The sequence below is a fragment of the Pseudomonas sp. QTF5 genome, assembly GCF_000512695.2.
Taxonomy (GTDB): domain Bacteria; phylum Pseudomonadota; class Gammaproteobacteria; order Pseudomonadales; family Pseudomonadaceae; genus Aquipseudomonas.
Genome location: NZ_AZRW02000021.1, coordinates 1 through 90,275 on the forward strand (window position 1 = coordinate 1; position 90,275 = coordinate 90,275).

Consider the following 90,275-nt stretch of genomic DNA (forward strand, 5'->3'; position numbering starts at 1 on the left):
CAGGACGAGAAAAGAGCGGCATAGCTGGACGGTTGACGCGACAACTACCTTGAAAAACGCCGACTCACACGGAACTGGTGAGGATTCTACTGAGAGCCAGCCGTTTTGTAGGGGTAAAAACGCCTAGAAATAAAAAGGGGTCGCGAAATAAAACCTCGCAACCCCTTGAATTATATGGTCGGGACGGAGTGATTCGAACACTCGACCCCTAGCACCCCATGCTAGTGCGCTACCGGACTGCGCTACGCCCCGACTAGGCGTTAAATCTGCCCCTCATCTCGAGGAACGCTCAAGAATATATCGCAAGCTTTTGAAAACTGGAAGTATTTAAAAGCAGGAATTTATTTCTTGAGCACCACCAGAACATCTTCAAGCTCGGCAATCATCTGGCGGATCATTTGTTTGTATTGGGTGGTGTCGTCTTTGGCTTCATCGCCGGACAAACGCAAGCGTGCGCCGCCGATGGTGAACCCCTGATCGTAAAGGAGCGCGCGGATCTGCCGGATCATCAGCACGTCCTGACGCTGATAATACCGGCGGTTTCCGCGGCGTTTGACGGGGTTGAGTTGAGGAAACTCCTGCTCCCAGTAGCGCAGCACGTGCGGTTTTACCGCACATAGCTCGCTGACTTCACCAATGGTGAAGTAGCGTTTGCCCGGGATGACGGGTAGTTCGTCGTTATGACTTGGTTCCAGCATAAGCCTCAACTCGGGCCTTCAACTTCTGCCCTGGACGAAAGGTGACCACACGGCGAGCCGTGATCGGGATTTCTTCTCCCGTTTTCGGATTGCGGCCAGGCCGCTGGCGTTTGTCCCGAAGGTCGAAATTGCCGAAACCGGACAATTTGACTTGTTCGTTGTCTTCAAGAGCGTGCCTGATTTCTTCAAAAAACAGTTCGACCAATTCCTTGGCCTCCCGCTTGTTCAGGCCCAGCTCTTCATACAGACGTTCCGCCATCTCAGCTTTCGTCAAAGCCCCCATACGTCACTTCCTTAACGTGGCGTTCAACCTTTGTTCGAGCGAGGTGAGGATGTTTTGCGTCGTGGTATTCACCTCATCGTCATTAAGAGTGCGCGATGGATGCTGCCAGGTCAAGCCAACTGCAAGGCTTTTTCTATGCGGATCAATGCCTTTACCCTGATACACGTCAAATAGCCTGAGGTCTGTCAGCCATTCACCTGCATTTTCACGGATTACGTCCAGTACGGCTGTGGCCGCAACGTCTTTATCCGCCAGCAGTGCAAGGTCACGACGCACTTCAGGAAAGCGCGATAACTCCTGGAATTTAGGCATTTTGCCCGAAGCTACTTCGGCCAGAACCAGCTCGAAAACAAAGACCGGACGGTCGAGACCGAGGGTTTTCGACAACTCAGGGTGAATCGCGCCAAGGAAACCTACCAAACGGCCTTCACGCTCGATGCGCGCGGTTTGACCCGGGTGCAACGCAGGGTGTTTGCCCGGCACGAATGTGAACGAATCCAGCGCACCGGCGAAGCCCAGCACCGCTTCCACATCGGCTTTGACGTCGAAGAAATCCACGACATCGCGACCTTGGGCCCAGCCTTCCGGCAGACGGCTGCCACACACCACACCCGCCAGCATCGGCTCTTGCTTCAGGCCTTCCAGCTGACCGACGAAGCGCAGGCCGCTTTCGAACAGGCGGACGCGATCCTGCTGACGATTCAGGTTGTGCTGAAGCGCCTTGACCAGACCAGGCCACAGGGACGAACGCATGGCGGCCATGTCGTTGGAAATCGGGTTGGCCAGCAACAGCGGCTCGACACCAGGATTAAACAACTCGAATTGTTTCGGATCGATGAAGCTGTAAGTGATCGCTTCCTGATAACCACGAGCCACCAGCAGACGGCGCAGCTCAGGCAGATCGCTGCGCGCTTCAGCCTTGGCTTGCGGCGCCAGACGGGCTTGCGGGTAGCGAACCGGCAGACGGTTATAACCGTACAGACGGGCCAGCTCTTCGATCAGATCGACTTCCAGACTGATATCGAAACGGAAGCTTGGCACTTCAACGCGCCACTGCCCTGCCCCATCGGCAGAAATGGTCAGGCCCAAGGCGCTGAGCAGACGTTCGATTTCGGCCGAATCCATCTCCATGCCCAGCATCTGGGTGATGCGTTGGGCACGCAAAGTAATCGGCGCGATCGACGGCAGGTGCTGCTCGCTAACGGTTTCGATGATCGGACCCGCTTCGCCACCGGTGATTTCCAGCAGCAGGCCAGTGGCACGCTCCATGGCTTCACGGGCCAGCTGCCAATCCACGCCACGCTCGTAGCGGTGCGAGGCATCGGTGTGCAGGCCGTAGGAACGAGCCTTGCCAGCGACGGCAATCTGATCAAAGAACGCGCTTTCCAGGAATACATCGCGCGTTGTCGCGGACACACCGCTGTGCTCGCCACCCATGACGCCAGCAATGGCCAACGCACGAGCGTGGTCAGCAATCACCAGCGTATCGCTACGCAGGCTGACTTCCTGACCGTCGAGCAGCACCAGCTTCTCGCCCTCTTCGGCCATACGCACGCGGATGCCGCCATTGATTTCGGCGAGATCGAACGCGTGCAGCGGTTGACCCAGTTCCAGCATCACGTAGTTAGTGATGTCGACGGCAGCGTCGATGCTGCGCACGTCTGCACGACGCAGACGCTCGACCATCCACAGCGGCGTAGGCTTGGACAGGTCGACGTTACGGATCACACGACCCAGGTAACGCGGGCACGCGGCCGGTGCCAGCACTTCAACGGAACGCACTTCATCGTGCACGGCCGGAACGCTAGCAACATCCGGGCGAGTGACTTTGGCGGCGTACAGCGCGCCCACTTCACGAGCCAGACCGGCCAGGGACAGGCAGTCGCCGCGGTTCGGGGTCAGGTCGACCTCGATACTGGCGTCGTCCAGGCTCAAGTATTCACGAATGTCCTGACCAACCGGCGCATCGGCCGGCAACTCCATCAGGCCATCGTTGCCTTCGCCGATTTGCAGCTCGGCCTGGGAGCACAGCATGCCGTTGGATTCAACGCCACGCAGCTTGGCTTTCTTGATTTTGAAGTCGCCTGGCAGTTCGGCACCGATCATGGCGAACGGAATCTTCAGGCCCGGGCGCACGTTTGGCGCACCGCACACTACCTGGAAAGTCTCCGAGCCATTGCTGACCTGGCAAACGCGCAACTTGTCGGCGTCCGGGTGCTGCTCGGTGCTGAGCACCTCGCCCACCACCACGCCACTGAATTCACCGGCGGCCGGCGTAACGCTATCGACCTCAAGACCGGCCATCGACAGACGAGCAACCAGCTCGTCGCGATTTACCTGCGGGCTTACCCAGCCACGCAGCCATTGTTCACTGAATTTCATCCTGCTCTCCTAAGAATTCGTTACGACTAGCGAAATTGCGCGAGGAACCGCAAGTCGTTGTCGAAGAACAGACGCAAGTCGTTCACGCCGTAACGCAGCATGGCCAGACGCTCAACGCCCATGCCGAAGGCAAAGCCCGAAAACTCTTCCGGGTCGATCCCGGACATACGCAGCACGTTCGGGTGAACCATGCCGCAGCCCATGACTTCCAGCCAGCCAGTCTGCTTGCAGACACGGCAGCCTTTACCGCTGCACATCACGCATTCCATGTCGACTTCGGCGGATGGCTCGGTGAACGGGAAGTACGAAGGGCGGAAACGCACGGCCAGTTCTTTCTCGAAGAACACACGCAGGAACTCTTCGATGGTGCCTTTCAGGTCAGCGAAATTGATATCGCGATCGACCAGCAGGCCTTCGACCTGGTGAAACATCGGGGAGTGAGTGATATCGGAGTCGCTACGGTACACACGGCCTGGGCAGACGATGCGGATCGGCGGCTGTTTCGATTCCATGGTGCGGACCTGTACCGGCGAGGTATGGGTGCGCAACAACATGTTGGCATTGAAATAGAAGGTGTCATGCATCGACCGGGCCGGGTGATGGCCTGGGATGTTGAGCGCTTCGAAGTTGTGATAGTCGTCTTCGACCTCAGGGCCTTCGGCGATGCCGTAGCCGATGTGAGTGAAGAACTGTTCGATACGTTCCAGAGTGCGAGTAACCGGATGCAGACCACCGGAGGTCTGACCGCGGCCAGGCAGGGTCACGTCAATGGACTCGGCAGACAGTTTGGCGGCCAGGTCGGCCTCTTCAAACAGTGCCTTGCGAGCATTGAGAACCTCTGTGACACGCTCCTTGGCAACGTTGATCAGCGCACCGACTTGCGGACGCTCTTCTGCCGGCAAATTCCCCAGGGTCTTCATCACCTGAGTCAATTCGCCCTTTTTGCCAAGGTAGTGAACCCGGATTTGCTCCAGGGCATTGATATCTTCAGCGCTTTGCACAGCCTCTAGTGCTTGAGAGACGAGCGCATCCAGGTTTTCCATGTACAGACTCCAGATACAAAATAGGGGAAGAGCTTGAAGGCTCTTCCCCTATTTATGACGTTTAACACCTGGCCCCACAGAGGTGAGGCCGGGTGACTGTCGGGGGTACTTAAGCCAAGGTGGCTTTAGCTTTCTCGACAATCGCAGCAAACGCCGCTTTTTCGTTCACTGCCAGATCAGCCAGAACCTTACGGTCGATCTCGATGGACGCTTTTTTCAGGCCGGCGATGAAACGGCTGTAGGACAGACCGTTGATACGTGCACCAGCGTTGATACGAGCGATCCACAGAGCGCGGAACTGACGTTTTTTCTGACGACGGTCACGGTAGGCGTATTGGCCTGCCTTGATTACCGCTTGCTTGGCAACACGGAATACGCGCGAGCGAGCGCCGTAGTAGCCTTTAGCAAGTTTCAGAATTTTTTTGTGACGTTTACGGGCAATGACGCCACGCTTTACACGAGCCATGAGTTACTTCCTCTATTCTTGACTAAAATTAACGAAGGCGCAGCATGCGCTCGACTTTTGCCACGTCAGACGGATGCAGCAAGCTGCTACCGCGCAGTTGACGCTTACGCTTGGTCGACATTTTAGTCAGGATGTGGCTCTTGAAAGCGTGCTTGTGCTTGATACCGTTAGCAGTTTTCAGAAACCGCTTAGCAGCACCACTTTTAGTTTTCATCTTTGGCATGTTCGGATACTCCGCATTCAGTTGATAAACATAATCAGAAGGCCTGCCGTGCCCTATTGATTACTTCTTCTTTTTCGGGGCGATGACCATGATCAGCTGGCGTCCTTCCATCTTAGGATGCTGTTCGACCGAACCGTACTCGAGCAAGTCACCTTCAACTCGCTTGAGGAGTTCCATCCCCAGCTCCTGGTGGGCCATCTCACGGCCGCGGAATCGCAAGGATACCTTGGCCCTGTCCCCATCACTCAGGAAACGTACCAGGTTGCGCAGTTTTACCTGGTAATCCCCTTCCTCCGTCCCTGGACGAAACTTGATTTCTTTAACCTGAATCTGCTTCTGGTTTTTCTTGGCCGCGGCAACCTGCTTCTTCTTCTCGAAGATCGATTTGCCGTAGTCCATCAGCTTGCAAACAGGAGGTACTGCATCGGCGGAAATCTCCACCAAATCCAGCTTGGCCTCTTCAGCCTTAAGAAGCGCGTCTTCAATTGACACAATCCCAAGCTGCTCACCTTCAGCTCCAATTAACCGAACCTCGCGTGCCGAGATATTCTCGTTGATCGGGGCTTTCGGTGCAGCTCGTTTATCTTGTCTCATTTCACGCTTAATAATAATTACTCCGAATCTGGGCGACCACGCCGGGAAACCGCTTGCGCGAGAAACTCAGCGAACTGGGCGACGGGCATCGAGCCCAGGTCAGCACCTTCACGAGTACGCACAGCGACAGTCTGCATCTCGACTTCCCGATCTCCGATAACCAAGAGATAGGGAACCTTGAGCAAAGTATGCTCGCGGATTTTAAAGCCGATCTTTTCATTTCTCAAGTCAGACTTGGCACGAAATCCGCTTTCATTGAGGGTTTTTTCAACCTCAGCAGCAAAATCAGCCTGTTTATCAGTGATATTCATGATCACTGCCTGGGTCGGAGCCAGCCACGCGGGGAACGCACCCTCGTAGTGCTCGATCAGGATTCCGACGAAACGTTCGAAGGAGCCCAGGATCGCCCGGTGCAACATCACCGGGTGCTTGCGACTGTTATCTTCGGAGACGTATTCGGCTCCCAGACGGACAGGCAGGTTAAAATCGAGCTGAAGGGTACCACATTGCCAGACACGGCCGAGGCAATCTTTCAGTGAGAATTCGATCTTCGGACCGTAGAACGCACCCTCGCCCGGTTGCAGATCGTACGGCAAGCCAGCGCTATCAAGGGCTGCAGCCAGTGCAGCTTCGGCGCGATCCCACAGTTCGTCGGAACCGACGCGTTTTTCCGGACGAGTGGACAGCTTCATCTCGACGTCTTTGAAGCCGAAGTCGGCATAAACGTCCATGGTCAGCTTGATGAACGCAGCGGATTCGGCCTGCATCTGCTCTTCAGTACAGAAGATGTGAGCATCGTCCTGAGTGAAGGCGCGAACGCGCATGATGCCGTGCAGCGCACCCGACGGCTCGTTACGGTGGCAGGCACCGAACTCGGCCAGACGCATCGGCAGCTCGCGGTAGCTTTTCAGGCCCTGATTGAACACCTGCACGTGGCACGGGCAGTTCATCGGCTTGATGGCGTAGTCGCGGTTTTCCGACTGAGTGGTAAACATGTTGTCGGCGTAGTTGGCCCAGTGCCCGGATTTCTCCCACAGGCTGCGGTCAACGACTTGTGGAGTTTTGATCTCCAGATAGCCATTGTCGCGCTGAACCTTGCGCATGTACTGCTCAAGCACCTGGTACAAAGTCCAGCCGTTCGGGTGCCAGAACACCATGCCCGGCGACTCTTCCTGGGTGTGGAACAGGCCCAGACGCTTGCCGATCTTGCGATGATCGCGCTTCTCGGCTTCTTCGATGCGCTGGATGTAGGCCGCCAGCTGCTTCTTGTCTGCCCATGCGGTGCCGTAAACACGCTGCAATTGCTCGTTCTTGGCATCGCCACGCCAGTAGGCGCCGGACAGCTTGGTCAGCTTGAAGGATTTCAGGAAGCGCGTGTTCGGCACGTGCGGACCGCGGCACATGTCGACGTATTCTTCGTGATAGTACAGGCCCATGGCCTGCTCGTTCGGCATGTCTTCGACCAGGCGCAACTTGTAGTCTTCACCACGAGCCTTGAACACTTCGATCACTTCGGCACGCGGAGTGACTTTCTTGATCACGTCGTAATCTTTCTCGATCAGCTGCTGCATGCGCTGTTCGATGGCGGCCAGGTCGTCCGGAGTGAAAGGACGCTCGAAGGCGATGTCGTAATAGAAACCTTCATCGATGACCGGACCGATAACCATTTTGGCCGTCGGGTACAGCTGCTTGACCGCATGGCCAACCAGGTGGGCGCAAGAGTGGCGAATGATCTCCAGCCCCTCTTCATCCTTTGGCGTAATGATTTGCAGCGAGGAATCGCTGTCGATGATGTCGCTGGCGTCGACCAGCTTGCCATTGACCTTGCCGGCCACGGTGGCCTTGGCCAGACCGGCACCGATGGATGCGGCGACCTCGGCTACGGAAACCGGGTGATCGAATGAACGTTGACTGCCGTCGGGAAGAGTAATAGTTGGCATGGCGCCTCCTCTCCTAGTGGTGACCCCTACCAAAGGTCACGTGGGTTGGGATGAGCCAGTACAAGATCCGATCCAGGCCATTCAATAACGAACGCCTGCCTTACAGCGGCAGGAGCCTTGCGGCCAACCGGAAAACCGAACCAGAGTGACTGGGATTCAAATCAGGGTTATTCGAGCCGCTGCCGCTGCCGGGACTGAAGGTCATCCGGAGCCTGCAAACGCCCGAGCGAAGCATGCTAGCACAGATGAACGGTCGTCGCGGCGGCAAGGTTTTCTGCTGGGGCAAATCAGGCATTTTTATGCCAGAGTGCTGAACTTGAACCCCGCTTTACCCCTCAGATAACAAGACATCGACCCAAAAGGAGCATCTCAGCATGCGTCTGAATCGTTTATTCGCCATCGTCGCACCCGTCGCCCTGTTGCTGCCGCTGGCTGCCCATGCCGATTGGCCAAAGGGCGAGCGCGAGAAATACATGGCTCAGTGCACTCAGGCGGCCACTCCGCAGATCGGCGCTGCGGCAGCCAAGTCTCACTGCGCTTGTGGTGCCGACGCGATCAAATCGTACCCGGCCAGCGACATTCAATCCCTGATGGACAACAAGGCCAGCCCTGAACTGCAACAGAAAGCGCTGGGTCAGATAGCTAAATGCAAGGCCAATGCACCGGCGAAAAAGTGAGAACAAAGCCCTTTTAACTCGGCTCACCGCCGATAAAAAGTGATGGAATTTAGCTTTTTCGTACAAATTGTGCAGGTTTTTCAGCTTTTTTTATTGTCTTTACTTTCGGCTGAAAGCCTTTTAAACCGGGGCTTTCAGCCACACGAAGCAACAAAGCAAACGCGACTGCAGGGCAAACAGCACACCCAGGGGGCTCCCAAAGCGAACATTTCGACTATGATAGTCCGGTGTGCCCAGTTGGCCTGAGCAGCACAGTACTACTGAAAATATATGTTTCTTGGAGATACACCATGTCTAATCGCCAAACCGGCACCGTTAAATGGTTCAACGATGAAAAAGGCTTCGGCTTCATCACTCCTCAAGGTGGCGGTGACGACCTGTTCGTACACTTCAAAGCTATCGAAAGCGACGGTTTCAAAAGCCTGAAAGAAGGCCAGACCGTTTCCTTCGTGGCTGAGAAAGGCCAAAAGGGTATGCAAGCTGCACAAGTCCGCGCAGAGTAATTTTCTGCCGCACTAAAAAAACCCCGTCCATGTGACGGGGTTTTTTATGGGCGAAACAAAAGCCTGAAGCAATCAGCCGCAGTTGACGCGAGTGACCACCAGGTTGTTGTCGGTGTTCAGGTTCAGGCGATCGGAGCGGTACTCCAGGGTCACCATGTCGTTAGGCTTGAGGAACCGGGCATTCTGCGCGCCTGCGCGGGTACGTGCCTGCTCGAGCAATTCGGGCGAAGCCTTTTTGCCAATGGTGAATTCGGCAGCCTTTGCTTCACAACGGCTGTGGCCAGTGTCGGTCGCCACAGGGTCCTTCGCCGAATCGGTGGACGTGCTGCTGCAACCGGCCAGCAGAGTGGCAACCAACAAAGTACCCAATGACGCGAGCTTCCAAGGCATGAAGCCTCCTTTTTTCAATAGTTAAGCTGAGATCGTGCGACCGCCATTTTGGCGTTTGGTTTCAGGCAGGCACTGTCACCCTGCCCTAGATCCGGACCGCGACGAGTGTGCCTGAGCATCGTCATGCCGTTCATCACTCAATCGTGACTGAATATGAACTGCGCTCAATAAACGTCGATGTAGTCAAAAGACGGCTTGGGCCAGTTCTGCTTGAGCGCATTGAAAATCTGCATGACCCAGACCTCATCGCTGGCCGCGACCCGCCCGACATAACCGGAACCCTTGGCCCAGGTTTCCAGGCGGAACAGCAACCCGTCGATATCAGTGCCGCCCACAATGCCCGACGAAATGTAGGCGATGCCGCCCTTGGTGACCCGCAGCTGAGTGTGTTCATCGTCGCTGGCAGAGGCCAGCAGCTGACGCACCGCTTCGAGGGTCAAGCCGTCAGGAGTGTTCAAATCGATCTGCACAGCACGGTCCTTGAAAATTCGTCAAAGACCAAGTGTCGCATAGCCCTCCCCTCATGCCTAAGTCGGAGTGCCAAACATCCCGCAAAATGGTTAACTCGACACTCAGCCTTTTCCGACTTCACGAGCGCCATCATGACCACCGTAAGCATCGACGCCGACATCAAAGCCAAGTGGCCACAGGGCCATAGCTCTTACAGTCCGGGCAGCCCGGAAGAGTTGGCGATCATTGGTATTGATTTACTGGTCAAGGAACTGGGGACGCAAGCCGCCCAGACATTCATCACACAAGTGTTCGAGAAGTACCCCGCGAACTATATGGGCGCAACAGAGACCGAATGACGCGTAAAAACCCGCAGGCTGGCACCTGCGGGTATACAGCTTACTTCAGGCGAGCCAGACGCTGGGTCAGCAGGTCGAAGAAGCCCTGAGCGTCGCCATTTTCAACCCAGAAGGCATTTTTCGGCGCTTTCAGGCCGTCATACCAGTCGACAATGGTCTGGCCGAAGGTCGGCCCTTCGCGGCTATCAACCACAACATTGACGGAACGCCCGGTGAACAGCTCTGGCTTGAGCAAGTAAGCGATGACTGTGGCGTCATGCACCGGACCACCCGGAATGCCGTAATGCTCCATGTCGCCTTTGACGTACTCGTTGAGAATATCGCCCACCAGTTTGCTGGCATTGTTGTTCAGGGCGGCGATCTGCTTCAGGCGCGCTTCACTGGTCAGGATCTTGTGGGTCACGTCCAGCGGCAGGTAAGTCAGCTTGACGCCACTTTTCAGCACCACTTCCGCAGCCTGAGGATCGGCGAACAGGTTGAACTCGGCCACCGGGGTGATGTTGCCGCCGTTGAAGTGCGCACCGCCCATGATCACCACTTCCTTGATGCCCTGAACGATTTCAGGCTCCTGGATCAGCGCCAGGGCCAGGTTGGTTTGTGGACCGAGCATGGCGATGGTGATGCTGTGGGGTTTGGCGGCCTTCAGGGTATCGATCAGATAGTTGACCGCATTGCCTTCGGCCAGGCCTTTCTTCGGCTCGTGCACGGTGACACCCGACAGACCTTCCTTGCCGTGGATGTTCTCGGCATAGATCGGCGTGCGCATCATCGGTTTCGGTGCGCCCGCATAAACAGGCACCTCCTCGCGCCCTGCCCACTCACGGGCCAGACGGGCATTACGCGAGGTCTTGTCCAGACGCACATTGCCCGCAACGGTGGTCAGCGCACGAATATTCAGCTCTTCCGGCGATGCCAGGGCAAACAGCAAGGCGACCACGTCATCGGCACCCGGATCGGTGTCGATGATCAAGTCGATCTTTTCCGCCGCTTGGGCGCTTGTTGCGGTAATCAGGGACAAAAGCAGCAGACTCCGGAGCAGGTGGTGCAGTTTCTGAGCATAGCGGTGCATAGCGCACTCCTTGTGCGTGGGAAGAACGGAAAGTTAAAACGTTACTCCAGCCACCAGCACGATGTTGCAGTACGGCTGACATTCGCCTGTACGAATAATCGCCCGTGCTTGTCGGCTGAGTACTTTGAATTGGTCATGACTGAGCAGTTCACGCCGGCCCAGCGCACCTTCGGCATTCAGTTCATCCAGCGTGCTCAAGGCCGACGGTTTTTTGTCCAGAATCTCATGGGCCAGCACATGGCTTTCGACCTGCATTTCGCTGAGCACAACCTTCAAGGTACTGACGAAATCCGGAATCCCGTGGGTCAAGGCCAGGTCGATCAATTCGACGCCAGGCGGAACCGGCAGGCCGGCATCGCCGATCACGACCGTGTCGCCATGACCAAGAGAGGCGATCAGCCGCGACAGTGCGACGTTGAGCAAAGGAGTCTTTTTCATGGTGCTTTAAAGGCCTGTACGTCGGACAAGGTGGGAATCGAAGGTTGCGCGCCAGCCCGGGTGACCGACAGCGCTGCGGCGACCTGGCCGAAGCGGATCGCCTCGACCTCGCTTTTGCCGGCCGCCAAGGCTGCTGCGAAACCACCGACGAACGTGTCGCCGGCTGCGGTGGTGTCGACCGCCTTCACCTTCGGAGCAGGGAAATGCTCAAAGCGTTTGCCATCGGCGAACAGTGATCCTTGGGAACCCAGGGTGATGATCACTTTGCCGGCGCCCATGGCGATCAAGCGGATCGCGGCGGTTTCGGCGGTGCTCAGGGAGTCCACTGGCAAACCGCTCAAGGCCGAGGCTTCGCTTTCGTTAGGGATCAGGTAATCGATGGACGCATACCAATCCGCAGGCAGCGGGCGACTGGCCGGCGCCGGATTGAGAATCACGGTTTTACCCAGCTCACGACCGCGTTTCAGAGCATGGCCGACCGTGGCATCCGGCACTTCCAGCTGACAGATAATGACATCCGCCGCTTGTAACACCGCGTCGAAACGGTCGATCACTTCGGGCGTCAGCGCACCGTTGGCACCGGCAACAATCACGATCGCGTTCTGACTATTGTCATCGACCACGATCAACGCCACGCCACTGGAATCTTCGACCGTGCTGACCGCCTGGCAATCGATCTGCTCGGCCAACAACGCCCCCCGCAACGCTTCGCCATAGGCGTCGCTGCCGACACAACCGACCATCGACACCTGCGCCCCCAGCCGCGCCGCGGCCACGGCCTGGTTCGCGCCCTTGCCGCCGGAAACCGTGGTAAACGATTGGCCGATCAGCGTTTCACCACCACGGGGCAGCCGTGGCGCCCGGGTTACCAGGTCCATGTTCAGGCTGCCTATTACCACTACTTTTGCTGGCATACATCACTCATCAATTCGGTTTCAGCGGTGCTTTTGGTTTGACGATTGTCTGTTTTCAACGGAAGTGGGCAAACACACCAGCCAGTGGCGCAGTCGATTCGCGCAGGATAATACTGGGCGTCACGATGCGTTGATCGGTCGCCAGATCCGGTGTGGCAATCCTGCGCAGCAGCACTTCGGCCGCCATCTCGCCAAGCTGCAGGATCGACTGGCCCACGGTGGTCAGCGCCGGATAGACGTAACGGCTCATCTGAATGTCGTCGAAGCCGATCACCGACAACTCGGTGGGCACACGAATATTGCGCTCGGCAGCGGCGCGCAACACACCGATGCCAATCATGTCGTTGCCGGCGAAGATCGCGCTGGGTGGATTGTTTTCGAGCAGGATCGCAGCGGCGTTGTAACCGCCGGTGCTGGTGAAGTCGCTTTCCAGCATGCGCTCGCACGGCACTTCGATGCCCGCCTCCTTCAAGGCGCGGCAATAACCGGCCAGACGCATCTGCGCCACGCTGGTACTCGCCGGCCCACCAATCGTGGCGATGTCCCGATGCCCCAGATCCAACAGGTGTCGGGTCGCCAGATAGGCACCGTATTCGTGATCGATGCGCACCAGATCCGCATCGACGCCTTCGAGCCCTCGGTCGACGATCACCATTGGCGTACGCACACCCGCCAGACCTTCGGCCAGCCCGCTGTCACCACCAGCCGAGGCAACGATCAAGCCGTCAATGCGCTTTTCCAGCAACACGCGAAGGTAGCTGCGCTGCTTGTCCGGGTTGTCGTCGGAGTTGCAGAGGATGACGCAATAGCCGTTGCGCTCGCAGTAATCCTCGATGCCACGGGCCAACTCGGCGAAGTACGGGTTGAGGCTGTTAGGCACCAGCAGGCCGATGGTCGCGGTGGTTTTCGCTTTCAACGACCGAGCCACGGCACTGGGCACGTAGTCGAGGCTTTTGATCGCAGCCTCGACCTTGATCCGCACTTCGTCACTGACCGGCCGCGTCTTGTTCACCACGTGGGAAACCGTGGTGTAGGAAATACCCGCGAGTGCCGCTACATCCTTGATTGTTGCCATGACTCAGGTCCGCCGGCTTGCGCGCTGACTGCGATAAGTATCAAGCACCACCGCCACCACGATCACCGCACCGGTGATGATGCGTTTGGTGGGTTCGGTCGCACCGATCTGCGCCAGACCTGCCGCCAGTACCGAGATGATCAGGACGCCGAAGAACGTGCTGATGACCGAACCGCGCCCGCCCATCAGGCTGGTGCCGCCGATCACGACCGCAGCGATAACTTGCAACTCCAGACCGGAGCCCGCATTCGGGTCCGCCGCTTCCAGGCGAGAAATTTGAAACAACGCAGCGATACCGGCCAACAACCCCATCAGACTGAACACCAGAATCTTGTAGGGTTTGGGATTGATCCCCGCCAGACGCACCGCCTCTTCGTTGGTGCCGATGCCGATCAGGTAACGACCGAACACCGTACGCGTCAGCACGGCCTGGGCGATGAAGATAATCAGCAAGGCGATGATGAATGACGGCGAGATGCCGAACGCGATGGGGTTGGACAGCCAGGCGAAGGCATCACCGATGTAGGCGGTGCGCGAACCGGTCATCTGGTACGCCAGGCCCCGCGCCATTTCCAGCACGCCGAGGGACACGATGAACGACGGAATCCGCCACGCCACGGTGATCGAACCGGTGATAGTCCCGGCCAATGCCGCTACCGCCATGCCGAGCAAGGCCGCAGGCAAGACGCTCCAGCCCCAACCGAGAATCGCCACGCTGACCGCCGAGGCCGCGAGCGCCAGCACCGATCCCACCGACAAATCGATACCGCCGATGATCAATACGAAGGTCATGCCGACCGCCAGCACCATCAAATCGGGAATCTGGTTGGCCAGAGTGCTGAAGGTGTCGTAAGACAGGAAATGGCTGCTCAGCATCGAGAACAGCGCGACCATCGCCAGCAAGGCACTGGCCAGGCCCAGATAAGTGCCGAGGCCGTAAAAATTGCCACTACGTTTGCCGGCCAAAGATGCAGTATTCATGGAAGATCCCTAGGCGCTGCTTCGTTGAGCAACGCATCACGTTTTTGGTAGCCGGCGAAAGCGGCGGCAAGCAAATCATCCTGGGTCCAGCTGTCACGCTCGAAAGTGTCGATCAGACGCCCTGCCGACAGCACACCGATGCGATCGCAGATCAGCATCAGTTCGCGCAAGTCGCTGGACACCACTACCAGCGCTTTGCCCTGACGGGTCAACTCACCGAGTAATGCGTAGATATCGAACTTGGCGCCGACGTCGATGCCACGGGTCGGCTCGTCGAACAGCATCACCGAGCAGTCGCGCTCGAGCCAGCGGCCGATCACGACTTTCTGCTGATTGCCGCCGGACAGCTCCGAGACCAATTGCGCCGGGCTGGAACTGCGAATGCGCATGGCGTTGATCTGACGCTGGGCCAGAGACATCTCGTCACTGTTATTGACGAAGCCACCGCTGGAAATCACCGGCATATTGCCCAAGGCAATGTTGGCGCTGATCGATTGCGTCAGCAGCAGGCCTTCGCCCTTGCGATCTTCAGTGATCAGGGCGATGCCGTGACCGACCGCGTCGGCCGGCGAACGAATACTCACCACCTGAGCCGACTCCCCCAGCGCGACGGTGCCGCTGTCGGCTGTATCGGCGCCGAAGATCAGGCGCAGCAACTCGGTGCGCCCTGCCCCGATCAAACCGGAAATTCCGAAAATTTCACCGGCGCGCACCTGGAAGGACACATCGCGAACCTTATCGGAACGGGTCAGTCCTTTGACCGTCAAGGCCGGCGCGCCGATCTTGCGCGGCCCCATGTCGATGTGCTCGCCCAATTCACGGCCGACCATCAGGGTGACCAGTTGCTCGCTGTTGTAATTGGCCATCGGCTCGACACAGACCAGGTTGCCGTCGCGCAATACAGCAATGCGCTGGGCCACCCGCGCCAGTTCTTCGAGGCGGTGGGAAATGTAGATGATCGACACGCCGCGAGCCTGCAGGCGAGTGATCTGCTCGAACAGCATTTCGACTTCACGGGCCGTGAGCATTGCTGTCGGTTCATCGAGGATCAGCACATGGCAATCGCCGATCAGGTTGCGGGCGATCTCGACCATTTGCTGATGGCCGATACCCAATTCACCGACCAAGGTATCCGGGTCGATGGCATCGAGGCCGACCTGGGCCATAGCCTCGATCGCCGCCTTGCGCAGTTGCTTGCGGCTGATCCAGCCACCGTGGCTGGGCAGGTTGTCGAGAAACAGGTTTTCCGCCACCGACAACGTCGGCAACAGATTGAGCTCTTGCATGACCATGCGGATGCCCAGCTCTTCGGCCTGGCTCCGGCTGCCGGGACGGTAATCCTGCCCCTGGAATTGCATCTGACCGGTGGTCGGTGTGACCAGCCCACCAATGATCTTCGATAAGGTGCTTTTGCCGGCGCCATTCTCGCCGGTCAACGCCAGCACTTCGCCGCGCATCAGCGTCAGGTCGATGCCGGTGAGGACAGGTTGGGCGTAGGTCTTACCGATACCGCTGACCGAGAGGACAGCGTCCGGGGTGCAAACTGACATAAAAACTCTCCATGTGCTCGCCCCAGGAGGCGAGCACTGTTGTGTCGCCAGAAAGACTACTGGGTAACCAGCTCTACCGGAGTTTCGATGACGCCGTTGACGCCGCTATCGACTTTCTCGCCTTTGATGATGTTCAGCGCGGTCTCGATGCCGAACACCGCTTGCCGGGCAGCAAACTGGTCAGCGGTGGCCAGGACGCGGCCATCCTTGAGCATTGGCTTGATGGCGTTGATGTTGTCATATCCGACCACTTGCACCTTGCCGGCCTTGCCCGCTGCGCGCACGGCAGATACTGCGCCGACGGCCATGCTGTCGTTGCCGGCCAGCAAGGCCTTGATGTTCGGGTATTCGCTGAGCATCGACGAGGCCACCTTACCGCCCTTGTCGATTTCCCAATCGCCGGACTGCAGGGACACGACCTTGATCTGCGCCGCTTCCATCGCATCCTTGAAGCCCGCCGTGCGCTGCTGGGCATTGGTGGTGGTGGAAACGCCTTCAATGATGCCGACTTCGTCACCAGCCTTCAGCTGTTTGGCCAGGTACTCACCCACCAGACGCGCGCCTTTGCGGTTATCCGGGCCTACGAACGGAACCGTGATGTTTTTGCTTTTGACGACGGCCGGATCGAGTTGGTTGTCGATGTTAATCACGGTAATACCGGCATCGACCGCTTTCTTGATGACCGGAACCATGGCCTTGGAGTCAGCTGGCGCGATGACCAGCGCATTGACCTTGGCCAGAATCATCTGCTCGACGATACGCGTCTGGCCGGCCGTGTCCGTTTCGTCCTTGATGCCGTTGGAGATCAGCTCGAAATCGCCGGAATGGTCTTTCTGGTAGGCCTTGGCGCCATCTTCCATAGTGAGGAAGAATTCGTTGGCCAAGGATTTCATGACCAGGGCGACTTTAGGTTTTTCAGTGTCGGCGAAAGCCGAAGAGAGGGGCAAAGCGGCGGATGCGGCAGCCAGCATAGCGACAGCGAGAAGACGTCCAGCGAATGGCAGCTTCATGGATTCACTCCGATCTTATGATTATTTTGAGCAACGCTTTGCGCTGGACTCTGACCTTCACGGGATCAAGCCGTCAAGGAGGCCGCGCAAACGTTTGCGTAGACCGAACTATGCGAATCCTCCCGGAATTTGTCAACGATCTGTTCTGTGGCAAAAAAATTTCCCACCGTCCTACACCAAAAGGAAAAAACTACTGTCAGAGGATTTTCTTGAATTTTAAGCAGTTGCGAAAATGCTTACAGTTAAATACTGTATGCACGTACAGCTTAATAAGGATAATTCCGTGGCCCCTCCCTCTGTCTCTCCTGACGCCTACGAACGCCTGGGTATGCGCGTTCAGAAAATCATCAATTCCCCAACCGCACAGAAAGCCAAAGCAGCACTGATCTTCCGTCTTCAGGACGAACCCGTGGACGAGTGGGAACGCTTGCTCGAAGAAATCGACGAGAACGACAACGTCACCCTCGCCCATCGCGACGATGGCGGTGTGCAGATTTTCTGGGTTGTGCCGAAGGAAGATTGAGTCGATGAGTGTCCGCTGGTTGGCTTTACTGTTTCTGCTCATCACCCTCGGCGCCCAGGCTGGCGCCCCACGCACCTTCAACGAAGCCAAGAAAGTCGCGTGGAAGTTATACGCACCGCAATCCACCGAGTTTTATTGCGGCTGCAAATACACCGGCAACCGCGTAAACCTCGCCGCCTGCGGTTACGTGCCGCGCAAAAACGCCAAGCGCGCCTCGCGCATCGAGTGGGAGCACATTGTCCCGGCCTGGCAGATCGGCCATCAGCGCGAGTGCTGGCAACAAGGCGGTCGCAAGAACTGCACGCGGTACGACCCGACCTATCAGAAAGCCGAGGCCGATCTGCACAATCTGGTGCCAAGCATCGGCGAGGTGAATGGCGATCGCAGCAACTTCAGCTTCGGCTGGTTGCCCGTGCAATCGGGTCAATACGGCTCATGCCTGACACAGGTCGACTTCAAGGCAAAGAAGGTCATGCCCCGCCCTTCCATTCGCGGCATGATCGCCCGCACGTATTTCTACATGAGCAAGCAGTACGGTTTGCGCCTGTCAAAACAAGATCGGCAACTGTATGAAGCCTGGAACAAGACCTATCCGGTACAGGCCTGGGAACGTCAGCGCAACCAGAGCGTGGCGTGCGTGATGGGGCGCGGCAACGAGTTTGTCGGCCCGGTAGACATGAAAACCTGCGACTGACCCACCGCTGAAAAAACAAAGGCCTGGGGCAGTACACCCCAGGCCTTTGTTCGTTTCTAACCGCGGCTTTTGTTATAGCACCAGTGAGTGGCCCAGACGATTACTGAGCCGTCGGGTGTTCAACGACCAGTGACTCGATGTTCCTTTTTTTCGCCCGGGTGAGCGCTGCCGTCACCTCAGCTTGCTTGGCTTCTGCCTCGGTTTTCGAATTGAACGGTCCGACCAGAATACGAACCTTTCCATTCTCCCTGATGACGTTGGAAACGAAGCTATGCTCAATCAACCAGCCGCTCAGGTCGCTGACCGCCTGGGGGGTTTCGCCGCGCACTTCGACGTCCCATTGCGGACCGGTTGTCGCCGCGGGTGCGGAAGCGACTGCCGGTTGCGGCTTTTGAGCGTCAACCCCCCTACCCTCATCGCACCCGGCCAACGTCAATAATGCGATTACCAAGGCCATTTTGCGCACAACGCTTCCCTCTGAATGCTGAAAGCTGCGATTTTAACACTCATGGATCCGTCTCGAGCGCCGCAAATTTGGCGCAAAACAACGAGAATGATGGTTGCGGCCTCTGTATAGTTACACCTTGGGAATTAATGCAGCATCTGCGCGTCAGAAAGAGGCACCCAAACTGCGAGACTTCGCACTAATCTATACCTATACCGACCTCTGCACTGTCCGAATCAGGTGCCCTACAAAGCAATCAAGGAGAAAACCATGCTGATACTCACCCGCAAAGTCGGTGAAAGCATAAACATCGGTGACAATATTACGATCACCATTCTGGGCGTTAGCGGCCAGCAAGTCAGGATTGGCATCAACGCCCCGAAAGACGTTGCGGTGCATCGCGAAGAAATCTATCAACGCATTCAGGCTGGCCTGACCGCCCCAGACAAGCCGCAAACACCCTGAATCCTGCGGTGGTCAGTAGCCAGCCCATTCAGCCTCGAATAACGGCTGGCTAAAGATTCAAGCACCGCTTCGCTCTGCGCCCAGCCTCTCTTTGCGAAACAGTCGCAACGTGGAGCCGATACTACCGCCCCGCCCCCGTCTCATACCATGACTGTCAGACGTTTCGGTTTTGCTGCGAGAAAGAGCTTCCTCCTTCTCGGCTAACCAAACGTTACCCCACGCGCCATTCCCGTGGCGGCCACGACCATCAGCACCAACAGCAGCGCTTCGATATGACTGATACGGGCAAACAGCGTTGCGCGCCCGGTATCGATCGCCGCCCCACGCCCCAGCGCAATCCGCCATTTGATCAGCACCACCATCGGCGCAATTTCAAGCAACAGGATGAAGACGAAGAGCGTCATTTTGAGATGAAACAGCGGTTGGTGGAGATAGTAATCAGTGCCTTTTCCGTACCCGCCAAAGGCTCGCATCGCACCCGTGACCAAGAGAATGACGGCAGAGATCCCCCACAGATTATCCGCCACCAAAACGCTGCGAGCCTCCCCCAACCCGGCATTCAGACGACGAAAAGCCGTGCCGCGAGTCAGTACGGCCCAGAAGCCCAGCGCAAAGGCCAAGAGGTGAATCGCCGCCAGAAACCAGTGAGCCAGCATCGACATACTCCCATCGGGACAAAGTTGAATGCGCTTTACAGTAGTAGTCCATCGTGTGGAATTTGCTCACGCATGTGGCTGTGCTGATAGGCTGCGACTCTATTGGCAAATAGCGGGCGCAAAAAAACCGGGCTCCTGATGGATACCCGGCTTTAAGAGTACTTGGGCTTAATCGATTCGTTTTGAAATCGAAGTGCGAGCGTTGCTCAACCCTTTTGTGTTGTGAACGCCGGGCGTAGATGCCGAAATGGCAGAGGCTTTCGCCACCCCTCGCGTGTCCCTGGAATGCGCAATGCCTGAAGTGACTGAGCCATGGCCGCGGTCACTGTTACGTTCGCTACCATAGTGGTTGCCACTGACGCCATGGTCCCGGACGGCTTTGCCTGTGTGATCGCTACTCAGGCCTGCGCCACGGCCATTGCTGCTGCCGCCGCCAGAATGCCCGGAACCGCCGTGGCCGCCGCTGCCACCGTTACCGCCACCGTTACCACCACCATTGCCACCGCCGTTACCGCCACCGTTACCACCACCATTGCCACCGCCGTTACCGCCGTTACCGCCGCCATCTTTCGCATATGCAGCGCTCATGATGGACAGTTCAGCAGGCAGTAATGGGGCCGCTGCCAGCATCATTACGCACGACATGACAGCAGCGAGGCTTTTATTTTTTAATAACATGGCGAATTCCGTGAGGGTTGTTTTGTATGGAGAAACTGACAATTGCAACCTTCAACAGTTCAAAAGCCGATGACCAGCGGGCAGGCAATATGCAGTTATCGAACATGCACACCGCTACCCGTGGTTTTGCTGGTCGTCATTCTGTAAGGGGCGCCTTCATATCAATCGAACGCGCCATTGAGAACCTCATAGATGATTCCAGTAGCGATCGCTATCAATATCAGGTCTGTACCAGCCTGCCGCCACTCGTAGCCATCGTAGTGCGGAAGCCTGCCGAGCAATCGACCATCGAGTTTTTTGGCAATCCCCGGCGGCAGCGGTTTTCCGCGGGCGAGATTTTTTTGAATGCCGGGGGGCAAGGCGGGCCCGGGGCTCCAGTAGTCGCGATAACCGCCCACGATTCCAAGGACGCTACTGTGGTTGACGCTGGGGCCGTGACTCCAATCGCCATCCCCTGAACCTTTGCCTTTGTTGCCATGGCCGGAATTGCCATGGTCCTGGATGTTTTGTGGATTTCCCTTGCCGCTTCCCTGGCCCTTCCCGTTTCCCGGGTCGGCCAATGCAGTCATTGAACCGGACGCCAAAGCAAGACACGTCATAGCGGCAATCAACGAGCGAGATCTAAACATATCCGTTCTCTCAGAAAGGGGATGCCCCTTGCAATGTAGACGGTTATGGCTGTGTTAGTTCAGAAACTGTGTTCACCGGAGTTGGCCACAGGGCCAGACGCAAAAATCGAACGAACGGAGAGCAGAGCTGGCCCAGTCAGTAGATAGCTGGGCCAGGTGAAACTAACAACCTTCGTCACTTCAGCCTGGCGATAACGGCCCGATCCTCTCTGCGAGAGCGAGATCCGCGCATTGGGGACATGACTGTACGAACAGCAGGGTTTCAAGCAGGAATATATTCAGGCGCTGATGGGGCACGACGAAAAGAAAATCGAGTACTTGGAGGTGGGCGCCGAATTGGCGTTTTAAGTGGGGCCTTCACAAAAGCTTTTAAATCGCAGACAACAAAAAAGGGCCCACCTTTCGGTGAGCCCTTCTAGACCGCCCAGCAGAGCGGATTTTGTTTGGTAGGCGCGATTGGACTCGAACCAACGACCCCCACCATGTCAAGGTGGTGCTCTAACCAACTGAGCTACGTGCCTGCTGTGAGGCGGCATTCTACGGAATTCCGGAGGGGTGTCAACACCTTTTTTTCACCTAACCCTATGAATATGCAAAATATTTAATTTAACGGCCGCAAAGAAGATTTTCCGCTGGCTGGCGGTCGATTTTTAACTCGGGTAGGATCGATGCACTCGTAAAATATATTAAACAGAGGCTGCAGGATGGCGAACACTCCCTACCCAGAATCCTATTACGCCGCGTCGGCCAATGCGGCGCCGCCGCGCCCGGCCTTGCAGGATGATGTAGAGACTGATGTCTGTGTCATCGGCGCCGGTTATACCGGACTGTCCTCTGCCTTGTTTCTGCTGGAGAACGGTTTTCGGGTAACGGTCCTGGAAGCCGCCAAAGTAGGTTTTGGCGCATCGGGGCGTAACGGTGGCCAGATCGTTAACAGCTACAGCCGTGATATCGATGTGATCGAGCGCAGTGTCGGCCCCAAGCAAGCTCAACTGCTGGGGCAAATGGCGTTTGAGGGTGGACGGATCATTCGTGAGCGGGTGGCCAAATACAACATCCAGTGCGACCTGAAGGATGGCGGTGTGTTCGCCGCCATCACCGCCAAGCAGATGGGCCATCTGGAATCCCAGAAGCGCCTGTGGGAACGTTTCGGCCACACGCAACTTGAGCTATTGGATCAGCGACGCATCCGTGAAGTGGTGGCTTGCGATCAATACATCGGCGGCATGCTCGACATGAGCGGCGGGCATATTCATCCGCTCAATCTTGTCTTGGGCGAGGCAGCAGCCGTGGAGTCGCTGGGCGGCACTATTTACGAGCAGTCGCCAGCGGTGCGCATCGAGCGCGGCGCCAATCCGGTGGTGCATACGCCTCAGGGTAAGGTCAGGGCCAAATTCATTATCGTCGCCGGCAACGCTTATATCGGCAATCTGGTGCCGGAACTGGCGGCCAAGTCGATGCCCTGCGGGACTCAAGTGATCGCCACCGAACCCTTGGGCGATGAATTGGCCAAGCGCCTGCTGCCTCAGGACTACTGCGTCGAAGACTGTAACTACCTGCTCGACTACTACCGCCTGAGCGCTGACAAACGCCTGATTTTCGGTGGCGGCGTGGTCTATGGCGCGCGCGATCCGGCGAACATCGAGGCGATCATTCGACCGAAGATGCTCAAGGCCTTCCCGCAACTCAAGGACGTGAAAATCGATTACGCCTGGACCGGCAATTTCCTGCTGACGCTATCGCGCCTTCCTCAGGTCGGACGGCTGGGCGACAACATCTACTATTCGCAGGGTTGCAGTGGTCATGGCGTGACGTATACACACCTGGCGGGCAAAGTGCTGGCCGAAGCCTTGCGCGGTCAGGCCGAGCGCTTCGACGCCTTTGCCGACCTGCCCCACTACCCGTTCCCCGGCGGACAATTGCTGCGTACGCCGTTCGCGGCGTTGGGCGCCTGGTATTACGGATTGCGGGACAAGTTCGGATACTGACCGATAGAGGTGAAAAGGTGCCAGCGAAGGCGTCATCACATGCGCCTTCGCCGGCAAGCCTGGCTCCTACGTAAAGCGGTTCACTCAGAAGTCGACGGTTGCCGAAAGGAGGTAGGTGCGCGGGGTCGACAACGTCAAGCCAGGCTCGCTGTCATCCGAGGCCCCGGCCGAACTCCAGTAGCGTTTGTCCGCCACGTTCTCGACATTGGCACGTAGGGTGATGTTCTTTTCGTCGATCTTGAACGCGTAGCGTGCACCTACGTCGAAACGCTCCCAGGAGTCGATTTCCTTGTTGTTGGACTGGTCCAGATACTGCGAGCTGGAATAGAGGCCGCGACTGGTCAGGGTCAGGCCCTGCACGGTCGGTACGTCCCACTCGGCGCCCAGGTTGACGTTGTATTTCGGCGTGGCCGGTGCCCGGTTGCCGTCAAAGGTGCCATTGGTGGTGTTGTTCAATTCACTGTCGATGTACATGACGCCGCCGAGCAGGCGAAAACCCTTGAGCGGCTCACCGAACACACTCAGCTCCACGCCCGTATTCTCGCGCTTGCCGTTAGGGCCGAAAACCCGCGTCGTGGCATTGGTCTCATAGGCCGGCTGCTTGATCCGGAACACCGCAGCAGTCACGGCGAACACACCCGCGTCATACTTGGCGCCGACCTCGACCTGCCGACTGATGAACGGCGGGAAAATCTCGTCCTCGTTCACAGAGGTCGACGGCGCGATCTTGCCCTGGCTCAGGCCCTCCATGTAGTTGGCATACAGCGACAGCTTATCGGTTGCCTTAAACAGGATACCGCCCGACGGCGAAACCTTTTCCTCATCGTAGGCCGTGGCACCTTTGACATCATCCGTCCAGTCGTCGACCTTCACGCGCTGCCAGCGGGCGCCGAGGGTCAGCAGCAGCCGGTCATCGAAGAAACCCAAGGTGTCGGACAACGCCATGCCGCTAAAACGATTCTCGGTGTAGACCTTCGAATCGAGTCGAGTGGGTCTTACAGGTGTTGGTGTTTCCACGGGGTCGTAGAGGTTGCTGCGGGCCGCGGCATAACGGGCGCCGCCATTTTCGAAGTCCATGTAGAAATAGCTGGCAGCCAGATTGACCTCATGACTCACCGGACCGGTATGAAACCAGTTGCGCACCCCTGCCGTGGCCGTCCGGACATTTTCGTCACGGGTGAAGTCACGCGGCTGAACGCTGAAATCGCCGGCATCATTGGTGACCGCAACGGCATGCCGAAGGAAGTCATGATTGCTTTTACGCGCGCCCACGCCTCCGTACAGCATGACGTAATCGCTGACATCGAATTCGCCGTTCACCGTCCCAAACGTGTCATTGGTACTCGCCTTGCTCCAGGGCTGCGCATAGTTGTCGCGCACATCGTTCGCGTTCGGCACCTTGGCATTGGCGCCGACCTGCACGCGCTCCTGCGGGGCGTCGGTATCACGCTCGGTGCGCCCGATGTCCGTCGAGAGTCGCAGGCGTTCACCGCGAAAATCCAGGCCCAACACGGCCATCTCGCGGTCGACACTCTGGTGATCCCATTCAGTGTCGCCGGACTGCTTCACGCCGTTGAAGCGAATACCGAACTTGTTGTCTTCACCAAAGCGCCGGCCGACATCCACGGCACCGCCGACCTGGTTGTCGGAAGCGTAGCTACCGGTAAACGAAGTGATGGGCTTGTCGGTCGCGCGCTTGGGCACCACGTTGATCCCGCCACCCACACTGCCCCGCGGCGAGATGCCGTTGAAGAGCTGGCTCGGGCCTTTGATGATATCGACGCGGTCGGCCATCTCCATATCGATCGTGTAAGTCGGCAGGACGCCGTAGAGACCGTTGTAGGCGACATCACTGTTGAACAGGCTGAACCCGCGAATGGTGAACTGCTCATAACGCCCACCCGCCGGGTTGGTGGCGCGAACCGAGGGATCACTGGCGATCAGGTCGCCCAAGGTACGAGCCTGCAGGTTTTTGACCGCCTCGCCGGTGTAGGTGGTCATGCTGAACGGCGTTTCCATGAAGTCTTTCGAGCCTAGCAAGCCTTGCGAACCGCGGCGCGCGACCTGGCCGCCGGCATACACCTCACCGTCCGCCCCGCCTGTGGCACCGAGAATCGAGGTGGGGGCCAGTTGCAGGCTGCTGCCTTCTGGCGCCGGGGTCAGCATGTAGGCTTGTTCGCCCACCGGTTGCAGTTGCAGACCGGAGCCCTGCAACAGCCGGGCAAAGCCCTCCTCGACCGCGTATTCGCCGGAAAGACCGGGACTGGTGCGACCGCCCACCAGTGCCGGGTCGACCGAGAGATTGACCCCAGACAGACCGGCGAACCGGGTCAGCGCATCGCTCAGGCTGCCGGCAGGCACCTGATAATTGCGCCGGGCACTGTCTTCGGCCCAACTGGCAGTGATGAATAACGGACTGGCACTCAGGCCCAGCAACAGGCTCAGGTGCAACAACGGACGCAGGCGGGAAGAAGCCGGGCGCGGACAGCAAGGTGCGGGCATTGATAGAGTTCTCTTGATTCGTTCACATGCCTTGAATGACAAGCGAGTCGAAAAAAGGGGACAGGCTTCATACACTATTTTTGCGCGGCTGCAACGTCACCCAATAACGGGTACGTGAATGCACCTCCAGCGGCAGGCTGGCCGCGAGCAGCGCGAGAACGCGATCGGTATCGTCCAGGCGGAAACTGCCAGTGACACGCAACGCTTCAAGCTCCGGCTCCCAACGCAGCACACCCGGCCGATAAGTGCTGAGTTCGCGCAGGAAATCTCCCAGCGGCTGGTTTTTCGCGATCAGCACGCCCTCTCGCCAACCCGGCGAAAGCACATCGAATGGGCTGATCGGCCCGACACCGATTGCTTGGAGACTGACTTGTTGACCACCGCGCAAAGCCAACACCGGCCCCTGCACAGGCTGCAATTGCACGGCGCCGTTGTACACCGATACGCGGCAACCGCGCGCCTCCTGTCGAACACAGACTTCGCTTTGGCTGACGATGATTTGTCCAAACTTCGTTTGGATCGTCAGCGGTGACGCCCCCGGCACCTTCAGCGACAGCTCGCCCTCAATCAGCTTCAAGCGCCGGCTCTGCAAATCCACATCGACGGCACTAGCCGTGTTGAGTTGCAAGGAACCGCCATCAGCGAGCTGCACCTGTTTGCGCTCCCCGGTGGCCGTATGCAGATCGGCTCGCCAGACATCCAGAGGCAATTGTCGACTGATCAACCAAGCGGCCGGCACCAACGCCACCGCACCCAATGCACGCTTGAGCACCACACGCCGACCCGGCTCGGGGCGATCCAGACTTTTGAGCGCCAATGCTGAAGGCAGACTGGCAAACCGCTGACGCAAGGCTTGAGCCTTCTGCCAAGCCTGCTCGTGACTGAAGCAACTGTCGCGCCAACGCTGCAGATTCGCACGATCCTGCTCACTGGCACTTCCAGATTCCAGCAAGGCGAGCCACTGCGCGGCAGCTCGCACTGCCTGACGGGCATCGGGCACTGGACTGTTCACAGTTCCACCAACAGGCAATGCTCATAGGCTTGCGCCATGTAGCGTTTGATCGTGCGCTCCGATACCCGCAGGCGCTCGGCGATTTGCTGATAGTTCAAACCTTCCAGCTGACTCCAGAGAAACGCCCTGCGCACTGTTGCTGGCAATCCATCGAGCAGTTCATCCAGGGCTTGCAGGGTTTCGAGCAACAACCAGCGCTGCTCGGGCGACGGCACACAGTCTTCCGGCAGCGCCGCCAGCGCCGTCAGGTAAGCCTGCTCGAGGTTTCGACGCTTATAGAAATTGCTCAGCAGGCGTTTGCCCACGGTCAGCAGATAGGCACGGGGCTCTTGCAGATCGGCAATTCGTTGAGAACTGGCGAGTAAACGCAGGAACGTATCCTGACTGAGGTCCGCCGCATCACAGCCATTGCCCATGCGTCTTCTCAACCAGCCTTCCAGCCAGCCACGGTGATCGCGGTACAGATCGTGGAAGGTTTGCTCCTTCGGCATCGCTGCATCACTCATCTCTAGAAGCCCTGTGTGCCAAGGAGTTATCGTAAATGAGAGTGATTCTAATTAATGTCGGTACTGCGAACCAAGCCCTTTGTGCATCGAATGCGCACAAAGGTCAGACCGGGAAGACGCAAGAGGAGAAAAAGCCAAATCGCAGACACAAAAAACCCCGGTCTTTCGACCAGGGTCTTTGCTATCGACTCGAAACAGGCACTGGTTTTACCGGCGGCTTGCTTCGTAGCTCCAAGGCGTTCAGTGGGCCTTGAGGCAGATATGGCGCAGCGGACGGGACTCGAACCCGCGACCCCCGGCGTGACAGGCCGGTATTCTAACCGACTGAACTACCGCTGCGTATCGCTTTGGACTTTCGCCCAAGTAACTCGTCTGATTGAAAACTCAGAAGCTTTTCAATCTCGAACCAGATAAATCTGACTCGGAAAATATGGCGCAGCGGACGGGACTCGAACCCGCGACCCCCGGCGTGACAGGCCGGTATTCTAACCGACTGCACTACCGCTGCGTATCGCTTTGGACTTTCGCCCAAGTAACTCGTCTGATTGAAAACTCAGAAGCTTTTCAATCTCGAACCAGATAAATCTGACTCGGAAAATATGGCGCAGCGGACGGGACTCGAACCCGCGACCCCCGGCGTGACAGGCCGGTATTCTAACCGACTGAACTACCGCTGCGCGTCGGTGGAGGCTTTTAAAAGCTTCCATCTTGCTTTCGCAAGACTCCCGGAAGTGGTGGGTGATGACGGGATCGAACCGCCGACATTCTGCTTGTAAGGCAGACGCTCTCCCAGCTGAGCTAATCACCCGTTTGCATCTCCGAGGCCGCGAAATTTACGCAGGTACCGAAGCTAAGTCAATACCCCGCTTGAAGTTTTTCTGAAAAAGACAAAATTGTGTCTTACACAGTCAGACCGCTTTCGCGAGCAAGCCCGCTCCCACACTGGATCTGCGGCGGAGCACAGGTTTGTGATCGACATAAATTCAGTGTGGGAGCGGCGGTGCGGCGATCCGACTTGCTCGCGAAGACGGCGGCACATTCAACATCAATGCTGGCTACATCCATCGCAGCCACGCTTGGATTTACTCGCTGTAAATCATCTTCTTGGTCATGCCACCATCGACCACGAACTCCTGGCCCGTAACGAAACCGGCGTTCTTCGACAGCAACCACGCCACCATCGCCGCCACGTCCTCGACCGTCCCCACCCTGCCCGCCGGGTGCTGGGCATGATCGGCATCGGTCAGCGGTTCGGCACGGCGCACGGAAGGATCGCGGGCATCGATCCAGCCGGGGCTGACCGCATTGACCCGGATCTCCGGGCCAAGGCTGATAGCCAGGGCGTGAGTCAGGGCCAACAAACCGCCCTTGCTCGCGGCATACGCCTCGGTGTCGGGTTCCGACTGCCCGGCGCGGGTCGAGGCCAGATTGACGATGGCGCCGTTGTGAGCGCGCAGGTACGGCGCACAGTGCTTGGCCAACAGCATCGGCCCGCCGAGATTCACCGCCAGCACCCGGTTCCAGTAGGCCAGATCGAGACTTTCCAGGGTGATGTTATGCGGATCGGCCACTGCCGCATTGCATACCAGCGCATCCAGACGCCCAAACCGTCCCAGCACCTCGGCCACGCCCAGTGCCACTTGCGCTTCATTCGCGACGTCCATGGCGATAAACCAGGCGTTTTCACCAAGCACCTTCGCCACTTTCGAACCGCGCTCCCGATCCAGATCGGTCAGCACCACCTGCCAGCCTTCGCTGATCAGCCAGGCCGCAATTCCCAGACCGATGCCGCGCGCAGCACCGGTGACCAACGCGACGCGGCCATGGGTGCCCGTGGCCGGCGTCGACAACTCAATCACAAGGCCGCCAACCCGCGCGTCAGATCGGCCTGCAGGTCTGCCACGTCTTCCAGACCGACCGCAATGCGGATCAGGCTGTCACGAATGCCCGCCGCTTCACGCTCTTGCGGCGCCAGACGGCCGTGAGAGGTGGTGCTCGGGTGCGTGATGGTGGTTTTGCTGTCGCCCAGGTTGGCCGTGATAGAGATAAGGCGCGTCGCATCGATAAAGCGCCAGGCGCCCTCTTTGCCGCCCTTGACCTCGAAACTCACGACCGCACCGAAGCCCTTCTGCTGACGCTGGGCCAGTTCGTGCTGCGGATGGCTCTGGAGACCGGCGTAATGGACTTTCTCGATACCGTCCTGCTGCTCCAGCCATTCGGCCAGTTGCTGGGCATTGGCGCAATGCGCTTTCATGCGCAGGCTCAGCGTTTCCAGCCCCTTGAGGAAGATCCAGGCGTTGAACGGGCTCAGGGTCGGCCCGGCGGTACGCAGGAAACCGACGACTTCTTTCATCTGCTCGCTACGACCGGCCACAACACCGCCCATGCAACGACCCTGGCCGTCGATGAACTTGGTCGCCGAATGCACAACGATGTCCGCGCCCAGCTTCAGCGGCTGCTGCAACGCAGGTGTGCAGAAGCAGTTGTCGACCACCAGCATCGCGCCTTTGGCGTGAGCAATTTCCGACAGCGCTTTGATGTCTACCAGTTCGGCCAGCGGGTTGGAGGGCGACTCGACGAACAGTAACTTGGTGTTGGCCTTGATCGCCGCATCCCAGCCGGATAAGTCCGCCAGGGGCACGTAATCGACTTCGATGCCGAAGCGCTTGAAGTACTTTTCGAACAGGCTGATGGTCGAGCCGAACACGCTGCGCGAGACCAGAACATGATCGCCTGCGCTGCACAGACTCATCACCACCGCCATGATCGCGGCCATGCCGGTCGCCGTGGCCACCGCTTGCTCGGCGCTTTCCAGCGCGGCAATTCGCTCTTCGAACGCGCGCACGGTCGGATTGGTGTAGCGCGAGTAAACGTTACCCGGCACTTCGCCAGCAAAGCGCGCGGCCGCGTCGGCCGCGGTACGGAACACGTAGCTGGAAGTGAAGAACATCGGATCACCGTGTTCGCCTTCCGGCGTGCGGTGCTGACCGGCGCGTACGGCCAGGGTATCGAACGCTACGCCTTCGAGGTCGCTGTCCAGCCGACCGGCATCCCAATCCTGACTCATGCTGTCACTCCTTGCCCTGCTCTTGATTTAGAGAGTCTGTAGTAGATACAAAACCGGCCCCTCAGGGCCGGTAGTTACTCAGTTGTTGTACAGATCAATGATCGCACTGACTGCCTGGGTCTTGACCTTGGAGGCATCGTTGCGTGCCTGCTCGATCTTGTTCAGGTAAGCCTCGTCGACGTCGCCGGTGACGTACTGGCCGTCGAACACCGCGCAATCGAATTTCTCGATCTTGATCTTGCCGCCACCGACTGCTTCGATCAAGTCAGGCAGATCCTGATAGATCAACCAGTCAGCGCCGATCAGGTCGGCTACGTCCTGGGTCGAACGGTTATGAGCGATCAGCTCGTGAGCGCTTGGCATGTCGATGCCGTAGACGTTCGGGTAACGCACGGCCGGTGCCGCGGAGCAGAAATAGACGTTTTTGGCGCCGGCTTCGCGAGCCATCTGGATGATCTGCTTGCAGGTGGTGCCGCGAACGATGGAATCGTCCACCAGCATCACGTTTTTGCCGCGGAATTCCAGCTCGATGGCGTTGAGCTTCTGGCGTACGGATTTTTTCCGTGCAGCCTGACCCGGCATGATGAAGGTCCGGCCGATGTAGCGGTTCTTCACGAAGCCTTCGCGGAACTTGACGCCCAAGTGGTTCGCCAGCTCCAGGGCCGCGGTGCGGCTGGTGTCCGGAATCGGGATGACCACGTCGATGTCGTGATCCGGACGCTCGCGCAAGATCTTCTCGGCAAGCTTCTCGCCCATACGCAGGCGGGCCTTGTAGACCGAGACGCCGTCGATGATCGAGTCCGGACGCGCCAGATAGACGTGTTCGAAAATGCACGGAGTCAGCGACGGGTTGGTCGCGCACTGACGGGTGTGCAGCTTGCCGTCTTCAGTGATGTAGACCGCTTCGCCCGGTGCCAGGTCGCGAATCAGGGTGAATCCGAGTACGTCCAGCGAAACGCTTTCGGAGGCGATCATGTACTCGACGCCTTCGTCGGTGTGACGCTGACCGAAAACGATCGGACGGATGCCGTGCGGATCGCGGAAACCGACGATGCCATAACCGGTCACCATCGCCACGACCGCGTAACCACCAACGCAACGGTTATGCACGCCAGTGACGGCAGCGAACACGTCTTCTTCGGTCGGCTGCAACTTGCCGCGCTGGGCCAGCTCGTGCGCGAACACGTTGAGCAGCACTTCCGAATCGGAATTGGTGTTGACGTGGCGCAAGTCAGATTCGTAAATCTCCTTGGCCAGTTGTTCAACGTTGGTCAGGTTACCGTTGTGCGCCAAGGTGATGCCGTACGGCGAGTTGACGTAAAACGGTTGAGCTTCGGCCGAGGTCGAACTGCCCGCGGTCGGGTAACGCACATGGCCAATGCCCATGTGACCGACCAGGCGCTGCATGTGACGCTGATGGAACACGTCACGTACCAGGCCATTGTCCTTGCGCAGGAATAACCGGCCATCATGGCTGGTCACGATACCGGCAGCGTCCTGGCCGCGGTGCTGGAGGACGGTTAGCGCGTCATACAGCGCCTGATTGACGTTCGACTTACCGACGATACCGACGATGCCACACATGCGACGCAACCCCTACTTAATGGATCTGAACTGAACACAACTCACTGAGGCGTTTTGACCGTCGGCAAGAGGTGCTCCTTGAACGGTATATCAGCGGGTACGCTGATTCCGCTGGCAAGCCACTGACTACTCCAACCCAGGATCAGGTTTTTGGACCAGTCTGCAACCAATAGAAATTTTGGCACGAGCTGTGACTCTTGCCACCACCCGTCCTGCTGTACCGGCCCCAGGCTCAACAGCCCGACCGCCACAACCACCAGCAACACGCCACGCGCAGCGCCGAAGGCCATGCCGAGGAATCGATCGGTCCCGGATAGCCCGGTGACGCGAACCAACTCGCCGATAAGATAATTGATCATTGCGCCTACGATTAAAGTGGCGACAAACATGATGGCACAGCCCGCGATCACGCGAGCCGACGGCGTTTCGATGTATCCGCCGAGGTACTCGGACAATGAACCACCGAACATCCAGGCAACGCCTCCTGCGATGATCCAGGTCAGCAGCGAGAGTGCTTCTTTGACGAAGCCGCGGCTCAGACTGATCAAAGCGGAGATGGCGACGATTGCAACGATCGCCCAGTCAACCCAGGTAAATGGCACAGTGCAGCCTACAGACAGATAAGGCGGCGCATTTTAGCAGAGCCCATGGCTGTCGGTAAGCTGAGATTGTCAGTGCTTTTCAAATCAGGGCGATAGTTTTAACCGCGCTCAGGCTGAAAACGCACCACAAAACCCTTGAGATTCTGCTGGCGACTCAACAAGTCACGCAGACGATCGGCTTCCGCGCGCTCGATCAGCGGTCCGACGAACACCCGATTTTTGCCATCGGCGGAGCGGATATAAGCGTTATAGCCCTGGCTGCGCAGGTTTTTTTGCAGGCTTTCAGCGCTTTCACGGCTCGACAGGCTGGCCAGTTGCACTGACCAACTGACCGACAGGCCATTGGCATCGACGCGACTTGGGGTGGTGCTCGGCTTGGTCGGTGCAGCAGCGATTGGCTGGGCAGGTGCCGGCACAGGCTTGGCGACTGGCGCCGGAGGCGTGACCGGTTTGGCAGCCGGTGGCGCTGGTGGCGCTGGTGGCGCTGCCACAGGAGCACTTGGCGCAATCGGTGTCGACGGCGCTTGCTGCTCGGCAATTTCGTCATCGCTTGGCACAGGCTCCTGCGGTAATGCCTGCGGTTCAGGCACCACCACCGGCTCGACCTGCACGTGCGGCACAGCTGGCGCTTGCGGTGCAGCCGGCGCGTCGACTCTCACCTGGCGCTGTTCGTCCTGACGGGAAAACAGCATCGGCAGGAAAATCACCGCCAGCGCCACCAGCACCAGGGCACCGACCATGCGCTGTTTGTACGCCTTATCCAGCAAAGCCATTTGCCGCTTCCTCCGTGGAGTGCCGGGCCAGCCATTCAAGGGCCTCGGCGACACAATAAAATGATCCGAACAACAGAATTTCATCGTCGCTCGTCGCCTGCGCGCACTGCCCTTCCAGGGCGGCGGCCACGCTGCCATAAGACGTTACCGAGGCGCCAAGGTTCTGCAACGCCGCGTGCAACTGCTCAACGGGCCGCGCGCGCGGCGAATCCAGCGGGGCGACAGCCCAATGCTGGACACTAGCATTCAATTCACCGACAACACCATCCAGATCCTTGTCCGCCAACAACCCGAACACCGCCAGACGCTTGCCGGCCGGCGGTCGACTGGCCAGACGACGGGCCAGGTATTCTGCCGCATGGGGGTTGTGCCCCACGTCCAGCAACACATTCAGACGCTTGCCCTGCCAGTCGAACTGACGGCGATCGAGACGACCGACCACGCGTGTCGCTTTCAGGGCTTCAATAATCTGTGTATCTACCCAAGGCAAACCGAGCAGCAGGTAAGCCTGCAATGCCAGTGCGGCGTTTTCCATCGGCAGATCGAGCAATGGCAGATCATGCAACTCGACTACACACCCCTGATCATCAAGGCCGCGCCATTGCCAGTTGTGATCGGTGATACCCAAGTCGAAATCGCGCCCACGCAGGAAAAACGGGCAATTGAGCTCGCGCGCCTTATCCAGCAGAGGTTGAGGGGGATTCAGATCGCCACAGAGCGCAGGCGCGCCCTGGCGGAAAATACCGGCCTTTTCGAAGGCCACGGATTCGCGGGTGTCGCCCAGGTAATCCGCATGATCGACACCAATGCTGGTCACCAGCGCGATATCGGCATCGACCACGTTGACGGTATCCAGACGCCCGCCCAGCCCCACTTCCAGCACCACCGCATCAAGCCCCGCCTGCTGAAACAGCCAGAACGCCGCCAGGGTGCCCATTTCGAAGTATGTCAGGGAAGTGTCGCCACGACCGGCCTCGACCGCAGCGAAGGCTTCGCACAGCTCGGCGTCAGTGGCTTCGACGCCATTGACCTGCACCCGCTCGTTGTAACGCAGCAGATGCGGAGAATTGTAGACACCGACGTTCAGGCCCTGCGCCCGCAGCAACGAAGCCACGAACGCACAGGTAGAACCCTTGCCGTTGGTGCCGGTGACCGTGATCACCCGAGGCGCCGGCTGGCCCAGTCCCATGCGGGACGCTACCTGTTGCGAACGCTCCAGCCCCATGTCGATGGCCGAAGGATGCAACTGTTCAAGGTAGGCGAGCCACTCGCCAAGGGTGCGTTGGGTCATATGTTGGCAGGCACCGGTGGAACCACGATTGGCTCGATCGGCGCGGCGACGAATTTTGGCGTCGGCAGGCCCATCATTTGTGCCAGCAGGTTACCCAGACGCGGACGCAGTTCCTGACGGTGAATGATCATGTCGATCGCACCGTGTTCCAGCAAGAACTCGCTGCGCTGGAAGCCTTCCGGCAGTTTTTCGCGAACGGTTTGTTCGATAACGCGCGGGCCGGCGAAACCGATCAGGGCTTTCGGCTCACCGACGATCACGTCGCCGAGCATCGCCAGGCTGGCGGAAACACCGCCGTAGACCGGGTCGGTCAGTACCGAGATGAACGGAATGCCTTCTTCACGCAGACGCGCCAGCACCGCGGAGGTCTTGGCCATTTGCATCAGAGAGATCAGCGCTTCCTGCATCCGCGCACCACCGGAGGCGGCGAAGCAGATCATCGGGCAACGGTTTTCCAGGGCGTAGTTGGCGGCGCGCACGAAGCGCTCACCGACGATGGCACCCATCGAACCACCCATGAAGGAGAATTCGAAGGCTGATACCACGACTGGCATGCCCAGCAAGGTGCCACTCATGGAGATCAATGCATCTTTTTCGCCGGTCTGCTTTTGCGCAGCGGTCAGGCGATCCTTGTACTTCTTGCCGTCGCGGAATTTCAGACGGTCAACCGGCTCCAGGTCCGCGCCCAGTTCGGCACGGCCGTCAGCGTCGAGGAAGATGTCAATGCGCGCGCGCGCGCCGATACGCATGTGGTGGTTGCACTTGGGGCAAACGTCCAGGGTCTTTTCCAGCTCTGGACGATACAGCACCGCCTCGCAAGACGGGCATTTGTGCCACAGACCTTCAGGCACCGAGCTCTTCTTGACCTCGGAACGCATGATCGAAGGGATCAGTTTGTCTACTAACCAGTTGCTCATGCTTTCTTTCTCCAGTACCGGCGGCCCGAACGCTCTGGTTCGCAGCCCCGCGTATGCCCTTGAGCTAAATTCATGTGTGGCGATGATCGGCGGGTGGCCGGGTCAGCGAAACTGACCTTCGTACAACCCAAAAAATCCTCAGCCTCTTTTCTACCAAGCTGTGGACGGCGGCAGTCTGCCAGCCGTCACATCATCGTAGGCTCCCGCGTACTGCTTTGATGAATGCCTGAATCTTTGCGTGATCCTTGATGCCCTTGCTCGCCTCTACTCCGCCACTGACGTCCACTGCGTAAGGCCGAACCCGGGCAATCGCCTCGGCGACGTTTTCCGGTGTCAAGCCGCCAGCCAGGATGATCGGCTTGCTCAGGCCTTGCGGTATCAATGACCAGTCAAAGGCTTCACCGGTACCGCCGGGAATGCCCTCGACATAGGTGTCGAGCAAGATCCCGCTGGCACTGGCGTAGGCATCGCAAGCGGCTGCGATGTCATCACCGGCCTTGACCCGCAACGCCTTGATGTATGGCCGATGCCAGCCTTCGCAGTCGGCCGCGGTCTCATCCCCATGGAACTGCAACAGGTCCAGCGGCACGGCATCGAGGATTTCCCCCAACTCGCAGCGGCTGGCATTGACGAACAAACCCACGGTGGTCACGAACGGCGGCAAAGCCTTGATGATCGCCCTCGCCTGCTGGAACGTCACAGCCCGCGGGCTTTTGGCGTAGAACACAAATCCGATGGCATCGGCACCGGCCTCGACCGCCGCCAACGCATCCTCTATGCGGGTAATCCCACAAATTTTGCTGCGAACGGCTGACATGTCGATAGAACCTCAGGACAAATCCGGGAAAGTCCCGGATGGTAACAAAAGCGTTCGAGGGCGTCAGCCGTCAAGTTCCGAGAAGCCGGTGAGGAAGTGTGGGCCGATGTAACGCTCGGGCAGTTCGAACTCGTCGCGATACTCGACTTGCACCAGATACAGGCCGAATGGATGGGCCGTCACCCCGCCGGACCGACGTACACGGCTTTCCAGGACTTCCTTCATCCACTCCGCGGGACGCTCGCCAGTACCGATGGTCATCAGCACCCCGGCGATGTTGCGCACCATGTGGTGCAGGAACGCGCTGGCGCGGATATCCAGCACGATCATTTTGCCATGGCGGGTTACGCGCAGGTGATGCAGCTCCTTGATCGGCGACTTGGCCTGGCACTGGCCGGCGCGGAATGCGCTGAAGTCGTGGGTGCCGACCAGATACCGAGCGGCCTCGGACATGCGCTCGACGTCCAGTGGACGGTGGTTCCAGGTGATTTCTTCGTTCAGGTGCGCCGGGCGGATCTGATCGTTGTAGATCACGTAGCGATAGCGCCGGGCAATGGCTTTGAACCGCGCATGGAAATCCGCCGGCATGACCTTGGCCCAACTGACGCTGACGTCGTGCGGCAAGTTGATGTTGGCGCCCATGACCCAGGCCTTCATCGAACGCTCGACCTGGGTATCGAAATGCACCACCTGCCCGCAAGCATGCACACCGGCGTCGGTGCGCCCGGCGCAATGCAGCGACACGGGGGAGTCGGCGACTTTGGACAAGGCCTTTTCGAGGGTTTCCTGCACCGTGGCCACACCGGAGGCCTGACGCTGCCAGCCGCGATAGCGCGAACCTTTGTATTCAACGCCCAACGCAATCCGGAAAAAGCCGTCGGCCGCCATTTCGGCGGCCGGATTATCTATATTTGCCAAGGGGTGACAGCCTGCTGATCTACGCAAAGGCAGGCATTATAAGGCCGCCGGACCGGGATGCCAGAGCCGCGTGATCTTCGTGCTCTACCCGACCGGTGCAATGCCGGATTTGATGTTGAACGCGATGCCTTCATCGCGAGCAGGCTCGCTCCCACAGGGGATTGGCGCCCGGCGCAAATAATGCAGGCAACCCCGATCAAATGTGGGAGCGGGCTTGCTCGCGAAAGCGGAGTAACTGCCTCCATGGATGTTGAATGGGATACCCCCTTCGCGAGCAAGCCCGCTCCCACAGGTAATTGGTGTCAGCCGCAAATAATGTGGACAACCCTGACCGGGGGGGATTGGTGTCTGGCGCAAATAATGCGAACAAACCCGATCCAATGTAGGAGCGAGGCTTGCCCGCGAAGGCGATCCAACAGGCGCCATCGCATCACCGCCCAAACAAAAACGGCAGCCTCGATGGGCTGCCGTTTTGTTTATGCCTTACCGATGACTCACGCCAGACGCGAGAGCATTTCCTTGGCTTCGCTCTTCTGACCGACATCACCCTCGGTCACCACCTCATTGAGGATGTCCCTAGCGCCGTCGTTGTCGCCCATGTCGATGTAGGCCTGGGCCAGATCGAGCTTTGTGGCGACTTCGTCGGTGCCGGAGAGGAAATCGAAGTCCGGCTCATCAGCCGCGGAGGCCAAGGCGTCTTCGGCGGTGAAGCTCGGCTCGCCAAGGCTCTGGGACAGACGATCCAGCTCGGCATTGACGTCGTTGAGTTCGTTTTCGAAGGCGTCAGGCTGATCCGGGGCGGCATCCATTTCATCGGCCAGTGACAGATCGAAATCCGCAGGCAACTCCAGGTCGTCGAGCGTCGGCTCGGTCACGGGCGACGCTTCGGCGGCGGGCAAATCCTTGAGATCTTCATCCAGACTCAGCAGGAAGTCGTCTTCGGCCAGCGTTTCCGGGGAGGCATTGCCGCCCAGATCCATGTCCAGGTCGAAGTCCGACAGATCGTCGAGGTTTTCCTTGATTTCAGTCTGTTGCTGCAACACCGACTCAAAGCTCAGGTCGTCGTCCAGCGGAAACCCGTCCAGCTCAGCCACCGGTTCTGGATCTGGCGCCGGTGCTGGTGCGGGCTCTAGCTCTGGGCCCGCCGCAACAACTTGCGCGATAGGAGCAGCCACATCCAGATCGTCCAGGCTCAGATCGAAGGCGCTATCAAAGTCGGACAATGCAGGTTCCGGGGCTTGCGGTTCGTCCAGTAGCAGCTCCTTGACGTATTGCGCATCCAGCTCGGCGGCGATGGCGGCGGCAGCCAGACCGCTGGCCGCCACAACCGCCATGGCCGGGAAGCGGCTTTTCAACTCTTCGACGCGGGCGAAGTTGTCGCCGTTGGCCACCAGCTGACGCTCCTGGACGACGAACGCATCGCGGTCGCCCTGCTGACCGTAGACTTCCATCAGCTTCAAGCGCAGGTCACTGCGCTGTGGCTCTTGCTTGATCGCGTCTTCCAGCAAGGCGGCGGCCTGATTCAGACGACCGCCTGCAATGTGCGACTGCGCCTGAGCCAGTACGCTGTCAGAGCGCTCGGCGGCAGGCGATATCAGTGGCGCAGCAATCGGCGGCGTCATCACAACCGGAGCAATCACCGGGGCTGGTGCAGGGGCAGGCGTTGGCGCGGTCGCAAGTTTCACGCTCGGCGGCGGAACCTCCAAACCTTCGAAGCTGCTTTCCGGCAGGTCCTGGTCGACGGAGAACTCTTGCTCCTCCTCCAGGGCACGGGCCATGCGCAGATGCTTCTCAGCCTCTTGCTGAGCTTTGCGGCGACGGGCCAGCAACAGCAGCAAGAGCAGCAGCACCACCGCACCGCCACCCACCAGACCGAGCAGAATCGGATTGGTCAGCAGCTCGTTGAACTTCTGATCGTCGGATGCGACAGGCGTCGGCTCGACGGCTTGCGGTGCAGCAGCCTCTGGCGCAGGTGTTGCCGGAGCCGCGTCCGCTGGCGTTGCCGCAGGACTGGCCGCCAGCTCAGCCGACATCGCCGGAGCGCTCGTAGCCGGTGCCGCGCCGCCTTCGGCCTGCAGTTTGGCCAGCTGATTGTTCTTCAATTCGATCAGGCGCTGCAGCTTGTCCACCTGACTTTGCAGATCGCTCATGCGGCTTTTCAGCTCAGCATTGTCACGACGAGTGGTGTCGAGGCTTTCCTGGGTGACAGCCAGTTTGTTGCTCAACGCTTTCGCATCACCAGCGGCACCTTTGCCACCCTTGCCGGTGTCGGCAGAGACCAGGCTCAGTTTGTCGGCGGCGGCTTGCGATGAAGCACCTTCACCGCGAGTGCGCTTGGTGGCATCGAGTTGCTGCTGACCGGTTCCAGGTTTCGCCACGTAGCGACGACCCTGACGCCACGCGGTGTTCTGCGCGGCAACCTCAGCGATGGCCTTGGGTTGCGGCAGGTGGGAGCTCTGTACCTGATCAGGCAAACGCAGCACCTGACCGGTTTTCAGTCGGTTGATGTTGCCGTCGATAAAGGCATCCGGGTTCAGCGCCTGGATGGCCAGCATAGTCTGCTGGATCGAACCGCCATTACGCGCCTTCGCGGCGATTTCCCATAGGGTATCGCGCGGCGTGGTGGTGTATTGCGACGATTTGGTAGCGCCGGTGACTGGCGCGGTCACCGCTTGGGCTGGCGCCGGTTGCGTGGCGGCGTCGGCGGTCTGCGGCGAGAATTTGGACGGATCGAGCAGCACGCTGTAATCGCGCAGCAGACGACCGTTGGGCCACATCACCTGAACCAGGAACTTCACCATCGGTTCGGACAGGGGTTTGCTGGACGTGACGCGCAGGATGCTTTTGCCGCTGGCGTTAAGTACCGGGGTAAAGGTCAGGTCATTGAGAAACGCCTGGCGATCGACACCAGCCTTGGCGAAATCTTCGGGCGAGGCCAGGCTCGGCACCACTTCGGCGGCCGTGAGGTCCTTGACGTCGAGCAACTCGATTTCTGCGACCAGAGGCTGGTTCAGCGTCGATTTCAGGGTCAGTTCCCCGAGCCCGAGGGCATGCGCCATACCGGAGGACAGCGCCGAGGCGGCCGCTATTGCTAACACCAGTTTGCGAACTTGAACCATAACCTCTTCCTTTGTTTGAACATTCCTCGGCCAGCGAGAAGGTGTTGATTGCCGCTGCCGTAAGGCATTGCGCGCGGCGACGAAGGGTCGTCGCGCGCGATCATTTCATTCATGCAATGGGAAGCCCTGCGGGGTGGCTCACCTTAAGCATTCCGGCCAAGCATGACGCTCGACGGGAATCATTCAATAAATTGTTGCCAAGTATCTTTTACAGCAGGTCTTTTATCAACAATTCAGCCACCTGCACAGCATTGAGCGCGGCCCCTTTGCGTACGTTATCTGACGTCAGCCACACATTAAGTTCCGCCGGGTCGTCGATCCCGCTGCGAACCCGACCAACGTAAACCACGTCCTGCCCTACCGCATCGCCTACCGGGGTCGGGTAATCGCCCGCCTCGACCAGTTCGATACCGGGCGCCGCTTCCAGGGCTGCGTTGACTTTCGCCAGATCGACAGCGCTCGACGACTGCAAGGTCACGCTAAAGCTATCGCCGAAAAACACCGGAGCTTGAATGCAAGTGACGGAAATCTTTAATAACGGCAGCGCCATGACCTGACGCAACTCGCGCACCAGGCGTTTTTCCAGCAGCGTATGACCTTGAGTATCAGGCGTACCGACTTGCGCCAGCAGGTTGAAAGCCATCTGCCGATCAAAGAAAGCTGGCTCCAGCGGGCGCACATTGAGCAGCTCGGCGGTTTGCCGGGCCAGCTCGGTAACCGCTTCGCGACCTTGGGCAGACACCGCCAGACTGGCAGTCAGGCTGATGCGCTGCAGGTCGAGCACATCGAGTAACGGTGCCAGCACCACCGCCAGCGTCGTCGCCGAAGGGCTTGGGCTGCTGACCTGGAAGGGCTTTTTCAGACCGCTCAGGATTTCAGCATTGGCCTCGGGCACCACTTGCGGCGCTTGGTCGGCCGGCAAGGCGCCGGACAGATCGATCAGCGAGCAACCGGCGGCCGTGGCACGCGGAGCGAAACTGAGGGTCACCGCCGGGCCGGCGGCAAAGAACACCAACTGGACTTTGCTGAAATCGAATTCATCGACTTCCCGCACCCGCACGTTCTTGCCGCGAAACGGTACCGAATGCCCGGCCGATTCACTGCTCGCCAGCAGGTGCAGGTTAGCGACCGGAAAATCCCGCTCTTCGAGAATCTGGACGAGTGTTTCGCCGACAGTACCGGTGGCGCCGATCACGGCAATATCAAAGGACTGGCTCATGGTTCTACCTCTGGCGAAACGGGGGGAGCGGCACTTTACCGGGTGGTTGGCAGTGAGGCAATTCACGCCCCATCCTGATCGTTCCCACGCTCTGCGTGGGAACGATCGGTGCGCAAAAAAAAACCGCACCTCTTTCAAGGCGCGGGTTCTTCATTACATCAATCGATCAACGCTCAAGCAAAATCCGCAGCATGCGGCGCAGCGGTTCGGCCGCGCCCCACAGCAATTGGTCGCCGACGGTGAAGGCACCGACGAACTGCGACCCCATGTTCAGTTTGCGCAGACGGCCGACTGGTACGTTCAGGGTGCCGGTGACTTTCGTCGGGCTCAGCTCCTGCATGCTGATCTCACGGTTGTTCGGCACCAGCTTGACCCATGGGTTGTGCTGGCTGATCAGCCCTTCGATGTCGGCGATCGGCACGTCTTTGTTCAACTTGATGGTCAGCGCCTGGCTGTGGCAGCGCATGGCGCCGATGCGCACGCAGATGCCATCCACCGGGATCGGGCTCTTGAAGCGACCGAGGATCTTGTTGGTCTCGGCCTGGGCCTTCCACTCTTCGCGGCTCTGACCGTTCGGCAGTTCCTTGTCGATCCACGGGATCAGGCTGCCAGCCAGCGGTACGCCGAAGTTTTCGGTCGGGTACGCGTCGCTGCGCATGGCTTCGGCGACACGGCGGTCGATGTCGAGGATGGCGCTAGCCGGGTCGGCCAGTTGATCGGCGACAGCGGTGTGGGTCACACCCATTTGCTTGATCAGTTCACGCATGTGCTGCGCGCCGCCACCGGAGGCCGCCTGATAGGTCATGGCGCTCATCCACTCGACCAGACCGGCTTCGAACAGGCCGCCCAGGCCCATCAGCATCAGGCTGACGGTGCAGTTGCCGCCGATGTAGTTCTTGGTGCCCGCGTCGAGCTGCTGGTCGATGACCTTGCGGTTCACCGGGTCCAGCACGATCACTGCGTCATCCTGCATGCGCAGGCTGGAAGCGGCGTCGATCCAGTAACCCTGCCAGCCGGCTTCACGCAGTTTCGGGAAGACTTCGCTGGTGTAGTCGCCACCCTGGCAGGTCAGAATCACGTCGAGGGTTTTCAGCTCTTCAATGCTGTAAGCGTCCTTGAGCGGAGCAATGTCCTTGCCCACGGACGGGCCTTGGCCACCGACATTGGAAGTGGTGAAAAACACCGGCTCGATAAGATCGAAATCCTGCTCTTCCAGCATCCGCTGCATGAGCACGGAACCGACCATACCGCGCCAACCGATCAGACCTACACGTTTCATCGCAACTACACCTTCTTGAAAAGTGGGCCGCTGCTTTCATGGTTGAAAGTCGCAGCGGGCCAGAGAGATTACAGATTCCGCAGCGCGGCGACTACTGCGTCGCCCATTTCCTGCGTACCGACCTTGGTGCAACCGGCCGACCAGATGTCGCCTGTGCGCAGGCCCTGATCCAATACCAGGCTTACGGCCTGCTCGATGGCATCGGCCGCATCCTGCAGATTGAAGCTGTAACGCAGCATCATCGACACCGACAGAATGGTCGCCAACGGGTTGGCAATGCCCTTGCCAGCGATGTCCGGCGCCGAACCGTGGCACGGCTCGTACATGCCTTTGTTGTTGGCATCCAGCGACGCCGACGGCAGCATGCCGATGGAACCGGTAAGCATCGACGCTTCGTCGGAAAGAATGTCGCCGAACAGGTTGTCGGTGACGATCACATCGAATTGCTTCGGTGCACGCACCAGTTGCATGGCGGCGTTGTCGACGTACATGTGGCTCAGTTCGACGTCCGGGTAGTCCTTGGCCACTTGCTCGACGACTTCACGCCACAGTTGGCTGGACGCCAGCACGTTGGCCTTGTCCACCGAGCACAGCTTCTTGCCGCGCACGCGGGCCATGTCGAAACCGACACGGGCGATACGGCGGATTTCGGTTTCGCTGTATGGCAGGGTGTCGTAGGCCTGACGCTCGCCGTTTTCCAGCTCGCGCACGCCACGTGGCGCGCCGAAGTAGATGCCGCCGGTCAGTTCACGGACGATTAGGATGTCCAGACCCGCCACGATTTCTGCCTTCAGGCTGGAAGCCTCGGCCAGTTGCGGGTAAAGGATGGCTGGACGCAGGTTGCCGAACAGGCCCAGTTGCGCACGGATTTTCAGCAGACCGCGCTCAGGACGGATGTCACGTTCGATGGTGTCCCATTTCGGGCCGCCCACGGCACCCAGCAATACCGCATCGGCGGCACGGGCACGGGCCAGGGTTTCGTCAGCCAGCGGCACGCCGTACTTGTCGATGGCGGCGCCACCGATCACGTCGTGACTCAGTTCGAAGCCCAGGCTGTACTTGTCGTTCGCCAGCTCCAGCACCTTGACCGCTTCGGCCATGATTTCCGGGCCAATACCGTCACCCGGGAGAATCAGAATCTGCTTGCTCATGCTTTCCTCATGTCATCAGTCGGCACGCCCTTGGGCGTACCCGGAAAAAGTCTTGGCGCTTATCGTTCAGCCATCAGCACCAGCACATCTGTACTGAACGAACCATCGGCCTCAATCTCGAAATATTCGCGAACTTCATTGCCCATCGATTGCTGCAACTCGCGGATTGCCGCGCGCATCACCTGCGGCGTACGCATGCGCTCAACCCAGGACGTGTATTCAAGGCGCAGCCGTTGGCGCGTGGTGCTGCGGGTATGCAATCCCGCCTCGCTGATCTGACGCAACCACTCGCCCGCAGAATAATCGCGCACGTGACTGGTGTCGCGCAGCACTTCGACGCTTTGCAGGTAAGTGTCGAACAACGGGCTGCCCGGTGACAACACATCAATGAACGCCGCCACCCCGCCCGGCTTCAGCACCCGGCGAACTTCGCGCAGGGCCAGCCCGAGGTCGCTCCAATGGTGCGCCGAATAACGACTGAAGACGAAATCGAACTCGCCATCGGCGAACGGCAGGCGCTCGGCGGCACCCAGTACGGTGGACACGTTGCTCAAGCCGCGATCGACGGCCGCAGCGGCCACCACGTCGAGCATCTGTTGAGACAGGTCGTAAGCCACCACTTCCTTGACCAGCGAAGCCACATGAAAACTCACATGACCAGCGCCGCAACCCAAGTCCAGCACACGGGCATCGCCCTGCCCTGCCAGTTCAGCCTGTAGCAGCGCGAACTCAGTGCCTTGAGCGTGTACGGCGCTGCTCAGGTAGGCCGAGGCCTGTTCACCGAATTGCTTTTGTACTACCTGACTGTGTGGGGCGGTGCTGGTCATAGTTATGTCCTGATATTTGTGTTGTCTGATCTGCCGTCTTCGCGAGCAAGCCCGCTCCCACATTTGAAATGCAATCCAATGTGGGAGCGGGCTTGCTCGCGAAGAGGCCGGCCCTACCTACATCAATTTCGGATCAATCACGCATCACGAAACAACCACGGCTGACTCGCGCGATGCTTGGCTTCAAACGTGGCAATCGCCTCGTGGTCCTGCAAGGTCAGGCCGATATCGTCCAGGCCATTGAGCAGACAGTGTTTGCGGAAGGCATCGATTTCAAAGTTCAACACCTTGCCATCCGGACGGGTCACGGTCTGGGCTTGCAGATCAACCTGCAACTGATAGCCCGGAGTCGCCTCAACCTGCTGGAACAGTTCATCGACTTCAGCATCGCTCAGGATGATCGGCAGCAAGCCGTTCTTGAAGCTGTTGTTGAAGAAGATGTCGGCATAGCTCGGCGCGATGATGCTGCGGAAACCGTACTCTTCCAGCGCCCACGGCGCGTGTTCGCGGCTGGAGCCGCAACCGAAGTTCTCGCGGGCCAGCAACACGCTGGCGCCCTGATAACGCTCGGCGTTGAGGACGAAGTCCTTGTTCAGCGGGCGCTTGGAGTTGTCCTGATACGGCTGCCCGACATCCAGGTAACGCCACTCATCGAACAGGTTCGGACCGAAACCGGTGCGCTTGATCGACTTCAAGAACTGCTTCGGAATGATCTGATCGGTGTCGACATTGGCACGATCCAAAGGCGCGACAAGACCAGTGTGCTGGGTAAAAGCTTTCATGCTGCGCTCCTTTAGATCAATTCACGGACGTCGACAAAACGACCGTTCACCGCGGCGGCGGCGGCCATGGCCGGGCTCACGAGGTGCGTACGGCCACCGGCGCCCTGACGGCCTTCGAAGTTACGGTTGGAGGTCGACGCGCAATGCTCGCCCGACTCCAAACGGTCCGGGTTCATCGCCAGGCACATCGAGCAACCCGGCTCGCGCCATTCAAAACCGGCTTCGAGGAAAATCTTGTCCAGGCCTTCGGATTCGGCCTGAGCCTTCACCAGCCCCGAACCCGGCACCACGATGGCCTGCTTGATGGTCGAAGCCACTTTGCGACCCTTGGCGATCACAGCAGCGGCGCGCAGGTCTTCGATCCGCGAGTTGGTGCAGGAGCCAATGAATACGCGGTCCAGCTGAATATCGGTGATCGCCTGATTGGCGGTCAAACCCATGTACTTCAACGCGCGCTCGATGGAGCCACGCTTGACCAGGTCCATTTCCTTCGCTGGATCGGGAACGTTCTGATCGACAGCCAAGACCATCTCAGGCGAGGTACCCCAGCTGACTTGCGGTTTGATCTGAGTGGCATCGAGCTCGACGATGGTGTCGAACTTGGCATCCGCGTCGGAAACCAGGTCTTTCCAGGCCTCGACAGCCAAGTCCCATTCCGCGCCCTTCGGAGCAAATGGACGGCCCTTGACGTAAGCCACGGTTTTTTCGTCGGCGGCCACCAGACCTACGCGAGCGCCGGCCTCGATCGACATGTTGCAAATGGTCATGCGGCCTTCAACGGACAAGTCGCGAATCGCGCTACCGGCGAACTCGATGGCATGGCCGTTACCGCCGGCGGTGCCGATCTTGCCGATCACTGCGAGAACGATGTCCTTGGCGGTGACGCCGAACGGCAATTGGCCTTCGACCGATACCAGCATGTTTTTCATCTTTTTCGCGACCAGGCACTGAGTGGCGAGCACGTGCTCGACCTCGGAAGTGCCGATACCGTGAGCCAGGGCACCGAACGCGCCGTGGGTCGAGGTATGGGAGTCGCCGCAAACTACGGTCATGCCCGGCAAGGTGGCGCCCTGCTCCGGGCCGATGACGTGGACGATGCCTTGGCGGACGTCATTCATCTTGAATTCGACGATGCCGTATTCGTCACAGTTATCGTCGAGGGTCTGAACCTGCAAACGCGAGACCTGGTCGACAATCGCTTCGATGCCGCCCTTGCGCTCCGGAGTCGTCGGAACGTTGTGGTCCGGGGTCGCGATGTTGGCATCGATGCGCCAAGGCTTGCGCCCGGCCAGACGCAGGCCTTCGAAGGCTTGCGGCGAGGTCACTTCGTGGATGATGTGACGATCGATGTAGATCAGCGCCGAGCCATCGTCGCGCTGCTTGACCAAATGCGAATCCCAGAGCTTGTCGTAGAGCGTTTTGCCGGCCATCGGACGGTTCCTCATCAGCTTGTTTCTATGCCCCAGGCTTTGAACATTTCAATAACCCTTTGGCTTGTGAGGTCGATCCTAGGGGGTTACATTAAATAACTCAAATTCATATTTTTCATGCTTTGCATAACCAACTGGAATGCCACCGAGACATCATCATGGACCTCGCCAACCTTAATGCTTTTATCGCGATTGCCGAGACTGGAAGCTTCTCCGGCGCCGGCGAACGACTGCACCTGACACAACCAGCCATCAGCAAGCGCATCGCCGGGCTGGAGCAGCAATTGAAGGTGCGGCTGTTCGATCGACTGGGCCGGGAAGTCAGCTTGACCGAAGCCGGTCGCGCCCTGCTGCCACGGGCCTATCAGATCCTCAATGTGCTGGATGACACCCGTCGCGCACTGACCAATCTGACTGGCGAAGTCACCGGTCGTCTGACATTGGCCACCAGTCATCACATTGGCCTGCACCGTTTGCCGCCCTTATTAAGGGAGTTCACTCGACGTTACCCACAAGTGGCGCTGGATATTCAGTTCCTCGATTCGGAAGTGGCCTACGAAGAAATCCTCCATGGCCGCGCCGAACTGGCGGTAATCACTCTTGCGCCGGAACCTCACGTACTGGTCAAGGCCACGCCTGTATGGGACGACCCGCTGGATTTCGTGGTCGCCCCGGAGCATTCGCTGATCGCTAACGGTCCCGTCAGCCTGGCGGATATTGCCCTGCACCCTGCGGTTTTCCCCGGCGGCAATACCTTTACCCACCACATCGTGCAGCGCCTGTTCGAGGCCCAGGGCCTGACGCCGAACATCGCCATGAGCACGAATTATCTGGAAACCATAAAAATGATGGTGTCGATCGGCCTCGCCTGGAGCGTTTTGCCGCGCACCATGCTGGACGATCAAGTGGCGCGCATACCTTTGCCGGGCATACAGCTCACTCGCCAGCTAGGCTATATCCTGCACACCGAACGGACGCTGTCGAACGCGGCACGGGCCTTTATGGCCCTGCTGGATGCACAAATCGATCAGCCAGGGACTCGCGGCTAAGCTGTGCTTCTTGTTTTTGTGCTACGCCTATAGAGCCCCAAAACCCTGTGCCTAACGCCCAATTCAGCCCAAGGCCTGTTATCCATGCCCAAATCTGTTGAACGTATGCCGCCGATGCCACGAATTCAGGCGCTTGACCCCAAACGGTCCGAGCAGAGTTGGGAAAGCGCCCCGCAGTTGCTAGCGGCCCTCAACGGCGCTCGGCTCGGCGCCTGGTATTGGGACATCGAGCGCGGGCAAATCAGTTGGTCCCGGGGTACTCAGGCGTTGTTCGGCTTCGATCCCCGGCAACCGTTGCCCGAGGACCTGGAATACCTCGACCTGCTGCCCCAGGAGGATCGGGCGAAAACCATCCGTGCCTTCAATGCAGTGATCGCCGGCGCCCCGCTGGAACAGGCCATGCACCATCGCATCCGCTGGCCCGACGGCAGCCTGCACTGGCTGGAAATCAACGGCAGCCTGCTCCCGGACAAAAACGGCCGGCCGCGAATGATTGGGGTCATTCGTGAAATCACCCATCAGCGCCAGCGCGAACAGGCGCTGAGCAGCTCGGAAAAACGCTTCGCCACGCTGTTTCACCTGTGCCCGAACATGGTCCTGCTGACCCGCCAGGAGGATGGGCTGATCAGCGAAGCCAACCAGTATTTCGAAAGCCTGTTCGGCTGGCCGGTGCAAGACGCTATCGGCCGAACCACGCTGGAACTGGGCCTGTGGGTCAACCCGGAGCAACGGGTGCAACTGGTCAAGGCCACCAAGGCCAAAGGCGAGCTGATCAACATGGAGGTGCAGTTTCGCGCCAGCAATGGGCAGGTTCACGACGGCATTCTCAGTGCGCAAAAGGTCGAACTCGAGGGCCAGCCTTATCTGCTGAGCACGTTCCTTGACACCACCGAACGCAAAATTGCCGAGCACGCCCTCAAAGACAGCCAGGAACGCCTCGACCTGGCCCTGGATTCGGCGCAACTCGGCACCTGGGACTGGCACATTCCCAGCGGCATGCTTTACGGCTCGGCACGGGCCGCCCAGTTGCATGGGCTGGAGCCCAAACCCTTCCATGAATCCTTCGATGCGTTTTTCGAAGGCGTGCCCGGCGAAGAACGCGACACCATGCGCGACGCCTACCGCAGCTTGCGCGAAGGCCCGGCCGGCAATTATCAACTGACGTACCGGGTGCAACTGCAGGACGGCAGTTCGCGCTACCTGGAAAGCCGCGCCAGACTTTATCGAGACGATCACGGCACCCCGTTTCGCATGGCCGGCACACTGCTGGACATCACAGATCAGGTGGAGCGCGAACAGCAACTGGTGGCGTCGGAAGAGAAATTCGCCACTTTGTTTCAGGTCAGCCCGGACCCGATTTGCGTCACGCGTCAGGACACCGGTCACTTCATCGAGATCAACTCCAGTTTCACTCAGACATTCGGCTGGAACACCGTCGACGTGATTGGTCGCAGCGCCGACGAAATCGGCCTGTGGGACGCTTCAGCGAAAAGCCTGCAAAGGATTGAGCGGGTCATCCGCGAACAGGGCCTGAACAATGTGGCGATCATCGTTCAGCATAAGGACGGGCCGTCCCTGACCTGCGTGATATCGAGCCGCCAGATCAGCGTCGGCGACCAACCCTGCATCGTCACCACCCTGCGCGACATCACCCAGCAGCAACGCTCGGAAGCGGCGCTCAAGGCCAGTGAGGAGAAGTTCGCCAAGGCCTTCCACTCAAGCCCCGACGCCATCACCATTACCGAGCGCGACACCGGACGCTATCTGGAGGTTAACGATGGTTTCTGTCGCCTGACTGGCTACCGCGCTGATGAAGTGATCGGCCGCACGGTGTATCAAGTCGGCATCTGGGCCGAAGAGAAACAACGCTCGGCGCTGCTGGCGGAGCTACAGATCAAGGGCCGGGTTCACCATCAGGAAATGCTCGGGCGCAACAAACGTGGCGAGTTGCTGACCGTCGAAGTCTCGGTGGAGCCGATCACCCTCAACGAAACGGCGTGCCTGCTGCTGACCGCGCGGGACGTCAGCTTGCTGAAAAACGCCGAAGCGCAGATCCGTCACCTGGCCTACCACGACCCGCTGACCAACCTGCCCAACCGCGCCCTGCTGATGGATCGTCTAAGCCAGCAGATTGCCCTGCTCAAGCGCCACAACCTGCGCGGCGCGCTGATGTTCCTCGATCTCGACCATTTCAAACATATCAACGACTCCCTCGGCCACCCGGTGGGCGATACGGTGCTGAAGATCATCACCGCGCGCCTTGAAGCCAGCGTGCGCATGGAAGACACCGTCGCGCGTCTGGGCGGTGACGAGTTCGTGGTACTGCTCAGCGGCCTGGAAGGCTCGCGTAGCGACGTCAGCGCCCAGGTCCGGGAGTTGGCGGACACCCTGCGCGAACTGCTGTCCGAACCGATGTTCCTCGATGGACAGCGCCTGCAAGTAACACCGAGCATCGGCATCGCGCTGATCCCCGACCACGGCTCGACCCCGACCGACTTGCTCAAACGTGCCGATATCGCCCTCTACCGCGCCAAAGACTCGGGCCGCAACACCACGCAGATGTATCACAACACCATGCAGAAGGCCGCCAGCGAACGCCTGCGCATGGAAACCGACCTGCGTCTGGCGCTTTCCCGGGGTGAGTTCAGCGTGCAATACCAACCGCAGGTGGATGCTCGAGACAACCGCATAACCGGCGCCGAGGCTTTGGTGCGCTGGCACCATCCGCAGCTGGGCGCGCAATCGCCCACCGAGTTCATCAAGGTGCTGGAAGACAGCGGGCTGATTCTGGAAGTCGGCACGTGGATCCTCGACGAAGCCTGCAAGGCCTTCAAACAACTGACTGCCAAAGGTCTGATCGACCCGCTCAATTTCAGCCTGTGCGTGAACATCAGCCCCCGGCAATTCCGTCAGAACGATTTCGTCGAACGCATCGAACACAGCCTCGGCAGCCATGGCCTGCCCTGCTCATTGCTGAAACTGGAAATTACCGAAGGCATCGTCATCCAGAACCTGGACGACACCATCAGCAAAATGCGGCGCCTGAAAAAACTCGGCGTGAGCTTTGCCATGGACGATTTCGGTACCGGTTATTCCTCGCTGACCTACCTCAAGCGCCTGCCGGTAGACACCCTGAAAATCGACCAGTCATTCATCCGCGACGCCACCACCGACCCCAACGATGCCGAAATCATTCGCGCCATCGTCGCCATGGCCCGTAGCCTGGAATTGGAAGTCATCGCCGAAGGGGTGGAAACCCTGGAGCAGCTGGAGTTTTTGCAGGAGCTGGGCTGCCATTTGTATCAGGGGTATTTGCACAGCCGGCCGCTGCCGGTGGAGGAGTTTCAGAAACTGCTCAAGTGACGGTAACAAAAAAGGGCGCCAGTGGATGGCGCCCTTTTCGTTGCTCTGACTCAGTGCTGCAGAGCCGGTTTTTCCGTCCCGTTGATCGGGATGCGTTTGGCTTTCGCTTCTTCCGGAATCACGCGCAGCAAATCGATACTCAACAAACCGTTGCGCAGTTTGGCGGCCTTGATTTCAATATGGTCCGCCAGACGGAACGACAGTTTGAAGGCGCGCTGCGCGATGCCTTGGTACAGGTAAGTGACGCTTTCGTCCGCGTCACGTTTGCCGCCACTGATGGTCAGCACACCTTTCTCCACTTGCAGGTCCAGGTCTTCTTCCTGGAAACCGGCGGCCGCCACGACGATGCGGTATTGATCATCACCGTACTTTTCAACGTTGTAGGGTGGATAGGTGCTGCCTGGCTCATTGCGTAGGGCGGTTTCGAACAGGTCGTTGAAACGGTCGAAACCTACCGAGGAACGGAACAGTGGAGCCATGGAAAATGTAGTACTCATGATTCAAATCTCCTGAACATAATCAGCAAGTTTTTTTGTCTCCGCGACCCGATTTCGGCATCGCGTAATCCTTAAATAAGGACCGCTGATTGCTTTTCAAGAGATTATTTTCTGTTTTTTTTAAGTGGATTCAGGCCGCTTCAGACACCTGCAGACCCAGTAAACGCGAGACATTATCCAGTTCGGTCTCACGACGCAGGACGGTGAACAGCTCTACCGCCTCGGGATAATTGCGGGTCAGCATCGCCAGCCACTGCTTCAAGCGGCCCGGCGATTGGCGCGGCGTCATCTGCGCCTTGGCTTGCAGCCAGAAGTCCTGAATCAGCGGCAGCAGCTCAGCCCAGGTCATCTCGACGACGTCCTCACCGGCGCGGGCGGCGGCGATTTGCCGGGCCAGATCGGGGCGCGATACCAGACCGCGACCGAGCATGATGTCCTCGACGCCGCTGATCTCGCGGCAACGACGCCAGTCCTCGACGCTCCAGATGTCGCCGTTGGCGAACACCGGGACTTTGACCACATCCTGCACTCGCGGGATCCATTCCCAGTGAGCTGGCGGCTTATACCCGTCTGTCTTGGTCCGCGCATGGACCACGATGTGCGCCGCGCCGCCTTCGGCCAGAGCCGTGGCGCAAACCAGCGCACCGTCCGGGCTATCGAAACCGAGGCGCATCTTGGCGGTCACTGGAATGTGCGCGGGGACGGCACGACGGACATGTTCGACGATTTCGTTGAGCAGCTCAGGCTCTTTGAGCAACACCGCGCCGCCACGGGATTTGTTGACGGTCTTGGCCGGGCAGCCGAAGTTCAGGTCGATGACTTCGGAACCCAGCTCGCAGGCCAGTGCGGCGTTTTCCGCCAGGCACACCGGATCGGAGCCTAGAAGTTGCACCCGCAACGGCACGCCGGAGGCGGTCCGGGCGCCAGTCAGCAGTTCCGGGCCGAACTTGTGGTAATAGGCAGGCGTGAGCAACTGATCGTTGATCCGAATGAATTCGGTCACGCACCAATCAATACCACCCACACGGGTCAGCACGTCCCGCAGGATGTTGTCGACCAACCCCTCCATGGGCGCCAAAGCAATTTGCATGAAAAACACACTCAACGAAAAACGTGCGGCAGTTTACTGGATTGCGCGAAGAATCTGCAGAACATCGCAGATCCCTTGTGGGAGCGGGCTTGCTCGCGAAGGCGGTTTAACATTCAACAATTGTGCTGCCTGTCAGTCCGCTTTCGCGAGCAAGTCGGATCGCCGCACCGCCGCTCCCACATTAGATTTTCGCTGAATCCAACTCCTGCAACGCGGGCCCGTAGCCCTCGATAAATTCCGCCGGCATGCGTTTGGGCTTGCCGGTCGACAGTTCGATGCACACGAAAGTGGTCTGCGCTCGCAGCAACGTCGTATTGTCGCTAGGGCGCTTCAATTGAAAGTGTCGGGTCATTTTCAGGCGCTGATCCCAATCGACGATCCAGGTCGCCAACTGCAACTCATCGCCCTCATAGGCTGCTGCCAGATAATCGATCTCGTGCCGCACCACCGCCATCGCCCGATCCAGCCGACGGTACTCGACCAGGTCCAGGCCCAGCCGTTGCGAGTGGCGCCAGGCACAGCGTTCGAGCCAGGTCACGTACACCGCGTTGTTCGCGTGGCCCAGCCCGTCGATGTCCTCGGCGCCCACTTCCAGATCAATGATAAACGGCGTTGCCCGATCCCAGCCCATGCCCCACTCCCGGTCAGATTATTTCGACCGAGGCAGTGTAACGGAAGCTCAGGCCGATTGGCGCGATTGCAGGCTGCGACCGGCCAGCAGCGAGAGAACGCCGTCGATCACCCGCGGATCGGCCAAGACCCGCTGATGCCCGCCCTCTTCCAGGCGCAACAGACGGCTGTCGAACCAGGCTTCGTGGATCAATTGGGATTCCTTGACCGGAACAAAGCTGTCGTCCTCGGCATGGACGATCAGCCCCGGCATGTCGAGCTGATAGCGCGCAACATCCAGCGCAGCGGCGCGCATGCCGACGTCTTTCTCGACCTGGCGAATAAACGCCGAACGGGCTTTGGGCGGCAGGCGCACATAGCGCGCGAAACCGCGCAGCACCCCAAGAATTCGCGCTGGGGCGGCGATCGAGACCAGGGTTTCGGTGCGCAAGCCCAACTGAACTGCGAGCATGGCACTGGCGCCGCCCATGGAGTGACCGATCACCGCTTGCAGCGGCGGCAATTCAGCGGCCGCTTCGAGCATGGCCCGAGCGAACAGCACCACATTCGCCTCACGACCAGGCGAACGACCGTGAGCCGGGCCGTCCAGGGCAACCACGGTGTAACCGGCATCGACCAGCGCCGTGATCAGCGCAGCAAACTGCGTTGGCCGGCCTTCCCAGCCGTGCATCAACAACACTGCCGGCCCCTGGCCCCAGCGCAGCGCCGAGAGGCCGAAGCGCAAAGTGATTCGCTCGGATTTCGCCAGCAGCGGCAATTCCCAGTCGCGCGGCAGCAATTGCCGCGGAGTCATGAATGCCAGGCGCATCTTGCTCGCGACCAGCTTTGGCGCGAACCAACCCAAGGTGCCATTAACGCCACGAACCCAGCTCAACGTGTTCATCGCCCATCTCCTCAGGCTGACGCCTTTAGGTCATAACACCGCCGACTTGGCGGCGCGCAGCAATCGATCAGACAACTCTCCTGGCCCCAGCGCCCGCGCCAGACTCAAACCACCGACCATCAAGGCCAAGTCGGCCAAGGCTTTGTCGGCCTCTTCCGGGCTGGCCGCCAACTGCGCGACCATCAACTCAACATGCTCATTCAACGCCACACGAAATTCGTCCGGCAGACGGCCCAGCTCGCCGACCGACGCTGGAATCGGACACGCCTGCTCGGTGCAATCACGGTGTTTGCGCGACAGGTAGAACGCCGCGACCAACGCACGACGCTCTTCGCCGGTCAACTCGGCGTCCATATCGGCGATCAAGCCACGACGATGGCTGAGCAGCCGCTTGAACGCTTCCAGCATCAATGCGTCCTTGCTTTCGAAGTGCGCGTAGAAGCCGCCGACCGTCAGGCCTGCCGCGCCCATCACTTCGCCCACGCTCGGCTCGGCCGGGCCGCGCTGGATCAGCGCGGCACTGGCAGCCTTGAGGATGCGTTCGCGGGTTTGAGCTTTTTTATCGTTCATCGTTGCCTCCGAATATTACGACTAGAATATTATTCTCATAATAATTTTTCGCAAGTCGTGGATGTGACCGCTGGTCTGAAGAACAGTTTTGAGGAAAAAGGAGAGTTGGCCAAACGCCAGACAAACAAAAGGGCCATTCAATAATTGAATGACCCTTAAAAATCCCGCAGAGCGGGTAATCGTGGCGTCCCCTAGGGGACTCGAACCCCTGTTACCGCCGTGAAAGGGCGGTGTCCTAGGCCACTAGACGAAGGGGACACAAACCCTTCTATACAACTGATCAGTGCTGAGAGCTGATCGATTCAAGGCCGGTGTGGCCAGACCTTGAACTGTAAAATTGGTGGAGCTAGACGGGATCGAACCGTCGACCTCTTGCATGCCATGCAAGCGCTCTCCCAGCTGAGCTATAGCCCCGGATTTTTCGCCTCGCGGCGGAGCGACATTTTTCAACATCGCTTCTGTAAAACTGGCGTCCCCTAGGGGACTCGAACCCCTGTTACCGCCGTGAAAGGGCGGTGTCCTAGGCCACTAGACGAAGGGGACGCAAACCCTTCTATACAACTGATCAACGCTGAGTGTTGATCGCTTCAAGGCCGGTGTGGCCAGACCTTGAAGTGTAAATTGGTGGAGCTAGACGGGATCGAACCGTCGACCTCTTGCATGCCATGCAAGCGCTCTCCCAGCTGAGCTATAGCCCCTCATCGCTGAGGACGGGGCGAATCTTAATGGCGCTTCGGAAGACTGTCAAACTTATTTTCAACAATTTTCAAAATTTTTTGCCCACATAACAATCACTTACCGCCCTCCCCCCGCAAATCCGGAGTTTTTCCCCTGTAGGAGCTGGCTTGCCAGCGCCTACAGGTGTCAGGCGATAGCACCCAACAGCTTTTCCCACTCCTTGTTTTCCTTCTTCGACACGCCGCCCAGCAGGTCGATAGCCTGGCGCAGACGGAAGCGGGTCAGGTCCGGGCCAAGGATTTCCATCGCATCAAGCACCGACACCGAGCTGGCCTGCCCGGTGATTGCGGCAAACATCAGCGGCATAGCATCACGCAGCTTCAGCTCCAGCGATTCGACCACCGCCTGAATCGTCGAGGTAATACTGTCCTTCTCCCACTGACGCAGGCTTTCCAGCTTCCACAGAATCAACTGCATCAACTGACGAACCTGATCGCCCGAAAGCTTCTTGGATTCGAACAGTTTGGCATCCGGGTTCACGCCACCGGCGAAGAAGAAGCCAGCCAGCGGTGCGACCTGGCTGAAAATTTCAACCCGACCCTGAACATGCGGTGCGATCTTCATCATGTATTCAGGGTTCAGTGCCCACTTTTGCAGACGAGCGGCGAACTCTTCCACCGGCAGGTCACGCAGCCATTGGCCGTTCAGCCACGACAGTTTTTCGATGTCGAAAATCGGACCACCGAGAGAGACACGCTTGAGGTCAAAGTTATCGACCATTTCCTGCAGAGAGAACTTCTCACGCTCATCCGGCATCGACCAGCCCATGCGGCCCAGGTAGTTGAGCATTGCTTCCGGCATGAACCCCATGCGCTCGTAGAACGTTACCGAGGTCGGGTTCTTGCGCTTGGACAGCTTGCTCTTGTCCGGGTTACGCAGCAGCGGCATGTAGCACAGCTGCGGTTGTTCCCAGCCAAAGTATTCGTACAAGAGGATCAGTTTCGGTGCCGATGGCAGCCATTCTTCACCGCGCAGAACGTGGGTAATGCCCATCAAGTGGTCATCGACCACGTTGGCCAGGAAGTACGTTGGCAGGCCGTCGGTCTTCATCAGCACTTGCATGTCCATGCGATCCCAAGGGATCTCGACATCGCCACGCAGCATGTCAGGCACCACGCACACGCCTTCAGTCGGCACTTTCATGCGGATGACGTGTGGCTCGCCGGCGGCCAGGCGGCGCGCGACTTCTTCCTTGGACAGCAACAGCGCACGGCCGTCGTAACGCGGAGTTTCGCCACGCGCCATTTGCTCGGCGCGCATCTGGTCCAGCTCCTCGCTGGTGCAGAAGCACGGGAAGGCATGACCCATGTCGACCAATTGCTGGCAGTATTTCTGATAGATATCGCCGCGCTCGCTCTGACGGTAAGGACCGTGCGGGCCGCCGACGTCCGGGCCTTCGCTCCAGTCGATACCCAACCAGCGCAGGGCGTCGTAAATCTGCTGTTCAGACTCACGGGTCGAACGCAGTTGATCGGTGTCTTCGATCCGCAGGATGAACTCACCGCCATGCTGCTTGGCAAAGCAGTAGTTGAACAAAGCGATGTAAGCGGTACCTACGTGGGGGTCCCCGGTAGGCGATGGCGCGATGCGAGTGCGGACGGTGGTCATGGCATGTCTCGAAAAGAATAAAAAGCGAAGATCAAAGCGAACTTCCAACAAGAGCCGAATGGTAACAGGCGATAGCCGCCCGGCTCCAGTGAGTGGGGTATTTACCTCTACATCACCCGTAGGCCGAGGTGGGTTGAGGGCTGGGGGAAGCGCTTTAGCTGACGAATATGGCGTTCAGTCGTACGCCTTCGCGAGCAAGCCCGCTCCCACATTAGACCGCGTCCGCCTGGACAACTCGGTCAACTGTGGGAGCGGGCTTGCTCGCGAAGAGGCCCTGTCAGACACCACAAATCAAACCGCAATCAACCGCTCCCGCAACTTGCCGATTTCGTCGCGCAGCTGCGCCGCGGCTTCGAATTCCAGGTCGCGGGCGAGCTGGTACATCTTTTCTTCCAACTGACGAATGCGTTTGCTTATCTCGCTCGGCGAGCGCAGTTCGGCCTCGTATTTGGCACTTTCCTCGGCAGCCTTGGCCATGCCTTTGCGCTTCTTGCTGCGCGAACCTGGCACGACCGCGCCTTCCATAATGTCGGCGACGTCCTTGAACACCCCCTTCGGCGTGATGCCATTGGCCAGGTTGAAGGCGATCTGCTTGTCGCGACGACGCTCGGTTTCGCCGATCGCCCGCTCCATCGAACCGGTAATACGATCCGCGTACAAAATCGCCCGACCATTGAGGTTGCGCGCCGCCCGGCCGATGGTCTGGATCAGCGAGCGCTCGGAACGCAGGAAGCCTTCCTTGTCGGCATCGAGAATCGCCACCAGCGAGACTTCCGGCATGTCCAGGCCTTCACGTAGAAGGTTGATCCCCACCAGCACATCGAAGACGCCGAGACGCAAGTCACGGATAATTTCGACCCGTTCCACGGTGTCGATGTCCGAGTGCAGATAACGCACGCGAACACCGTGGTCGGCCAGATAATCGGTCAAATCTTCGGACATGCGCTTAGTCAGAGTCGTCACCAGAACACGCTCTTCGAGAGCCACGCGCTTGGTGATTTCCGAGAGCAGGTCGTCGACCTGAGTCAACGCCGGACGGATTTCGATTTGCGGGTCCACCAGACCGGTTGGGCGCACCAATTGCTCGACCACTCGACCGGCATGTTCCGCCTCGTAATTACCCGGCGTGGCCGAGACAAAAATCGTTTGGGGACTGATGCTTTCGAACTCGTCGAAACGCATCGGCCGGTTGTCCAGCGCGGACGGCAGGCGGAAGCCGTACTCGACCAGCGTTTCTTTCCGGGAACGGTCACCTTTATACATGGCGCCGACTTGCGGCACGCTGACGTGGGACTCGTCGATCACCAGCAAGGCATCCGCCGGCAGGTAGTCGAACAACGTGGGCGGCGCCTGGCCGGATTCACGGCCCGACAGGTAGCGCGAATAGTTTTCGATGCCATTGCAGTAACCCAGTTCGAGGATCATCTCAAGGTCGAAACGGGTGCGCTGCTCCAGTCGCTGAGCTTCCACGAGTTTGTTATTGGAGCGCAGGTATTCCAGGCGCTCCTGCAATTCGACCTTGATCCCTTCGGTGGCCTCGAGCAGGGTTTCCCGCGGGGTCACGTAGTGGCTCTTCGGATAGAAGGTGAAACGCGGCAGTTTGCGGATGACTTCACCGGTCAACGGGTCGAAGGCGGACAGGCTCTCCACTTCGTCATCGAACAACTCGATGCGGATCGCTTCGAAATCGGATTCCGCCGGGTGGATATCAATCACATCGCCGCGCACCCGGAAGGTCGCCCGGGCGAAATCCATGTCGTTGCGGGTGTATTGCAGGTCGGCCAGTCGACGCAGCAGCGCGCGCTGGTCGAGCTTGTCGCCGCGATCGACGTGCAACACCATCTTCAAATAGGTTTCCGGACTGCCCAGACCGTAGATGCACGACACCGTGGTGACGATGATCGCGTCCTTGCGCTCCAACAGTGCCTTGGTCGCGGACAGGCGCATCTGCTCGATGTGATCGTTGATCGAGGCGTCTTTCTCGATGAAGGTGTCGGACGACGGTACGTAGGCTTCAGGCTGGTAGTAGTCGTAATAGGAGACGAAGTATTCAACCGCGTTGTTCGGGAAGAACGCCTTGAATTCGCCATACAACTGCGCGGCCAGGGTCTTGTTGGGCGCCAGCACCAGCGTCGGGCGCTGTATCTGGGCGATCACGTTGGCAATGCTGAAAGTTTTGCCCGAGCCGGTCACACCGAGCAACGTCTGGTGCGCCAGCCCGGCCTCAATGCCCTCGACCATCAGGCGGATGGCTTCCGGCTGATCGCCGGCGGGCTCGAAGCGAGTGACTAGCTGGAATTCAGACATAACTACCTCTGGGTTCGCATCTGCACGGCTGACCGGGCACGAACGAAAAAGACCGCAAACGACCGACGTCGCCCGAGGAAAAAACTGGATTGTGCTCAATGTGGAGCCGATTGCCATCGCTTTCAAGGCAAACGTCCTACATCGGATAGAACCTTTGACGACATCACCCGACCAACGATCGAAAAATAATTCGAAAAACTTACCGTAAAAGCCGAATCGCCTGTCGCCATCAATCGCTGATGACCTCTATACTAGCTCCCCGTTTGTGCACCGCTCTAGTGCATTCGGCTGGAGCGCGACACGTCCCTCCACACTCCATTCAGAGCCGCCGCAATAATGAGCCTGTTCTCCGCTGTCGAAATGGCACCACGCGATCCAATCCTGGGCCTCAACGAAGCATTCAATGCCGATACCCGTACCAACAAGGTCAACCTGGGGGTTGGTGTTTACTGCGACGAGGAGGGGCGAATTCCACTCCTGCGCGCCGTTGTCGAAGCCGAGACGATTCGCGCTGCTCAACACGTTTCCCGTGGCTACCTGCCGATCGACGGCATCGCTGCCTACGACCAGGCCGTGCAGAAATTGCTGTTCGGCAATGATTCGCCGCTGATCGCTGCTGGCCGGGTCATCACCACCCAAGCCGTCGGCGGTACCGGCGCGCTGAAAATCGGTGCCGACTTCCTCAAGCAACTGTTGCCGAACGCCGTTGTAGCAATCAGCGACCCGAGCTGGGAAAACCACCGCGCGCTGTTCGAAACCGCCGGTTTCCCGGTGCAGAACTATCGCTACTACGACGCTGCGACCCACGACGTCAACCGCGCCGGCTTGCTGGAAGACCTGAACGCCCTGCCGTCCGGTTCCATCGTTGTGCTGCACGCTTGCTGCCATAACCCGACCGGCGTGGACCTGAGCCCGGCGGACTGGAAAAACGTGCTGGAAGTGGTCAAGGCCAAAGGTCACGTGCCATTCCTCGACATGGCCTACCAGGGTTTTGGCGACGGTATCGATGAAGACGCCGCGGCCGTGCGCCTGTTCGCCGAATCGGACCTGACCTTCTTCGTTTCCAGCTCGTTCTCCAAATCCTTCTCGCTGTACGGCGAGCGCGTTGGCGCCCTGTCGATCGTCAGCGAATCGAAAGAAGAAAGCGCGCGCGTGCTGTCGCAAGTCAAACGCGTGATCCGCACCAACTACTCCAACCCACCGACCCACGGTGCAAGCATCGTCGCCGCCGTGCTGAACAGCCCGGTACTGCGCGCCCAGTGGGAAGAGGAACTGGCAGAAATGCGCCTGCGGATTCGCGGCATGCGCATCCAGATGGTCGACCTGCTGGCGGAAAAAGCTCCACAGCGCGATTTCAGCTTCGTCGGTCGCCAGCGCGGCATGTTCTCCTACTCCGGCCTGACGGTTGAGCAGGTAACCCGCCTGCGCAACGAGTTCGGCATCTACGCCCTGGACACCGGCCGCATCTGCGTTGCCGCGCTGAACCAGAGCAACATCGACGCTGTGACCAAGGCCATCGTTCAGGTGATCTGAGTCGTCGCGTGATGTGAAAACGGGAAGCCACAGGGCTTCCCGTTTTTTATTTGTCTTTGATAATTCCCAGTTCAGCGACCGGTCGCTCTAGACTGCACGCAGATCAAAAATGTGGGAGCGGGCTTGCTCGCGAAAGCGGTCTATCTGTCACATTGATGCTGGATGTGCCGCCGCCTTCGCGAGCAAGCCCGCTCCCACAGGTTATGAGTACACCCGAGAATTTTGAGAACCCACATGAAAAACGATGACCTACGCGCCGACCGCGACGAGCTGGACCACTTTGTGCCCCGCTCCTCGGCCAAACGCGGTAATAACCTGGTGCTGCAGGTGGCTGCGGGCGTATTCCTTGGCGGTCTGGCGTTGTGGCTGGTGCAACTGGCCGCCACGATGCTGTACGCCAAGCTGATGCTCGCCACCATTACCTTCGGCGGTTAGACCAGTTCGCTCGCGCGTTGGCTGGCCGCGTCGTCGTACGCCACATAAAGCGACTCGGCCACCTGGCTTTTGATCGCTTTGGTGCTTTCCAGGCCCAGGACAAAACCTTCGGCCTTGCCGCCCGCGCGGTTCAATTCGTCAGCGGTGCTGGCCTGAGTGATAGCGTCGAACAGTTTCTCGGCGTGCGGGCCGACGCCTTTGGGCAGACTGATCTGAGCGATGCTCATGCGAACACCCCGCTGTTTTGAGGTGTGAGGGTTGGGTGATTCATGGCGCATACCTTTTCGGCGGAGGGCCGGCAGCGCGTGTCACCACTTCCGGGCGGCCATGGTAGACCTCTAACGCGTTTCTGGTAACCGCCAATGGCCGATAACCCCCTCTGATCCGATGAAAACGTCAAACAGCCAACAGAGGCTTGACTTCTCTTTTTGAATCAGTAACATAGACGCCATTCCGCGATAGCTCAGTTGGTAGAGCAAGTGACTGTTAATCACTGGGTCCCTGGTTCGAGTCCAGGTCGTGGAGCCAGACAAGGTTCCAGAGAAGGCTTCAAAAATCTCTGAAACCCCCGAAAAACCCGCCTTCTGGCGGGTTTTTTCGTTTTGGCGTTCCGTCGCATTCCGGTGGGAGCATCCGTTTTAAGGGTAATGTTTGGGATAAAGTTCAATTCGATAAAGGGAGTACCCTTATATCGCGCACCACTGCTCCACTCTCCGATTCCGCTTGCCGTTCGGCCAAGCCCGCAGACCGCACGCAGGTATCAAGCAACATGAGTGTTCGCTGCAAGCTCCTGCGCGGGCTCAGGCTTGATCTTGAACCAGAGGGCGTACATCGCTGGCAGGAACACCAGGGTCAGCACGGTTCCGGCAAACGTACCGCCAATCAGGGTGTAGGCCAGCGTTCCCCAGAACACCGAATGGGTCAGCGGAATGAACGCCAGCATCGCCGCCAACGCCGTGAGAATCACGGGCCTCGCGCGCTGCACAGTGGCCTCGACCACGGCGTTGTAAGGCGACAGGCCGGCTTGCTCATTGGAGTGAATCTGGCCGATGAGGATCAGCGTGTTGCGCATCAGAATCCCTGACAAGGCAATCAGTCCCACCAAGGCGTTGATCCCGAACGGTTGCTGGAACAGCAGCAGAATTGGCACCACACCAATCAGGCCCAAAGGCGCGGTGGCGAACACCATCATCATTGCCGACATCGAGCGCACCTGAATGATGATGGTCAGCAACATCAGCGCGATCATGATCGGGAACAACGGCAGCAATGCCTTGTTTGCTTTACCCGACTCCTCGATCGCGCCGGCAAACTCAATGCGGTAGCCCGCCGGCAGTTTTTCGATGATGGGCTGCAACTGCGCTATCAAGGCGTTGGAGACATCGGGAGGCTGAAGACCTTCAGCCACGTCACCGCGCACAGTTATCGTCGGCGTACGATCACGACGTCGCAGGATGGGCTCTTCCATGCGCACATCCACCGCCCCTACCTGGGACAGCGAAACGCGCTGGCCTTGGACGCCGGTCAGCGTGAAGGCGGCAATTTTCGACGGATCCAGACGCGTCTCTCCCGCCGAGCGAGCGACCACCTGAACCGAACGAATGTCCTCGCGCACCTCGGTGACAGGCACCCCCGTGAGCAGGAATTGCAACTGTTGCGCGACATCAGTCGAGGTCAAGCCGAATGCTTGCAGGCGATCCTGATCCAGCGTGAGATGAAGCGCCGGTGTGCGCTCGCCCAAGTCGGTGTTGACGGTCCTCATCATGGGGCTGGCGGTCATGACCTCACGCACCTGCGCGGCGATATCTCGCAACACCGCGGGGTCGGCGCCCATCACCCGAAAGGCCACCGGATACGGTGAATAAGGACCAAATACCAACTGCGTCACCCGCACCCGGGCTTCAGGCGCCAAGCCATCGGCTGCAGCTTGCCTGAGGCGGAGCTTGAGCACCTCACGCTCTTGCTGATTCGCCGTCAGGACGACGATTTTTGCGAAGGATGGATCGGGTAGCTCAGGTGCCATCGCCAAATAGAAGCGCGGCGCGCCCTGGCCAATGTAAGCGGTGACGATCTTGGCCTCCGGCTGCTGAGCCAACCACGCCTCGACTTTGGCCGCTGCCACATCAGTCTGTTCGATAGACGTGCCGTAAGGCATCTGCACCTCAACCAGCACCTCAGGCCGGTCGGACGTTGGAAAGAACTGCTTGTTGACCACGCCCATGCCCAGAATCGCAACAACAAACAAGCCCACGACGGATGTCGCCACCAGGCCTTTGCGGCGGATCACACTGCCCAGCAGGCGCCTGAAACGCTGGTAGTTCGGTGTACCGTAAATCGCCGTATGCCCGCCTTCAGGCACCTTGATCTGCGGCAGCAGTTTGACGCCCAGGTAAGGGGTAAACACCACGGCCACCACCCAGGAAGTGATCAGCGCAATGCCAACGATCCAGAACATGTTCGCGGTGTACTCACCAGCGGTCGACTTGGCAAAACCGTTGGGCATAAAGCCGATCGCCGTCACCAACGTCCCCGACAACATCGGCGCGGCCGTGTGGCTCCAGGCATAAGCGGAGGCCTTGATTCGGTCGTAGCCCTCCTCCATCTTCACCACCATCATCTCAATGGCAATGATTGCATCGTCCACCAGCAGTCCCAGCGCCAGAATCAACGAGCCCAGGGTAATTCGATCGAAGTCCTTGCCCGTGGCCGCCATGACAATGAACACGGCGGCCAGGGTCAGCGGCACCGCCGCGGCAACCACAACGCCGACACGCCAGCCCATGCTGAGAAAACACACCAGCAGCACCACGCCCAGGGCAGCAAAAAACTTCACCATGAACTCGTTGACGGATGCGCCAATATTCACCGCCTGATCCGTGACCTTGGTCAGGCTCATGCCCAAAGGCATCTGCTCATTGATCGCTGTTGCCTCAGCGTCCAGCGACTTCCCCAAATCCAGACCGTTCCAGCCATCGCGCATGACCACGCCGAGCAACAATGCGGGCTCGCCATTGTTGCGTACCAGGAACGTCGCAGGGTCCTCATAGCCGCGCTTGACCTCAGCCACATCGGACAACTTGAGGGTTCTGCCCTGCACTGTCAGTGGGGTATTACGAATCTTCTGCAGGTCATCAAACGCGCCATCCAGGCGAATGAAAACCTGTGGGCCCTTCGCTTGAACTGAGCCGGCCGGCGTTATCATGTTCTGCGTGTTCAACGCACTGAAGATGTCTCGTGCGGAAATGCCCAGTGTCGCCAGACGCTCGTAGGACAGCTCGACAAAAATGCGCTCGGCCTGTTCACCGATGATGTTGACCTTCTTCACACCCGCCACATGCAGCAGACGCTGGCGCAAGCTCTCGGCTTCGCGCACCAACAGACGTTGCGGCTCACCCTTGGCCTTGAGCGCATAGAGCGCGAAGGTGACATCGGAATACTCATCATTGACCATCGGGCCGATCACCCCGGACGGCAACCCCTTCTGCTCATCCAGGATTTTCTTGCGCGCCTGGTAAAACTCCTCCTGGACGGCTGAGGGCGGCGTGCTATCGAGCAGATAAACCGTGGTGAATGCCAAGCCGGGCCGGGTAAAGGTCTCGGTCCGGTCGTACCAACGCAGTTCTTGCATGCGTTTTTCCAGCTTTTCTACCACCTGGTCTTGGATCTCCTGGGCCGTCGCCCCAGGCCAAGCGGTGACCACCGTCATTTGTTTAATGGTGAATGCGGGGTCTTCCGCACGCCCCAGTTTGAAGAAGGCGTACAACCCACCCACAGAAATCAGCAGGATCAAAAACAGGGTGATTGAGCGCTCGCGTACTGCCAGCGCCGAAAGATTGAAGCCGCTCATCGACTCACCTCAACCACCGTTTTTTGCGTGGCACCGGCAAGTTCAGTCCTGACCTTCTCTCCCTCATTCAATAGGTGCGCACCCAATGCGACGACACGATCACCCACCTGGAGATCACCTGTCACGCGCACGCTGGCCTCGTTATTCAGGCTGAGAACCTTGATCGGGCGCCATACCACATGCTCCGGCTCTCCCTCAACCACCCAGACACCCGGGCCTTTACCCGCGTCGTAGAGGGCCCCCATGGGCACCTGTAATTCCTTGGCATCAGCAACATCCGTGTCAGCGATAACCACTGAGATCGTCGAACCCAGGGTGGCGTTGGAGAGCGCCCCCTCCAGCACATAACGCGCTTCAAACGTTCGGGTCTGTCGGTCGGCAGAGTCGGACAACTGGCGTAAACGCGCTTTACCTGCAGTCTGGTGCTGGCCGTATAGCTCAACCGTCCCCGAAGATCCCAAAGCAGGGCGTAACGTCTCGGGCAACTGGATCACCGCCTCGCGCTGCCCTGAGTGGGCAACACGCACCACCACCTGACCTGCGCCAATCACCTGCCCCGGCTCAGCCAAGGTGTCCACCACAACCCCATCAGCATCAGCCAATAACGTCGAGTAACCGGTCGCGTTTTTCGCCACATCAGCCTGGGCTTGGGCAGCGTTGAGTTGGGCCTTAGCCGAGTCGGCAGCCGCTTTGAATCCTGCGTAAGCTGAAGCAGATACCGCTCCGACGGACACTAGGTCACGGTAGCGACGCTCATCATCGGAGGCCTGCCGGGCTCGGGCCGTAGCGGCCAGCACCGCTTCCTGCTGCGCCCTCGCGGTCAGCGTCAGGTCGTTGGCATCGATGCGCATGAGTGGCTGCCCACGTTTGACACTCTGCCCAGAGTCCACCAAGCGCTCCAAGACTTTCCCTGGCACCCGAAAACCGAGATCGCTCTGAACTCGAGCCGCGACGATACCGGTGAATACCCGTGCAGCAGGCGCGGAGGGTTGAACCACGCCGATGCGCACCAAGGGCACTTGAAGGCGAGGATCGACAGGCGTGGCCTCGTTGCAGGCCGCCAAGGCAAACGGCAACAAGACAATGAAAATGAGTGACATGCGGTGGCGCTGGATCATAAAGACCTCTAGGTAGCGGATGCGCCATGCTTATTCAAGTGACCAATTATGTCAATAGTCACCAACTGGGCGAATGAACATCGCCCACTTGATCAGAGCAAAGCAGAGAGGCTTGATATCTGGTTTTTTCAGGCGCACACGCTGATACGGATGCGCAGCGCATCCGTCAGCAGACGGTTTATGGCATCAGGCTGCGCAGAACAAGATTGGAGATGAGAGAAGGGGCTTCTTCAACAAAATCGAGGTTGTACTGCAATAGCAGAGGATTGATGAAGGGCCGCAGAGCGAGATGAATCGCCTCTACCGTCTCGTCCAGCGGTGTCTTGCGTTCAAACTCGCCGAGCTCTCGCCCCTCACGCACGATTTGCAACACGAAGCTCTTGATCTGAGCGTCATAGACTTGTGAGCTGGGCCAGCGCTCCGACGCGGCGAACGCTGCGATGTCGTAGAGTTTACGGTCGTTAAAGAACAGACTCACACCAGTAGCGATTAAGGTTTTGACCAGGCGCCGAAAACGTTCAGTCGGCGAGATGCCGTCTACATTGATGGCCTGCTCCACTGCCGCAACGATTTCAGTCAGGCAATTTGTACAGATTGCCTCACCAATCGCCTGCTTGGATTCAAAGAATTTGTAGATGTAAGCCTTGGAAAAGCCGATGGCTTTGGCTAGGTCAGAAACCGTTGTTTTGCCATAACCGTACTGACTGAAATGCTCGTTGGCCGCCGCGACAATCTGGTCTCGAATGTCGTGATCGGCTGGGCCACGGGCGCTGGGCGAAGAAACTGATGGCTGATTCATGCGAGCAGCTTACTCATCCCAAAGGTGGTTGACAACTTGTGACCAAATTGTAATATAGTCACAAAACGACCCTTTCGCAGGTATCGCATGCACCCTCCTCCTCGTTTCCCTGGGAGACCGGCAGAAAGCGGCCAATAGCAGACGCTGGATCAAATCCGGGCAAATTACGGACAGTTGCCTGCCTTACTTAAAACTGTTTCTTCGTGCGCACTGCGGGCGAACTCAAGTCTGCCTTCTATTAAACCTGGTTTCGCGATGTGAAAAAGGCCATCACTGCGGCGAGTACCAGCAAGATAGAGCTTGCGAGAAATGTCATGCGATAGCCGCTCCCGTCGAACAGCAGCCCACCGAGGGTAGAGCCCAGCGCAATGGATAGCTGAATGACTGCCACCATCAGGCCGCCACCGGCTTCAGCATCCTTGGGCAACGCCTTGGCCAACCACGACCACCACCCCACAGGTGCCGCCGTCGCGATCAGGCCCCACAGCCCCAGCAATACAAAAGCTGCCACGACTGCGCCGCCAAGGAGAATCAAGGAAAGTGCAATGACGGCCATCAAGAGTGGAATGCAGACCAGGACGCGGTACATGCCGGTTTTCAGGAAAGTGCCGATCAGAATGGTCCCGACAAAACCCGCCACACCGATGACCAGCAGGATCATCGACAACATGGAGACATCTACACCAGTGACGGTTTCCAGGAACGGGCGCAGATAGGTGAACAATACAAACTGCCCCATGAAGAAAGTGCCCACACTCAACATGCCGAAACTGACCAATGGGCTCTTGAACAATCGAAAGACATTGCCTGCGCCCGCTTTGCGCGGCGCCGCCGTCATGGCTGGCAGGCTGATCCACTGCCAGATCAACGCGATGATCGCGACCGGAATCAGGCAGAAGAAAGCACCCCGCCAACCGATGACACTCCCCAGATAGCTTCCCAGTGGGGCGGCTACTACAGTTGCCAATGCATTGCCGCCGTTGAAGATTGCCAGAGCCTTGGGCACGCTATGGGACGGTACCAGGCGCATGGCCATTGCCGCCGACATCGACCAGAACCCGCCGATCACCACGCCGATCAGCGCACGACCAATCATGTACACCGTATAGTTTGGCGCCAGACCGACCACCAGCCCCGACACGCACATAATCCCGGTCAGTAGCAGCAACAGCGTCTTGCGGTCCATTGAGCCCGCAAGCCTGGAAATCGAAAGGCTTGTCAGCACCGCGAAGGCGCCGGAGATGGCGATCCCATACCCGGCCAATCCCTCACTGATTTGCAGATCCGATGCAATCGGCGTGAGTAAACTGACAGGCATGAACTCCGAGGCGATCAGCGCGAATACACACAGTGTCATCGCAAAGATGCCACTCCAGTAAGCCGGCCGTTCCCCAGTCCCCGGCGTGCCGAGGGCATCACCTGCCGGGGTGTCGAATACTTGAGCCGTCATGAAAAACCTCTCATCAAATAGTTGTTGGCTGAAGCTCTGGCCTTTTAGCCCACCGCCGTCAGGTGCCGGGTAAAAAAGGCGGTGAGCCTGGTCCAGGGAATCAAGTTCACGCGGTCGTACAGATCCACGTGCCCCGCACCGGGAACCCAGGCCAGTTCCTTAGGTTCGGCGGCGCGTTGGTAGGCGTCCTCGCTGAACTCTCTGGAGTGCGCCTGATCGCCAGCGATGAACAGCAGCGGACGCGGGGAAATCGTCTCGATATCGTTGAATGGATAGAAATTCACGAACCTGACTTCACTGGTCAAGGCGCGGTTTTGCGTCAGTTCCAATGTTCTGCCATGAGGGATATGGATGCCGCGTGGCGTGCGGTAGAAGTCCCAGAATTCACGAGTCACTGGGTCTGCATCTTTACCAAGCTGCACCGGCAAATAGTTCAGAAATTGCATTTGCCCGGTAGAGAACTCGTCGTAGCGCTGCTCGGCGGCTTTGGCGAGCATGGCCTGGCGTTGCTCGACAGTCACTGAGTGCCCCAGACCATGACGGGTGACCGCCCCCATGTCGTACATGCTGACAGTGGCCACAGCTTTCAAGCGAGGATCCATCTTGGCCGCACTGATGGCAAAGCCACCGCTGCCACAGATACCCAGTACGCCGATACGCTTTCGATCGATAAAGTCCCGCGTACCCAGGTAGTCAACGGCGGCACTGAATGCGTCGGTATACATTTCGGGGGCAACCTGGTTACGAGGCAGGCCCTCGCTTTCTCCCCAGAAAGGCAAGTCAATCGCCAGCGTGATGAAGCCTTGCTCCGCCAGCTTTTGTGCATAGAGCATGGAGCTTTGCTCTTTGACTGCTCCCATGGGATGACCGACGATAATCGCCGGCGCTTTAACGTTTCGAGCCAGATTTTTGAGCGTTACAAGATTGCCCACAATTTGAAGATTGTATGAGTTCTTGAAGGTCACCTTTTGCACGGTGACCTTGTCGCTTTTATAAAAATTGTCGGCGCCTTCCGGCGGGCTGACAGCGTTTTTCGAGTCAGCTGCGAAGGCTGAGCCACCTGCGACCGAAAGGACGCCCAAAGCCGCAATGCTGATGCCGGTGGCCTTTACGAATTCGCGCCGATCAAGCCCCGGAGGGGTCAAGGCTTCAGTAGCTTCAGGGAGGGTTACAGGTGTCTCGCTCATCATCAATACTCCGTTCCAGATAGTTGACAGAGCTTGACGTATTCGAGATACGCTGATTAGTAGCCGTAATCTTCATGTAGTTGTGAGAAAAGCTCAGCAATGGCCAATACCAAAGTCAACGATCTCCAAGCTTTTCTGGCGGTGGCGCGCGATCAAAGCTTTACGAAGGCCGCCGCCAAACTGGGCATTACGCCTTCCGCATTGAGTCATACGATCCGGGCGCTTGAGCAACGACTGGGGATACGCCTGCTGGCCCGCACGACGCGTAACGTGTCGCCGACAGAGGCGGGAGAAAGACTCATGCGCTCAATCGCCCCGCTTTTTGATCAGATCGCTGTCGAGCTTGAAGCCTTGAGCGAATTACGGGACAAGCCCAGCGGCACCCTCCGTATTTCCTGCACTGACGATCAGATTGAGTTGTGCATTCGGCCAATGCTTGCAGGCTTCTTGAAAAAGTACCCGGACATCACACTGGAGTTCTACGTCGACTATGGATTCACCAACGTGGTCGAGGAACGCTTCGATGCCGGTATTCGCATGGGCGAATCGATCAGCAAGGACATGATTGCGGTTCGCATAGGACCGGATTGGCGGTTGGCGGTGGTGGGATCTGCGGCGTATTTCGAACGCAAACCGGCACCAGCGACGCCCCATGAGTTGACTGCCCATGACTGCGTCAATATTCGACACAGGCCATCTGGGGCGATTTACGCCTGGGAGTTTGAACGAGATGGCCAGGCGTTTACGGTCAAGGCCGATGGGCAACTCGTTTTCAACAGCATCATGCATGTTCTCAATGCCGCCGTTGATGGCGTTGGTCTGGCCTACGTACCAGAGGAATTGGTCGCACCGTATCTGGCCGACGGCCGACTCAAAGAAGTCCTGGCCGACTGGTGTCCTGTGTTTCAGGGTTACCATTTGTATTACCCCAACAGACGCCAGGCGTCTCCCGCCTTTTCTGCATTGGTGGAGGCGCTGAAATATAGAAGCTGAGCGTTCAATATTCGACGCGCTGCAACGTCTGCTATGGGTCCAGGCTGTGTGAAAACGTTTCAGAGCAGGATTAATGGTCAGAACCGGAACAAAAATCGCGTACCTACGCAAATTTTAGGTCCGGCTGACCAACCAAGCGCTGGCAGATTTTATGTAGCAACGCGGACTTCAAAACGGTGCATGCGTTTTCACACAGCCCCCCTGTAGAGCTGCCGCAGGCTGCGATCTTTCGATCTACTACCTTTTACCGGGTACCGCCGTCAGACATGCTCACTGCTTTTCGCATGCACCGCCCGCGGCTCTGCATGCCCATGCCCTGCCTCCACCACCGGAATCTCATTCCCGTCGCAGTCATGAAGCTTACCTTCGCTGAAGTAATCCCCTTCCCGCAACGCCGCCAGATCCTGATAACGCAAGACGCGCTCGGTACCGGCCGCAAACACCGATTGTTGATCCGAATTGCCGGCAGTGAGGTGGTTGAAGGTCAGGTTCAGCACAATGGCCATGATCGCCGAGGAACTGATGCCCGAGTGGAAGATCGTCGCGAACCAGCTAGGGAAGTGGTCGTAGAAGTTCGGTGCGGCGATGGGGATCATGCCGAAGCCGATGGAGGTGGCGACGATGATCAGGTTGACGTTGTTGCGGTAGTCGACCTTGGACAGCGTCCGAATGCCGCTGGCCGCTACGGTGCCGAACAGCACGATACCCGCGCCGCCGAGAACGGAGGTCGGCACGGCGGCGATGACCCGGCCCATGAAGGGCAACAATCCGAGCACCACAAGGAACACACCGCCGGTGGCCACCACGAAACGGCTCTTGATCCCGGTCACTGCCACCAGCCCGACGTTCTGGGCGAATGCACTCTGGGTGAAGGAGCCGAAGATCGGCGCGATCATGCTCGACAGCATGTCGGCGCGCAGGCCATTGCCCAGGCGTTTGGAGTCGACTTTGGTGTCGATGATTTCACCGACAGCCAGAATGTCGGCCGAGGTTTCCACCAGGGTCACCATGATCACGATGCACATCGACAGGATTGCCGCGAAGTGGAACGTCGGCATGCCGAAGTGAAACGGTGCCGGGAAGCCGAACATCGGGCCCTGGGCGACGGACGAGAAATCCGCCATGCCGAGGAACACGGCGATGACTGTGCCGATGACCATAGCCAAGAGAATCGACAAACGGGAGATGGTTGCACTGCCGATCTTGCTCAGTAGCAGCACCAGCACCAGCGTCACCGCCGCCAGGCCGATGTTCGCCATGCTGCCGAAGTCCGGGGCATGGCTGTTGCCGCCCATGGCCCAGCGCGCGGCCACCGGCATCAGCGTCAGGCCGATAGTGGTGATCACAATGCCGGTCACCAGCGGCGGAAAGAACTTGGTGATTCGCGAGAACACCGGCGTGATCAGTAAGCCGATCAGCGACGCGGCAATCACCGCCCCGAGAATCGACTGAAAGCCACCCTCCCCACCACTGCTGACAATCGCCACCATGGTCGCAACGCCGGAAAAAGACACACCCTGCACCAGCGGCAACTGACAACCGAAAAACGGTAAACCCAGGGTTTGCAGCAACGTCGCCAGCCCCCCTGCAAACAATGAAGCAGCAATCAACAAACCGATGTCCGCCGGCGAAAGCCCGGCAGCCTGACCGATGATCAAAGGTACCGCGACGATACCGCCATACATGGTCAGAACGTGTTGCAGTCCGTAAGCCATATTCGCGCCGATCCCGAGATTCTCATCCTCAGGCCGTTGGTGTGAAACATGGGGCGTTTTCATGGTTGGGGGGTTCCCTGGTTTTTGTTGTGCGCACACTGTATTCAAGATTCAGGACAAATGTCTATAGAGTTGTATACAACTAGTCAGTCAAATTATGGACAGATGTCCATGCCGCCCTTTAGCCGTGGCGCCTCCAGTTCAAAAACTCCTTGAAATACATCCTTCCTCCCCGTTCCTCCCCTACCACTAGTCTTTTTGCATTCAAGGTGACCGCCGGCACGGCCGCCCCTCGCTTATACATATAAAGTATGCATAATGAAGTCATTCGAAATTCAGTATCACAAGGCAAAGAACGCGGCCAACAAACTGAAGCATCGAGGGGTCAGCCTCGCAGAGACAGAACTCGTGTTTTATGACGAACGAGCATTGACGCTTCAGGACAACCACCATGATGAGCCGCGATGGATCATCATCGGGCTGGATGCCAAAGGTCGACTGCTGGTCGTTGTGTACACCTACCGCGACCCGAATTTCGTGCGAATCATTTCCGCGCGCATCGCCACCAAAAACGAGCGTCGCCACTATATGGAAGCTTGACCGATGAAAGATGAATACGACTTCAGCAATGCCAAACGTGGAGCGGTTGCCTCCAGCAAAGGCAAGACCCGAATCACCATCATGCTCGATGATGTCGTCATAGAGGCCGCGCGCGCTCTGGCAGAAAGCGAGGGATATGGCTATCAGACGGTGATCAACAATACCCTGCGCCAGGCATTGCTCAGCGATAAAGGCAAAACGGCGAAACCCGATCAGAACACTGCTGTTGCCAATGTCGGGCATTTCAAAAAAGGAATAACGGCCTCCGACCTGAAAAGCCTGGAAAAAAAACTGTCAGAGGTCCTCAACGAAATCCATCACGTGATGGAGCTTGAAGTTCGTTCCTAGCCTGGGTCGACCACAAGAAAAAAGGGGCGGATTGATCAAATCCGCCCCTTTACGTGTTGCTTGATTTGACTGCTACACAGACCCGATCAACCGATCAAACACCCGCTTCAACGCCTCCTGCGCCGGCACCCGAATCCCGAATTCACTTTCCAGCAACCCGATCAATTCCTCAGCGTCCGCCACCTGGCGCCGTTCGCTCTCGCTGCCCATGCGATGAATGGCAAAACTGCCGTTATTCAGTGTGCGTCGCCATCCCTCCCCCGTCCGCGCCACCATCAGTTGTTTCACGAAGGACGACTCGGAATGGGTCGAGACGTACCAGTTGCCGAGGGTGTAATCGATGTCTTCCTGACGCTGCAGATCGAAGATGTACATCGCCCGCCATTCACCGCCGACGTTGGCGCGCAGGGTGTAGCCGTCGGCATGCGGTTCGATGCGATAGGGTTCGTGGGGGGTGAATTGCTCGGCTTCGGTATCCAGCATCAGCGGTGCGGTGGGCACCATGCCGCCGAAGCCGACGTCAGAGATGTAGCGCACGCCATCCAGGGTCACCAGGCTCAAGCGATGCGTACGTGCGGTCCATGCCCCTTCGGGCTGACCCATGACCACGCGACCGGTGATGCCACGTGCGTCGAAGCCCAATGTCTGAAGCAGGGCCAGGAACAGGTTGTTGAGTTCGTAGCAATAGCCACCGCGACCGGCGTGCAGGACTTTCTGCTCTATGGACGGCAGATCGATGAGCACCGGTTCGCCCAATAACGTGGTGAGGTTTTCGAACGGGAAGGCACCGGTGTGGCGTAGCTGCAGTTGACGCAGGGTTTCCAGGGTCGGTGCCGGGGGCGTATCGAAGCCCAGGCGCTGCAGGTACAGCGCAAGATTTGTCAGTCGTGTCTCGCTCATCGCTCAATCCTTTATGCAGAGGTCCGCGGATCGCTCCGCCGATGGGCGCCATGTATAAGGGAAAACACGGTCGGACTGACAATTGATTTAGCCAATCGCCGCACACGCCAAGACTATCGACGCTTGCGCGAACCCAATCGAATCCATGTCGGCGCATGATCGCTGGCATGAGGTTCGTTGCGAACCCAGGCATCGACGCCGGCCTCTTGCAGGTAAGGACTCAGTGGCGGGTTGAGCAGCAGATGATCGATGCGCAACCCCGAGTTTTTCTGCCAGTGCTGCCGGAAATAATCCCAGAAGGTGTAGATCCGCTCTTCTGGATACAGCTGACGCAGGGAATCAGTCCAGCCCTGATCCAGCAACCGCTGATAACACGCGCGACTCTCGGGTTGCAGCAGCGCGTCCTTGAGCCAGGAGCGCGGGTTGTAGATGTCCAGGTCAGTGGGCACCACGTTGTAGTCGCCGGCCAGCACTACCGGATGGTCGCTGCTCTGCAGATCCTTGGCATGCGAGATCAGCCGCTCGAACCACGCCAGTTTGTAATCGAACTTCGGCCCTGGCTGCGGGTTGCCATTGGGTAGGTATAGGCAGCCCACCACAATCCCGTGCACGGCAGCTTCCACGTAGCGGCTATGGGTATCGCTATCATCCCCCGGCAAACCGCGCCGGCTCTCCAGCGGCTGCGCATCTCGCGCCAGAATCGCCACCCCGTTCCACGACACCTGGCCGTGCCAGATAGCGCCATAGCCTGCCGCCTCCAGCTCGGCGACGGGGAACGCGCCGTCCACCGATTTGAGTTCCTGCAAGCAGGCGATGTCTGGCTGCTCCCGCGCAAGCCAGGCCAGTAGATTCGGCAAGCGGGCGCGCATGCCATTGACGTTGAAGGTGGCGACTTTCAGGTTCTTCATAATCCGACGCTCGCAACGGATTGGGCGATATCCAGTTGTGACCGGGGTGCGCCACGGCAGTTGCCATGGCGCACGAAACAGGCGACTAAAGGTGCGTGCCCTGCGGTGCAAAATCCTCTCTTGACGCCTTGAGCAATGGCAGCAGCGCATGCTTGTCCACCGGCCGACTGAGGTAGAACCCCTGCACTTCATGGCACTGGTCCGAGATCAGGAAGTCCAGTTGCTCCAGCGTTTCGACGCCCTCTGCGGTGACGGTCAGCCCCATGGCCTTGCCCAGATTGATGATCGCCTGCACCACGGCGCGGTCATTACTGCCGTTGCTCATGGACGCAATGAAGCGCTTGTCGATCTTGATCCCGTCGAACGGATACGTGCGCAGGTAACCCAGCGAAGAATAACCGGTGCCGAAGTCGTCCATGTTCAGCCGTACGCCCAACTCCTTGAGCGCAGTCATGGTCGCCAGGGCGCCATCGACGTCGATGAGCATCACGTTTTCAGTGATCTCCAGCTCCAGTCGACTGGCGGGCAAGCGTGTCTGGACCAACACTTCCCGGACATCCTCGATCACATCGCTACGGGCAAATTGCACCGGCGACAGGTTGACCGACACCATCATCGCACCGGGCCAGGTCAGGGCCGTCTCACACGCCTCGCGCAACACCCAGCGGCCTAATGGCACAATCAGATCGGTCTGCTCGGCCAACGGAATAAACGCGTCGGGGCTCAACAAGCCTTGCACCGGATGCTGCCAGCGCAGCAGCGCTTCGACCGAGACGATCTGCTTGCCATCGACGTGATAACGCGGCTGGTAATGCATCACGAATTCGTTGTGCTTGATCGCCTGACGCAGGTCGTTTTCCAATTGCCGGCGGTGCTGGATCTGATCGTTCATGTGCGCCGCAAAGTAGCACCAGGTCTTCTTGCCGTCGGACTTGGCCTGATACAACGCGATATCGGCACAGCGAATCAGCTCCTCCGGAAGGTGCCCCTGGCGCCGACTCAGGGCGATACCGATGCTCGCGCCAATGTGCAGCGTGTGGTGATCGTGATGGATCGGTTGATGCAGGCTGTCGAGCAAGCGCTCGCAAAACCGGTCGATTTCCGCGTGGCTGTCCATGCCGTGGAGCACCAGCACAAACTCATCGCCACCCAATCGGGCAACCAGATCGATGTCCCGCGTGCACTCGCGCAAACGAATGGCAACCTCCAGCAATACCGCATCGCCGGCCGGGTGACCGAGGGAATCGTTGATCGGCTTGAAGTTATCCAGGTCGATCATCAACAACGTCAGCGCCGCCGATTGCTCTTTGAGTGCCAGCGCGTCTTCGAGATAGCGCGCCAGTTTGTTGCGGTTCGGCAGGCCCGTCAGTGCGTCGTGCATCGACAGATGCTGGATCTGCGCATGGGCGGCGACCTCATCGGTGATGTCGCTGGCCGTCCCGCGAAATCCCAGCACTGTGCCCTTGCGCTGGATCGGTCGCGCCGACACCCGACAGACCCGTTGTTGCCCGGACTGATCGCGATAGGAACAGCGCAAGTGGCTGACGGCCTGCTCTTCATCGAGTTTGTTCAGCCACAGCGACAAGGGCGTTGTGTCGCAGTTGAGCAGTTGCCCGATGTTCTGCCCCAGCCATTGCTGATCGGAAAACCCGGTGACGGTGCTGAAGCGCCCCGACAGATAAGTGATGCAATGCTGATCGTCGATTTCCCAGATCCAGTCAGACGCGGCCTCGGCCACCGCACGAAAGCGTTCTTCACTGGCCTCCAGCGCCTGGTTCGACAAATCGAGGCTGGTGTAACTGGCATCCACATGCCCGGACGTGCGCAGGACATATCGAAAGAAGTAAGCGGTCAATAACCCCAGAATCAGCAGCGCCCCGCCCAGTGGCGGCAGCAGCGACCAGAGCAATTGGTGACCCGGCTGCTCGAGCCGGGAGACCAGGCTGTAATCGGTGCCGGCCAGGGCAACGGCCGGTTGACCGAGCGCAACAGCGCCGTCGGACATCAGGCTCAAGTCATGCAAACCGTAATCGACACTCAAGGTGCTGAGCTTTTCAGGGTTTAACTGATCGACGTATATCAGCACCGAGGTGCTCTTGGGATCGACCGCCGGGCGTTCGTCATTGGGCACGATCGCGGCTGCCGTCAACAGCGCCGGTTTGCCAGCAGCCCGCGCACCGTGGCGTATTTGGTTCGCTGACCATCGACCACGAAAACCCCGTCGTAGTGATCGATGGTGAACAGGGTTTTACCCAGGTTCTGCTCGACGTAGGCCCACTGCCCATCGACCTCGCCGTTCAGATGATCGTAGGCCGTCGTCCAGTTGGCATAGCTGGTGATGTAGTTTTTCGTGGCGGTGATACGGTTTTCCAGCGCGCGCTGGGTATAAAACGTGGTCTTGGCCAGGTCCTCGGCATCGAGCCGCCCGGCAATGCTGAACAGGGCCATCAGCGCGATCAACACCCCAACCACAAACAGCAGGCCGATGACGAACATCAGGTTGCGGGTAATCGGTGTATGACGCGCAGGTGCAGCGGTGTTAGTGGCACTCAAATCCATGCACTTGATCCTGTCAATCGATCGCCTTATCGGGTGAGGCCGGCGGGGTCTGGTCTGTCGTCATGACAGCCAGGCTCTGCACTGACCATAGCAGCCATGCTCGGTCATCGCCCCTGAATAACGCAAGTCGTTGTCGCACTTGAAGAACAGATCACATCGCCATTGCCAATCGATGGCCGCACGCCTCATCGGTCCGAGCGCATCAGCGCCTCGGCGCCTCCTTCCATGGACAACACCGCCGAACGATTTCGCCCCGAATGCTTGGCCTGGTACAGCGCCGCATCCGCGCGTTTGATCAACATTTCGGTGCTGTCGTGCCCTGTCGGCACAAACGAATAACAGCCAAGGCTGACCGTCACATAGCCCGTGGGTGAGCCGCTGTGGATGATGTTCTTGTCCATGACGCTGCGGCGGATCTGCTCGGCGATCGTCAGCGCACCATGGATGTCGGTGTCCGGCAGCAACACCGCAAACTCTTCACCGCCGTAGCGCACCGCCAGATCGGCTTTGCGGTGACAGCAACTCTTCAGTGCCCGCGCCACTTCGGCCAGGCAATGGTCCCCGGCCACATGACCGTAGGTGTCGTTATAGCGCTTGAAATAATCGATATCGAGCATGATCAGGCTCAGCGGACTCGACCGCCGGGCGCCGCGCCCGAACTCGATCTCCAGCGCCCGCTCGAACAATCGGCGGTTGGCCAACCCGGTCAGGCTGTCGTGGGTGGCGATCAGTTCCAGGGTTTTCTGCGCCTTGCGCAAATCCGCCTCGATGCGCTCACCCGCACGCACCTGATGAATGAACACCCAACCGAACAACCCCACGCCAAGGACGACCAGAGCGACGATCAAACTGGATTGAATCGCCGTGTCGTACCAGTCCTTGAGGATCGCGTCTTTGGAAGATGCCGCCGCGACCACCACGGGATAAGCATCGAGCTGACGGTAGCCATACAACCGGACGATGCCATCCACCACCGAGTCGATCATGGCGTTGCCGGATGTCGCGTTGGGCAGAAGTTTCTGAAAAATCTCGCCCTGGGCCAAAGAGGTGCCGATCTGCGATTCCACAAACGGCCGTCGCGCCAGTAGCGTTCCATCGGTCAATCCCAAAAACATCGCACCGTTATCATCGATGCTGAAGCTTTTGAAGAACTGATCGAAGTACGACATCTTGATCCCGGCCAGCAGCACGCCCTGAAAACCGCCGTTCTTGTCGTCTATCCGCTTGGAAACCGGAATGATCCACTCGCCATTTTCCCGACTGCGAATTGCCGGGCCGATGTGCGCCAGGGATGACGCGTTTTGCTGGTGAAACCGGAAATAATCACGGTCCGCCACACCTGGACCACGGGGCAGGTTCTTGAACGACGTCACGACCCATTGCCCCTGCCTGTCGAACAGAAATATCCCGTGCAATTGATGCAGCGCCTGCACCCGCCGAGCGAAGGTTTTCTGCAAGCGTGGCGTCTGGGCAGCGTCGAAACCCTCAGCCTGAATCCAGTCCACCAGACTGGTCAGCACCAGATCGGCTTGCATGAACGTGTCTTCGGCCTGCTGCGCCATGGCCCGGGTCAGGTTCGACGAAGACACCTCGGCCAACGCCAGATCGTGACGGCGCGACTGCTCCAGTTGCAGGTAAAGCAGCCCACAGAGGCAGAGGCATACCGCCGCAATAAACAGCACCGCAGCTTTGAGCAGGGGCAGCCGCTTCAAGGCACCCTCGGGCGCGTGGTGCGGATCGGGAATGGGGATAGGCAAAAGCGAGTCCTGAAAGGATAAGGCATGGGCAGAGACCCAAAACCCTTATTTTTTGTGCGCTTAGTCTACGGGGTTGTGCGGGGTAAACGGAGGGTTGGGGGATCAATGGTCATGACGCTATGCTGATGGGCGACTCAATGAACGGCGCGGCATCGATACCGCCTCGTTTTGTCACGCAGGCGATTCAATCGCATGACGCAAGGCAAAACCGCATTATCTTGAAGGAGCTACGATTAACTGACATCACGGCAGGAAATTGAAATGAGTAAGGCAGACGAGCTCGCCGAGAAGCTGAAACAATCCCGGCAAACCAGTGCCGACGCGACCATCGCCGATCAGGCCATCGACAGCTGGCCCGCCCAGGTCTATGAGCTGTATCACCAGATCGAAGCCTGGCTGCAGCCATTGATCGAAGTGGGGCTGAAGCTGCGACGCAATTCCACTCACGTCTTCGAGAGTGCCCCGGACGGGGCGAGTTACGATTACGCCATCGACCAACTGCTGATCGAAGGCAACCACCACAGCATCACCTTCGACCCTGTCGCTCGCTTCACCGCCGACGGTGCCGGGCGAGTCGAAATACGCTCAGCAGACAAGGAACTCGCCCCCCTATTGCGAACCGTGACCGAACACGGTGAAACGCAGTGGTGGCTGCGGGCGATCGAGCAATCCGTACAACAACCGGATGCGGTAGCGCTGACGGAGCACAATCTGCTCTCTGTAGTGCAAGAGGGGCTGGAACTCTAAGGGTCTACAACTTGCTCTGTCCTAACGCCATCGAGGGAGGCACCGCTCGCCTCCCGTCCAGCGACGGCCACTCCGAAGGCAGATTCAGTGCCCGCAACACCGGCTTATCGTACCCATACACATCGGGCTTGAACGTCACTCGCCCATCAAGGCTCAGGTCTACCGTCCAGTAGGCCAATAGCACCGGCACTTTCACGGGGAGCCTGATGTTCTCTGTCTTGCCGTTGGCCAGCTGCTTTTGAATCCCTGCGCTGCCCCAGCGAACCGGGTCGTTGAACAACAGCTCCACCAACTGCAGCGGGTTTTCTACCCGAATACAACCGGAACTGGTCGCGCGATTGGATTGCGCAAACAGCTCGCGATGGGGTGTGTCGTGCAGATAAATGGCGTAGTCATTGGGAAAGCGAATCACCACCTGTCCCAGCGAGTTATCCGACCCTGCATCCTGACGTAGCGTAAGGCCGCGCGGGTTGTCCCAATCGACGGTCGACGGGTCGAGCTCGTTGCCTTCTCGATCGATCACGCGAATCCGGTTTGCATCGAGGTAACCAGGATTGTTGCGAATCTTTGGCAGCATATCCTTGACCAGAATGGTCGGCGGCACGGTCCAGGTCGGGTTGAACGTGACGTAGGTGACTTCCGATTGAAAAATCGGTGTACTGCGATACGGTTTACCCACCTGCACCCGGGAGCGCCAGATCAGCTTGCCATCGCGATAGAACGAAACCTTGTACCCGGCGATGTCGACGATGACAAAGGTGCCCTGAAGTTTGTACAGCAGCCACCGCGCCCGCTCCATGTTCACGCGGACCTGGTCGATTCGCGCCTCGACCGGCACGTTCAGCGCCGCGAGTGTCGCCGGCCCCGCCACACCATCTGCCCCGAGGTATTGCTCGGCCTGATACTTCTTCACCGCCGCCATGACGGAGTCGTCGTAGTCGGAGCGCGCGTTCTTTTTCGCAGCCAGGTAACCACCCGCCACCAAACGGGCTCGCAACTGCGCAACCGAGGCGTCGTCCATGCCGGGCCTGAGGGTCTGCCCGCCTGGGATCTTTGGCCAGCCACCACTGTCGCGAACCCTGCGCAGTTGCGCCAGGCCCTGCCGCAACGTGCCATAAATCGCTTCTTGTGGCGGCGCCTGGGCGAACGCGCGCGCGACGTCATGGCTGTCGAGGGCGGCAAAGAAAAGATTGACGTCCTCCCGAGGATCGATGCCAACCGGATCGAAATTCCAATGGAAGTCCAGCCGCGAAGGGTCGACCTTGCCGCGCCGCAATTGCAGCAGCGCCGTGATAAATGTCTGGGTCGCGGTGATATCAAAAGCTGCCTGCTGCCCGGGAGTGGGTGCAGTTGTCTGCATCGAGTTTCTGGCCGTGACCAGTTCGGCAATCCGAAAATCCTCAGGGTCCAGGCCATCGACCCCGGTGTCGCTCAGGCTTTTCAATAACTGGACGACATCGTCATCGTCCGTCCAGGCGGCGCGATAACCACGATGGCTATAAAAATCCAGCACTGCTCGGTTAACGTCGACCCGTTGATGACGCGGCGAGGTGAGCAACGGGGGAAACGCCGAACTCAATGGCGCCAATGCTGCCTGAATCGCCTGACCGACGTAATCCCCAGGCGCTGCATCCGCAACCGCGCTAACGGGAGATGGCGGCTCAATCGGCGAAGTTTCCGCAATTGCCATGCCGCTTATCAGAAAGCCCATAAAAAATATGCGGCTTATGACGAATAACCTTGTTAATTGCCCCATGGATAATCCTTAATCTCCCGTTTTCAACCGGCTAGCGTCGTGCGCGCTGCTAGACTCGAAACAATCAGATGAGACTTGCGTATGGCCCTAGACCGCTGCGGCTTTTTAATAACGGCCCTGTTGCTGACCGCGTGTACCTTACCGGCAGCCTACGCCGATTCGCTTGAAGCCGCGCTCATCAAAGCGGCCCCCAATGCCAACGCCAAGGTGATTGCCCTAGCCGTACGCGCTTCCCAATGCAGCCGGGCCAAAAGCGCGGCTCCGGCGCAAAGACTAGCAGTGATCGATTATTCCCTGCCCTCGACCGCGCAACGTCTTTGGGTGTTCGACCTTAAACAACGCAAATTGTTGTTCCACGAACTGGTCGCCCATGGTCGCAACAGCGGCGAAAACATGGCCCGTCAGTTCTCCAACCGTAATGCCAGTTACGCCACCAGCCTGGGTTTGTACCGAACCCAGTCCAGCTATGTCGGGCAGAACGGCTATTCGTTACGCATGGAAGGTCTGGAACCGGGTTTCAACGACAACGCTTTCGAGCGGGCGATCGTCATTCATGGCGCACCGTATGTCAGTCCTGACCTGGCGCGGGCGAATGGCCGGATCGGTAGAAGCCTGGGTTGCCCGGCGGTGAGGCCTGCGATTGCACATCAGTTGATCGACTCGATGAAAGATGGGCAGCTGTTGTTTTCTTACTATCCGGATCAGCGCTGGTTGAAGTCTTCTTCGTATATCAATTGCGGTAATGCCACCGTGGCAGATTCGTTCAAGCCGAATAGAAGTCATTGAACACCGTGTGAAACTGTCAAAACTGTAATCTTGGCCTCAGCCTGCTGAAAGGCGCCGCCCGTTAGCCTCCTCTTACAGAAGTTCTCTTCCCTCCGCTCAGGATGGACCTGAGGGCTTCACCAGATTGACGGACGGGAAAAACGGCATGCATTCCAACACCTCAAGACGCACTTTCGTGAAGGGCCTGGCCGCTGGCGGGGTTCTTGCTGGCCTCGGGCTGTGGCGCACGCCGGTCTGGGCGGTCACCAGCCCCGGCGAACCGAACGTACTGACCGGTACCGAGTTCGACCTGTTCATCGGTGAAACCCCGGTCAACATCACCGGCAACCCTCGCACGGCGATGACCATCAACGGCGGCATTCCCGGCCCCCTGCTGCGCTGGCGTGAAGGCGACACCGTCACGCTGCGGGTGAAGAACAAACTCAAGGACACCACTTCCATTCACTGGCACGGCATTTTGCTGCCGGCCAACATGGACGGCGTACCGGGCCTGAGCTTTCACGGCATCGAACCGGATGGCATGTACGTCTACCAGTTCAAGGTCCGGCAAAACGGCACTTACTGGTACCACAGCCATTCGGGTTTCCAGGAGCAGTCCGGGGTTTACGGACCATTGGTGATCGACGCCAAGGAACCGGAGCCGTTCCAGTACGACCGCGATTACGTGGTGATGCTGACCGACTGGACCGACGAAGATGCCGTCGGCCTGATGAGCAAACTCAAGAAACAATCGGATTACTACAACTACCACAAGCGCACCGTGGGCGATTTCATCCACGACGTCAGCGAGAAAGGCTGGGGCTCGACGGTCGCCGATCGCAAGATGTGGGCCGAGATGAAGATGAACCCGACGGATCTGGCCGATGTCAGCGGAGCCACTTATACCTACTTGATGAACGGCCAGGCGCCGAACATGAACTGGACCGGCGTATTCCGCCCCGGCGAAAAGCTGCGACTGCGTTTCATCAACGGCTCGTCGATGACCTACTTCGACGTGCGCATCCCCGGCCTGAAAATGACCGTGGTCGCGGCAGATGGTCAACACGTCAAACCGGTGAGCGTCGATGAATTTCGCATTGCGGTGGCGGAGACATTCGATGTGATCGTCGAGCCGACCCAGGACGCCTACACCCTGTTCGCTCAGTCGATGGATCGAACGGGGTTTGCCCGAGGCACGCTTGCGGCGAAGGCCGGGTTGTCGGCACCGGTGCCACCGCTGGATCCGCGACCGCTGGTGACCATGGATGACATGGGCATGGGCGGGATGGATCACGGCAGCATGGGCGGCGACATGGCGGGGATGGATCACAGTGCAATGCAAGGCATGACGGGCATGGACGGCGGGGACATGCAGGGCATGGACAACATGGCCGGGATGGATCACAGCAGCATGACCATGGGCGGCATGGCCGGTATGCAATCCCATCCCGACACGGAAAAAGACAACCCGCTGGTGGACATGCAAGCCATGACCACCTCGCCGAAACTCGACGACCCGGGCCTTGGCTTGCGCGATAACGGCCGTCGCGTACTGACTTACTCCGACCTGCGCAGCACCTTCGAAGACCCGGACGGCCGCGAGCCCGGCCGCACCATCGAGTTGCACCTGACCGGCCACATGGAGAAATTCGCCTGGTCGTTCAACGGCGTGAAATTCTCCGATGCCGAACCGCTGCGACTCAAGTACGGCGAGCGGGTTCGGGTGGTGCTGGTCAATGACACGATGATGACTCACCCCATTCACCTGCACGGCATGTGGAGCGATCTTGAAGACGAGAACGGCCAGTTCATGGTGCGCAAACACACCATCGACATGCCGCCGGGATCAAAGCGCAGCTACCGGGTCACCGCCGATGCGCTCGGCCGTTGGGCCTATCACTGCCATCTCCTGTACCACATGGAAATGGGCATGTTCCGTGAAGTTCGCGTGGAAGAATGAGGCGCTACCCATGACCAGACTGATTCGCTTTACCCGCCTCGCTTTGGCACTCGCTGGCTTCACGGCGTCTTCGGCCATGGCCGCTACCGACGACATGCAGGGCATGGACCATAGCCAGATGTCGGGCATGGATCACAGTCAAATGCAGAGCATGGACGACGGCCAGATGCAGCCCGCCGCGCCAACCCAAAGCCGCACGCCGATCCCGGCACTGACCGATGCCGACCGCGCCGCCGTGTACGTCAGCCCCACGGGCCACGCCGTGCATGACACCGCGCTCAACCATTACTTCCTCGCCGACAAACTCGAATGGCAGGACGCCGACGACGGCAGCGCGTTGGCGTGGGACCTGTCCGGCTGGATCGGCGGCGACATCGATCGCCTGTGGTTGCGCTCCGAAGGCGAACGCGTCAATGGCAAAACCGAAGACGCCGAAGTCCAGGCACTCTGGGGCCACGCGATCAGCCCATGGTGGGACGTGGTGACCGGCGTGCGCCAGGATTTCAAACCCGGCGAGCCGCAAACCTGGGCCGCGTTCGGCGTGCAAGGCATGGCGCTGTACAACCTCGAAACCGAGGCCACGGCCTTCATCGGCGAAGGTGGCCAGACTGCCGCACGGCTGGAAGGTGACTACGACATCCTGCTCACCAACCGGCTGATTTTGCAGCCGACCGCCGAGCTCAACGTCTACGGCAAAAACGACCCGCAACGGGGCATCGGCTCCGGGGTGTCCAACACCGAAGCCGGCCTGCGATTGCGCTATGAAATCCGCCGGGAATTCGCGCCCTACATCGGCGTGACCTGGAACCGCACCTACGGCAAAACCGCCGACTACGCCAAGGACGAAGGCGAGGACCGCAGCGAAGCCCGCCTCGTCGTTGGCGTTCGGTTGTGGTTCTAAACGCTTCAACTCAAAAACCTAAAAACCAACCGCTTAAAGCGGTAAGAGGCCTTGCATGCGCATGATTAAAACTACCGCTGTTGCCATCGCACTTTCCACCGGGCTGCTCATGAGCGCACTGGCTCAAGCCCACCCGAAACTGCTCTCCTCCACCCCGGCCGAAGGCGCGGACGGCGCAGCACCGAGTAACATCGAACTGCACTTCTCCGAAAACCTCATGACCCAATTCTCCGGCGCCAAACTGGTCATGACCGCCATGCCCGGCATGGCCCACTCGCCCATGCCCATGAAGGCCAAAGTCTCCGGCGGCAGCGACCCGAAAACCATGGTCATCACCCCGCTCTCGCCACTGCCCACCGGCAGCTACAAAGTCGAATGGCGCGCCGTGTCTTCGGACACTCACCCGATCACCGGCAACGTTACGTTCAAAGTGAAGTGATTGATGAGCGACTCGGTCAGCATTGCCCTGCGGTTTGCGTTGTATGTGGATTTGATGCTGTCGTTCGGGGTGGCGCTTTTTGGCTTGTACAGCCTTAAAGGGCAGGAACGGATGTCGGGAACGGTGTTGCCGTTCCGGTCGATGTTGGCGGGGACGGCGGTACTGGGTGCAGTGTTGTCCGTTGCCAGCATGCTGATGATGGCGAGTGCCATGAGCGGGGAATCGGACTTCGCCGAACTGCGTCCGCACATCGAAATGATGGTGCTTGAAACGGATGTGGGGTTGGCCTGTGTGGTTCGCATCGTTGCGCTGGTCGTCGCTGGTTTGGCGGTGATGCTCCGTGCGCCTGGTTTTAGCTTGTTGGTCGCGGCTTTTGCCGGCGGTGTTGCCCTCGCTAGCCTGGCCTGGAGCGGGCATGGGGCGATGGATGAAGGCAGTCGTCGTTATTGGCATTTCGTGGTGGATATTCTGCACTTGCTGGCGGCGGGGGCATGGGTTGGGGCGTTGGTGGCGTTTGCGTTGATGGCGAAAATCAATGCTCTGCAAACTGAAGCGCGCATCAGGTTGCTGGCCCGCGCGGTTAATCGGTTTGAGGTGATTGGCGCGGTCATCGTGGTGCTCATCACGGTGACGGGGGTTGTGAATTATCTGTTCATCGTTGGGCCGAAGCTGGATGAGGTGTTTCTCAGCACTTATGGGGTTTTGCTGTTTATCAAAGTGGTGCTGTTTGCCGGAATGCTTGTGCTTGCCGCGCTGAACCGGTTTCACCTTGGGCCGCTTTTGGACCGGTCGTTGCGGGACGGGCAATACACGGTCGCCGCCAATGCGTTGCGGCGCAGCGTGATGGTGGAATTGGTGGCGGCGGTGTTGATTGTGGGGTTGGTGGCCTGGTTGGGGACGTTGAGTCCGGAGATGGACGCTCTGTAGAGAATGTCAGCATCCGATGACCGGCCATAGCAGTCAGTGGACAGGATGAGGGGCCTTTACTAGCGTCTAACCACACTAGATTTCAAGCCAGAGGGTTCAACACCCAAGCGCCAAGGTGAAAAAGCGGCGCAATTATCGAAAGGAGTTCGAAAATGGCTAGCGTAATGAAAGTGGTGGATGTCGACTTAAAAATACTTAAATCAAACCCACCGCAGCTACACATATCGGCAATTGGCCTTGTGGGTTCTGCTGGATGGACAAACCCGAGACTGGAACCACGGGTTTATATTCAGTTCCCGCCTGACGGCATTCAAGACTTCGATTTTGTTGCTGATCCGCCCCAAGGAGTTGTTGTACAGGTCGTCCTTCCCATCGACGCATCAACGCTTTGGAAAGAGCCGCCACTCGATAAACTCAAGGGAGTAAGAGTCCACTCTGCTAGCAACTCGATTGAAGCGCATCTTAAGAGTTCGAAGTCCTTGGCGTGTGGATAAACAACCAATGTGAAGGGATACGTGTCGGGCCTTGCCTGACACGTATCACGCATTGGAATGAATGGGCTATTGGGACGATGGATGACAGTCAAGAAGCGCTTTCACTACACTGACTCCCGCTTGAACCCCACTCCATCACAAAAGCCCGATAACAATGAAAACCATAAAAAGCACAATGATGCTCTGTGGCCTGCTCGCGTTAGCCAGCGGCGTTCAGGCAGAGCAAAGCCCTTCCCATCTCGACACCGTCCTGCAACAAGGCCAACTGCGCGTTTGCACGACAGGCGACTACAAACCCTACACCTTCAAAGGCGAAGACGGCGAATACTCGGGCATCGACATCGCCATGGCCCGCTCACTGGCCGACAGCCTGGGCGTGAAGGTTGAGTGGGTCCAGACCACCTGGAAAACCCTGATGCCCGACATGCTCGCGGGCAAATGCGACATCGGCGTCGGCGGCATCTCCGTCACGCTGGAACGCCAGAAAAAAGCTTTCTTCAGCACCACACTGGATGTCGACGGCAAAATCCCGTTGGTGCGCTGCGAAAATCAGGCGCAGTACCAGACCATCGAACAAATCAACCAACCTTCGGTTCGCCTGGTCGAACCGGCCGGCGGCACCAACGAGGCTTTCGTTCACGCCTTCCTGCCCAAGGCGCAATTGCGGCTGCACGACAACGTAACAATCTTCCAGGAACTGCTGGATAAGAAGGCTGACGTGATGATTACCGATGCTTCGGAAGCGCTGTACCAGCAGAAACTCAAACCGGGTTTGTGTGCGGTTAACCCGACGCAATTTATGCAGTATGGGGAGAAGGCTTATCTGTTGCCGCGGGATGATATTAGCTGGAAGTTGTATGTCGATCAGTGGCTGCACTTGGCCAAGGTGACGGGGAATTACCAGAAAATTCTGGGGCAGTGGATTGCGGTGCCGGAGGCGAAATAGCTCGCCGCGGCCCATTCCATGTAGCAGCTGGCGAAGCCTGCGTCCGGCTGCGCAGCAGTTGTAAAATCAGAACGCGCGATGCATCAGGTAAATCACGCAACGGCGGAAGCATTTCAGCCGTTGCGTCACTTTTAATCGTGCAGCAAGCCTGAGCTGTATTCATTGAAACTGTTGCCGATGGCGCTGCCGCCGAGGTTTAACTTGTTGGGGCTAAGGCTATCGAACTGTTGGCAGGCTTCTGAAAAACAGGTGCTGGTGCTCATACCCGAGCAAGCGCTCAACAGTAATGCGCCGGCGATCATCACGACTTTGAACAGGTTCGAGATCATTTTCAGTTTCCTGTGGGCTGGAAGCGTGCCGACACCGAGCTTAGGTGGTCATCTTATGCCGCAAGCCTGACGAACTTGATGAAACATTGCTGAACGACAGCGTTGGTTCAGCTAGTGCGTTTTCTTGAATTGAAAAAAGGGCGTTCCTCAGGAACGCCCTTTTCTTATAACGGCAGCGACGCCTAAACCTGCGCCTGCAACCGCCGCCCCACCACATCCATCAAATCGCACCCATCGCGTAGCGGAATCGCCAACACCCGTGCGAAGTCCTGCAGAAGCAATGCGTCACGACTGATGCCTTCGCCCAGAGAAAGGGTTTCCAGCAATTGCGTGACGGTGCGGATGCGGTATGCGGCCGTGTCGTGCAACACGTCGACGGGGGCTTCGGTATCGATCAACAGCGACGGAATTGTGCAATCGATTCCGGTGATTGGCATGTATCGAGCCATGGTTTTGAACCTCCATTAGGCAAACGAGCGTGGCCGCTTAGGCTTGGCTGGCGGATGAAATTTGGGACTCACCGTCGGGCGGGTCAAGATTATCCTGGGCTCGGTTTACCAATAACTCACCGACTACTGCTAATTGCTGAATCGATAGCGCGAGACTGCGGTGTGAACCTTCGAGTTCGCAGGCCAGGTCGGTGGTTAGGACGTTTAGGGACGCGAGGGTTTCGCAGGCGTGGCTTAACAGGGTTTCTGTATCGACGTTGGGGAGGATGGTGAAAACGTGGCTGATCGGGTCGGCGTGGTTTGGGTTACGAAGGCGCTTGCTGACAGCGCGCTGAGTGGCTTTGGAGAGCTCATCGAGAGGGTCGGAAATGCTTGAGGTTTCGGGGGGATTTGGAGTGATTTTCTTCATTGCTTTTGTTCCTAGAATTAAATTAAGGAACTGCCAGCATCACTTCCACATGATGGGTGGCAGCTGTACGCAGGTGTGGAAGACCGGGGATCTAGGAACCCGGCGCACCCGAAAGTGCCCCGCGCACAGCCGCCATAATTTAACAGCAGACGAGAAAAAAGCGCCCGCTGAAATTTTGGTGGCGCCTTGTGCGCCTAGATCTTGTGAAGGGCTTCCACACCCTTGTCGCTGATTTTGCAGCGACGGAGAGAAGGTTATCTGGGTGGTTGGAGGAGTGCAAGGTGGGTGATGGCGACGCGGGTTGCGGGAAATCTCCGACATTGGCGTGTTGCCAGAGAGTGTCAGATTTT

83 protein-coding genes, 11 tRNA genes and 1 pseudogene are annotated in these 90,275 nt (G+C 58.7%); 23 read left to right on the forward strand and 72 right to left on the reverse strand.

Going from position 1 to position 90,275, the window contains the following annotated elements; translation table 11 throughout:
- Positions 1–175 precede the first annotated feature (175 nt).
- The 9 genes from IC37_RS17140 to thrS form a co-directional block, all read right to left on the reverse strand.
- Positions 176–252: transfer RNA gene (locus IC37_RS17140), tRNA-Pro, on the reverse strand.
- Between the two features lie 89 nt (positions 253–341).
- Positions 342–698, reverse strand: coding sequence for a MerR family transcriptional regulator (locus IC37_RS17145; protein WP_003179985.1), 357 nt, complete (start codon positions 696–698; stop codon positions 342–344).
- A complete protein-coding gene (gene ihfA / locus IC37_RS17150; RefSeq protein ID WP_002553164.1) occupies positions 679–981 on the reverse strand; it encodes an integration host factor subunit alpha in 303 nt (100 codons plus the stop codon). The genes IC37_RS17145 and ihfA overlap by 20 nt, the downstream gene beginning before the upstream one ends.
- Before the next feature lie 3 nt (positions 982–984).
- A complete protein-coding gene (gene pheT / locus IC37_RS17155) occupies positions 985–3,363 on the reverse strand; it encodes a phenylalanine--tRNA ligase subunit beta (RefSeq protein ID WP_030132347.1) in 2,379 nt (792 codons plus the stop codon).
- 26 nt (positions 3,364–3,389) lie between these two features.
- The gene (gene pheS, locus IC37_RS17160; RefSeq protein WP_007905876.1) at positions 3,390–4,406 is read right to left on the reverse strand and encodes a phenylalanine--tRNA ligase subunit alpha; all 1,017 of its coding nucleotides are present in this window, start codon (positions 4,404–4,406) and stop codon (positions 3,390–3,392) included.
- A 109-nt stretch (positions 4,407–4,515) separates the two neighbouring features.
- A complete protein-coding gene (gene rplT / locus IC37_RS17165) occupies positions 4,516–4,872 on the reverse strand; it encodes a 50S ribosomal protein L20 (RefSeq protein WP_007905879.1) in 357 nt (118 codons plus the stop codon).
- 28 nt (positions 4,873–4,900) lie between these two features.
- The gene (gene rpmI, locus IC37_RS17170) at positions 4,901–5,095 is read right to left on the reverse strand and encodes a 50S ribosomal protein L35 (protein ID WP_002553160.1); all 195 of its coding nucleotides are present in this window, start codon (positions 5,093–5,095) and stop codon (positions 4,901–4,903) included.
- A gap of 60 nt (positions 5,096–5,155) precedes the next feature.
- Positions 5,156–5,707 (reverse strand): translation initiation factor IF-3, encoded by a 552-nt coding sequence (infC, locus tag IC37_RS17175; protein WP_172668659.1) that lies wholly within the window; start codon positions 5,705–5,707, stop codon positions 5,156–5,158.
- Positions 5,707–7,629 (reverse strand): threonine--tRNA ligase, encoded by a 1,923-nt coding sequence (gene thrS, locus IC37_RS17180; protein ID WP_008007259.1) that lies wholly within the window; start codon positions 7,627–7,629, stop codon positions 5,707–5,709. Before thrS ends, infC begins: the two co-directional genes overlap by 1 nt.
- A 374-nt stretch (positions 7,630–8,003) precedes the next feature.
- On the opposite strand from thrS, the gene IC37_RS17185 reads away from it, so the two are divergent.
- Together IC37_RS17185 and IC37_RS17190 are read left to right on the forward strand one after the other, a co-directional pair.
- Positions 8,004–8,306, forward strand: coding sequence for a hypothetical protein (locus IC37_RS17185; protein ID WP_030132348.1), 303 nt, complete (start codon positions 8,004–8,006; stop codon positions 8,304–8,306).
- A gap of 290 nt (positions 8,307–8,596) precedes the next feature.
- Positions 8,597–8,809 carry a cold-shock protein gene (locus tag IC37_RS17190; protein WP_007905882.1) on the forward strand — a complete coding sequence of 71 codons (213 nt, stop codon included), beginning with the start codon at positions 8,597–8,599 and terminating at the stop codon, positions 8,807–8,809.
- Positions 8,810–8,881: 72 nt separating this feature from the next.
- Here the strand turns inward: IC37_RS17190 and IC37_RS17195 are convergent, their stop codons facing one another.
- Positions 8,882–9,199, reverse strand: a complete 318-nt coding sequence (locus tag IC37_RS17195; protein WP_030132349.1) for an I78 family peptidase inhibitor — start codon at positions 9,197–9,199, stop codon at positions 8,882–8,884.
- Positions 9,200–9,363: 164 nt separating this feature from the next.
- Positions 9,364–9,669, reverse strand: coding sequence for a hypothetical protein (locus IC37_RS17200; RefSeq protein WP_030132350.1), 306 nt, complete (start codon positions 9,667–9,669; stop codon positions 9,364–9,366).
- A gap of 132 nt (positions 9,670–9,801) precedes the next feature.
- Here IC37_RS17200 and IC37_RS17205 point away from each other — a divergent pair, with 132 nt between their 5' ends.
- Positions 9,802–10,008: a hypothetical protein gene (locus tag IC37_RS17205; protein ID WP_030132351.1), complete on the forward strand. Its 207-nt coding sequence runs from the start codon at positions 9,802–9,804 to the stop codon at positions 10,006–10,008.
- Between the two features lie 40 nt (positions 10,009–10,048).
- Here IC37_RS17205 and IC37_RS17210 read toward each other — a convergent pair whose 3' ends face one another.
- From IC37_RS17210 to IC37_RS17240, 7 genes are read right to left on the reverse strand one after another with little or no spacing between them, the layout of a single operon-like run.
- Positions 10,049–11,077 (reverse strand): nucleoside hydrolase, encoded by a 1,029-nt coding sequence (locus IC37_RS17210; protein ID WP_030132352.1) that lies wholly within the window; start codon positions 11,075–11,077, stop codon positions 10,049–10,051.
- Between the two features lie 33 nt (positions 11,078–11,110).
- Complete coding sequence (gene rbsD / locus IC37_RS17215) at positions 11,111–11,515, reverse strand: D-ribose pyranase (protein ID WP_030132353.1); 405 nt, start codon at positions 11,513–11,515, stop codon at positions 11,111–11,113.
- Complete coding sequence (rbsK, locus tag IC37_RS17220) at positions 11,512–12,429, reverse strand: ribokinase (protein ID WP_030132354.1); 918 nt, start codon at positions 12,427–12,429, stop codon at positions 11,512–11,514. Before rbsK ends, rbsD begins: the two co-directional genes overlap by 4 nt.
- A 55-nt stretch (positions 12,430–12,484) precedes the next feature.
- Positions 12,485–13,504 carry a LacI family DNA-binding transcriptional regulator gene (locus IC37_RS17225; protein WP_030132355.1) on the reverse strand — a complete coding sequence of 340 codons (1,020 nt, stop codon included), beginning with the start codon at positions 13,502–13,504 and terminating at the stop codon, positions 12,485–12,487.
- Between the two features lie 3 nt (positions 13,505–13,507).
- Positions 13,508–14,485: an ABC transporter permease gene (locus IC37_RS17230; protein ID WP_030132356.1), complete on the reverse strand. Its 978-nt coding sequence runs from the start codon at positions 14,483–14,485 to the stop codon at positions 13,508–13,510.
- Complete coding sequence (locus tag IC37_RS17235; protein WP_030132357.1) at positions 14,482–16,035, reverse strand: sugar ABC transporter ATP-binding protein; 1,554 nt, start codon at positions 16,033–16,035, stop codon at positions 14,482–14,484. Before IC37_RS17235 ends, IC37_RS17230 begins: the two co-directional genes overlap by 4 nt.
- A gap of 56 nt (positions 16,036–16,091) precedes the next feature.
- Entirely contained in the window at positions 16,092–17,045 is a 954-nt protein-coding gene (locus tag IC37_RS17240; RefSeq protein ID WP_030132358.1) for a sugar ABC transporter substrate-binding protein, read from the reverse strand.
- A gap of 232 nt (positions 17,046–17,277) precedes the next feature.
- On the opposite strand from IC37_RS17240, the gene IC37_RS17245 reads away from it, so the two are divergent.
- On the forward strand, positions 17,278–17,568 hold the full coding sequence (locus IC37_RS17245) for a DUF1654 domain-containing protein (protein WP_030132359.1): 291 nt from the start codon (positions 17,278–17,280) through the stop codon (positions 17,566–17,568).
- 4 nt (positions 17,569–17,572) lie between these two features.
- Positions 17,573–18,262, forward strand: coding sequence for an endonuclease (locus IC37_RS17250; RefSeq protein WP_030132360.1), 690 nt, complete (start codon positions 17,573–17,575; stop codon positions 18,260–18,262).
- Between the two features lie 100 nt (positions 18,263–18,362).
- Here IC37_RS17250 and IC37_RS17255 read toward each other — a convergent pair whose 3' ends face one another.
- The gene (locus IC37_RS17255; RefSeq protein ID WP_030132361.1) at positions 18,363–18,728 is read right to left on the reverse strand and encodes a sporulation protein; all 366 of its coding nucleotides are present in this window, start codon (positions 18,726–18,728) and stop codon (positions 18,363–18,365) included.
- A gap of 249 nt (positions 18,729–18,977) precedes the next feature.
- On the opposite strand from IC37_RS17255, the gene csrA reads away from it, so the two are divergent.
- Positions 18,978–19,172 (forward strand): carbon storage regulator CsrA, encoded by a 195-nt coding sequence (gene csrA, locus IC37_RS17260; protein WP_007905913.1) that lies wholly within the window; start codon positions 18,978–18,980, stop codon positions 19,170–19,172.
- 200 nt (positions 19,173–19,372) lie between these two features.
- Here csrA and IC37_RS17265 read toward each other — a convergent pair whose 3' ends face one another.
- From IC37_RS17265 to IC37_RS17285, 4 genes are all read right to left on the reverse strand, one after another.
- Positions 19,373–19,828, reverse strand: a complete 456-nt coding sequence (locus tag IC37_RS17265; protein WP_030132362.1) for a DUF2214 family protein — start codon at positions 19,826–19,828, stop codon at positions 19,373–19,375.
- Between the two features lie 168 nt (positions 19,829–19,996).
- The gene (locus IC37_RS30580; RefSeq protein WP_081729429.1) at positions 19,997–20,506 is read right to left on the reverse strand and encodes a hypothetical protein; all 510 of its coding nucleotides are present in this window, start codon (positions 20,504–20,506) and stop codon (positions 19,997–19,999) included.
- Between the two features lie 161 nt (positions 20,507–20,667).
- The gene (locus IC37_RS17275) at positions 20,668–21,135 is read right to left on the reverse strand and encodes an anti-virulence regulator CigR family protein (RefSeq protein ID WP_081729430.1); all 468 of its coding nucleotides are present in this window, start codon (positions 21,133–21,135) and stop codon (positions 20,668–20,670) included.
- 444 nt (positions 21,136–21,579) lie between these two features.
- Positions 21,580–21,656 (reverse strand) — tRNA-Val (locus IC37_RS17285).
- A gap of 183 nt (positions 21,657–21,839) precedes the next feature.
- Between IC37_RS17285 and IC37_RS17290 the strand changes: the two genes are divergently transcribed.
- Entirely contained in the window at positions 21,840–23,123 is a 1,284-nt protein-coding gene (locus tag IC37_RS17290) for an FAD-binding oxidoreductase (protein WP_030132365.1), read from the forward strand.
- A gap of 84 nt (positions 23,124–23,207) precedes the next feature.
- Here the strand turns inward: IC37_RS17290 and IC37_RS17295 are convergent, their stop codons facing one another.
- From IC37_RS17295 to leuC, 23 genes are all read right to left on the reverse strand, one after another.
- Positions 23,208–25,625, reverse strand: coding sequence for a TonB-dependent receptor (locus tag IC37_RS17295; protein WP_030132366.1), 2,418 nt, complete (start codon positions 25,623–25,625; stop codon positions 23,208–23,210).
- A gap of 67 nt (positions 25,626–25,692) precedes the next feature.
- A complete protein-coding gene (locus tag IC37_RS17300; RefSeq protein WP_030132367.1) occupies positions 25,693–26,637 on the reverse strand; it encodes a FecR domain-containing protein in 945 nt (314 codons plus the stop codon).
- Positions 26,634–27,143 (reverse strand): sigma-70 family RNA polymerase sigma factor, encoded by a 510-nt coding sequence (locus tag IC37_RS17305; RefSeq protein WP_030132368.1) that lies wholly within the window; start codon positions 27,141–27,143, stop codon positions 26,634–26,636. Before IC37_RS17305 ends, IC37_RS17300 begins: the two co-directional genes overlap by 4 nt.
- A 262-nt stretch (positions 27,144–27,405) precedes the next feature.
- Positions 27,406–27,482, reverse strand: a tRNA-Asp gene (locus IC37_RS17310).
- Between the two features lie 92 nt (positions 27,483–27,574).
- A tRNA-Asp gene (locus IC37_RS17315) sits at positions 27,575–27,651 on the reverse strand.
- A gap of 92 nt (positions 27,652–27,743) precedes the next feature.
- Positions 27,744–27,820 (reverse strand) — tRNA-Asp (locus IC37_RS17320).
- A 55-nt stretch (positions 27,821–27,875) separates the two neighbouring features.
- Positions 27,876–27,951 (reverse strand) — tRNA-Val (locus tag IC37_RS17325).
- Between the two features lie 274 nt (positions 27,952–28,225).
- Positions 28,226–29,002, reverse strand: coding sequence for an SDR family oxidoreductase (locus IC37_RS17330; RefSeq protein ID WP_030132369.1), 777 nt, complete (start codon positions 29,000–29,002; stop codon positions 28,226–28,228).
- On the reverse strand, positions 28,999–30,210 hold the full coding sequence (locus IC37_RS17335; protein ID WP_030132370.1) for an O-succinylhomoserine sulfhydrylase: 1,212 nt from the start codon (positions 30,208–30,210) through the stop codon (positions 28,999–29,001). Before IC37_RS17335 ends, IC37_RS17330 begins: the two co-directional genes overlap by 4 nt.
- Positions 30,211–30,288: 78 nt before the next feature.
- On the reverse strand, positions 30,289–31,794 hold the full coding sequence (gene purF, locus IC37_RS17340; RefSeq protein ID WP_030132371.1) for an amidophosphoribosyltransferase: 1,506 nt from the start codon (positions 31,792–31,794) through the stop codon (positions 30,289–30,291).
- Between the two features lie 41 nt (positions 31,795–31,835).
- Entirely contained in the window at positions 31,836–32,396 is a 561-nt protein-coding gene (locus IC37_RS17345; RefSeq protein ID WP_030132372.1) for a CvpA family protein, read from the reverse strand.
- Between the two features lie 98 nt (positions 32,397–32,494).
- Entirely contained in the window at positions 32,495–33,169 is a 675-nt protein-coding gene (locus IC37_RS17350) for an SPOR domain-containing protein (RefSeq protein ID WP_030132373.1), read from the reverse strand.
- A complete protein-coding gene (gene folC, locus IC37_RS17355) occupies positions 33,153–34,460 on the reverse strand; it encodes a bifunctional tetrahydrofolate synthase/dihydrofolate synthase (protein ID WP_030132374.1) in 1,308 nt (435 codons plus the stop codon). Before folC ends, IC37_RS17350 begins: the two co-directional genes overlap by 17 nt.
- Positions 34,457–35,377, reverse strand: a complete 921-nt coding sequence (accD, locus tag IC37_RS17360; RefSeq protein ID WP_007905946.1) for an acetyl-CoA carboxylase, carboxyltransferase subunit beta — start codon at positions 35,375–35,377, stop codon at positions 34,457–34,459. Before accD ends, folC begins: the two co-directional genes overlap by 4 nt.
- A gap of 190 nt (positions 35,378–35,567) precedes the next feature.
- Positions 35,568–36,194, reverse strand: a complete 627-nt coding sequence (locus IC37_RS17365; protein ID WP_030132375.1) for a phosphoribosylanthranilate isomerase — start codon at positions 36,192–36,194, stop codon at positions 35,568–35,570.
- 63 nt (positions 36,195–36,257) lie between these two features.
- Complete coding sequence (gene truA / locus IC37_RS17370; protein WP_030132376.1) at positions 36,258–37,082, reverse strand: tRNA pseudouridine(38-40) synthase TruA; 825 nt, start codon at positions 37,080–37,082, stop codon at positions 36,258–36,260.
- Between the two features lie 524 nt (positions 37,083–37,606).
- Positions 37,607–40,231 carry a FimV/HubP family polar landmark protein gene (locus tag IC37_RS17375; RefSeq protein WP_030132377.1) on the reverse strand — a complete coding sequence of 875 codons (2,625 nt, stop codon included), beginning with the start codon at positions 40,229–40,231 and terminating at the stop codon, positions 37,607–37,609.
- A 208-nt stretch (positions 40,232–40,439) separates the two neighbouring features.
- Positions 40,440–41,450, reverse strand: coding sequence for an aspartate-semialdehyde dehydrogenase (locus IC37_RS17380; RefSeq protein ID WP_030132378.1), 1,011 nt, complete (start codon positions 41,448–41,450; stop codon positions 40,440–40,442).
- A 166-nt stretch (positions 41,451–41,616) separates the two neighbouring features.
- A complete protein-coding gene (gene asd / locus IC37_RS17385) occupies positions 41,617–42,729 on the reverse strand; it encodes an aspartate-semialdehyde dehydrogenase (protein WP_007905957.1) in 1,113 nt (370 codons plus the stop codon).
- 68 nt (positions 42,730–42,797) lie between these two features.
- The gene (gene leuB, locus IC37_RS17390; protein ID WP_030132379.1) at positions 42,798–43,880 is read right to left on the reverse strand and encodes a 3-isopropylmalate dehydrogenase; all 1,083 of its coding nucleotides are present in this window, start codon (positions 43,878–43,880) and stop codon (positions 42,798–42,800) included.
- A 59-nt stretch (positions 43,881–43,939) separates the two neighbouring features.
- Positions 43,940–44,707 (reverse strand): class I SAM-dependent methyltransferase, encoded by a 768-nt coding sequence (locus IC37_RS17395; RefSeq protein ID WP_030132380.1) that lies wholly within the window; start codon positions 44,705–44,707, stop codon positions 43,940–43,942.
- Between the two features lie 137 nt (positions 44,708–44,844).
- Positions 44,845–45,489 (reverse strand): 3-isopropylmalate dehydratase small subunit, encoded by a 645-nt coding sequence (leuD, locus tag IC37_RS17400; protein ID WP_030132381.1) that lies wholly within the window; start codon positions 45,487–45,489, stop codon positions 44,845–44,847.
- A gap of 11 nt (positions 45,490–45,500) precedes the next feature.
- A complete protein-coding gene (gene leuC / locus IC37_RS17405; RefSeq protein WP_008007198.1) occupies positions 45,501–46,919 on the reverse strand; it encodes a 3-isopropylmalate dehydratase large subunit in 1,419 nt (472 codons plus the stop codon).
- A gap of 158 nt (positions 46,920–47,077) precedes the next feature.
- Here leuC and IC37_RS17410 point away from each other — a divergent pair, with 158 nt between their 5' ends.
- Together IC37_RS17410 and IC37_RS17415 are read left to right on the forward strand one after the other, a co-directional pair.
- A complete protein-coding gene (locus IC37_RS17410) occupies positions 47,078–47,968 on the forward strand; it encodes a LysR family transcriptional regulator (protein ID WP_030132382.1) in 891 nt (296 codons plus the stop codon).
- Between the two features lie 84 nt (positions 47,969–48,052).
- On the forward strand, positions 48,053–51,331 hold the full coding sequence (locus tag IC37_RS17415; protein WP_030132383.1) for a bifunctional diguanylate cyclase/phosphodiesterase: 3,279 nt from the start codon (positions 48,053–48,055) through the stop codon (positions 51,329–51,331).
- Positions 51,332–51,381: 50 nt separating this feature from the next.
- Here IC37_RS17415 and IC37_RS17420 read toward each other — a convergent pair whose 3' ends face one another.
- The 11 genes from IC37_RS17420 to uvrB form a co-directional block, all read right to left on the reverse strand.
- A complete protein-coding gene (locus IC37_RS17420) occupies positions 51,382–51,828 on the reverse strand; it encodes an Hsp20 family protein (protein ID WP_030132384.1) in 447 nt (148 codons plus the stop codon).
- Between the two features lie 130 nt (positions 51,829–51,958).
- Positions 51,959–52,918: a tRNA-dihydrouridine synthase gene (locus tag IC37_RS17425; protein WP_030132385.1), complete on the reverse strand. Its 960-nt coding sequence runs from the start codon at positions 52,916–52,918 to the stop codon at positions 51,959–51,961.
- 181 nt (positions 52,919–53,099) lie between these two features.
- Positions 53,100–53,549 carry a thioesterase family protein gene (locus IC37_RS17430; RefSeq protein ID WP_030132386.1) on the reverse strand — a complete coding sequence of 150 codons (450 nt, stop codon included), beginning with the start codon at positions 53,547–53,549 and terminating at the stop codon, positions 53,100–53,102.
- A gap of 48 nt (positions 53,550–53,597) precedes the next feature.
- Entirely contained in the window at positions 53,598–54,431 is an 834-nt protein-coding gene (locus IC37_RS17435) for an alpha/beta fold hydrolase (protein WP_030132387.1), read from the reverse strand.
- A 30-nt stretch (positions 54,432–54,461) separates the two neighbouring features.
- Positions 54,462–55,001 carry a TetR/AcrR family transcriptional regulator gene (locus IC37_RS17440; RefSeq protein WP_030132388.1) on the reverse strand — a complete coding sequence of 180 codons (540 nt, stop codon included), beginning with the start codon at positions 54,999–55,001 and terminating at the stop codon, positions 54,462–54,464.
- Between the two features lie 182 nt (positions 55,002–55,183).
- Positions 55,184–55,259, reverse strand: a tRNA-Glu gene (locus tag IC37_RS17445).
- Positions 55,260–55,339: 80 nt separating this feature from the next.
- Positions 55,340–55,415 (reverse strand) — tRNA-Ala (locus IC37_RS17450).
- A gap of 53 nt (positions 55,416–55,468) precedes the next feature.
- A tRNA-Glu gene (locus tag IC37_RS17455) sits at positions 55,469–55,544 on the reverse strand.
- 79 nt (positions 55,545–55,623) lie between these two features.
- Positions 55,624–55,699 (reverse strand) — tRNA-Ala (locus tag IC37_RS17460).
- 166 nt (positions 55,700–55,865) lie between these two features.
- Positions 55,866–57,347: a glutamate--tRNA ligase gene (gltX, locus tag IC37_RS17465; protein ID WP_030132389.1), complete on the reverse strand. Its 1,482-nt coding sequence runs from the start codon at positions 57,345–57,347 to the stop codon at positions 55,866–55,868.
- 291 nt (positions 57,348–57,638) lie between these two features.
- Positions 57,639–59,654 (reverse strand): excinuclease ABC subunit UvrB, encoded by a 2,016-nt coding sequence (uvrB, locus tag IC37_RS17470; RefSeq protein WP_008007189.1) that lies wholly within the window; start codon positions 59,652–59,654, stop codon positions 57,639–57,641.
- A 336-nt stretch (positions 59,655–59,990) separates the two neighbouring features.
- Between uvrB and IC37_RS17475 the strand changes: the two genes are divergently transcribed.
- Both IC37_RS17475 and IC37_RS17480 read left to right on the forward strand, forming a co-directional pair.
- On the forward strand, positions 59,991–61,187 hold the full coding sequence (locus IC37_RS17475; RefSeq protein ID WP_030132390.1) for an amino acid aminotransferase: 1,197 nt from the start codon (positions 59,991–59,993) through the stop codon (positions 61,185–61,187).
- 234 nt (positions 61,188–61,421) lie between these two features.
- Positions 61,422–61,622 carry a hypothetical protein gene (locus IC37_RS17480; protein WP_030132391.1) on the forward strand — a complete coding sequence of 67 codons (201 nt, stop codon included), beginning with the start codon at positions 61,422–61,424 and terminating at the stop codon, positions 61,620–61,622.
- Here IC37_RS17480 and IC37_RS17485 read toward each other — a convergent pair.
- Positions 61,619–61,849, reverse strand: coding sequence for a hypothetical protein (locus IC37_RS17485; RefSeq protein WP_030132392.1), 231 nt, complete (start codon positions 61,847–61,849; stop codon positions 61,619–61,621). The genes IC37_RS17480 and IC37_RS17485 overlap by 4 nt on opposite strands.
- A gap of 225 nt (positions 61,850–62,074) precedes the next feature.
- Here IC37_RS17485 and IC37_RS17490 point away from each other — a divergent pair.
- Positions 62,075–62,150, forward strand: a tRNA-Asn gene (locus IC37_RS17490).
- Between the two features lie 232 nt (positions 62,151–62,382).
- Here the strand turns inward: IC37_RS17490 and IC37_RS17495 are convergent.
- From IC37_RS17495 to IC37_RS17515, 5 genes are all read right to left on the reverse strand, one after another.
- Positions 62,383–65,469, reverse strand: coding sequence for an efflux RND transporter permease subunit (locus tag IC37_RS17495; protein ID WP_030132393.1), 3,087 nt, complete (start codon positions 65,467–65,469; stop codon positions 62,383–62,385).
- The gene (locus IC37_RS17500) at positions 65,466–66,587 is read right to left on the reverse strand and encodes an efflux RND transporter periplasmic adaptor subunit (RefSeq protein WP_030132394.1); all 1,122 of its coding nucleotides are present in this window, start codon (positions 66,585–66,587) and stop codon (positions 65,466–65,468) included. Before IC37_RS17500 ends, IC37_RS17495 begins: the two co-directional genes overlap by 4 nt.
- A gap of 178 nt (positions 66,588–66,765) precedes the next feature.
- Positions 66,766–67,386 (reverse strand): TetR/AcrR family transcriptional regulator, encoded by a 621-nt coding sequence (locus IC37_RS17505; RefSeq protein WP_030132395.1) that lies wholly within the window; start codon positions 67,384–67,386, stop codon positions 66,766–66,768.
- 238 nt (positions 67,387–67,624) lie between these two features.
- A complete protein-coding gene (locus tag IC37_RS17510; protein WP_030132396.1) occupies positions 67,625–68,836 on the reverse strand; it encodes an MFS transporter in 1,212 nt (403 codons plus the stop codon).
- Between the two features lie 44 nt (positions 68,837–68,880).
- The gene (locus IC37_RS17515) at positions 68,881–70,026 is read right to left on the reverse strand and encodes an alpha/beta hydrolase (RefSeq protein WP_030132397.1); all 1,146 of its coding nucleotides are present in this window, start codon (positions 70,024–70,026) and stop codon (positions 68,881–68,883) included.
- A 96-nt stretch (positions 70,027–70,122) separates the two neighbouring features.
- On the opposite strand from IC37_RS17515, the gene IC37_RS17520 reads away from it, so the two are divergent.
- Positions 70,123–71,016, forward strand: coding sequence for a LysR family transcriptional regulator (locus tag IC37_RS17520; RefSeq protein WP_030132398.1), 894 nt, complete (start codon positions 70,123–70,125; stop codon positions 71,014–71,016).
- Positions 71,017–71,276: 260 nt separating this feature from the next.
- Here the strand turns inward: IC37_RS17520 and IC37_RS17525 are convergent, their stop codons facing one another.
- The gene (locus tag IC37_RS17525; protein WP_030132399.1) at positions 71,277–72,794 is read right to left on the reverse strand and encodes a nucleobase:cation symporter-2 family protein; all 1,518 of its coding nucleotides are present in this window, start codon (positions 72,792–72,794) and stop codon (positions 71,277–71,279) included.
- 255 nt (positions 72,795–73,049) lie between these two features.
- Between IC37_RS17525 and IC37_RS17530 the strand changes: the two genes are divergently transcribed.
- Positions 73,050–73,331, forward strand: a complete 282-nt coding sequence (locus IC37_RS17530) for a BrnT family toxin (protein WP_030132400.1) — start codon at positions 73,050–73,052, stop codon at positions 73,329–73,331.
- Between the two features lie 3 nt (positions 73,332–73,334).
- A complete protein-coding gene (locus tag IC37_RS17535) occupies positions 73,335–73,679 on the forward strand; it encodes a BrnA antitoxin family protein (protein ID WP_030132401.1) in 345 nt (114 codons plus the stop codon).
- A gap of 72 nt (positions 73,680–73,751) precedes the next feature.
- Here IC37_RS17535 and IC37_RS17540 read toward each other — a convergent pair whose 3' ends face one another.
- From IC37_RS17540 to IC37_RS17555, 4 genes and pseudogenes are all read right to left on the reverse strand, one after another.
- Entirely contained in the window at positions 73,752–74,579 is an 828-nt protein-coding gene (locus tag IC37_RS17540) for an arylamine N-acetyltransferase (protein WP_030132402.1), read from the reverse strand.
- Positions 74,580–74,692: 113 nt separating this feature from the next.
- The gene (gene xth, locus IC37_RS17545) at positions 74,693–75,487 is read right to left on the reverse strand and encodes an exodeoxyribonuclease III (RefSeq protein WP_030132403.1); all 795 of its coding nucleotides are present in this window, start codon (positions 75,485–75,487) and stop codon (positions 74,693–74,695) included.
- A gap of 85 nt (positions 75,488–75,572) precedes the next feature.
- A pseudogene (locus tag IC37_RS17550) lies at positions 75,573–78,046 on the reverse strand (EAL domain-containing protein).
- A 185-nt stretch (positions 78,047–78,231) separates the two neighbouring features.
- Entirely contained in the window at positions 78,232–79,803 is a 1,572-nt protein-coding gene (locus tag IC37_RS17555) for a GGDEF domain-containing protein (protein ID WP_030132404.1), read from the reverse strand.
- Positions 79,804–80,064: 261 nt separating this feature from the next.
- Between IC37_RS17555 and IC37_RS17560 the strand changes: the two genes are divergently transcribed.
- The gene (locus IC37_RS17560; RefSeq protein ID WP_030132405.1) at positions 80,065–80,550 is read left to right on the forward strand and encodes a hypothetical protein; all 486 of its coding nucleotides are present in this window, start codon (positions 80,065–80,067) and stop codon (positions 80,548–80,550) included.
- A gap of 4 nt (positions 80,551–80,554) precedes the next feature.
- On the opposite strand, the gene IC37_RS17565 is transcribed toward IC37_RS17560, so the two are convergent.
- Positions 80,555–82,306 carry a murein L,D-transpeptidase gene (locus IC37_RS17565; RefSeq protein ID WP_030132406.1) on the reverse strand — a complete coding sequence of 584 codons (1,752 nt, stop codon included), beginning with the start codon at positions 82,304–82,306 and terminating at the stop codon, positions 80,555–80,557.
- Between the two features lie 81 nt (positions 82,307–82,387).
- On the opposite strand from IC37_RS17565, the gene IC37_RS17570 reads away from it, so the two are divergent.
- The 7 genes from IC37_RS17570 (at position 82,388) to IC37_RS17600 (ending at position 88,738) form a co-directional block, all read left to right on the forward strand.
- Positions 82,388–83,092, forward strand: coding sequence for a murein L,D-transpeptidase catalytic domain family protein (locus tag IC37_RS17570; protein ID WP_030132407.1), 705 nt, complete (start codon positions 82,388–82,390; stop codon positions 83,090–83,092).
- 145 nt (positions 83,093–83,237) lie between these two features.
- Complete coding sequence (locus IC37_RS17575) at positions 83,238–85,031, forward strand: copper resistance system multicopper oxidase (protein WP_030132408.1); 1,794 nt, start codon at positions 83,238–83,240, stop codon at positions 85,029–85,031.
- Between the two features lie 10 nt (positions 85,032–85,041).
- Entirely contained in the window at positions 85,042–85,932 is an 891-nt protein-coding gene (locus IC37_RS17580) for a copper resistance protein B (protein WP_030132409.1), read from the forward strand.
- 55 nt (positions 85,933–85,987) lie between these two features.
- Complete coding sequence (copC, locus tag IC37_RS17585; protein ID WP_030132410.1) at positions 85,988–86,371, forward strand: copper homeostasis periplasmic binding protein CopC; 384 nt, start codon at positions 85,988–85,990, stop codon at positions 86,369–86,371.
- Between the two features lie 3 nt (positions 86,372–86,374).
- Positions 86,375–87,298, forward strand: coding sequence for a copper homeostasis membrane protein CopD (gene copD, locus IC37_RS17590; protein ID WP_030132411.1), 924 nt, complete (start codon positions 86,375–86,377; stop codon positions 87,296–87,298).
- A gap of 152 nt (positions 87,299–87,450) precedes the next feature.
- Complete coding sequence (locus tag IC37_RS17595) at positions 87,451–87,792, forward strand: hypothetical protein (RefSeq protein ID WP_030132412.1); 342 nt, start codon at positions 87,451–87,453, stop codon at positions 87,790–87,792.
- Between the two features lie 154 nt (positions 87,793–87,946).
- Positions 87,947–88,738, forward strand: coding sequence for a transporter substrate-binding domain-containing protein (locus IC37_RS17600; protein ID WP_030132413.1), 792 nt, complete (start codon positions 87,947–87,949; stop codon positions 88,736–88,738).
- Between the two features lie 131 nt (positions 88,739–88,869).
- On the opposite strand, the gene IC37_RS17605 is transcribed toward IC37_RS17600, so the two are convergent.
- From IC37_RS17605 to IC37_RS17615, 3 genes are all read right to left on the reverse strand, one after another.
- Positions 88,870–89,067, reverse strand: coding sequence for a hypothetical protein (locus IC37_RS17605; protein ID WP_030132414.1), 198 nt, complete (start codon positions 89,065–89,067; stop codon positions 88,870–88,872).
- Between the two features lie 182 nt (positions 89,068–89,249).
- Positions 89,250–89,516 carry a hypothetical protein gene (locus tag IC37_RS17610; protein WP_030132415.1) on the reverse strand — a complete coding sequence of 89 codons (267 nt, stop codon included), beginning with the start codon at positions 89,514–89,516 and terminating at the stop codon, positions 89,250–89,252.
- A gap of 37 nt (positions 89,517–89,553) precedes the next feature.
- Positions 89,554–89,925 (reverse strand): DUF6124 family protein, encoded by a 372-nt coding sequence (locus IC37_RS17615; protein ID WP_030132416.1) that lies wholly within the window; start codon positions 89,923–89,925, stop codon positions 89,554–89,556.
- Positions 89,926–90,275: the final 350 nt, after the last annotated feature.

Excerpts from the sequence above, each read along its gene's own strand:
- xth (WP_030132403.1), bottom strand. The coding sequence starts at position 75,487 with ATGAAGAACCTGAAAGTCGCCACCTTCAACGTCAATGGCATGCGCGCC.
- IC37_RS17210 (WP_030132352.1), bottom strand. The coding sequence starts at position 11,077 with ATGCACCGCTATGCTCAGAAACTGCACCACCTGCTCCGGAGTCTGCTG.
- IC37_RS17575 (WP_030132408.1), top strand. The coding sequence starts at position 83,238 with ATGCATTCCAACACCTCAAGACGCACTTTCGTGAAGGGCCTGGCCGCT.
- purF (WP_030132371.1), bottom strand. The coding sequence starts at position 31,794 with ATGTGTGGCATCGTCGGTATCGTCGGTAAGTCGAACGTCAATCAGGCG.
- IC37_RS17565 (WP_030132406.1), bottom strand. The coding sequence starts at position 82,306 with ATGGGGCAATTAACAAGGTTATTCGTCATAAGCCGCATATTTTTTATG.
- IC37_RS17335 (WP_030132370.1), bottom strand. The coding sequence starts at position 30,210 with ATGAGTCAGGATTGGGATGCCGGTCGGCTGGACAGCGACCTCGAAGGC.
- folC (WP_030132374.1), bottom strand. The coding sequence starts at position 34,460 with ATGACCCAACGCACCCTTGGCGAGTGGCTCGCCTACCTTGAACAGTTG.
- rplT (WP_007905879.1), bottom strand. The coding sequence starts at position 4,872 with ATGGCTCGTGTAAAGCGTGGCGTCATTGCCCGTAAACGTCACAAAAAA.
- IC37_RS17570 (WP_030132407.1), top strand. The coding sequence starts at position 82,388 with ATGGCCCTAGACCGCTGCGGCTTTTTAATAACGGCCCTGTTGCTGACC.
- IC37_RS30580 (WP_081729429.1), bottom strand. The coding sequence starts at position 20,506 with ATGTTATTAAAAAATAAAAGCCTCGCTGCTGTCATGTCGTGCGTAATG.
- IC37_RS17480 (WP_030132391.1), top strand. The coding sequence starts at position 61,422 with ATGAAAAACGATGACCTACGCGCCGACCGCGACGAGCTGGACCACTTT.
- IC37_RS17475 (WP_030132390.1), top strand. The coding sequence starts at position 59,991 with ATGAGCCTGTTCTCCGCTGTCGAAATGGCACCACGCGATCCAATCCTG.
- IC37_RS17205 (WP_030132351.1), top strand. The coding sequence starts at position 9,802 with ATGACCACCGTAAGCATCGACGCCGACATCAAAGCCAAGTGGCCACAG.
- IC37_RS17610 (WP_030132415.1), bottom strand. The coding sequence starts at position 89,516 with ATGGCTCGATACATGCCAATCACCGGAATCGATTGCACAATTCCGTCG.
- IC37_RS17505 (WP_030132395.1), bottom strand. The coding sequence starts at position 67,386 with ATGAATCAGCCATCAGTTTCTTCGCCCAGCGCCCGTGGCCCAGCCGAT.
- IC37_RS17580 (WP_030132409.1), top strand. The coding sequence starts at position 85,042 with ATGACCAGACTGATTCGCTTTACCCGCCTCGCTTTGGCACTCGCTGGC.
- IC37_RS17415 (WP_030132383.1), top strand. The coding sequence starts at position 48,053 with ATGCCCAAATCTGTTGAACGTATGCCGCCGATGCCACGAATTCAGGCG.
- IC37_RS17305 (WP_030132368.1), bottom strand. The coding sequence starts at position 27,143 with ATGAGTGATGCAGCGATGCCGAAGGAGCAAACCTTCCACGATCTGTAC.
- asd (WP_007905957.1), bottom strand. The coding sequence starts at position 42,729 with ATGAAACGTGTAGGTCTGATCGGTTGGCGCGGTATGGTCGGTTCCGTG.
- IC37_RS17605 (WP_030132414.1), bottom strand. The coding sequence starts at position 89,067 with ATGATCTCGAACCTGTTCAAAGTCGTGATGATCGCCGGCGCATTACTG.
- IC37_RS17240 (WP_030132358.1), bottom strand. The coding sequence starts at position 17,045 with ATGAAGCTGCCATTCGCTGGACGTCTTCTCGCTGTCGCTATGCTGGCT.
- IC37_RS17420 (WP_030132384.1), bottom strand. The coding sequence starts at position 51,828 with ATGAGTACTACATTTTCCATGGCTCCACTGTTCCGTTCCTCGGTAGGT.
- rpmI (WP_002553160.1), bottom strand. The coding sequence starts at position 5,095 with ATGCCAAAGATGAAAACTAAAAGTGGTGCTGCTAAGCGGTTTCTGAAA.
- csrA (WP_007905913.1), top strand. The coding sequence starts at position 18,978 with ATGCTGATACTCACCCGCAAAGTCGGTGAAAGCATAAACATCGGTGAC.
- IC37_RS17425 (WP_030132385.1), bottom strand. The coding sequence starts at position 52,918 with ATGCAAATTGCTTTGGCGCCCATGGAGGGGTTGGTCGACAACATCCTG.
- IC37_RS17430 (WP_030132386.1), bottom strand. The coding sequence starts at position 53,549 with ATGGGCTGGGATCGGGCAACGCCGTTTATCATTGATCTGGAAGTGGGC.
- IC37_RS17535 (WP_030132401.1), top strand. The coding sequence starts at position 73,335 with ATGAAAGATGAATACGACTTCAGCAATGCCAAACGTGGAGCGGTTGCC.
- leuC (WP_008007198.1), bottom strand. The coding sequence starts at position 46,919 with ATGGCCGGCAAAACGCTCTACGACAAGCTCTGGGATTCGCATTTGGTC.
- IC37_RS17560 (WP_030132405.1), top strand. The coding sequence starts at position 80,065 with ATGAGTAAGGCAGACGAGCTCGCCGAGAAGCTGAAACAATCCCGGCAA.
- IC37_RS17515 (WP_030132397.1), bottom strand. The coding sequence starts at position 70,026 with ATGATGAGCGAGACACCTGTAACCCTCCCTGAAGCTACTGAAGCCTTG.
- IC37_RS17225 (WP_030132355.1), bottom strand. The coding sequence starts at position 13,504 with ATGGCAACAATCAAGGATGTAGCGGCACTCGCGGGTATTTCCTACACC.
- IC37_RS17600 (WP_030132413.1), top strand. The coding sequence starts at position 87,947 with ATGAAAACCATAAAAAGCACAATGATGCTCTGTGGCCTGCTCGCGTTA.
- leuD (WP_030132381.1), bottom strand. The coding sequence starts at position 45,489 with ATGAAAGCTTTTACCCAGCACACTGGTCTTGTCGCGCCTTTGGATCGT.
- IC37_RS17500 (WP_030132394.1), bottom strand. The coding sequence starts at position 66,587 with ATGATCCAGCGCCACCGCATGTCACTCATTTTCATTGTCTTGTTGCCG.
- IC37_RS17380 (WP_030132378.1), bottom strand. The coding sequence starts at position 41,450 with ATGAGCCAGTCCTTTGATATTGCCGTGATCGGCGCCACCGGTACTGTC.
- IC37_RS17230 (WP_030132356.1), bottom strand. The coding sequence starts at position 14,485 with ATGAATACTGCATCTTTGGCCGGCAAACGTAGTGGCAATTTTTACGGC.
- ihfA (WP_002553164.1), bottom strand. The coding sequence starts at position 981 with ATGGGGGCTTTGACGAAAGCTGAGATGGCGGAACGTCTGTATGAAGAG.
- gltX (WP_030132389.1), bottom strand. The coding sequence starts at position 57,347 with ATGACCACCGTCCGCACTCGCATCGCGCCATCGCCTACCGGGGACCCC.
- IC37_RS17520 (WP_030132398.1), top strand. The coding sequence starts at position 70,123 with ATGGCCAATACCAAAGTCAACGATCTCCAAGCTTTTCTGGCGGTGGCG.
- IC37_RS17350 (WP_030132373.1), bottom strand. The coding sequence starts at position 33,169 with ATGGCTTTGCTGGATAAGGCGTACAAACAGCGCATGGTCGGTGCCCTG.
- IC37_RS17295 (WP_030132366.1), bottom strand. The coding sequence starts at position 25,625 with ATGCCCGCACCTTGCTGTCCGCGCCCGGCTTCTTCCCGCCTGCGTCCG.
- IC37_RS17530 (WP_030132400.1), top strand. The coding sequence starts at position 73,050 with ATGAAGTCATTCGAAATTCAGTATCACAAGGCAAAGAACGCGGCCAAC.
- IC37_RS17245 (WP_030132359.1), top strand. The coding sequence starts at position 17,278 with ATGCTTACAGTTAAATACTGTATGCACGTACAGCTTAATAAGGATAAT.
- IC37_RS17290 (WP_030132365.1), top strand. The coding sequence starts at position 21,840 with ATGGCGAACACTCCCTACCCAGAATCCTATTACGCCGCGTCGGCCAAT.
- IC37_RS17275 (WP_081729430.1), bottom strand. The coding sequence starts at position 21,135 with ATGTTTAGATCTCGCTCGTTGATTGCCGCTATGACGTGTCTTGCTTTG.
- IC37_RS17495 (WP_030132393.1), bottom strand. The coding sequence starts at position 65,469 with ATGAGCGGCTTCAATCTTTCGGCGCTGGCAGTACGCGAGCGCTCAATC.
- IC37_RS17190 (WP_007905882.1), top strand. The coding sequence starts at position 8,597 with ATGTCTAATCGCCAAACCGGCACCGTTAAATGGTTCAACGATGAAAAA.
- IC37_RS17615 (WP_030132416.1), bottom strand. The coding sequence starts at position 89,925 with ATGAAGAAAATCACTCCAAATCCCCCCGAAACCTCAAGCATTTCCGAC.
- rbsK (WP_030132354.1), bottom strand. The coding sequence starts at position 12,429 with ATGCCAGCAAAAGTAGTGGTAATAGGCAGCCTGAACATGGACCTGGTA.
- IC37_RS17265 (WP_030132362.1), bottom strand. The coding sequence starts at position 19,828 with ATGCTGGCTCACTGGTTTCTGGCGGCGATTCACCTCTTGGCCTTTGCG.
- IC37_RS17235 (WP_030132357.1), bottom strand. The coding sequence starts at position 16,035 with ATGTCAGTTTGCACCCCGGACGCTGTCCTCTCGGTCAGCGGTATCGGT.
- uvrB (WP_008007189.1), bottom strand. The coding sequence starts at position 59,654 with ATGTCTGAATTCCAGCTAGTCACTCGCTTCGAGCCCGCCGGCGATCAG.
- IC37_RS17145 (WP_003179985.1), bottom strand. The coding sequence starts at position 698 with ATGCTGGAACCAAGTCATAACGACGAACTACCCGTCATCCCGGGCAAA.
- IC37_RS17250 (WP_030132360.1), top strand. The coding sequence starts at position 17,573 with ATGAGTGTCCGCTGGTTGGCTTTACTGTTTCTGCTCATCACCCTCGGC.
- pheT (WP_030132347.1), bottom strand. The coding sequence starts at position 3,363 with ATGAAATTCAGTGAACAATGGCTGCGTGGCTGGGTAAGCCCGCAGGTA.
- IC37_RS17435 (WP_030132387.1), bottom strand. The coding sequence starts at position 54,431 with ATGAACACGTTGAGCTGGGTTCGTGGCGTTAATGGCACCTTGGGTTGG.
- accD (WP_007905946.1), bottom strand. The coding sequence starts at position 35,377 with ATGAGCAACTGGTTAGTAGACAAACTGATCCCTTCGATCATGCGTTCC.
- IC37_RS17395 (WP_030132380.1), bottom strand. The coding sequence starts at position 44,707 with ATGACCAGCACCGCCCCACACAGTCAGGTAGTACAAAAGCAATTCGGT.
- copC (WP_030132410.1), top strand. The coding sequence starts at position 85,988 with ATGCGCATGATTAAAACTACCGCTGTTGCCATCGCACTTTCCACCGGG.
- IC37_RS17195 (WP_030132349.1), bottom strand. The coding sequence starts at position 9,199 with ATGCCTTGGAAGCTCGCGTCATTGGGTACTTTGTTGGTTGCCACTCTG.
- IC37_RS17185 (WP_030132348.1), top strand. The coding sequence starts at position 8,004 with ATGCGTCTGAATCGTTTATTCGCCATCGTCGCACCCGTCGCCCTGTTG.
- IC37_RS17540 (WP_030132402.1), bottom strand. The coding sequence starts at position 74,579 with ATGAGCGAGACACGACTGACAAATCTTGCGCTGTACCTGCAGCGCCTG.
- pheS (WP_007905876.1), bottom strand. The coding sequence starts at position 4,406 with ATGGAAAACCTGGATGCGCTCGTCTCTCAAGCACTAGAGGCTGTGCAA.
- IC37_RS17365 (WP_030132375.1), bottom strand. The coding sequence starts at position 36,194 with ATGTCAGCCGTTCGCAGCAAAATTTGTGGGATTACCCGCATAGAGGAT.
- IC37_RS17375 (WP_030132377.1), bottom strand. The coding sequence starts at position 40,231 with ATGGTTCAAGTTCGCAAACTGGTGTTAGCAATAGCGGCCGCCTCGGCG.
- IC37_RS17595 (WP_030132412.1), top strand. The coding sequence starts at position 87,451 with ATGGCTAGCGTAATGAAAGTGGTGGATGTCGACTTAAAAATACTTAAA.
- rbsD (WP_030132353.1), bottom strand. The coding sequence starts at position 11,515 with ATGAAAAAGACTCCTTTGCTCAACGTCGCACTGTCGCGGCTGATCGCC.
- copD (WP_030132411.1), top strand. The coding sequence starts at position 86,375 with ATGAGCGACTCGGTCAGCATTGCCCTGCGGTTTGCGTTGTATGTGGAT.
- IC37_RS17510 (WP_030132396.1), bottom strand. The coding sequence starts at position 68,836 with ATGACGGCTCAAGTATTCGACACCCCGGCAGGTGATGCCCTCGGCACG.
- leuB (WP_030132379.1), bottom strand. The coding sequence starts at position 43,880 with ATGAGCAAGCAGATTCTGATTCTCCCGGGTGACGGTATTGGCCCGGAA.
- thrS (WP_008007259.1), bottom strand. The coding sequence starts at position 7,629 with ATGCCAACTATTACTCTTCCCGACGGCAGTCAACGTTCATTCGATCAC.
- IC37_RS17485 (WP_030132392.1), bottom strand. The coding sequence starts at position 61,849 with ATGAGCATCGCTCAGATCAGTCTGCCCAAAGGCGTCGGCCCGCACGCC.
- IC37_RS17410 (WP_030132382.1), top strand. The coding sequence starts at position 47,078 with ATGGACCTCGCCAACCTTAATGCTTTTATCGCGATTGCCGAGACTGGA.
- IC37_RS17440 (WP_030132388.1), bottom strand. The coding sequence starts at position 55,001 with ATGAACGATAAAAAAGCTCAAACCCGCGAACGCATCCTCAAGGCTGCC.
- truA (WP_030132376.1), bottom strand. The coding sequence starts at position 37,082 with ATGGCGGCCGACGGCTTTTTCCGGATTGCGTTGGGCGTTGAATACAAA.
- IC37_RS17525 (WP_030132399.1), bottom strand. The coding sequence starts at position 72,794 with ATGAAAACGCCCCATGTTTCACACCAACGGCCTGAGGATGAGAATCTC.